The sequence below is a fragment of the Desulfobotulus sp. genome (assembly GCF_034006065.1).
GTDB lineage: Bacteria > Desulfobacterota > Desulfobacteria > Desulfobacterales > ASO4-4 > Desulfobotulus.
In genome coordinates, this window is sequence record NZ_JAVETM010000003.1 from 57,672 (window position 1) to 166,939 (window position 109,268).

Genomic DNA, 109,268 nt, shown 5'->3' on the forward strand with positions numbered 1-109,268 from the left:
TATGGACGACCATGACCTCCAGGGAAAATCCGCTTCCAAGGATTTCCGTCTTGAGCTGGACACCGCTTCCTCAGGACAAGAAAAACCCTCCGATGATTTTGAACTGGACCTGGACCTGGGAGAAACCAAGCCCCCAACCCCCAGCGAAAAACCCCAACCTTCCCTGGCCCATGCGATCATTGCTTCCCCGGAAAAACCCGATGCGGATTCGGGCGAGGAGGAAAAGCCTTCCCAGGAACTCCTGGGGCAAAACCTCAAAAAATCCCAATCGCTCCGTTTCATTCTGCTCATTCTCCTTCTGCTTTTGCTTATGGGCGCGGGTATTTTCGGAGGCATTCTCTATCTGCAGAAAAACCAGATTTCCCTTCCTTTCATCGGTCCCCCCCCATCCAGAACCGCAGTTCCGGAAGTACAGGATCCAGGGAATCTCAGAATTCATACCCTTGCCGTTGGTCACAGCTTTGTGAATCATGAAAGCGCGGGAAGATTGCTGATCATTTCGGGCAAGGTCCGCAATGACTATCCCCATACCAGGCACCACATCCATCTGAGAGCCAGGCTTTTCACCGGAGAATCGCCTGCCGCCACCCGTATGGTCTATGCCGGAAACACGCTTCCGGAAATGGAGCTGATCCGCATGCCCATGGCGGCCATTGAAAAAGAACTTGGCAAAAAGAGCGGAGACCGGGCGATCAATGAAAACATCGTCCAGGGAAAGGAGATTCCTTTCATGTTTGTCTTCTCCGACCTTCCCCAAGGGCTTTCAGGTTTTGAAATTGATGTACTCCGATCCTCACCCGTTCTGCAGCCCTGAAAAAAAGAAAGGGGTTTTGAAAAATTCAGTTGACCTTATGAAGCGTCCTTGTTAATAAAGCTTCCGTTTGTCTGGGTCGCTTCCGGACAATCCGGCGATGTAGCTCAGCTGGTTAGAGCATGCGGCTCATATCCGCAGTGTCCGGGGTTCAAGTCCCTGCATCGCCACCAACGACCAAATAAGCCTCCTGGAAATCCAGGGGGCTTTTTTTATATCCTTACCGTTCTGCCAGAAAAGTCGGATGGAAGATCAGTTGCCAAGCGCCCCATGATTTTATAAGATCAGTGTTTCCTTGGGGCCACTCCCAGGGAAAACCCGAATTCCTGAGGACAAGGCATGCTTTTTGATAAAATCGCCGAAGAAAAAATCCTGGAAGCCCAGAAACGCGGGCTTTTTTCCAACCTGCCCGGATCCGGTGCGCCCCTTCCCCCCGAAGACATTCCTATCCCCGAAGATCTCCGTATGGCTTATCGCATGCTCAAATCCGCCGACTTTCTCCCCCCGGAACTGGAACTCAGAAAAGAAATTCATTCGACCCGAGAACTTCTGGAAGCCGTTCCAGAGATTGCAAACAAGCAAAAAATCCTTACAAAACTCAATGTCATGATCCGAAAACTGAACATCCTGCAACCCGCGCGGCTGGATCGGGAAATGCCCGAATACTACCTGCCGCAGATTCTGGAACGCCTTGAAAACCAAAATCCTGAAAATACAGATGGAATCCCATGAAATTCAGACGCAAGAAAAAAGAATCCCACCCAAAATACAATCCAAGACCCAAACGTGAGCCCCTGCCCACCGAAGGCCTTGCCAGTAGTGTTTTCCTTGCCTATGGCATTGTACTGCTGAATGTGCTTCTGATCGCCGCCATTGGTCTTCTTGTACTCTTTTTCCGGGGCATTGTGCATTACATGACCTGGATTTTTGTGGCTGGCCTGATCGCCATTTTTGTCACTGGCTACTATTTTCTCCGCCGCATGCGCCATGAGCAACGCAGGCTTAAGGAAATTCTGAGCTTACCCGAATTTTCCGGAAGAAACGTGGAAATCAGTCTCCTGGGCGGCTTTGCAGCCCTTCGCATGGGAGCCAAAAAAATCGGCCCTGCGCCCCCCTCCTTTGATGCCCATGCTGTTCTCCAGCTGGAAGCACCGGAAAACCTGCGGGTGAGGGATCTGACAGAGCTCGGCCGCATGCTGGAAAAGGGGCTGATTACACGAGAAGAGTATGAACTTGCCAAGCAAGAGATTTTCCGTCACGCTCAACCGTCAGCGCTCCCGGAAGTCGGTTGCGGCAAAACGCCCCTTGTGGATATCACACCCCACATACCGGAAAACGAAAGGAAAGCCAGGTCCCTATGAAAAAAATAAGACTGGCCCTTATCACAGGCGGTACATCCAATGAACGGGAAGTGGCCCTCTCCGGTGCTGCGGCCGTAGAAGCCGCCCTGAATCCGGAGGCCTACATCATCACCCGCTACGACGCCGCTTCGGACATTCCCCGCCTTATCACAGACAGGCATGCCATCGACTTTGCCTTTCTTGTGGTGCATGGAGAAAACGGGGAAGACGGCAGACTCCAGGGCCTTCTGGATCTTCTCCATATCCCCTATCAGGGCTCCGGTGTTCTGGGCAGCGCCCTTGCCTGCAACAAGCTGGCGGCCAAGGAAATCTTCTTTTCCAAAGGTCTTCTCACCCCTCGTTGGGAAACCTTTGATCGCTTTACGCCGGAACTCGAAGCCCTGCTTTCAGAAAAAATCGGACTTCCCCTGGTCATCAAACCCGCCCATGGGGGCTCCAGCCTTGGCATGAGTATTGTCCATGAAAAAAAGGATATTCTCAAAGCCTGCGAACTCTGCCTTTCCTGCGGGCCCCAGGGCCTTGCGGAGCCTTATATCCGGGGCAGGGAGCTGACCTGCGCCGTGTGGGGGGATGATCCTGTGGAAGCCCTGCCCGTTATCGAAATCCGACCCGGAAAAGAATTTGCTTTTTTTGACTACACGGCAAAATACACCCCCGGAGCCACGGAAGAAATCTGCCCTGCCCCTATCCCTCCGGATACGGCCCTGAAAGTACAGAAAGCCGCCGTGCTGGCTCACAAAAGTCTTTACTGCGAAGGCTACAGCCGCTCAGACTTCATTCTGCGGGATGAGGAGCTCTATATTCTTGAAACCAACACCCTGCCCGGCATGACGAAAACCAGCCTTTTACCCCTTGCCGCAAGAACGGCGGGCATTCCTTTTCCGAAATTGATTGACGGCCTCATCCAATTGCGGTTAAAAAAGGGGCGCTTACAGGGTTGACACCCCCGTAGAAAAACCTGGTCCCATGTCCTTATTCATAAGAAACTTCGCTCTGGTGAAAGCCAGGGCTTTTTTTTACAAGGCCCCAGGCATCGCCATCACCTTTTGTGTCTTTGCGCCATCCATCCACAGGCAGACAGGGAGATAAGAAGCCCTGCACAAGGAGAAGCCATGAACATACTTGTCATTGGAAGCGGCGGCCGGGAGCATGCCCTGGTCTGGAAAATCCGTCAGAGCCCCAGGGTGAGGAATGTTTTCTGCGCACCGGGAAATCCGGGAATTGCAACTTTAGCCCAATGCGTCGCCATTGCTGCGGATGCCCTGGAAGATCTTCTGGCCTTTGCCCTGGAAAAGAAAATCGATCTCACCGTTGTCGGGCCTGAAGTCCCTCTGGCTGCGGGCATTGTGGATCTTTTTTCCGCAAAGGGCCTGAAAATTTTCGGACCTTCAGCCAAGGCGGCCGAGCTGGAAGCCTCCAAAGCCTTTGCCAAGGATATCATGCAACGCTATGGCATCCCCACAGCAAAGGGGCAGAGTTTCAAGGACATGGACCAGGCCCTGGCCTTTTCCGAAGCCCTCGGAGGGCAGGTGGTGGTCAAGGCCGATGGTCTGGCCGCAGGCAAGGGGGTGATCGTCTGCCACAGCCTGGAAGAAGCCAGAGGCGCGATTCAGAGCATGCTGGGGGACAAAACCTTTGGCGATGCCGGAGCCACTATCCTTGTGGAGGAAAGACTTGACGGAGAGGAAGCCTCCTTCATCGCCCTCACAGACGGCAGAACCGTCCTGCCCCTACCCTCTTCCCAGGATCACAAGGCCGTTTCTGACGGAGACAAGGGTCCCAACACCGGCGGCATGGGAGCCTATTCTCCGGCACCTGTGGTGGACCTTTTCATGCAGCGCAAAATCATGAAAGAGGTGATGGAGCCTGCGGTAAAGGCCATGGCCAGGGAGGGCCGCCCCTTCAAGGGGGTTCTCTATGCGGGCCTCATGATCCATAAAGATCAGATCCGGGTGCTGGAATTCAATGCCCGCTTCGGTGATCCGGAAACCCAGCCCCTCATGATGCGCATCCAGTCCGACCTTGTGGATCTCATGGAAGCTGTGGTGGATGAACGGCTGGATGCTGCTGTCCTGAAGGTGGATCCCAGGGTTGCGGTCTGCGTGGTGATGGCAGCAGGCGGATATCCGGGGGTGTACGCCAAGGGTGACATTCTTTCCGGCCTTGAAAAGGCGGGAAGTCATCCGGATACGATGGTTTTCCATGCGGGTACGGCCAGAAATGAGGCCCATGTTGTCACAAACGGCGGCAGGGTGCTGGGAGTCACGGCTCTGGGGAATACGGTACAGGAAGCAAGGGAGCAGACTTACTGTGCCGTTTCTGATATTTCATTCAACAACTGTCACTACCGAAAGGATATTGCCATGAAGGCCATTGAAAAGGACAGCCGTGCGCCCCGGGTGGGCATTGTCATGGGAAGCGACTCCGATCTTCCCGTTATGATGGAAGTGGTTGCCGTTCTCAAAAAATTTGATGTTCCCTATGAAATGACCATCGCTTCTGCCCACAGAACGCCGGAAAAAGCAGCCCGTTTCGCCGCAACGGCCAGAGAAAAGGGCATGGGGGTCATCATTGCCGGAGCCGGTCATGCGGCCCATCTGGCAGGGGCCATGGCCGCAGGCACCACCCTTCCCATCATTGGCGTTCCCATTGACTCCTCAGCCCTTCAGGGACTCGATGCCTTGCTCTCCACCGTGCAGATGCCTCCCGGTGTTCCCGTGGCCACAGTGGCCATCGGCAAGCCCGGCGCCTACAATGCGGGCATACTGGCCATACAGATGCTTTCCATCGCAGACCAAGACCTTGCTGACAAACTCACCGCTTTCAAACAGGAAATGGCAGACAAAGTGGAAGAAAAGGCCAAGGCCCTTGTTCCCTGACAGATGCGGATTTTCAGATACAACGGAAATTCTCTCCTCCCGCCTTCCCGATACGGCTTCCATGGCCAGAGCCAGCCGCTGCATTCGGGAAGGCGGGCTTGTGATTTTTCCCACCTCCTGCCTTTACGGCATAGGGGTGGATGCCCTGAATCCTGAAGCCATCCAACGGGTCTTTCAGGCCAAAGGCAGGCCGGAAATCAAACCCCTTCTCATCCTCGTTCCGGATATGGCTTCGGCCCTGAACCAGGTTGAAGACCTTTCCTCCGAAGCCCTGCGGCTTATGGAAATATTCTGGCCAGGAGGTCTCACCCTGGTCCTCAGAGCCAAGGGACACCTTCTCCCTTCCCTTACCGCAGGAACGGGTAAGATTGGTATCCGGATTCCACAACATCCCGTGGCCGCCGCCCTTGTCCGTGCCGTGGGAGGCCCCATTACCGGCACCAGCGCCAACCTCTCCGGACAACCGGGAGCGGCCCGTGTGGCTGACGTGGATCCTTCCGTAAGAAGGACCGCGGATCTCATTCTGGATGCAGGCCCCCTGCAGGGCGGCGCAGGCTCCACCGTACTGGATATGACCCTTTCTCCTCCCCGAATTCTCAGAGAAGGGGCTGTTTCCGCGGAAAAAATCCTGAACGCGCTCGGGAGAAAACGGCAAAGCCGTTGACAAAAAGGTCGCTTTCCTCTACATAACCCTACGCATATGCCGGAGTGGTGGAATTGGTAGACGCAGCGGACTCAAAATCCGCCGGGCTTATGCCCTTGAGAGTTCGAGTCTCTCCTCCGGTACCATTTGAAATTCCTAAAGATCCTGAAGGCCAGAGACAGGCTTTCAGGATCTTTTTTTGGCGTGAGTTAACCCTTCTGCACGTTGGTTTTCATATTTTCCCAATCCAATCCGCGCAACACTCGGCAATCAAGCGCTGGCCCTCTGCATTGGGATGTACATCCATGGCAAGGTTATCATAAAAGCGACCGCCCATGGCGTCCCATGAAGCATCCGCACGCATCTCTTCCAGAAAAAATCGGGAGTCCAGAAGAAAGTCCTTACAGATTTTTTCGACTTTACGAGAAAGCATCAACGGTTTTTCCTGAAGACTGCCACAGGCCTCAAAGGCTGGAAAACCCAGCCATACGCACCGGCAGCCCGCCCGATGAAGACCCGAAAATAGCTCCAGAAAAAGGCCCATCAGCTCTTCTTCGTTCATGCCATAGGGCCAGACCAGGCGACCATCCCCCTCATAATGATTGGCACCTGCGGACACAAAAACCAAATCCGGCCTGTATCGCGCCACATGACAGGGAGTTCTGGCCACCAGATCCGACAGCGTGGCCCCGGGCTGCGCCATGGGATTGATCCCTCCCTGGGAAACCACCCCAAGCCCTGTGAGCTTCTCAAAAACCCGCCAGCATGCAGCGGTCGGCCGAACCCCCCATCCATGGAGAATGGAATCCCCCACAAAAGCAATTTTACCCATATCCTTGTTTTTCATCCCAGGTCTCCACAAGCCCCCATGCCAGCGAAAAAGCGGACCGGAAGGCCCGCTTTCAGTTTGTATTTATTTTATTAAAAAAACAAATATTTAAGCCACTCTACCAGGTAATTTTAAAATCCAGGATATACGATTGATCCGTGATATCGCGCAGCTCAAAGGATTCCTTATAGCCCAGGGAAAAACTGAACCAGGACAAGGGACGAACCGTCACCATACCAAACACCACCGTCTGATACTCATACCCATCCGCCACATCATCCTGAAGCTGGTGGACACGGAAAACCTCTCCCCGTAAAGTCACACGCCCATCCATGAAGTTCGCGATCCCCCCCACCGAAGGAATCAGGTTATGTTCCCAGGGCAGATCGTTCAGGGCATTGGAAATCCAGCGCACCTCCTCGGGAACCAGGTCATTGGGAATTTCCTTTTTAAGCGCCTGGTACATGAGGCCTGCATTGACAATGACATGGGGAGAAAGCGCATGGGAGTACCGCAGGCCTGTGCCGCCGCCATATTCCAGATACCCTCCGCCATCCGTAAACACCTTGGATTTGAGATAGGTCACCCCCACCGTACCATTCACCATCCATTCCGTCACTCCATTGGCGCGGTACCAGCGTTTCTTGAAAAAGGGCATGAAGGCCGCATGCTTGTACTCTGTATCCAGGTTATCTTCCACATCCAGCTGGCGATACGGAACCGTAATACCCACAGAACTGCTGCGGGATTCACCAAAACGCCATTCATAAGCCATGATGCCGCTGGATCCTGTGGCCTTATCCGAACCGATCTTCATGCGGTCATGCTGGCCTGAGATCACAATATCCTTATTGGATACGGGCACAAAGGAAACCGTACCCGAAGAGGCCGTGCCTGCGGCGGCACCTGCGGCATCCTGAGCCGTCATCGCGTTGGGTGACATATAGGCGGAAGACATGAAGGCTGACTGTGCCAGAGACTGGGTACTGGTCATGCCGCTGGCCGCCGTGTCCGGAGCATTGCCAAACACCGCCTTAAACAAGGCCGTTCTGTTGGCTTCCGCCCAGGTTTCCAGCTCTTTTTTCGTACCATCAAAGCTCAAGGGGGAAACCCCCCTGCCCGCCACCGTGAGGGTCACCCGGTCATTATCCCGGAAAACGCCATCCTGACCATCCACGGTGGTGACCCTGAATTTCACATCTGCATTATAAAGCCTGCCATCCTGCCACACATTGTTCTTGATCTCTTTTTCCGAAGGAATGTTGTTAAAAATGGATTGCCAGACCTCCTCGTCCCCTGCGATCGCGGACGCGGAAACACACAGGCAAACAAGAACTGTCAGAACCCAGAATACCAAAACTTTTTTCATACCCACCTCCCGGACCAAGAATGTTCACCCCTTAAAAAAAATTTTAAAGTCTCTACATCCCTCAGATTTTTCATAATAGCGCGTGATCCGGATTGTATCGCCCCCCATTGCGGGGTGCAAGATAAAAAAACCGCCCGTCTCCGGGCCAGAAGAGACGGGCGGTTTTTTTTGTCCGTTTCATCCCTGGAGCCCATCCGCTCCAGGTAGGATCAGAACATCTTTTCCACAGGCCTGCGCTCCGGTACATAGACCTCGGGAATTTTTCCTTCGTTCCAGTCCTTTGAAACATAAAGATTGCAGTAACAACTTCCGAACTCCGCCACGTCCGGTTCCCGGTATATGCAAGGACAGAGAATATCCCTATCCTTTTCCCGATTTCCGGAGGCAAGGCGGCAGGGGCAGGCCATGTAGCCATACCGCTCTTTGTTCTTCACCAGCCCCTCCAGGAGTTCCATCACCCGGCTTTTATCCTTTGAAAAAAAATAGCCTTTGGGTTCCTGGGTTTTTCGCAACATGTCATGGAGTTTTTCAAGATCCATACTCATAAGCCCAAGGCCTCCCTGATCTCTTCCTCCCGATAACCCACAATCACCTTGTCGTTAATCACGATGGTGGGAAAGGAGCACCGGGGGTTCAGAGCCCGGAGTTCTTCAAGAATGAGAACGCGTTCTTCCTGATCCAGAAGATCCACATCCGTAAATCGGTACTCCACACTGCACGCACCCAGAAGTCTTTTGGTGGATTTACAATGACCACACGTACTGAGAGAATACAGGATCACTTCAGGTGCCTTATCCATACCGTCCTTCATGGCAGGGCCTCCTCCTGCGGGTTTGGGTTCTGATGGGGGGGATGGGTGCCGGGGAGGCTGCTGGCCCTCCCTTTCTTCTGCGGACAAAGACCCAGCCGCCTGCCCCTTTCCGGAAAACCGTGCTGCCCAGCGAGAAAAAAATCCCATACAATCCTCCGATTCTGATAAAAAGGGGACATGGATCCTCCCGGAAAAGGCAGAGTCCGGGCTCCTTGGTTCAAGATCCGGTATAAAGTTCCGGATAATCCTTTAAAAAACGATACAGGGTTGCCCGTCCAACCCCCAGAAGCTTGGCGGCCTTGGCCTTATTGCCATCCGTTCGCAACAGCACCTGGGCCACCGTATCCGCATCCAGCTTCCGGGAAGGGCCTTTTCGGGATTTCAGCTCCACCTCTCCCCGGATTTCCAGGGGAAGGTCCAAAGGCCCGATCTCACCGCCACCGGATTTCACAATGGCAAAACGCACCGCATTCTGAAGTTCCCGCACGTTGCCAGGCCAGGAATAATCCATGAGCATACCTAAGGCTTCCCTGGAAATGCGCGGTGAGGTGTGGGGATACTGACGCGCCGCTTCTTCCATAAAATGACGAACAAGATGGGGAATGTCGTTGCGCCGTTCCCTCAGGGCCGGAAGCCGGATGGGCACCACATTCAGACGGTAATACAGATCGTCCCTGAAATCGCCCTTAAGCACTTCCTTTTTCAGATCCTTGTTTGTGGCAGAGACAATGCGCACATCCACCTTCAGGGTCTGTTCACCCCCCACCCGCTCAAAGGAGCCTTCCTGAAGAAAGCGCAGCAACTTAACCTGCATATGTTTGGACAGCTCCGCCACTTCGTCAAGAAAAACCGTCCCCCCGTGGGCCAGCTCAAAACGGCCTTTCTTGTCCCGCACAGCTCCGGAAAAAGATCCCTTCACATGCCCGAAAAGCTCAGACTCTATGAGCCCTTCGGGCAAAGCACCACAATTGATGGGAACAAAGGGCTTTTCCGACCTGGGGCTTTCACTGTGAATGGCCGCAGCCACAAGTTCCTTGCCCGTTCCCGTATCCCCTGTGATATGCACGGGAAAATCGTACTGGGACACATCCCGGATCTGCTGAAAAATCTGAAGCATCTTGGGATCATTCCCGATAATTCCGGAAAAACGGCCCATGTCCGCAGCCTTCAGCCGCAGATCAAAAAGATCTGTCACATCCCGCATGGAGGCCAACACTCCCCACAGTGATCCATCGGGTTTTTTCATGGCGGTCAGGCTCATCTCCACCTGACGCACCTCACCGGAGTGGGATACCAGATTCAGGGGATAGGAGCGCTGGTCTTCTGAAAAAACCGTATCACCGCAGAAGGAACAACGGCTGCCGCACAGGGGGGACCCGAAAACCTCATGACAATCCCTGCCGATCACCTCTTCCCTGGGAAAACCCGTAATCCGCTCCGCCTCACGGTTGAAAACAAAAATCCTGCGAGCGGTATCATGGGCCACAATACCCGTATCCAGGTTATCCAGAACCCTGAGAAGATTTTCCTTTGAAAACAGAATGTCATCCACTGAAGAGTGGGTCATGGGACTTTTGCCTCGTTTCTGACCTTTGCCTGTAACACCGTCAGGTATCTCTGAAGCGCAGAAATACCGCCCTGAAAACACAACGGCGCATGAAAGGAATGCTGTATCATGGAGCCAGGGCCATACGCAAAGCCCCCAGGGCATTGCCCACCCCATGGTGCTCCGGCAGAATCAACTCCGCACCCAGGGCTTGGGCCACATCCGGTAAAAGATATCCCGCAGCCGCGCCAATCCCCACGAGAGGACCCTTCAGGGTAAAACGGATATCCAGAATATCATGGGACCTGCGTTCCGGCCAGAAGGCGGAAAAGGCCTTGCCCGTCTGCAAACGCACAAGAAAATCCACAATGGCGTCCTCAATGCGGCGGGCCACATCGGCCAGCAGCTCATGGCAAAAACGCTCTGTGTTCATACCCAGGGCCTCGCCCAGAATCCCTGCGCCGACAAGGGAGGCTTCCTGGTTTCCGAAATCCAGAAGCCCCAAGGCATGGAGAGCGTCCGTCGGCGTAAAGGCGATGCGCTGTATGCTTCCCCTGCGCAGTCCCGCAGCCATTCTGTCTTTAAGAACCATTTCCGGCACCCCCAGGGCATCGCACAGCTGGCCCATGCCCATGGGACCATAATCCATGAGTATGGCCCAGAGAGGATCCGCAGTCCCGGCCTCAGGCACAGCCCTCAGACAGGCGGCATTGGCCCTTGCATCCATCCAGCCTTCCGGAGGAAAGCCTTCGGCCATGCACAGCGGAACAGCACGCTCAGGCCCCACCATCAGTTCTTTTTTTTCCATGCGCACAAAGGAGTCTCCACCAATGCCCACCGTGTGCATGGATACCGCAGGCACATGGGTTTCCCAGACCCCGATACGGCTGCCATCCGTATCCACCAGAGGTCTGCCATGGCGGATGCGGGTGATGTCCGTTGTGGTGCCGCCCACATCCACCACCAGAGCTTCCCCCTTTTCCACCACCGAAGCGCCGAACCAGGCCGTCGCCGCAGGACCGCTGGCCACTGTGCTGGCGGCCTGCTGTACAGCGCCCTCCACATCCATGCAGCCGCCATCCCCCCGGACCACCCGCAGCCCCTTGTCCAGGCCATACCCCCGGAGGGTGTCCAGAACTCCATGGAGAAAATCCTGCATCCTGGACATCAGTCTTGCGTTAAGAACCGTTGTTGCTGCACGAGCTTCCAGGCCAGGTCGCGCACTCACCTCATGGGAGCAGAACACAGGCTTGGGATCCACCATGGAAATGGCCTTGGCTGCCACCTTTTCATGGGCGGGATTGGCAAAACTCATGGCGGAAATCACCGCATAGGCATCCACCTTGCCCCGGAAAAACAGCACTCCGTCAAGGAGTCCTTCCACATCCAGGGGACTTTCCTCCTCACCCAGCACCGTGTGTCCGCCCTCCACCTGCTTGATTCCCGCCACAGGAAGCTCCAGATGCTTGTCAAGGCCAATCACAAAAAGCCCCACATCCGCGCCCTGGCCTTCCACAATGCTGTTTGTGGCCAAGGTGGAGGAAACAGCGATGCACCCTATTTTTTCCGGAGAAAAAACCACCTTTTCCCGCAAGGCCTCCAGAACCCGGCGCAGACAGATCTGCAGATCCTGATGGGTGGTAGGCGTTTTTGCTGTGGCCAGCACCTGCTTTGTTTCAAGATCCATGAGAACGGCATCCGTATAGGTGCCGCCCGTATCCATGCCAATGCCGTAATTTGTCATTTCCTTGCCATCCATATAAAGTAAATCGCAGATAAGATATTGATCTTGCAATGAACAGAGGTTTTGTGGAGCCCGCATACAGGGCTGGATGCGCGCAATCAGAATCCTTTTCCATAAGACCCTTGGCTGACCGATCCATCCCTTCTCGCATACCACAAGTAAGGCCTCTTTACGAGACAGGAAAAACCTGGCTTTTTAAAATCTTTCTTCCCTTGGGCCAACCCGGCCAAACATGCTATGCTGATTCAATTCAGAAAGGGAGATCCATGGCCTACAGCCTGCGCATTCTCACACCCAGAAATCATACCCCTTCCCTGGGCCAACTCCAGGCCGACCTTGCAAGCGCCTTTCCCGGCATGGAGCTCCTGCCCGAGGATGACGCTCCGCCATCCTGGAGCACCCTTCTCGTCCGTCACCCCGATGGAGAAGATCTTGCGCTCCTGTGCCGCGTTGCCCTTGACGCCACCCCCGCAGGTCTCGCCAGACAAGGGCGGATCCGTGAAGAGGTTCGAAGTGGCCGTCCCGTATCCGCAGCCCGATGGCTGGATCGCTATCTTAAAAAAGTCCGCGTTCTCTACGAAATCCACCCCATGGAAGAGGTAAATTTTTCCCAGGGATGGGACATACTCCTTGCCCTGCGCCTTTCCCTCTGGGAACAGGTCCGGGGCATACTCCACACACGGGATGAAGGCTTCACCAATCCCGCAGGAGACCTCATTCTCTGGCAGTATCCCGCTTCCGCCACAGGTGTGGTTCCGGCTGCGATTTACCGTTTCGGACACTTTCGTTCCTTTTCCCTGAACCTTGCCAGCCCCAGGCACAGACATGCCTTTTTTCAAGGAAAGATCCCCGCTCCCTGAACCCAGGAAGGAAAAACCCCATGCAACCTGTCCCCAAACCCCTTTTTTCCTGCCTTGCCCTTTTTTTCGGACTTCTCCTCTTTGCTCACACCAGCCCTGCAACCATGGGAGGCCCCATACCCGAGAGCCTCAAACCCTGGATTCCCTGGGTTGAGGATCAGGACAAAACCCGTCTTTGTCCGACCGGAACCGATGAAACCCCCCTTTGCATCTGGCCGAACACCCTCACCCTTCGTCTGGACGATCAGGGAGCCCGCTTTTCCATGGACTGGGAAGTCTTCTCCGAAAGTGCGGTTCCCCTTCCCGGCGATGAGGGCCTGATGCCCCGGGACGTCCGGGTAAATGGCTCCCTCCACCCTCTTCTTGTGGAAAAAAACCTTCCCCTTGTATACCTGAAGCCCGGCGCTCACCGCCTGGAAGGCCGATTTTCCTGGCCCCGCATCCCGGACACCCTTCAGCTCCCTCCGGAAATCGCCCGCATCCAGGTGTACAGAGACAACAGACTTCTCAGTAATCTGCTGCGGGATGAGCGGGGAAGACTCTGGCTCCGACAACCCGCCTCCGTACACACCGAAGCCGCAGAACATCGGCGTACCAGCATCCGGATTTATCGGAAAATCCAAGACGGCCACCCCCTGGAAATGGAAACCCGTATCCAGCTTGCCGTTTCCGGTGAACCCCGCCAGGAGACCCTTCCCATTCCCCTGCCCGAAAACAGCGCCCTGGTTCTGGTGGACAGCCCTCTCCCCCTGAAACCTTCCATGGCCGAGGGCCTGGTTGTGGATCTTAAGCCCGGAAACTTCACCCTGCGCCTCATCCATCTTCTCTCAGGAAATGATCCGCGTCTTTCTGTACCAGGCCGTCAGATGGACGAAATCTGGGTTTTTGTGCCCAGGCCCGAACTCCGGGCTGCGGAACTTCAGGGTGGAAAATCCATAGATCCCCGTCAGACTTCCCTTCCCCATGAATGGAAATCCCAGGCGGCCTACGCCATGGACACCCAGGCCAGCCCCTCCCTCCATATCCGGGAAAGCAGACCTGAGCTGCCCGAAGACAGACTCCACATGAAACGGGATATCTGGCTTGACTTCAACGGTCAGGGCGCTACTGTCCGGGATCAGATCACAGGCCTTCTCCACTCCCGCCGCTATCTGGGTATGGAAGCCGCAGGCCCCCTTCTGCCCGGACGCATCACCTATCTCGGCCAGGATCGCCTCATCACCCTGCATGAACAGCTGCAGGGCATCGCCCTGCCCCCAGGCCCCCTCTCCCTTACTGCCATCAGCCGCATGGACCAGCCCGTTTCCGGCAAAAAACTACCCTTGGGCTGGCAAGCCACCCTGGAAAATCAGGATATCACCCTGCACCTGCCCCCAGGCTGGCACCTGGCCACCATCCAGGGAGGCAGAACGGCGGATCAGAACAGCCTTTTTTCCCGATGGACCCTCCTCGATTTCTTTTTCCTTGTTCTTCTTTCCGGTGCTGCCCTGAAAATCTGGGGAATCCGCTGGGGGCTTGCCTTTGCCATCGCCATCGCCTTTTTCCACCACAGCTTTCCCCTGCCCCTGCCCTACTGGTTTTTCCTGGCTGCCACCGCAGCTCTCGGTAAATACTTCAGCGCACGCAGACCCCACCCCTGGGCCCTGGCAATCCTTTCCGGCCTGCACCTTTTCCTTCTCCTTGCAGCCGTTCTCGCAGCCCTGCCCTATGCTGCGGAGCAGATCCGAACGGCCCTCTATCCCCAGCTGGAACGCCTTGAAAGAAGAAGCTCCTGGGATCCCCATTCCCCCGCTTTCACGGAGCCCTTCCTTGGGGCCGAATCCCTGGAACATCCGGAAAGCGCCCCTCCCAGAATCCTGCGAAGCGCCAAATCCATGGATGCCGTGCCTCTGGCCGCCATGGCGCCCGAAGACAGACCCAAGCTTCCCCCGGTCACCCAGACAGGTCCCGGGATTCCGGACTGGCAATGGCGAAGCATCCCCATACAAACAGGCTTTGCAGGCCCTTCCCACAGCCTCACCCTGCTTCTGATCCCTCCCTTGGCCGCCTCCCTGGCCGCCTTTTTCCGTGTGGCCTTTGCGGCGCTGGTTCTGGCCCGTCTGGCCGCAGGTTTCCCTTATACGGCTCCTCCCCTGCGCAGGGCCGCAGCCATACTCCCCGCCCTCTTTTTCCTTTCCCCCCTTGCCCTCGGCAAGGCCCAGGCGGATTTTCCACCTGAATATCTCCTCAGGGAGCTTAAAGAAAAAATTACCACCCGCCCCGCCTGCCACCCCCACTGCGGTCGAAGCGGCCCCGCCATCCTCACCCTGGACAGCCCGGACACCCGCAAGCCCGCCTTTATCCTGGAACTGGAACTCCATGCAGGAAGCCCCCTGGCCTTTGCCCTTCCGGAAACGGATCCTTCCCTGCCCACTCCCACCTTTGCCCTCAACGGAGAAAATCCTTCTGTGCTTCGCTGGCATGGACGCAGCCTTGTTGTTCTCAAACCGGGTATACACAGGCTACGCATGACAGGCGATCTTCCCAGAGGCCGTTTCCGTGTAAACTTTCCCGCCCCTCCGGACAGCCTCAGCCTCCAAGCACCAGGCTGGCGAGTGGAGGGGCTTTCCGGTGACGGCCGCATCCGGGATATGCTGACCTTCACCCCCGCCGGAGAAAGCCCTCCGGATCTTGTCGCCGAAGAACCGGACATTCTGCCCTTTGTCCGGGTCCATCGAAGCATCCACAGGGGCCGGGAGTGGGAGGTCCACACCTCTTTATCCAGGGCCTATCCGGGAAAAGGCAGCGGCCATGTCCGCATCCCCCTGCTGCCCGGAGAAACCATACTCCGGGAAGGGCTGACCATCCGGGATGGTCATGTGGAGGTCCCCATCCCTCCCTTTGGACAAAACCTTTCCTGGGAAAGCCGTCTGCCGGAAAAGGACAACCTCCGTCTCCAGATGGCCCAGACCCTGGATTTCGGGGAATCCTGGGAAATCCTCGGGGATACGGACCGGGCCTTACGCTTTTCTGGGGACACGGCCCCTCCCAGGACTACGGGTCGGGGCCTTCTCTGGCAACCCCTTCCCGGACAGCATCTGGATATTCTTTTTCCCGCAATCCCCCCTGCGCCGGGTCCCATTCTCACCACAGAAAAGCTTCTGATCAAGCTGGACGCAGGTAAAGAGCGCAGACGTCTCGTTATTGAGGCCAGCATACGCTCCGGCAAAGCCCTGCAGCATCCCATCACAGGCCCTGAAAAGGGCGTTCTCCAGGAACTTCGCATCAATGGAGAAATCCAGCCCCTGCCCAGAGAAAACGAGCCCCTGCTCCTTTCCCTCACTCCGGGTTCGCATACCCTTATTGCGGTATGGGAGCTTCCCCAGGCCAGAAATGCTTTTTCCCCCCAGCGCATCCGCATGCCCACCCTTAACCTGGATATGCCCACGGTCAACATTCTTCAGGAAATGCACCTGGATCCCGGACAATGGCTCCTCTGGACCTATGGGCCTCTGCTGGGACCTGGGGTACGCATCTGGGGATGGGTTCTCCTGGTTCTTGCGGGAAGCCTTCTTTTCGCCCTCAAAGTCAGGCTTTCTCCCCTGCGCACCCGGGATTGGATCCTTCTCGGTCTTGGCCTTGCGCCCCTCTCGCCCCTGGCCATCCTCATTGTCGTTGCAGGATTCTTTCTTCTTCACTGGCGCAGCACCCAGACCCAGAACCTGGGAAAGGCGCACAATCTCCTGCAATGCGGCCTTTGTATCCTCCTTTTCACCATGGGGCTTATCCTCCTGGCCGCTGTCCGGAACGGGCTCCTCGGCGTGCCGGACATGCAGATCGCAGGCAACGGTTCCTCACCGCACCTCCTGCGCTGGACCGCAGACCGCAGCAACGGCGCCCCTCCTGGGGCGGGAGTGTGGCTTCTGCCCCTTTCTTTCTGGCGGATTTTCATGTTCGCCTGGGCCCTCTGGCTGGCGGCCCGGGTTCTCTCCTGGGCACCCTGGGCCTGGCGGGCCCTGCTCACCGGTGTTGCCTGGCAGGGAAAAACAAAAACCAGACCGGAAGATACGGGACTGCGCCTGGATCTTCCCCAATCCCAGGTCTCAGATCCAGCCCCAAAGGCGGACAGGCCCGACCCTGCAATATCCTGAACATTTACAGGAGGCTTATTCGATAAACGTTCAATAAAAATCCTTGCCCTGGTATGCGGATTTTGCAATAAGGCGGCATTCAAGATCTGAAGCATAAATCAGGAGGAAAAAATGTCATCGTCCACAGAAGCCGCCTCTGACCACACCCTGTTCGTGAAAACCCATCGGAAAGAAGCGGACCTTGAGCTGGCGGCAAGGTCCCGCTCTTCCATTGCCGCCTATCCCATGGGCCTGCTGCTCTTTTATTTTCTGACCCCCTTCAGTAAGGACCTTCCCCTTTTTTTCTGGACCCTCTGCGCCGCCGTACTGATCATCACCCCCCTGCGCTTTTTTGTGGCCAGAAAAACCGAACAAAACTATGATGATGCGCCCCTTTTCTGGCATCGCCTGTTTCTTCTCGGGAATTACAGCATCGCTTTTTTCTGGGGACTCACAGCCTTTGTATCCCTTCAGCACTACGGCCTTGAGTGGGTCTCTCTTCTTGTGGTGCTTTCCGTCTGCGGCCTTGGCGCCGGGGCCAGCTCTTCCATGTCTCCCAGGCTCTCTGTGGCTTTTGTCTTCACCCTCCTGGTCATCGGGCCCAACATCCTCTGGGGACTGATGCACGGAGAATCCGTTTCCCTTGCCTTTTCCGCCTTTATCCTCTTTTTCTTTGCCATGCTCATCATGGTGACCCGCTCCAACCACAGATGGTACTGGACAGGTCTTAAGGACAAGATCCGCATTGGGGAGCAAAGCCGAAAGCTTGAACTTCTCTTTGCTGCTATGGGGGAGAAATCCGGCCACCTCGGGCAGTCCGCCGCAACCCTCAAGGAAATCTCCGGAGAAACGGCAAAGGATACCGAAGCCCTTTTCACCAAATCGGAAACCGTCACCCAAGCCACGGACACCATGCGCCGGAACATCCAGGGGGTGGCCGCGGCCATGGATCAGGCCACAAACAACCTCAACTCCATTGCTTCTGCTGTGGAGGAAATGACCGCCACCATCCAGGAGATCGCCCACAGCACCCAGAACGCCAGCCGCATCACCCATGAAGCCGTCCAGAAAGCCACCCTGTCCACGGAAAAAATCCGGGTGCTGGGCCAGGGCGCCGCAGCCATTGGCCGCATCACAGAAGTGATTACGGAAATTTCCGAGCAGACCAATCTTCTGGCCCTGAACGCCACCATTGAAGCCGCCCGCGCCGGAGATGCGGGCAAGGGTTTTGCCGTCGTGGCCAATGAGATCAAAAACCTCGCCCGCCAGACGGCCGAAGCCACCCTGGATATCCGGCGACAGATCGAAGAAATCCAGAGCGCCACCCAGACCAGCATCGGTGATATCTCCGCCATTTCCACGGTGGTGAACCAGGCCAACGAAGGGGTGGCTTCCATTGCTTCCGCTGTGGAAGAGCAATCCGTGACCATGCAGGAAATCGCCCGACACATTACCCAGGCCACGGCCGGGATCCAGGAAGTCACCACCCGTGTCACCCAAAACGCCCACAACGCCGCTGCCATCACGGAAAACATCCGGGAAGTCCGGGAAACCAGCCGCAAACTTGCGGACAATGGCAGAACCGTGGATACCCGGGCCGCAGAACTCAGCCATATTTCCAAGGCTCTCAATACCCTTGTCACCTCCTGAAAACCTCCTCCGCAGGCGAGACCGCAAGCCAGGGCCTCGCCTGCGTCCACATTTCCCACCGTTCTGAACCCGTCCTTCCTTTCGCTGGAAAACCCAAAAAAACGGCTGGTACCGGATAAAAAAGAAACAGCCTTCCCACGTTGCGCCTCATCCTGGATACTTTTTAAACAGAGTGCTGTCCCTTTCCCCCCCAAAACCCTTTATTTTCTTACGGTCCGGATTTTGCTACACTCTTGCGGCATTGGTCCCCGGGCCAGACATACGCCGCAAACCTCCAACGGGATTTTTTCTTGATATGAAAGCTGCGGAAATCTTTTCCAACCGGTTCTGGGCCTCCTTCCCACCCTGGGTTGTCGCCGGCGCCTCCCTCGTTCTTTTCCCCCTTGTGGGATTTGCCACCTTCAATACCATTCAGAGTCAGAAGGAAAGCGCCTATCGCCTCCTGCTGGAAAAGGGAGCTGCCCTCATCCGCGCCTTTGAGGCAGGCACACGCACGGGCATCGCCACGGCCCAGTGGCAGGGATTCAGGCTCCAGCACCTTCTCCAGGAAACGGCCCGACAACCCGATATCCGGTACCTGTTTGTGATCCGTGAAAACGGTACCATCATCGCCCACAGCCAACCGGAGCGGGTTGGCATGCAGATCCAGCAGACTCTCCTGCCCCCCCCTCCCCAGGTCCAGGAAAGTTTTGATTCCGGACGTACCCGCAACATCCTCTACTGGCGCATCCTCCAGAGCAGTGACAATCCACCGGTTTTTGAAGTGTACCGTCCCTTTCTCCCGGATCCGGATCAGGATAACCTCCTCCAGCAGCGTCTGCGCCTTCTTACAGGGCTGGACCCCGTTCTCGCCGCCATGCCTCGCATGCCCGAAGAAAAACTCATGATTTTCATCGGACTCGACATGCACAACGTGGAGCGGGCCCGGGTATCTGACATGTGGCATTCTCTCCTGATGAGCGGCATGATGCTCCTTGTGGGGTTTGCAGGGATTGTCTTTGTACTCCTGTTCCAGAGTTTTCAGCTCACCCGCAGCACCCTTTCCCGGGTCAGGGCCTTTTCCAACCACCTTGTGGAAAACATGCCCATGGGACTCATGGCCTTTGACGACAGGCTCATGCTCAAAACCCTCAATCCCTTTGCAGAAAAACTCTTACGCATTGCCCCCCCCCTTCCCGGAACCCCGGCCCGCATGGTACTTCCTCCCCCGCTTTTCGACTTTCTCCTTTCTGCGGATATTCATTCTCCGGCCCTTTCGGGTGAAGGCCTTTATCGGGAAATTCCCTGTCTCCGGGAGGACACCCCCCTGCGCCTGGAAGCCTCCCTCTCCCGCATCGCTCCCGCAGGGGAAGACGAAACCGGCGGCATCATGCTTCTCATCCGGGATCTTTCCGAAATCGACGCCCTAAGAAAAGAAATTCTCCGGAACCAGCGCCTGGTCACCGTGGGTAAACTGGCCGCAGGGGTGGCCCATGAAATCCGAAACCCCTTGAGTTCCATCAAAGGCTTTGCCACCCTGTTCCGCCAACGCCATGGCAACAACCCGGAAGAATGCAAGATTGCCGATATCATGATCCAGGAAGTGGACCGCCTCAACCGAGTGGTGGGGCAGCTTCTGGATTTTTCAAGGCCCGTGGTCCTCTCCAGGCGATGCGCCTGCATCCGCAACCTTGCCGAAGCCACCTTGCAGCTGGTCAGCTCCCTTGCGGCCAACGCGCAGGTTGATCTTGAAAATCGGATTTCCGAAGACCTGCATCTCTATCTTGACGAAGACCGCATCCGGCAGGTACTCTTGAACCTCTTTCTCAATGCCATCGATGCCATGAAAGACGGCGGCATTCTCACCGTTTCCAGCCAGGTTCTGGATACGGAGGTCCGCATTGAAGTCCGTGATACGGGCAGAGGCGTGGAAGAAAACGCCCTGCCTCATATTTTTGACCCCTACTTCACCACCAAGTCTTCGGGTACGGGTCTTGGCCTTGCCATCGCCCACAACATCATGGAAGCCCACCACGGCAAAATTGTGGTATCTTCCACGCCCCAGCAAGGCAGCGCCTTTACCCTTATTTTTCCTGGAAAGGATATTCAGGATGCGTCCTGCCATCCTCATCGTGGATGATGATCACGCCCACAGAACCATGCTGGAAACCATGGTTAAAACCTGGGCCTACGAAACCCACACCGCAGACGACGGCGATACAGCCATTGCTGCGGTGGAAAAACGCGCCTTTGACCTGATTCTCATGGACATCCGCATGGTGCGCATGTCTGGGATTGAGGCCCTGGACGCCATACGCAAGATCAACCCCGCCATTCCCATTGTCCTCATGACGGCCTATGCCTCCGTGGATACGGCCGTGGAAGCCTTAAAAAAAGGCGCCTACGACTACCTCACCAAACCTCTGGATTTTGAAAAACTGAAAATCACCCTGCTCCGCGCCATGGAACATGTGCGGCTCAAGGATGAGAACTACAGGCTGAAGGCCCAGGCCGGAGAGCTCTTTGACCGCAGAAACATTGTGGGCAACAGCCCGGCCATGCGTCAGCTCCTTGAAACCCTCACCCAGGCGGCTCCGGCGGAAGCCACCGTTCTCATCACCGGGGAATCCGGCACAGGAAAAGAGCTGGTGGCCGGAGCCATCCATTACAACAGTCCCCGAAGAAACGGTCCCTTTGTGAAGATCAACTGTGCGGCCATCACAGAAACCCTTCTCGAATCCGAACTTTTCGGCCACGAAAGGGGGGCCTTCACCGGTGCGGACAGGAGAAAGGAAGGCCGTTTTGTTCAGGCCCACGGCGGCACCCTTTTTCTCGATGAAATCAGCTCCATGCCCATGAGCATGCAGGCCAAGCTTTTACGGGTTCTGCAGGAAAGGGAACTCACGCGGGTGGGGGGGGAAGAGGTCATTCGTCTGGATGTGCGGGTGGTGGCGGCCACCAACGTACCCCTGGAAGACATGGTGAAGGAGGGATCCTTCCGGGAGGATCTCTATTACCGTCTGAATGTCGTGACCCTCAGGCTGCCCGCCTTACGGGAAAGACGGGAGGATATTCCCCTGCTGGCCGACCGTTTTCTCAAGGATTTTTCCGAAAAAAACCGCAAAGACATCAAAGGGTTTTCTCCCCAGGCCATGGATCGCATGCTTCGCCACAGCTGGCCAGGCAATGTACGGGAACTGATGAACGCCATTGAAAGGGCGGTGGTGCTGTCCACAGGGGCTTATCTGGATGCAGCCATTCTTCTGCCGGACTTTTCCAGCACAGACAGCCTGCCTGTCCTTGCACCCCAGGAAGCCGAAGCCATTGTGCCTTTGGAAGAAGTAGAAAAGGCCACCATCATCCGAACCCTGAACGCCCTGGACGGCAACAAAAGTGAAACCGCAAGGCAGCTTGGCATCACGCGCAAGACCCTGCACAAAAAACTCAAAAGCTATGGGATGATGCCGGACAGCACCCCTTAAAAAAAACGCCACTCCGTATGTTCCAGCACAATCCGGATTCCGATTCCCATAAGCACAAGCCCGCCCAGCACCTCAGCCCAGACGCCAACACCAAAGCTCTTTGCCATGCGGTAGCCCCAGAACATACCCAGGCCGGTCATAAAAAAGGCCACAAGGCCAATGACCAGGAGAGGAAGGGTTGCGGAAATCTCCATAACAGAAAGGGAAAAGCCTACGGCCAGGGCGTCAATGCTTGTGGCCACGGATAAAAGAACCAGGGTCATCCCCCGCGTGGGATCCACCCCTTCTTCCATCCCCTCCTCTCCCTGAAGACCCGATCGGATCATGTTGATCCCCACGAGCCAGAGCAGCCCGAAGGCCAGCCAGTGATCCCAGGGCTGGAGAAAATCCCGTAATCCCAGGCCAAAGCTCCAGCCAAGCCCGGCCATGCCTGCCTGAAAAAAACCAAAATGCCAGGATAACCGCAGCATCGTCCTCGGCCCGATCCGTTTCATCCGAATGCCTGCGGCAAGGGCAACGGCAAAGGCATCCACGGCAAGGGCCAGGGATATGGCAAGCAGATGAAAAAGGGTCATGCCTTACCGCCTACAGGGTCAGATAGGAAGAAAGGGGCAGGGCGCGGAAAGCAAGGGCCAGAATGAACACCCCTCCCGCGCACTCGGAAAAAGGACGTATCCAGGGAAAATCCCCCATAAAACGCCCCAGGAACAGGCCACCAAAGGCCATTCCCATACCCACCCCCGCAGCAAGAGAGGCCAGGGTCACCATGGCATGGGGCAGGATAGAAAGGCCCACACCCACGGAAAAGGCATCCAGACTGAGAATCAGGGCCAGAGGCAGAAGGGAAAAACGACAATAGCGCGCCACGCACACGCCCCGACGAAGACCACAGCGGATACGGTTTCCGCCGATTCCGAAAAGCAGGACAAAAACCAGCCAGGGATACCAGCCGGACAACCAGACTCCGGCCGCCTGCCCCAGGGTCCAGCCTGCCAGGAGCATGCCTCCTTGGAAAAAACCAAGAACTCCGGAAAAACGGAATGCCCGTCCCCATGCCACCCTTTCCATACGAAGTCCCTGGCTCAGGGAAAGGACAAAGGCGTCCGTTGCAAGGATCATGGAAATAAGAAGCATCTGAACGGGACACATGGGGAACCTCCCCTCTGCTGAATGATCCGGCCTGACCTTTCACCACCGGCTCCTGCCCCTTCTTTTCGGCGCCTGGCCCAAAAAGCTTAAAAATCGAATGTTTTAAGCCTGTCGCCCTGGAAAGAGCACCCTGTCCCTGTTTCAATGCAACAAACATGCCTGCTCCAGAAAAACCCTTACCCGCCTCCCCTGTTCCGGCGGAAGCACGGATACGGGCAGTCGGGAAGTAAGGGTAAAACCTGCGTCAAAATACAGATCCACACGGAAAAACGCGCCAAAAAAACGGCGTTCCCCCACCCGGGCCCAAAGCCAGGGGGAAGTTTTTTCCCCCTTCTTTTCCCCTTCAGTCCCCAAAATCCCTACCCCTTGCCCCTGCATCCCATCTTCCAGCAGGCGGACGCGCTCCGGCCGGATAAGAAGGCCTGCGTCAGCGGGCAGATCCGGAAAAAAAGCCCGAAGGACCGGGGGTAACTCCTCTGCGGAGAAAACATTGGGCTCTCCCAGAAAACGCGCCACAGCGAGACTTCCGGGATTCATGGAAAGGATTTCGGGCGTATCCATGCGCACCAGACGCCCTTCCAGCAATACGGCAATGCGGTCTCCCAGAAAAAAGGCTTCTTCCTGATCATGGGTAACAAAGATGGCGGTAAGCCCTCTTTTTTTAAGAATCCATCGCAGGTCCCGGGCCAGACGCTCCCGCAGGTTGCGGTCCAGGGCCGCCAGAGGCTCATCCAGAAGCAGAAGCTTCGGAGAGGGCGCAAGGCTCCGGGCCAGAGCCACTCGCTGACGCTCGCCGCCGGAAAGTCCGTTCACACGCCGCCTTTCCATACCGGAAAGCCCCACAAGATCCAGCATTTCTCCCACCCTGTCCCGGATATCCCGTTTGGCCATACCCGCCATGCGCAGGCCAAAGGCCACATTGGCACCGACATGAAGGTGGGGAAAAAGGGCCGCGTCCTGAAAAACCAGGCCCACGCCTCTCTGGTGAGGGAGCAGTGGCCCCAGATCCAGGCCGGAAAGGCGCACCCAGCCTGCATCCGGATTTTCAAGCCCTGCAAGGATGCGCAGCAGCGTGGTCTTTCCACCTCCTGAGGGTCCCAGGAGGGTCAGAATCTCCCCTTCCGCAAGACAAAGGGAAACCCCGTCCAGGGTTTTCAGGGGTCCATGCCATTTTTCAAGATCTTTCACTTCAAGCAGAATACGCATCATTCATCCTGTGCACCGCCCGCCCGCATCAGCCCCATGAGACGGGAAATCAGCCAGAAGCTGCCTGCCGTCATAATCATAAGCCAAACTCCCATGGCCATGGCCTTGGCATAGTTCAGGGGACCGGGATGGGAAAGGTAACGGTAGATACTCACCGGCAGGGTGGCAAGCTCAGGCCGTACGGCAAAAAGGCTGGCTCCGAACTCTCCCAGACTCACGGTAAAGGCAAAAAGAGCCGCAACGCCCACCGCAGGCAGCACCAGGGGCAGCTCCACCCGCCACCAGGAGGTCCAGGGCGAAGCCCCAAGGGTGGTGGCTGCTTCCCGGAGATCCCTGGGCACACTGCGCAAAGCGGGCAGAAGCACCCGCATCACAAAGGGAAAGCCCACAAGACTGTGGGCCAGAATGACCAGAAGGGGGGTTCCCCGCAGATCCAGGGGCCAGTGCAGGGCCAGAATAAAGCCCAGTCCCAGCGGTACGGCGGAGGTGGCCAGGGGCAGCATGAACAGAGATTCGGTCACAGCCCGGAAACGGGAATCCCGGCCAGAAAGAAAAAGGGCCGCGCAGAGGCCCATGCCCAACCCCAGGCCCAGGGACCCCAAGGCAAAGAAAAGGGAGTGGCCCATGGCCGCAGCAGGGGATACCAGAAAAAGACCATCCCCCACCTCCCGGAAAAGTGCGGTGTACGCGCCAAAGGACCAGGCATCCCCACCCGCAGGGAGGCTGTCGCCATGGCCAGCAGGGGCAGGGCGATGAGAAACCCGGAAACCAGAGCCAGAGTTCCGGCAAGACGGCTTCGTCGGCCCCCTCCCTGCCGTTGCCGTCCTCCGGAAAAGGCCATGGTGGTGCGAAAACGCCTTTCCAGACGCCCTTGCACGGCAATCACCATAAAATTGAGCGCCAATTGCACACAGGCCAGAAGGGCGGCCACAGGAAGCTGAAAAAGATGCACCGCCCTGCGGTAGATTTCCGTTTCCAGGGTGTTCATGGCTGGCCCGCCCAGCATGAGGATCACGCCAAAGCTTGAAAAGCAGAACAGAAAAACCAGAAGCGAGGCGGAAAAAAGAGCAGGAGCCAGAAGGGGCAGCGCCACATGCATAAGACCCTTCACATTTCCCGCCCCCAGAACCCGCGCCGCTTCCCATACGGATTCGGGGATTCGCGCCCAGAAACCACCCACAATACGAAAAACCACCGCGTAATTAAAAAAACCATGGGCCAGAATCACAAGCATCAGGGAGTCTTCCAGGAAGAGGGGTCTTCCCCACAGAAAACGGGAAAAATCCGCAAAAAGCCCCGAAGGCCCAAGCAGAGACAAAAAAGCCGCAGCCACCACCACCGCAGGCAGCACAAAGGGCAGGCTTGCGAGCAGAGCAAAAAGATTCCTTCCCGGAAAGGAACAGCGGGCCCAGGCCCAGGCTCCGGGCAGGGCGATCACCAGGGTAAAAAAAGTGGAGAGCAAGGCTTGCCAGAAGGTAAAGCCCAGGATGCGGAACAGATCACCACTGCCCAGAAAACGGAAAAGTCTTGGATCCCCGGCCTCAAGGCCCCGGAATCCAAGACTTCCGATGCAGATCAGGGGATAAAAATACACATAGGCCAGAAAAAGGGCCGGAAGGAGAAACAAAAAGCCCTTTACCACAAAAGCCCGTTTCACCGGAGTACCACCCGGGTCCATTCATCCATCAGGGTTTCCCGCAGGGCATCCATGCGCTCTGGTGAAAGCCCGCCCTGGCCCTCCAGTTTTCTGGCGTGGCGGGTGAACACCTCGGGAAGGGCGGCCTTTTCATTGGCGGGAAACATGAACATAGCCAAGGGGATGCTTTCCTGCACAGGCAGATCCAGCATCCAGTCCAGCCAGAGGGCGGCCAGATCCGGCACAGCCGTTCCCTTCAGAATCCCGGCAAACTCCACCTGCCGAAATCCCGTTCCAGGAGCCGTGATAGCGGCTGTGGGGCTTTCCTCCGGCTTTTTATCAGAAAAGTGTACCTCCGCCGCAGGACTTGAGGCATAGCTGACCACAAGGGGTCTGTCCCCCTTGGAGGCAGCCGTGAAATGCCCCCAATAGGCTTCCTTCCAGGAGGACACCACCTTTACCCCATTGGCCCGCAGCCCTTTCCAGAAATCAAGGTACCCCTCCTCACCAAAGGTCGCCACTGTGGCCAGCAAAAAGCCAAGACCCGGAGACGAGGTGGCCGGATTCTGCACAACAAGAAGATTCTTGTATGCGGGCTTAAGAAGGTCGGCAAGGCTTTCGGGAGGCGCAAGCTTTCTTTCCGCAAACCAGGCCTTGTCATAATTAAGGCAGACATCCCCATGGGCCACGGGCAGAAGCCGGAAGGAGGCATCCATTTTCAGGGCTTCAGGAACGGATTCCAGAAGGGCGGAGGCGTGGGGTTCGAAAATATCCGCAGCCAGAGCCCGGCCCATGAAGGTGTTGTCCACGCCGTAAAAGACATCCGCCATGGGTTTCCCCCGGCTCAGGATAGCCTGATTCAGGGCTGCGCCCGTGCCTCCGGCTTTCAGAAAACGTACCTTCACCCCATGGGTTTCTTCAAAGGCCCGCACCAGAGCGGCATCCAGGGTAAAGCTGTCATGGGCCATGACCCGCAGAACCCGCCCCTCCGAAGCCTGAAGGGGAAGAACGCCAAGACAGCCCAGGGCAAGCAGCCAGAAAATTTTCCGGAAAAACCCCATCTTCCCCTCCTCTTCCTACAGGCTTCTGGATTTTTCCATGGCCCTTTTGAATCCGGGCATAGCACCTGTGATGGTGGCATCGGATACACAAAAGCTTAAACGGAAATGCCCAGGTCCACCAAAGCCGGAACCAGGAACGGCCAGCACCTTTTCTTCCTGCAAAAGACGGACAAAGGCCACATCATCGGCAATGGGACTTTTGGGGAAAAGATAAAAAGCGCCTGCGGGCAGGGTGAATTCATAACCCGCCTCCCGAAGTCCATCACAGAGCAAGCTGCGCTTGCGAGCGTATTCGCCAATGTCCACGGTCACGCCCTGGAGCTGGCCCACCACCCGCTGCATGAGGGCAGGAGCATTCACAAAACCAAGGATACGGTTGGCCAAGGCCATACCCGCCATGAGACGATCCCGGGCGTCCGCCGCAGGACAGATGGCCACATATCCGATACGCTCACCCGCCAGGGAAAGGTCCTTGGAATAGGAAGTGGTCACCAGGGTATTGCGGTAACAGGGAAAAACACCAGGGACTTCCAGGCCTTCATAGGTAATTTTCCGGTAGGGTTCATCGGAAATGAGGTACAGCGTACGGCCCAGGGCAGCGCTCTTCTGATCCAGCATCCGACCCAGGGCTTCCAGGCTTTCCCTGGAATAAATCTGGCCTGTGGGGTTATTGGGCGAATTGATGAGCACGGCCCGCGTCCGATCACAGATTCCCGCTTCAATGGCAGCAAGATCCAGCGTGAAATCCGGTTTGGTTTTCACCACCTTCACACTGCCCCCATGATTATCCGCATAAAAATTGTATTCCACAAAATAGGGCGCAGGCGTGACCACCTCATCGCCTGGCTCCAGAATACTCTTCAGAATCACATTCAGGCCGCCCGCAGCGCCACAGGTCATGAGAATTTCATCTGCGGTCACGGTCATCCCCTGCTCCAGGCTCACCTGGGCTGCAACCTTTGCCCGCACATCCGGATAACCGGGGTTGGGCATATAGCCATGGATCATTTCCGGATTGTCCGCAGCCACAGCTTCAAGGGTTTTACCAAAAGCCTCAGGCGGCGGCACATTGGGATTGCCCAGGCTGAAATCAAAAACATTCTCTGCCCCATAAAGCCCTTTCAGGCGGGCGCCTTCCTCAAACATCTTGCGAATCCAGGAGGACTTTTCAATGAACCCTTCCATTTTCTTGGTGATGCTCATCTCTTTTCCTTTCATGGTCAGTGGGTGATGCTCTGGGGTTTTCTGCGCGTGGGTGCCTGGGTCAGCCAAGCCCCCGCGATCGGTCTTCCAGGAATGTCGCACGGAAAGCGCGGAACCTGTTTTCCAGGATTGCAGCCCGCATCTTCCGCATCAGATCCAGGTAATAATGAATATTATGCAGGGTGTTCAGCCTGTAAGCCAGAAGCTCCCGAGATTTATACAGATGCCGCAGATAGGCCCGGGAGTAATGGGTGCAGGTATAGCAGCTGCAACTTTCATCCAGGGGTTTTTCATCCATGCGGTACCGGCTGTTGGCGATATTGATGTCGCCAAAACGGGTAAAAAGCTTGCCATTTCTCGCATTGCGGCTGGGCATGACGCAGTCGAACATGTCCGCGCCCATGGAAACCAATTCCACAAGATTTTCCGGCGTTCCCACGCCCATCACATACCTGGGCTTTCCCTGTGGCAGAAGCGGCAGGGTCAGGGCTCCCATCTCATACATCAGCTCCGTGGGTTCCCCCACACTGAGCCCACCAATGGCATAACCGGGAAAATCCATGGATACCAAGGCTTCTGCGGAGCGCTTACGCAAATCCGCAAACATCCCCCCCTGAACAATGCCAAAAAGACTGTTACGGCATCCCGTATCACGCTGCCAGGACTCCTTGCAGCGCAAGGCCCAGAGGCCCGTACGCTCCAGAGCCTCTTCCGCCAGTTTCCGGTCCGCAGGATAGGGAATGCACTGGTCAAGGCACATGAGAATGTCCGATCCGATCACATCCTGCATGGCCACCACGGACTCAGGCGTGAAAAGATGAGCCGAACCATCAATGTGGGACTGGAAACGATACCCCGCATCCGTAATTTTGGAAAGCCCGGCCAGGGAAAAAACCTGAAATCCCCCGGAGTCCGTAAGAAGGGGCCTTTCCCAGTGCATAAAACCATGCAGCCCGCCAAAACGGGAAAGAACCTCGGAACCCGGACGCAGGTAAAGGTGGTAAGTATTTCCCAGAATAATCTGAGCCCCGCAGGCCGAAAGATCTTCCGGGCTTAAGGCCTTCACCGTTCCCAGGGTTCCCACAGGCATGAAGATGGGGGTTTCAATCCTCCCATGGCGGGTATGCATACAGCCCGCACGTGCGGAAGAGTCCGATGAGAGGGCCTGAAGATCAAAGGTCAGCATAACATATCCTGAAAGGTCGGGATCCAGAGTGTCCCGGATCTGGACCCAGATAAAGGCTCAAGGAATTCCGGCCCGCTGCGCGCTCAGGCCTTCCCAAACCGCATCAGCCAATGAACATGGCGTCCCCATAACTGAAAAAGCGGTAACGCCGGGCAATGGCTTCCCTGTAGGCAGCCATGATGGGCTGATACCCGGCAAAGGCGGAAACCAGCATCATGAGGGTGGTTTCCGGCAGATGAAAATTGGTGAGCATGGCGTCCACAATCTTGAAATCAAAACCAGGATAAATGAAAAGATCGCAAGAACCCTTTCCCGCCGTAACACCTCGCCCTTCACGGCCCGCATACTCCAGTGTACGCACACAGGTGGTGCCCACAGCTACCACTCTGCGGCCCTCAGCCTTGGCCCGGCAGATGGCCGCCGCCGTTTCCCCGGAAATCTCAAAGCGCTCGCTGTGCATGCGGTGGGTGCGGATGTCTTCCACCCGAACCGGGGCAAAGGTGCCGTACCCCACATGCAGGGTCAGTCGACGGATTTCCACGCCCTGATCCGCCAGATCCCGGAGCAGGCCTTCCGTAAAATGCAGTCCCGCCGTAGGTGCTGCCACGGCTCCGGCATGGCGGGCGTACACGGTCTGATAATCTCCCCTGTCCTTTGGATCTTCCGAATCCCGGAGAATATAGGGCGGCAGGGGCAGACTGCCCGCATCCAGCAGGGCCTGGGGGAGAGGATCCTCACTGTAAAAGGCAAGCCGCGCCGAACCGTCCACCTCCAGGGCCTCCACCTGAGCCCGGATTCGCTCTCCGATCAAAAGAAAACTTCCCACAAGGGGTCTCTTGGAAGCCCGCACCAGGCAGGCGCAGCGGAATACTCCTTCTTTTTCCAGGGCCTCACATCCGCCCACATAATCAAGGATCAGGACTTCCACCCGACCGCCCGTCTCCTTTTTACCCTGAAGCCGCGCAGGAATCACCCGTGTATCGTTGAGTACGAGAAGATCCCCGGACCGCAGAAGCTGGGGGAGATCCCGGAAATACCGATGTTCCATGGAGCCGCTGAGTCGATTGAGCGCCAGAAGGCGGGAAGCATCCCGCTCCGGTGCGGGATGGGCGGCAATGAGCTCCTGGGGCAGGGTGTAGGCGTAATCCGAAAGAAAAAACATGGGGTATCCATCATAAGGCAGTACACATTCTTGATACATATCCAAAGGCCGTCCCAGGTCCGAAAGCGCCTCAGCTTCTTCGGCCCATGTATACCAGAACCAAGCCCACCAGCATGAGTACAGCCCCGAAGCGTCGCAACCTTGCGTCCGGAACCCGAAGCATCTGGGCCAGCACAGCCTTCATTCTGTCAGGAAAGGCAAAATAGGGAATTCCTTCCACAATCATCACCATACCGATCACACACAAAAAAAAAGCCATGCAAGCCTCCCATAAAAAACCACTCCGCTTTTACCCGCCAATCCCCGGCTTAAGATACGCAGTCGTCCTTTTCCAATTTTTTCCCCGCCTTGTAAAGGATAAAAGGCAGGGGAGAGCCTCCGAAAACGCGTAAGAAGATTGACACAAGGGCGTCATCATACTAATTTTTTCTCCCTGGCTGGAAAGAAAAACTTACCCACACGTTTTAAGGATATTTTTATGGATTTTGAAACGGTCATCGGCCTTGAGGTGCATGTACAGCTCAAGACCGCAAGCAAGATATTCTGCGGTTGCTCCACCGCCTTTGGCGCTGCGCCCAACACCCAGACCTGCCCTGTCTGCCTGGCCCTGCCCGGTAGCCTGCCCGTGCTCAACAAAAAGGCTGTCACCCTGGCCATGAAAGCCGTGATGGCCACAAACTGCACCCTGAACCGGGAAAGCCGCTTTGACCGGAAAAACTATTTTTATCCGGACCTCCCCAAGGCCTACCAGATTTCCCAGTTTGCCATGCCCATCGGAGAACACGGATGGCTGGACATTGAAGTGGAAGGGCAGAAGGAAAAAAAACGCATTCACATCACCCGCATTCACATGGAAGAAGATGCGGGAAAATCCAGCCACGATCCTTACAGACCCGCAAGCCTTGTGGATCTCAACCGGGCGGGCACGCCCCTCATTGAGATTGTCAGTGAGCCGGATCTCTCCTCCCCTGCGGAGGCTGTGGCCTATCTGCGCCAGCTCCACGCCATTGTGCGTTACCTCAATGTCTGTGACGGCAATATGGAAGAAGGCAGCTTTCGCTGTGATGCCAACGTTTCTCTGCGGCCAAAGGGAGAAACAAAGCTCGGCGTCCGGACAGAGCTGAAAAACCTCAACTCCTTCCGCTTCATTGAAAAGGCCATTGCCTATGAAATCAAGCGTCAGGAAAGCATCCTGCGGAGCGGCGGAAAAATCATTCAGGAAACAAGGCTCTGGGACAGCGTAAAAAACCAGACCTTTACCATGCGCAGCAAGGAGGAGGCCCACGATTACCGCTATTTCCCGGATCCCGATCTTGTACCCCTGGTATTGGATGAGGCCTGGGTGCAGACCGTGCGCAAAAGCCTTCCCGAACTGCCCGAGGCCCGCAGGACCCGTTTTATGGAAAATCTGGGCCTCAAGCCCGAAGACGCCGCCACCCTCACCGCCAGTCGGGAGCTGGCCGATTACTTTGAAATCTGCCTGAAAGCGGGCGGCAATGTGCGACGCTGCACAAGCTGGGTAACGGTACACCTTCTGGGCCTTCTCAACGCCAGGGGACTCGACATTGCGCACACGCCCGTTTCCCCCGAGGCCCTGGGCGAGTTGGTGGCTCTTCTCGAAAAAGGAGACATCAACGACAAGATCGCAAAGGAAATCTTTGAGGACATGGCCCAGACGGGCAAAACCGCAAGCATACTCATTGGGGAAAAAGGACTTGCCCAGGTATCCGACACCTCGGAACTGGAAGCCGCCGTTCTTCAGGTTCTGAAAGAAAACCCAGAGGAAGTCAGCGCATATAAAGGAGGCAAAACCAAGCTCATGGCCTTTTTCATGGGCAAGGTGATGAAAGCCACCCGGGGGCAGGCCAATCCCAAGGTGGTTACAGAACTTCTGCAACGGATGCTGGCCTGAAAAACACGCAACTTTTCCCCCAGCCACAGGCCGGAAACCCGGGAAAATCCACGCCAGATCTACCGGGTTCACCGTGATTCCCGATCCATAGAACCTTTGCCATGCCCCGGCACCTTTCCCCGAGCATCAAAAAGCAAAGCCCGGAAGATCCTGCTTCGATCTTCCGGGCTTTTTATTTCATGTTAACTTTACAACAAACCGCTTGTGCTCTTAGAAGCCGAAGGACAGGCGGGTACCCACAAGGTAGGGATCATCTTTACCCGTTGCATCGCCAGCAAAGAGGTAGGCACCCACAACGTCCAGGTTCAGGTTGTCCATGACCTTATAGGTGGCTTTCAGGTTAATTTCCGTACCCAGGTCAGATTCCATTTTGCCATTGGGTGCAAGAACATCTTCCACAAGCTTGGCATACCAGACGTCCGCAGTGACCTTCAGCTTGGGCATGGGAGACATGGAGCCACCGAGGTTGACGGCCATGATGTTACCGATCTTATCACCAGGGGCGTTGTTGGATTGATGATTATCGAAGATACCCAGGCCCATGATTTCAGACCAGTAGTAGGACTGACCTGCGGGAACAAAAAACTGCTCATAATCACTGCCGCTATCATCTCCGCTGGCGTAGAACATCTGACCATGCACTTTAAAGGCATCCAGATCCACATCACCACCCAAGGCAACAAGATAGGCCTTTACATCAACACTCTTACCTGCAGGAACTCCGAAGCTATTACCTGCTATAGCATCAACGCTACCAAACTGATAAATACCCGTGAACCATGCGGAACCCATGCCATAATCCATGTCCGCATTCACACCCAAGTAGTAGAGATTTGCTTCTTTAATACCACCCATATATTGGGTACCAGTCCCAGGATCAATAAAGTTTTGGGTATTTTCAGAACCAATCCACATAAAAAACGGATTCACGGCAAGCTGATCAGACACCTTTACCGTGGGGTTTACAACAAAGTAATCCACATCTTTTTCATTGGCCTTTTTACCCATGTCGCCTTCGGTGTGCTTGATCCACATCACAGGAACATCAAAGCCTGCGCCTTGATAGGTAACAACGGCACCGGAAAAGTCATCATCAAGGATGAAGCCGCGTGCAATAACGCCGCCCTGGGTACCGATTTTTGCGTTCCAGTCCCCAAGGTTCATGTCCACATAGGAATTCTTGATGCGCCAGTCATTTTTACCATCCGCACCAATATCGCCGCCGTCATTATCACCCCAGACAGCGTTAAACTCAAACTTGTTCACAAACTTGAAATCATCGGAGAACTTCGCAGTGTAAAAAAGGCGGGTACGTGTGTCCACCTCGGAAAGATCTCCCTTCCCATCAGGAGCAAAGTCCTTCTGGGTATAGGCTCTGGTTCTCCAGTAGCCACCGAACTGATTTTCAAACGCGGATGCCGGCAGGGCGAGGGCCGCAAGGGCCACAGCCGCAACGGCGGAAACAAACAGCTTTTTCATGGGCATTCTCCTTAAATGAACTGTCAGATGTTTTTTGCCGGGTTCTCCGCAGGGCCTGACCCTTCTCCCCTCGGAGAAAAAAACTTAAGGAACATGGTTAGCAAGGGTCTTCTTCAAAGTCAAGGAAGAAATCATCCCTGTTTTTTGCCAGAGAAGCCTTTGCACAGAAAAAAAAATCGCATATATGAAGATCAGGAAATATTTGATCTGCCATGGCCTTACATCAGGAATCCATTTTCAACCAAAGGAGCCTTTCCATGCAGCGGCCCGCCTTTTTTTTCCTTTGCATCCTTTTCAGCCTTCTGATGGCAGGTGCCCCTCTCCATGCCCAGGAGTCTGTGCGCCTGGCGCCACCGATTCTCCATGCGCCCGAAAACCTTAAATTCCTGGGAGACGGCATCACCGCCCTGCTCACCACCCAGATGGAGAACGCCGACCTGCTCGAAAAGGATCCTGAAGCCGCGGGCTATGAAATCCGGAGCGTACTCACAGCCTTCGGTGGAACCATGGTCACCGACCTCACCCTCATGGACCTGGATACGGGCAAAGCCGTCCTCTCCCGCCGCCACAGCACCCGGGAAGAGAGCGAGATTCTGCCGGAAATCACAGCCTTTGGTGATGCCGTCCTCACCTTTTTACAGAAAAAAGGCCCTGTCGCGGAAACGGCCCCGCCTGTACCTTCCGCCATCGTTTTCCAGACAAAAAAAGCGTCTCCCCTCCCCGGAGCCCCTATCACCTTTCAGATCCAGGGCATCAGCGCCCCCCGGCAAGGCGCCTTGGTTTCCATGGATAACGGAGACCTTACCGGCGACGGAGCCATGGAAATCGTCCTCGCGGACCGGAACACCCTCCGCCTGCACACCGCAGATCTGCAAAGGGAACTGGCGGCCTTTTCCCTGCCCCATTACGAACACATCCTCCGAGTGGATGTGCTGGATACCAACGGCGATGGAAAAGCAGAAATCTGGCTCACCGCCATCAATCCTAACACCCAGAGAATGCGCTCCAGAGTCCTTGTCTTTGCGCAAGGAGAAATCCGTGAGGCCACGGGCATTGAAAACCGATTTTTCGCCAAAGGCCGTAACGAAGACGGACGCTCCATCCTCCTGACCCGGATGCGCGGATTCCGGAATACCCTCTTTTCCGGCGATATCACAGAAGCACGCCTCAGCGGCAACGCCATTCGCCTGCACGAATCCCGGCATCCCCAGGACGCTCTGTTTGACGCCATTCCTGTCCGTGTCCGGGATCTGCAGACCCAGGATCGTCTCCATATCGGAGACAAGGGCATGCTCTCCCTGGTTTCCCCGTCCGGGGAAACGGTCTGGGAAAGTCGGGACGCCTATGCAGGATCCCCCGTATTCATTGATTATGTCCTTGAACAGAAGGACGGACCGCCCGAACGCTTTTATTTTCCGGGTCGCACCCGCATCCTTTCCCAGGAGGGAGAACCTGAGAAACTTCTCGCCATCCGGAATGTCGAAGCCGCAGGCCGTCTTTTCGAGAGAATGCGCATGTTCCGCTCCGGTAGCCTGCACCTTCTTTCCTGGAACGGATACTCCCTTGAAATCGCGGGGTTCACCCAGGATTTCGATGGATATATTGCTGATTTTATTTACATTCCATCCGAAAAAAATTCTCCGGCCAAAGTCCTCTTTGCCCTTGTCAAAGGTGGGGGAAACCTTTCCCTTGCTCCTGAAACCCGCTTTGTCACCTGCTCCCTTTCCCCCTGATTACCCGACTGCCGGGAGGACGCCTTATCCTCCCGGCTCCACCCTTCCTGCTTTTTCCTTGACTTCCCCACTTCACTTCGTTAAATCATGAAACACCGTTCGCTTTTCACAATGCTTATTTTGATCAGAAAACCCAATAAAGGTGCTTCAACATGGATTCCGAGGAAGACCCCTGTGCCAGGATCCGAACTCTCGTGTTTTGACATAAGCGGTTTTTTCCATTTTCCAGGCGAACATGGAAACCCCGGATTCTCTTCCTTCATGGGATAAACCTGCATGGGAGAACAGGCCCCAGGAATGAAGCCGCACCTTTTTTTGCTAAGTACACCAAAGATTTTATTTTATCATAAACCACCACCAAGGAGGCCTACGTGAAAAAGCAGATTCTGTGTTTGGCTACGGCTCTGGTCCTGGGAGCAGGAACGGCATACGCCGGCTGTGTCGATACCTTTGGCATCGGCGCCAAGGCGTCTGCCATGGGCGGCGCTTTCAGTGCCTATGCCGACGATCCCTTTGCCGTTTACTACAACCCTGCGGGCCTGACCCAGATTGATCGGCCCACCCTCGCCGCAGGCGTGCACATGATAGATCCCACCATCAAGCTCAAGGATTTCTATGTGGAAGGATCCAGCGATCCCCGGTTCCCCCGCACAAAGGCAGAAGCCGTCAATTTTTCCGATACCTCGGAAAATCTTTACGCCCCGGCCCTGGGCTTTGCCATGCCCCTGACCGAGCGCCTTGCTTTAGGCGTTGCCATATACGCCCCCTTTGGTCTTGAGATGGAATTTTCCAACAACGCCAAAACCAACCCCACCGCCTACAGCTCCTTCCACTCCTATTATTTCCGGGAAGTCATCACCCCCAGCCTCGCCTACAAGGTCAACGACAAACTCTCTCTGGGTTTCGGGGTTTCCATCGGAAAAACCAAATCCGCTGCAGAAAAATACTATTACCTTGGCACCCAGAACCTGACCAGCGAAGGCCCGTACTATGATAACCTCAGAGCCCTGGATGGCGCACACCTGAAGGTCGAGCTGGAGGATGAAATCAATTACTCCTTTAACGTGGGCGTCATGTACAAACCCACCAGCACCATCACCCTGGGTCTCACCTACCGCAGTGAAACGGATGTGGACTTTGAAGGTGACGCCTATCTCAACGGTCACAAAGTTGCTAAGGCCACCCTGGATTACAACCATCCTCAGCAGGTACAGGCTGGTGTCCGCTATGCGCCCCACAGCCGTTTTTCCGTAGAAATGGACGTAGTCTGGACCAACTGGGGAATCAACAAGGATCAGGTGGAACCCCTTACCGCCATCCCCAACTCCCCCATTACCCTGCCTGTTAAGGAAGTGCGCTCAGATCGTCGCTGGGAAAACACCCGCCAGCTTCGCTTTGGTGCCGAATATGTCATGAACGACCTTATCACCCTGCGTTGCGGTTACTTCTATGACCCCACTCCCATTCCCGACGACACCCTGGATACCATGTGGCCGGATGCGGACAAAAAGACCTACTCCATTGGCGCAGGCTTTAACCTCGGAAGGGTTACCATTGATACGGTCCTTCAGTATACGGACATTGAACAGACCCGCATGATCGGCGGCGAATCCGGAAACCTCAACAAAGCCTTCCAGGGTTTCTTGCAAGAACCCACCCGCGTCCATGCCAAGGCCGAAGGCCACCTTCTGGGGGCAGGCTTCACGGTTTCCTACCGTTTCTAAGGTCTTCTGATACCCAAAGGAAAAAAATCCGGCAGGAATCCTGATTAACCCAAATCTATAAAGGGGAGACGGCGGTAACGCCCCTCCCCTTTTCTTATCTCCCCTTGCCCAACCCCATTCCGCAGCCCATATCCCCAGGCGATATTCCCATTTCTTTTCAAAAAAGCCCGGATTGACATCCTTTTCCATCTGATATATCAATGGTATGAAAATTGGTTTTTCATGCGGATATGAAATCCATTCAGCATCTTCTTTTTCTTTTACAGAAAACCAGAGATTTCCGGACCAGCGTCAACCGGATACAGGACCTCTTTATCGCCCCAGGGCGAGCTTTTAACAGGATTTTTCATGAACGATTTTCTGCAGAATTTACGGAACCAGACTGCGGCCAAAGAACGCCGCTTCAACAAACCCAAGGGCAACTACGAAAACAATTCCGCGCCTTCCCATCCCGAAAGAAGAAGCGGTCAGGATCGCCGGGCCCCTCGCCCTTCCCAGCAGCCTCCCCTGGTCCGGGAAGAAAGTTTTCTTGCTTTGCAGACTGCCCTTGAAGCCCTTGTGGAAACCCAGCGGGATCGGGCCTTCATCGAAGATCGTAAGGCAGAGGCCGAAGAACGCAAGGCCGAAGCCCTGGAAAGGCTGTCTGACACCCTGGAAAGGCTTCTGGATGCCATCATGACAGGTCCTGTGCTTTCCGGTCCTCCGCCTGCTGCGGAAACGCCCGCAGCCGCGCCCGTTGCTGCCTCGGGAACGGACTCGCCCGAGTTCCTCGACACCACAGAGGAAGATGTGCGAAAGACCAGCCGGAAATATATTCTCAAGCTCATTGAAAAACTCAGAAAAGACAATATGACCTATGAGCAGATCGCAGCCTACCTGACGGACAACAACTTCCCCACCTTCTCCGGTCGGGGACGCTGGCACGCCCAGACCATTCACCGGCTCTGCCAGTAACTTTTTCAAGCTTCCCGAAGGACCGGGAATCTTTGTGATGCAAAGATTCCCGGTCCTTTTTTATTTTACGATTCTCATCCTTGTGCCTGACGCCTCAGCCACTCCTCCCACTCCATGGGGAGCAACTGTTTTTTCCGGGTATTGCAGGCCTTACAGGCTGGCACCACATTGCCCTTTGTCGTTTTTCCCCCACGGGCCAGGGGCACCACATGATCCATGGTCAGATCCCCAGCCGCAATGGCAGCGCCGCAATAATGGCAAAGGCCTTTGGCGCACTGGCGTTTCCACCACTGCGTCTGACGCAGCTCGCGGGCCTTCTGCCTCTCCTTTCTGATCAGAATATCATCCTCAAACCATGCATATTCCAAAGCCTCGCCTCCCATGGATCAATACCCGAAACGCTCCATGGCCTTGGCGTCTCTGGTCCAGTTCTTCTGAACCCGCACAAAGAGCTTCAAAAACACCTTCTCCCCCAGAAGCGCTTCGATTTCCTTGCGTGCATCGGTTCCGATCTGCTTTAAACGCTCCCCGCCCTTGCCAATGAGAATGCCTTTCTGGGAGTCTCTATCCACATGGATCACTGCATGGATTTCCGTTTTCTCCCCCGGCCCGCCCTCTATGAAGGCATCAATGGTGACCGCGATGGAATAGGGAATCTCCTCTCCGGTCCGGCGCAGAACCTTCTCACGGATCAGCTCCGCCACAATAAAGCGCATGGGGACATCCGTAAGACTGTCTTCCGGAAACAAAGGGGGGCCTTCAGGAAGGTATTTTTCCAGTACATCCACCAGCACATCCACCTGTTCCCCTTGTTCCGCAGAAATGGGAACAATTTCCCGAAAAGGAAAACGTTTACTCCAGCGTTCTATCCATTGCAGGAGTTCCCCCCTGGGCACAAGGTCAATCTTGTTCAGGCCAAGGATGACAGGCTTCATGCACGTCTGCAGGGAATCCAGGATCATCCCGCTCTCCTCCGAGGCCGAACGGCTGACATCCATCACCCAGAGCACAAGATCGGCATCCGGAATGGCACCCAGAGCGGCATCCACTATCCTGCGGTTCAAAAGCTTTTCCGTCTTGTGTACCCCAGGTGTATCCACAAAGGCCAGCTGGGCATGGGGGCGGTGCACAATCCCCAGAATACGGTTGCGCGTGGTCTGGGGTTTTTTGGAGGTGATGGCGATTTTTTCACCTATGAGCCGGTTGAGCAGGGTGGATTTACCCGCATTGGGCGCACCGATGATCGCCACAAAACCAGAGCGGAAGGATTCAGCCTCTTGGGTCATTTTTTATCCATATATATGAAGTTATTGTTTTTTAAAAAGATTTACAGGCTTCCTCTTTCTGAGGTCGCGTTTCAGCAACTCCTGTCATGGACGAGATCCACGACCACACTTCCTCCCGCCCCTGATGGGTTTTGGCTGAAAACATGACCAGATTTTCCGCCTCCAGACCCGTCTGACGCATCAACGCCTTCTGTCGACCCAGAGCAGCCGAACGGCTGAACTTGTCCGCCTTGGTCAGCACCAGACGCACAGGAAGACCTCGGTCCATCAACCACTGCAGAAGACGTCCCTCTTCTTCCTGCACTTCCCTGCGGATATCCATAAGCAGAAAAAGCCCGCAAAGGGTCGGCCGATTTTCAATATAGGTTTCGATCATGGGGCCCCACTGCTGCTGCACAGCCTTCGGTACCTTGGCATAACCAAAACCAGGCAGATCCACCAGACGCAGGTGTCCGTTCACTGCAAAAAAATTGACCAATTGGGTCTTACCCGGCTGCTGACTGGTCTTCACAAGATTTTTCCGCTGCACCAGGCAATTGATCATGGACGACTTGCCCACATTGGAACGTCCGAGAAAGGCCACCTCCGGAAGATCCGCCGGAGGATACTGCTCGGGTTTTACAGCACTGGTAACAAATTCGGCTGAACGGATATGCATGGCCACTCTTTCTTTCTGAATCCAGGGACCCCGTTATCAGACTTTAATCAGGATAAAAAAAACACAAAAGGCCCGTCCCCCGGACCTCAGCTTCCGTATACCTCCTTCGGATCAAAAACCCGATGGCCTACGGTCGCCCACCCCCCATCCTCCGTAAGGCGTTGGTGAAAACAGGAAACATGGCCCGTATGACAAGCAGCCCCTCCTCGTTGTCTTACCTTGATCAACAGGGTGTCTCCGTCACAGTCCACAAAAATCTCCTCCACCTCCTGCTCATGCCCCGAAGACTCGCCCTTCATCCACAAACGGTTTCTGGAACGACTGAAATAGGTCGCCTTTCCCGTTTCCACTGTATGGCGGAAAGCCTCGGCATTCATATAGGCAAGCATCAGCACCTCGCCACTTACGGCATCCTGTGCTATGACAGGCACAAGGCCTCCACACTTATCAAAATCAATCATATCCCGCCTTCCTTTTCTCAAGAAAGAAAAAACCTAAGCCCTTTTCCTCAAAAACGCACGCGGTCTCTTTTTTTAAAAATTCCGCCCGCCAAGGCTGCATACCTTACCCATGGCGTAAAAACCCGGTTTATGGTATTTCTGTCATACGAATATGGAAGACATACTTGCCTTCATATGCATCGCCAGGGTTTCCTCTGGCCGGGAAGCCACGCAGGACGCCTTGCCCCTCCGGGCCGGATCTGATACGAAACCCATGCGGAGATCCCAGGGCATCCCCACACATCCCCTGCCGGTCTCCGCCATCCCATGCATCATACACACATACGCCAAAACGGAAAAGCCGACATGATCGCCATCCCGCAGAACCCAACCCCCCAAGCCCCTCCCAAGGCCCCGCGCAGGTTCATCCTATGGGGCTTTCTCATCCTTTTTTTTCTCTTCCTCATGATCGTCGCAGGGTCTGGAGGGGCATATTTTTATTTTTCCAGGGATCTGCCTTCCGTTTCCACCCTCAAAGCCTATCGTCCCCCCACCATCTCCACGGTTTACGCGGCTGACGGCACCATTGTCGCCGAATTTTTCCGGGAACGTCGCATCGTCATTCCCCTTAAAGACATGCCCGAGCAACTCATCCAGGCCTTTCTTGCTGCGGAAGACGCCCGTTTTTTTCAGCATAAAGGCATTGATCCCATGGGGATTCTCCGTGCTTTCATCAAAAACGTCCAGGCAAGCGGGATTGTACAAGGTGGCAGCACCATCACCCAGCAGGTGGCCAAATCCTTTTTCCTCAGCCCCGAGCGAAGTTATACCCGCAAAATCCGGGAAGCCATCCTCGCCTACAGGATTGAACGCTACCTTGAAAAAGAAGAGATTCTCCATCTCTACCTCAATCAGATTTTTCTGGGCCACGGGGCCTATGGGGTTGAGGCCGCAGCCCAGAATTATTTTGGTCTGTCTTCAAAAAACCTGAGTCTTGCGCAGTGCGCCATGCTCGCAGGCCTTCCCCAGGCACCCAGCCGCTACTCTCCCTTCCGGCATCCGGAAAGGGCCAGGGAACGCCAGCTCTACGTCCTTTCCCGCATGGTGAGCAGTGGTGTCATCTCGGCGGAAGCCGCAGAAAAAGCGCGCAATGAAACCTTGGAAATCTATCCGCGTCAGAACATCTACATGGAAATGGCACCTTATTATACGGAGCATATCCGCCAGTATGTTCTCAACCGTTACGGAGAAAAGGCCCTGTATGAAGAGGGCCTGCATATTCGTACAGCCCTGGATCTTTCCATGCAGAGGGCTGCGGAAAACGCCCTTCAGAAAGGCCTTCTGGACCTGGATAAACGTCAGGGTTTCCGGGGTGCCCTGCGCAATGTGGGGCTTTCGGGCATTGAAGCCGCCATTGCGGAAAGCCCGCCGACTCCATCCCCTGCTCCGGATATCATCACCCATGGTTTTGTGGTGAATGTGGATAATGCGGGTGCCAAAACCCGGGTACGCTTCGGCAGGCATACGGGAGAAATCCCTCTGGATACCATGCGCTGGGCCAGAAGGCCCAACCCGGACATACCCCATTACAATGCCCGTATCCAAAACCCCAGCCAGGCCTTGCGTGTGGGGGATGAAATTCTTGTGCGCCTTATCCGGCAAAACGAAGACGGTATCTGGGAGCTGCGCCTGGAACAGACGCCTAAGGCCCAATCCGCCCTCCTCTGCATGGAGGCGGAAACCGGCAAGGTACGGGCCATGATGGGAGGCCGGGATTTCCGGAGCAGTCAGTTCAACCGGGCCATCCAGTCGAGAAGGCAGGCGGGCTCTGCTTTCAAACCCTTCATCTATGCCGCAGCCCTGGACAAGGGCTATACCCCCGCATCGGTTATTGTGGATAACGCCTTCGTATTCAGGGACAGACAGCGGGATTTTACCTGGAAACCCAAAAATTACCAGGATACCTTCTATGGTCCCACCCTTCTGCGCGAAGCCCTGGCCAAATCCAGAAACGTCATCACCATTAAGATTCTCGAAGACATCGGCATTGATTACACCCTGGGCTATGTCCGAAAGCTGGGCCTCACCTCACCCATCAACCGGGATCTTTCCATTGCTCTGGGCTCTTCCGGCCACTCCCTGCTTGAAATCGTCAACGCCTATGGCATTTTTGCCCACCAGGGCCAGCTCTTTGAGCCTGTTTTTGTCACGGAAATCCGGGACAGGGACGGACGACTTCTTGAAAAAAACACCCCTTTCCACGAAAAGGTTGTGTCCGAGGAAACGGCCTTTCTCATGACCAGTCTCCTGGAAAGTGTGGTCTCCAACGGAACAGGCTGGCGCGCCAAAAGCCTTACGGCCAAAGGCTGGCCTGTGGCCGCCAAAACCGGGACCACCAACAACCTCAATGACGCCTGGTTTGTGGGATACACCCCAGCCTATGTGACGGGTGTCTGGGTAGGCTTTGATGAAGAAGGCCCTCTGGGCGATGGGGAAACGGGCTCCAGGGCCGCAGCCCCCATATGGGTGGATTTCATGGAAGCCATTCATGCAGGACTCAAACCCCGGCCCTTTGCCCCTCCCCCTCCGGGTATTGTCACAGTCAGGATAGACACCCAGACCGGGCTCCTTCCCATCCCGGAATCCGAGGCCACGGCCTTTGAGTACTTCCACAAGGGACACGAACCCACAGCCTTTTCTCCCAGGTCCGGAGAAATTGAAAACGAAAAGGATTTTTTCAAGCAGGGGCTCTGAGCCTTCCGCTGCCTGATCCAACCCACACACTGCCCGCTTTCTGGCTTCCTGCTTCAAAGACAAAGGCCTTACAAGCCTGTCTTCACCGCGCCTGTCTCCATGGATCAAGCGGCGGCCCCTTGAAAGGGGCCGCCGCTTCCAGAAAAGCATGTTCAACGGACCAGAAATCCGGCAAAACGTTTTTTTCGGTTTTCACCCAGAGGGAAGCCGGAAAAGCTTCCTTCTGGAACCGCGCCATGTTGCAACCTCCCATCCCCTGTAAACGACCACGCAGACGGGTAGAAACACGAATCACAAAACCCTTTCCCAGAGGCGCTCTTCCCAGGCCAGCCATGACTTCCAGAACCTGATTCGCCAACAGAAAACCCCGCACCCACTCCCCCAGGGCCGGATGATGGGGACCTGCCACAAGGCTTTCCACCAAGGCCGCATCCGCCTGAAGCCCGATGCGCACCACAGGTATGCAGGCCTTTTCCAGAATATCCACAACGCTGGCGCTGCGGCTCACCGCTTCATCCAAGGAAAGGGGATGATATCTTCCTCTGTGATAAAGGCGGGCAAGGCCACTTCCCGCCAGCACAAGGGTGGGCGACACCCGTGCAAAATCCACCTTGAGGGCTGCAAGGCTCCGGGCTGAATTCAAATCCGACTTTTCCGAAGCTCCGGGAAGCCCCAGCATCATCTGGGCTCCCACCCGCATCCCTGCAGTACGCAGAATCTGCACCGCCCTGGATACGGCCCCCACATCATGTCCCCGGCCCGCACGCCGCAAAACCTCTTCATCCAGAGACTGCACCCCAAGCTCGGCTGTCGCCCTCCCTTCCCACGATTTGAGCAGGCCTAGGGAAGTGCTGGAGATCGTATCCGGCCGGGTGGAAAATCGCAGTCCCGCTCCCGGAATTTCGGCTACCAGCGAGAGGCAGGCGTGCAGAATTTTTTCCGGAAGCCCCAGGAAGTTTCCACCAAAAAACGCCACCTCCACAGGCCGGTCTTTGTCCCTGGGAAAGGCCAGCCAGCGGTCCCTTTCCATGCCCAGGGAGCTTTGATCGGGAAAGGGACCTGGATGCAGAGTTTTCTGGTTACAGAACAGACAGTGATGGGGGCAGGCTGCGTGGGGCAGAAAAAGAGGAATGATGAAGGGGCTGGATCGTTTCACGTGGACATCGCTTATCCGTTTTTCTTTTCAAGAAGTCTCAGAGCCTTCCGGGCCGCATCCTGCTCCGCAAGCTTCTTGCTTTTTCCCGCTCCCTGGGCGCAAAGATTCTGAACCCGAACCTCCACATGAAACACCTTGTCATGGTCCGGCCCTTCCTCTCCCACCACACGGTATACGGGCGTCGCCCGGTGTCGCATCTGTACTTCTTCCTGCAACCTGCTTTTGGCGTCATGGATGCTTTCCGCCACATCCAAAGCTTCGATAATCCCCCCGAAACAACGCTTCACAAAGGTAAAAGCGGGGTCAAACCCTCCGTCCCGATAGACTGCAGCCACCAAGGCCTCAAAGGCATCTGCCAGAATGGAATCCTTATCCCGCCCACGGGTCTGCTCCTCACCCCGGCCCAGGCGCAGGTGCTGACCCAGGTTGAGGGCTCTTGCCACAGAAGCCAGCTGACGCTCATTCACCAGACTGGCCCGGATACGGGACAAATCCCCCTCCCGGACCTGGCGGAACCGATCCATGAGAAGATGGCCTATCACAAGATTAAGCACCGCATCTCCCAGGAACTCCAGTCTTTCATTGTCCTTCAGAGCCAGGGCGTGCTCATTGACAAAGGATGCGTGACAAAGGGCGGTCTCCAGAAGATCCGGATTTCTGAAACCATAACCCATGACCCTTTCCAGGTCCGCCATGGCGGCAGGGAACTTTTTCATGCACAGATATCCCAAAAGGTATGTTGTTACACAAAACAGCAGCAAACCACGCAAAAAAGCAGCCCCGCCTTTTCACAAATAAAAAAGGCGGATCTTCTGATCGTTTGATGGGGATACGCTTACCAGATCCGACAAAGCCTGTCCGACCTGGTAAACCCATCCCGGAAATTCAGCCCCTTCCCAGAGCCTCCATGAGATCCGCATACACCGAATAGGGTACATGCCCGGTTCCCAGCGCGGCGTTCTCCCGTAAATCTCCGTGAAAATCCGAGCCTCCGGTACGCAACAGGCTGAGACGCCAGCAAAAACCGTCCAGATCCGCCATAAACTGCGCGCCATGCTTTGGATAATACACTTCCACTCCCCCAAGTCCACCTTCTTTCAGGCGTTTCAGCAAGGCAAAAAGACCAAACCGATCCACTTCCCGGATCAGTCCCGGATGGGCGAGAACGGCAATCCCCCCCGCTTTCCGGATTTCCCGGATGGCATCTTCCCATAAAACCAGATCCTTTTCCACATAGGCGGGCCTCCCTTTACCCAGGTAACGGGAAAAAGCCGTGTCCATGTCTTTCACAAAACCTTTTTCCACAAGAACCCGGGCCATGTGGGGCCGTCCCACAAGCCCGCCATCGGATCTTGCCACCACATCCTCAAAGGAAAGGTCAAAACCCAGAGCGCACAGCCTTTCCACCATGCGTGGATTACGGTTTTCCCTGGCCTCCTGCAGGTCTTCCAGCATCCGCACAAGCCCCTGGGCGTCAGGATCCATACCATAGCCCAGAATATGCAGGCTTTCCGTAATCCCCATACCGTCGGGAGGCCGGGCGCTGATCTCCACGCCGGGAAGAAAATCCATCTCCAAAGCAAGACCGGCATCCAGAACTTCCCGGACGCCGGCCATGGTATCATGATCTGTGAGGGCAAGGGCCGCAAGACCCAGGTCCGCCGCATGACGCACCAGCGCCAGTGGCGATAGGGTTCCATCGGAAGCCGTACTGTGGGTATGGAGATCCACGGTACGGAAAAAGGCATCAGAGGCCAAGGGCTTTTTCCATTTTTTCAGCCTTGGTTTTACAATCAATGCACTGTGTGGTTACAGCCCGGGCCTTGAGGCGCTCCACCGCGATATCCTCTCCGCAGGTTTCACAGATGCCGAAGGTTCCGTTTTCGATGCGTTCCAGAGCCTGTTTGATTTTTTTAATGAGTTTATGCTCCCGGTCCCGGATGCGCAGCTCAAAATTCCGGTTGGATTCATGGGAGGCCCTGTCCGTGGGATCGGGAAAATTCTCCTTGGGCTCGGTCATGCCGCTTACCGTGTCATCGGCCTGGTGGAGCAATTCTTCCAGCTGTGCAACAAGATAGGTCCTGAAGTACTCGATCTGTTCCTTATCCATGGGAAAATCCTCCTCACGTATCGCATCGGCACCAACCGAACCGCATCTCTCTGGCGAAACGCAGATCATACACCAGGCGGATTTTCTGCCCGGAAAACACACAAAGGGCCACCGCCTGCAAAAAAGTATGCTTGCATACCATAAGCCCTTTTTCCGTGTAAAGGACTTTTCTCAGATTTTACCTCCCAACATCATGAAAATCTGGGATAAAAAGTCCCGAACCCCCCGGAGGAACATCAGATTCCAAAAACATGCAAAAGACCCAAGGCCTCCATCTCCCAATATACCGAGACACCTCCTGCGCGCCCCCTTTTTTTACCTCAGAGCCCGCCGCACCATCGCCCTTTCTGCTTTTCTTCTCCATCCTCAACGGGCCTGCGCAGGGGCACAGGGGGCTCACTTGCCGGGGTGTCCAGAGCAAAAAGCAACCGCATCCATCCAAGGTAGCGGTCTCTGTTGCCATGCATCCCCCCACTTTTCAGAAGCCGGATGGGATCATGAAGCACTTTGGTGACCATGGCATCCACCATACGCTCCAGGGCTTCGGGTGACTCCCCTTGACCCAGGCCACCCGACCCCAGGGTTCGTCGCAACTCTTCTTCCAGAATACCCCCCACCTTTTCCCGCAGAGCCTTGATGGTGGGCACCAGAGCCAGTCCCTCCACCCACTCTGTGAAGCGCAGCACGGCCTCCTCCACAATCCCTTCCGCCCTTCCTGCTTCCTGCCGCCTTTCCTCCAGATTGTCATCCACAACGCCCTGAAGATCATCAATGTCATAAACATAGGCGTTATCCAGGGTATTAATGGCCGGATCCACATCCCTTGGAACGGCAATATCTATAAAAAAAAGGGACCGATTCTGCCGTTTGCGCATGAGGGGCTTGATATCCTGTCTGCGAATCACATAATCCGGCGCACCCGTGGAGCTGATCACAATGTCCACATCCCCAAGGGAGGTGAAAGCATCCTCAAAACGTATGGCCTCGCCACCAAAACGACGGGCCAGAGCAAGACCCCGGTCAAAGGTACGATTGGCCACCAGAATGCCACTGATTTTATGCCGAAGGAGATGCTCCACCGCCAGTTCCGCCATTTCACCGGCTCCGAGGAGCATAGCCCTGCGGCCTTCCAGGGAGCCGAAAATCTTCCTTGCCAGCTCAATGGCCGCATAGCTGATGGAAACGGCATGATCCCCAATCCCCGTTTCCGTGCGGATTCGTTTGGCCACCTGAAAAGCCCTGTGCAGCATACGGTTCAGGATGGGACCCGAAGCCCCCACAGCCGTAGCGCGCTGGTAGGCCTGCTTCACCTGCCCCAGAATCTGGGGTTCTCCCACCACCATGGAATCCAGGCTGGCGGACACACGAAACAGATGCCGCACCGCAGCCATGCCTTCATGGGCATAAAAAGAAGGGAGGAAAAATTCCGAAGACACGCCTTTTCTCACAGACAGCTCCCGGACCACCACCTCCCTTGCCTTTTGAGTGTTTTCCGCAGCAAGGAGAATCTCCACCCGGTTGCAGGTGGAAAGTACCAGCACTTCAGAAAGAACGCCGGTCTGCTTCAAAGCCAACAGAAGAATGTCCACTTCCTCCGCATTGAGAGAAAGCTTTTCCCGCACCTCCAGGGCAGCGGTTTTATGGTTCATTCCCAAAAGAAGAATACCCGGAAGTCTTGCCATGCCATCCCATCCCGACGCGCCTGCACAGGCCGTCTTCCCCAACCCGCAGCAGTCTCAATGCCCGATGCGCGTAAAATCCCCATGATGCCCCATAAAGAGGAAGTTCACCCCAAGGAAGGTGAAAAGAACCAGAAGAAAGCCCAGAACCGCCATGCGCGCCGCCTTGCGGCCCCGCCATTCCGAAGACAGACGCCCATGGAGGAGGGCCGCATACACAAGCCACACCACAAGGGACCAGACTTCCTTGGGGTCCCAGCTCCAGAAGCTCCCCCATACCGCCCGGGCATAAAGAATCCCTGTGGCCATGCCCAGGGTCATAAGGGAAAATCCCACAATGACACACGCATGCCCCGTGGCATCCAGAAGCTCCAGGGAAGGCAGTCGTCGGAAGAGAATATCTTTGCGCTTTTCCTTGATCCGCCTCTCCAGGAGCAGATAAAGCAGGCCCACGGCAAAGGCCAGGGTAAAGGCCGCATTCCCCCCAAAGCTGGCCGCCACATGCACCACCACCCAAAGGCTGACATAGGCGGGATCCGGCGTTGCAGGAACAGAGGGCAGAAGCCAGGAGGTGAGACTTAAACCTGCGGTGACGCTGGCCACAAAAATCCCCAGAATCTTCACATGGTACCGATGCCGGAGGGCAATGAAAACGCCTGCAAAAATAAAGGCGCAGAAGGACAGGTTGCCCGCAAGGTCAAAAAGGGGCAGATGGCCCGCTTCCACCCAGTTTTTTCCCAAAAGAATCCCATGACTCACAAAGCCTGCGCAAAGCAGAAAAAATCCAGCTCTCTGCCAGACCTCCCTTTTGAACAGGAGAAAAACAAGATATCCAAGGGTACTCAGGATATAAAGGCTAAGGGCGATACTCATGCATCCTCTTTCTCCCGGGAAAACCCCGGCTCCTCTGGGGTGCTCCGCACAGCACCGGCCTGCATCACGGATAAAACCAGATCCCGGACCCCACAGGTGCCCACCCAGGGGGTCAATGTCTGGATCACAGCCTCGCAGTCTCCTTTGCTTATCTGTTCCAGGAGGGGGCCTTCCACCAGGGCCCTGAAAATCTTTTTGTGCCCTTCAGGATCATGGCTCCGCTCCAAAAGCATCGCCCGCAGCCTTCCCATGAGATCCAGAAAGGGCAGATAGGCCCGATCCAGGGAAGCTTCCAGATCCATACGCAGCTTCCGGGCAAAGGCCGGGCTGCGGCCTCCCGTGGAAATGGCCAGCTGAAGATCTCCCCGTCGGATCAGAGCAGGCAGAAAAAAATCCGAGCCTTGGGGATCATCGGCCACATTACAGAAAATATTCCGCGTCCTCGCCCCTTCCGCCACCTGTCCGTTCACAGCCTTCCGATGGGTGGCGGCAAAAACCAGACGCATCCCCTCCAGATCTTCCATCCGAAAGGTCCGCTCCACAAGGGTCAGTTTTTTTCCCCGCCCAAGTTCCTGCAAGGCCTCCAGAGGGGTCGGATCCACCACCGTGACCCTGGCTTCGGCCTCCAGAAGTCCTGAGACCTTACGCAGCCCCACGCGCCCTCCACCCACAACCAGACAGGGCAGATCCCGGATATTGAGAAAAAGCGGATAAAACACAAAAAAAACCCCTTCACAGGTCCAGAGTCATGAGATCATGGGCCCTCAGCACAGGGCCCTCAAAAACCTCCCTGGCCTGATCCCGCACATCGATTCCATCACATTCCGGATAAAAATGGGTAAGCAGCAGCCGGGACACTCCCGCCTCCCGGGCAAGCGCTGCGGCCAAAGACGGGGTCAGGTGACCGGGTACTTTCATGGCATCGGGCATGGCGGCCTCGCAGATGAGAAGATCCGCCCCAGCGGCAAAGGGCACAAGCTCCGGACACTGATCCGTATCTCCCGTGATCACAAGTCTTTTTCCACAGAATTCCAGGGAAAGGGCCAGGCTCTCCGGCCTGTGGTTCACAGGATGCGTTCCCAGCTTCACCCCCTTCAAAGTCCAGAAAAAAGGCCCATCCAGGGGCAGCTCCCGCAGAATAAGTCCGCCGTTCAGATCCACCCACTCCCCGTACACACGGCAAAGACCCTCATAAAAATTCCCAAGCCCCTTACCCGCTGCCAGGATAAGGGGCTTTTTACGTCCAAACCTCCCTGCATACTTTCCGGAAAAAAGCAGGGATACCAGCTCCCCTGTGTGATCCGGATGAAAGTGGGTGAGAAACAAAAGATCCACCTCGCAAGGATCCTGACCTGCGGCAAGGAGCCTGTGCTGGGTACCAAGTCCGCAATCCACCAGAATGCGTAAAGTCCCCGCCTCCACAAGAAGGCTGCTTGAAGCCCGCTCCAGCCGGGGAACACAGGTGCCGGAACCCAGGATGGTCACGCGCATGCGTCTTCCTTTGCCTTTCTTTTTTTCTTCTGAGTGCGGATTTCCACATGGTCCCGCAGCCAGGCTCCCAGCTCCCTGCTGTTTTTGGTATTCACGGTTTTTTCCAGCGCTTCCAGGGGGATTTCCGCCCGCGCCGCGCCCTTATGTCCACCCGCAGAGCCCATTTTCCCAAAGCTTGCCGAAGCCACAAGCCCCGCCGATCGTCGGATACCATCATTGCGGAAGATGATCACCAGTTTTTTTTCATAAATACCAGAAACAATGGTCCAGTTCACCGCATCTACCCGCATAAAAAAATCTGCAATCTGCACACAGATATCCGGGTTACTCACCTCCCCCAGGTGGGCGTACAGGCGATTCCCCCGGATCACCCGGCATTTCAGCGCCTTTTCAAATACATCGAGACTCTCAAGAAGAATTTCCGCATTTTCGATTCTGCGTTCCAGTTGGGGATTGATGTAGCGGAAAAGATACTGAAAGGCCTTGATATCCTCCATGATGGTTTTTCTCTGAAAATCCGCCGTGTCCGTCTTGATGGCGTAATAAAGGGCAGTCGCCAGCCTGGATGAGGGCGTGATGCGGGCGGCCCTCAGATACTCCGTCAGCATACTGGCCGTAGCTCCGTACTTGGGACGGACATCACAGAAACGGCCCACCACACAGGATTCGGGATGGTGGTCAATGAGAACATCGGGACGAAAAAGGGCAAAACACTCGTGGTGGTCCGGCTGAGAGTCCACCAGCACAATACGGCGATAGCGCCAGTGAGGCAGATCCCTGAAATGTATCATCCGGATACCCAGAAGCCGCACCATGGACAGGTTATCCGGTCTTTGAATATCATTGACATGGGCAATGGTCACCCCCGCCACCCGCCGCCACAGAAGTCGCTTCACTGCCATGGCGCTGGCCATGGCGTCGGGATCCGCATTAATCAGAATCAATACCTGATCCTCCCCTGCAAAGCAGGCATAAAAACGACGCAGCCTTTCGGCGCTGGAAAGGGTCATGGGAAACTCCTTGTTCCCGGAAAATACGCAGAGGCTCCGTAAAAAACTTCTGCCCATCCTCCGGAAAAGGGCCAGGGGTTTGCGGCCTTATCTCATAAGAACAGCCCCTCATCGGGGCTGTTCTCACACATCTAACATTCACAAAGGCGCATGGCAACCCGTCGTTCTTTACCGACCAGGCTTCTGCGGCTCATCCACATCCTCCCAACCCGTGATCATGGCTTTCAGATGAGCCAAAGGCGTATGGCCCGTGGTGATCATATAGACATGAATCACCACAAAGATCAGAAAGACAAAGGCTCCGGCCAGGTGAAGGAGGGCAAGAAGCCCCAGGTCCATGGAAAAGCCCGCCACATGCCAGTCGTTGTAGGTCCAGTACAAAAGTCCGGTCAGAACCTGCACCGGAACAATGGCGATGGCCACCCCCAGGTAGGTGAGCCTTTGCAGCGGGTTATGCTTCGCCTCAGCGGTTTTGGCCACAGGATGGGACTCTCCCCGGAAAATGCCCACAAGGTAGTAACGCAGCACTGCAAAAAGCTTACGCGTGGTGGGCACATAGTGCCGCCATTCCCCTGTGGTCGCTTGCCAGAAAACAATGAAGGCGAAAAGAATCAGCCAGGCGATCCCAAGGCGGTTGTGCCAGATCACAGCTGTCTTGAAATCCGGCCAGGAAAGATCCCCGTGTACGGCAAAGCCTGTCCAGAGCAAAGCGCAGATCAAAAGGGCCTGGGCCCAGTGCCAGAACCGCTCAAAACGCGTATAAAGATAAATCTTTTTCATTTTCTTCTTCCTCCCCGCCCCACTGTGCGTCCAAGGGCATGGGCACCCACACCCAGTACGGAAAGGGCGGTCAGCGCCCATCCCACCCGCGAGAAAAACCCGCCGCTGTCCCGGCCCGGCATGTAAACACCGGAAATACCCGCAAGCCGACTGCCGTGCCGAACATGGCACTCCCCACAGGAAAGGGCCTTTTCCTTAGGTGCCACCATGTGGGTGATGGGATAACGGAAGGTGGTTTCCACAAAATCCACCTTGCCGCTGAAGGGAAGCCCCGCCACAGCCATGCCTTCGGCCACAGCCCTTTCCCAGTCATAATCCGCCCAGTAGGCTCCGCTGCCCTTGGGACCAAACAGCTTGGGAAAAACCAGGGTTTTCAGCTCCGCATCATAGGGCTGCACGCCGCGATGCACCTTGAAAGGATAAATTCTGGCATTGGCCTCATCCGGCGCGGTGTCCACAAAATTCACCGCTACCACGGTTTCAGGATCAATTCTGTCCGTAACCAGGGTGTTCCGGATCACCCCTTTGAACCAGGCGTATTCGGGCATCGCATTTTTCGCCCATTCAAACACGCCTTTTTTACTGTCATAAACCGTTCTGCCGAGGTCTCCTGTCTCTTTGTAAGGCTTGCCCTCCCGCATCCGCCCCGCCTCAGACCAGTCCCAGAGCATCTTGGTGGGCAGCTCCCTGGCAAAGGTTGGAATATGGCAGGTCTGACAAGCCACCTTGTCCGTGTGATCATTGAGTTTGGCCGTGTTGCCATGGGGGCTTTCGCCATGGCAGGCCACGCAGGTGATACGGGAGGCCTGGTCATCTTCAAGGAGACTCTTATGATCCTGCACCGCAGGGGTCTGATAGCAGCGTCCCGCCACCTTGTGGGCCACAGTGGTGTGACAGCGGGTGCAGGAGAAATCTCCGCCCGCCTGGGACATGTGGACATCCAGATCTCTCGGTGGGTCAAAGAGAGAGGAATCCAGGTCTCCGTGCTTCACCCCGTCACCGCCGCCACCGTAAAAATGACAGACCCCACAATTATCCCGGGTGGGTCTTGCCACACTCTTTGCTGCGGCATTCCAGTCCGGAGGTTCAAAAAGTCTGCCGCTTTCGGGAAAACGCGTGGGCTTGTCCACAGGATGCCCCGCCCCTGACGGGTATTTTTCATAAGTGCCTGTCTGCTCATGACAGACAAGACAGTCAATGTTTTCTTCCTTGGTGAAATCAAAGGAAGCATCCTCCCACCCATAGCCCGCATGGCAAGACGTACACCGTGCTTCATTTCCGGGAATGCTGATGCAGAAGTTGTTCAGGGATTTTCCGGCTTTTCCCAGATCCCCATCCCCCGAGTGCGGACAAATCCAGGTCCAGTGGATGGTTTCCATGAACTGCTTTCCCGCATCATTGTGACAGCCAAGGCAGGCCTTGGTCACCTCCGGGCCGGAGCCGAAGGCCTGGCCCAGTTGCTCAAATCGGCTGTGATCCGCAGTAGTTGCGGGCGTTTTACCCCAGGCGGGCAGGCTCAGCACCAGGGCCAGAAGCCACACCCACCCAACACCTTTTTTTCCCATATCATCCTCCAGGCATGTCCGTTTTTGATGGATACATTCCCCAAGGAAACCGGAAGCATGAAAAAGGTTACATAAAAAAATCCCTTCCGCCCAGTCAAACCCCGGCCATGTTATGGGATCTCTTTTTCTCCGCGCACAAGGTTCTGAAGCCCCCGGACCACGGATGACATGAAATGCGCCTGGGCATTCATCTCCTCCGCAGCGCTGGCGGATTCTTCGGAGATGGCTGCGGAATTCTGCACCACAGACTCCATCGCCGCCACCGCGCGGTTAATCTGGGAGATTCCGTCCGCCTGCTCTGATGCTGCACAGGCGATTTCTCTCAAAAGACCTCCCACCGTACGGGTCTGCTCACTGACCCGGGTAAAGGACGCACCGGCCGTACCTGTCACAAGACTTCCCCTCTGTACCCGTTTCTGTATTTCATCAATCAAGGCTCCCGAATCCCTGGATGCTTCCGCAGCTTTGAGGGCCAGCCTTCGGACTTCTCCTGCCACAACGGAAAATCCCGCACCCGCTTCTCCGGCCCGGGCGGCTTCCACGGCGGCATTCAGAGCCAAAAGATTGGTCTGAAAGGCAATGGCATCAATGGAGCCCACAATTTCAGAGGCTTCTCCTCCCACCCGCGAAATGGCATCCATGGCTTCCTTCAGATCCTTCATGGCCTTTTCCGAATGCACCATTTCCTCTCCCACGGATCCCATCAGAGTGTCCGCCCTGCGCGCATTTTCTGCGGTGCGGGCTACCTGGGAAGCCATCTGTTCCAGGGAGGCCGCCGTCTCCTCAATGGCCGCCGCCTGACTGGAAGCCCCTTCGGCAAGGCGTTGGCTGGAATTGGAAACCTCTCCTGATCCTTCGGCCACCTGGGATGCACCATTTTTCAGGTCTTCCACCATTTTTTCCACAGGCTGGGAAACCCCCCGGCTGATCAGCACCGCAAAACCCAAAACCGCAAGACCTATACCGGAAAGGGCGAACAAAGCCGCAGCCAGAAGGTTACGCCGCACCTCCCTGTCTGCCCCGTCCAGAAACTGAATCACCTCAAAGGCCCCATGCACCTCGCCCACGCGCCAGTTTTCCATAGGCCCTCCTGTAATATCCCGACCGTCAGAACGCCCCCAGTATTCATGGGAAAGGGCGGGATCGCCATGGCAGTACAGACAGGTTTCTGAAAGACGCACAGGCAGAAAATACCGCACCGCATTCATTTCCGGATCCACCAGATAATACTCCGCAAGCTCCCCTTTGCTCAAAAGACGTAAGGCGTCGCGCTCCACCGTACTCTGGCTTCCATAGTCCGGCATGTTCTCAGGATTTCTGGGATAAAACTTAGGAACCCGAAAGCTGTAACCTCCGGCCTCGGCCTTTTTCATCGCCGCTTCCCAGGCCGTGACAACGGGGACAGCTCCCAGAACAGCGGCCATGCCATCGGGCCTTTCTGCAAAGGCCCTCAGGGCTTCCACGGAAAACATCTTTTTTTCCCACTTGGCGTCCATGGACTCCCGAACCGATTCTGCCATCAGACAGATGGCGCGGGCCTTTTCCACAAAGGCCTCAATGGTTTTGGCCCGAAAATTCCACGCATACACAGAAAAAAACAAGGCGCAGAGCAGTCCCATGCTCACAGCACAAAGCAAGATAATTTTCGACATCAGGGAAAGACGGGAAAGGGCCATGAAAAACCTCCTGCCAGGAAAAAGAAAGGAACAGGATACGCAAAAACCCTTAACAAAGGCACTGCCGGGAAGACATGAACAATCATGGGGTAACGGGTATGCACGAAAAAACATGAGGATGGAATACGGTACACGAAAAAGCAGGCCCAAGGCAAGCCCCGGGCCTTGCATCCGTCCAAAAGAGGATTTATTCTGCGATCAAGGTTTTTCAAGGCCCCAGGCTTTCTTGAAAATCCCTTACACCCATGCTCCAGCCCCCCTCTGCAACCTGAAGACAGGCCGTATGCGCTTTTTGAAACGCTCTGGCTCCGCAGCAAAAGGCCTTATTTTGCTCCCATAACCCCCTTTTCCGGGAAAAACGCCATGCACCTTTCCGATGAAAAAGTCTGCAAGTCCAAGCCCAGCGTCGCCCTTGTCTTCAGAGAAGAAATTCCTGAAATCACCGAAGCCATCATCCGCTCCTGCGAGGAACCCGGCAGCTTTACCCACATCAACCACGAACCCATCCCATCCCGGACAGAAGTGGTGTCCATTGTTCATGCCCTGCAAAAGCTTCTTTTTCCAGGGTATTTCAGCAGGGAGCCCCTGGATGCCACAAACCTGCGCTACAAGATCGGGCACAGCGTATCACGGCTTTTTGACACCGTAGCCCAGCAGATCATCCACAGCCTCCGCCACGACTGCTTCCGCTATGACCAGGTCTGCTCCCACTGCAATGAACAGGGCTATGAGACCGCCCGCAGGCTGTTCCGGGCCATCCCTGACTTACGCCGCATCCTCATGGCCGATGTGCACGCAGCCTATGATGGCGACCCCGCAGCCACAAGCCACGATGAAATCATCTTCTCCTATCCGGGAATTTTCGCCATTTCCGTACAGCGCATCGCCCATATTCTCTACCAGGACCAGATTCCCTTCATTCCCAGAATCATGACCGAATACGCCCACAGCGTCACAGGCATTGACATTCACCCCGGTGCCACCATTGGCGAACGCTTTGCCATTGACCATGGCACCGGCGTAGTCATCGGAGAAACCACCACCATCGGCGCCAATGTCCGTCTGTATCAGGGAGTGACCCTGGGTGCCCTTTCCCTGCCTCCGGATGCGGGCAACCGACTGCGGGGGAAAAAACGTCACCCCACCCTGGAAGATGATGTGATCATTTATGCCGGCGCCACCATCCTCGGAGGCAACACCGTAATCGGCGCACGCAGCATCATTGGCGGCAACGTCTGGCTCACCGAATCCGTACCTCCGGACACCCTGGTGGTCATGGAAGCGCCCAAACTCAGCTACAGGGCTTCGGGGTCCCACCCCCAGCAAGGAAAACCCGGCCATGATTTTGCGTGAACTCCGCCGGGAAATCCGGCTGCCCCTTTCTCCGGAAAGGGTGTTTCACTGGCACCGCCACAAAGACGCCCTCCTCCGCCTCAGTCCTCCCTGGGCCTGGCCTGAAGGCCTGCGGCAAGAAGGCAGCATCGAAACCCTGGGAAGGGTCTCCATGCGCATTCCCCTGGGTCCCCTGCGCCTGCCCTGGGAAGGAAGGCATACGGCCTGCGAACCGCCCTTCTTTTTTCAGGATGTCCAGACCCGAGGCCCCTTTGCCTTCTGGGAACACAGCCATTATTTTCACCCCCACGACCAAGGCTGCCGCATGGAAGACGTGCTGCGCTACGCCCTGCCCGCGGGTATTCTTGGGGATATAATCGCCGGGAAAGGCGTGGAGAAACGACTAAGGCGTCTTTTCGATTATCGCCACAAAATCCTTGAAGAGGATCTTACTCACCCGCCTGTCCAACCCATGCGCATCCTCATCAGCGGCAGCTCCGGCCTTGTGGCCGAAAGCCTCATTCCCGCCCTCACCACCGCAGGCCATACATGGATTCCCCTGGTCCGCACCCAGGGAATCCCCAAAACCCGCTACTGGAATCCGGAAAGGGGAGAGGCGGATCCCAAAATCCTCGAAGGTATTGATGCCGTGCTGCATCTCGGGGGGGAGCCCATTGGTGAAGGTGCCTGGACGCCGGAAAAAAAGGCCCGCATCCTCCAAAGCCGTGTGCTTGGAACACGTCTCCTCGCCCAGGCCATCCGTAAAGCCCACACACCGCCCAAAGTTTTCCTTTCTGCTTCAGCCATCGGTTATTATGGTAACCGCAAGGGCATCTTACTCACCGAGGACCATGGGAGGGGAGAAGGCTTCCTTGCCCATGTCTGCCAGAGGTGGGAAGAAGAGGCCATGGGCGTGCAGGATCTCTGCCCTGTGATCCGCCTGCGCATAGGCATTGGCTTAACACCCAGGGGAGGAGCCCTCTCCCGGCTGCATCCCCTTTTTTTCTCAGGGCTTGGCGGCGTCATCGGTAAAGGCCATGGATGGATGAGCTGGATTGCCATGGAAGACCTGGTGCGGGCGATCCGCTTCCTGCTTGAAACCCCCGGAATTTCCGGCCCCGTCAATCTTACCGCACCTCACCCTGTGCGAGCCAGGGATTTTGCCCGCATCCTGGCGCGCGTCCTCCACAGGCCGCAGGTCTTTCACCTTGCGCCCTCGCTGCTCCACGCTCTCCTCGGAGAAATGGGAAAGGAGGTCCTCATGACCAGCACCCGGGCCCTGCCTACAAGGCTTGAAGCTGCGGGCTTCCGCTTCCGATACCCCGACCTTGAAAGCGCCCTCGTCATGCTTCTGGGCGCGGATCCATGAAAAAAACGGAGACGCAGGAAAACCGCATGCGCAAAAGCCCTTTGATTCGCCCCTTTCCCGTGGCAGAATACAAAAAATGGCATCTGTCCTGATTTAGATGCTGGCAAAGCCTCCCCAAAAGGCCCCTGAGGCCCGGACAGACAGATTACGGACTACAGACGAGGGAACCCATGACATCCCCCTACAAACGCGGCATCACTCTCCTCATGATGCTGGCCATGGCCTTTGGTTTTTTTCATCTTTTTGTACCCAAGGCACTTCTGGCCTACGATTTTGAACGCCTGCACATCTTTCTTTTCAATCTCTGCAGCGGCGGCGCCCTTATCCTGTTTCACACCCGAAGAACTCTGCCCACAGGACCGAAAATCCCCCTCTTTCTGGGGTTCAGCCTTTGCTTTGCCCTCTGCGCTTTTCTTGAGATCTATCCCGCCGCCATGGTATGCGCCTTTCTTCTGGCCCTTCTTGTGGAGTCCGAACGCATCCGGATGTTCTCCCTTTTTCCCATGGATTTTTTCAAAGCCCGGGTCCCCGTTTCCCGGAAATTTCACCAGGCCTCCCTCCTTTGCCTTTCCATGGGCCTTTTCATCTCCGTTCCCGTCATGTTCAACGAGAGCTACGGAAACTGGATTTCCATGGAAAAGCTTACCCTGAATACTTTTTTTCTGGGATTTTCCTTTCCCGTATCCCTCATCACCATGAGCGTCATGTTTGAACTCATCGGTGACAACAGAATGCGGCTTACGCGGGTGCTCAAAAACATCGGCTTCTGGTCCGTAAACCTCGGTGTCATTATTTTTTTTATCTTCATTCTCTTTGAATGGCCTTTGCTTCAGCTTTTCATTTCTCTGATTCTTTTCGGAAGTGTTCTGCTCATCCTCATTCTTTTTCTCCAGGATCGTAAACAGGCCCAGGAAAAGGCCTTTCTCACTTCTGGCATGCTCTTTCTCGTTTTCACAGGCATCAGCGGCATTGCCTACATCATCCTCGAAATGAGTCCCTTTTATACCCGGGAGATGGGCAAGCTCATCCTGAAAATGCACAGTTTCGCTTCTCTTTACGGGTGGAATCTCAGCGGTCTTGTGGTCATCATGCGCTACACGGACTTCCCCATCCGCCTGCACTCCAGAAACCTGATTCTGACCCACTGGCTGGTGGTGCTGATCCTTGCACCCCTGGGATATTTTTCTCCCTTCGTCGCAGTGCTGGCCACCCTTTCTTACCTTGTCTTGCTGGAAACTCTTTTTTTCAGCGCCAGGGGCAGGACTGCCTTTGGAGAGGATACTGTCCAGGCCCAGGAAACCTGAAACAGCTCTGTATCAGAAAAACAGATCTCCACCAGGACCTGGCCCCTGACTCCCCTTTTCCAAAGCCCTTGCCGCAGGCTTCTCCAACAACCATACTTTATGGCATTGCTTTTGCTTGGATGTCATAAAGACGATGGATAGACCCCACCCAGAAAAGGAGATCCGCCATGACAGAAAAAGAACGCAAACGGTATAAAGTCACCATGGCCTGCCCCCAGTGCGGATGCAGCGCGGTCACCAACCTTTCCAAGGAAGAAATTCAAAAGCGTTTCGGAGATGTTCCCAATGTGGAGCTGGAATGCCATGAATGCATGCTCAAATACGAGGCGGCCCGCGCCGAGGCCTGTCCGGAATGGGATGCAGAGTGCCGCATGATGCAGGAAGGGAAGTCCCAGCACTGAAAATCCCCAGACTCTGTATAGAAAAATAAACTTTTTTGTATTGACAAACAGCAAGGTGCTGTTGCCATAGTCTTCGCTAAATATCTTTTATAGTCAAAAAGCATAAGCCAAAGAATCTGTCGCCACGGTATGCCCTGGTTTTTTCAAAAAAGACAAACAGCCCTCCAGCCCTTTGGAAAGGCGCAAAAGACTTCCGAAAGAAAGGAAAAAAAATGGCTTTTGATTTTAATGCAAATGAAATCTTTCAGATGGCTATCCAGATTGAACAAAATGGCGTCAAGTTTTACAGAAACGCCGCTGCCAATGTCCAGAAGCAGGAAGAAAAAGATCTGCTTCTCAAACTGGCCGACATGGAAGTGGACCACGAAAACACCTTTGCTTCCATGAAAAAAAGCCTGGCCGAAGACGAGAAGGCCAAAACCATCTTTGATCCCAACAATGAAACCGTTTTGTACCTCAAATCCTTAGCGGACACCCGCGTCTTTTTCCAGAAAACCATTGATACGACAAGCCTCAAGGAAATCCTCAAAGAAGCCATTGTTGCAGAAAAAGATTCCATCGTCTTTTACCTGGGCATGAAAGAGCTGGTTCCTGAGGGTAAGGGCAAAAATCGCCTGGACGCCATCATCAAAGAAGAAATGGGTCACATCCGCCTTCTCAGCAAAGAGCTTATGGCCATCAAGTAGCACAAAACAGGGCTTCCCCCCATGGAATCCCGACCCCATATACCCTGAAAACGCATATCGGAAATCCCGGTATGCGTTTTTTACTCCATCCTCCCTTCTTCCGCCACCTGGGCCAAACCTTCAGGATCACAGATTTCCAGGATGTTTCCCGTCACATTCAGATACCCTGCGGTGACCATACGGCCCAAAATCCGGGAAAGGGTTTCCGGACTTGTGCCCAGAAGACTTGCCAGCTGCGCCTTGGAAAGGGGCAGCACCAGGGAAGTTTCTCCTCCGCACTCCTCCTTCAGGGTGTTGAGGTAAGCGGCAAGCCGGGCTGGCACCTCCTTTAAGGCCAGATGCTCAATCTGGGTGGTAAACACCCGCAGCCGCCGGGATAAAACCGCCAGCATGGCAAGGGCCAACTCCGGCATATCCTTGAGTTTGTCGATAAAAACCTCCCTTGGCAGAAAAAAAAGCTGACAGGGTTCCAGGGTCTGGGCGCTGGCCGGATAGGGAATTCCTCCAAACATGGGCGCTTCGCCCACGGGCTCCCCAGGCCCCAGAATGTGCAGAATTTTCTCCTTACCTTCAAAGGTGGCCTTGAACACCTTGACCTTGCCCGACAAAAGTACAAAAAACCCCGTAGCCGCCTCGCCTTCCTGGAACAAAAGCTCGCCCCGTAAAGCCGCCCGACTCCGTCCCAGGGTCAGCACGGTTTTAAGGGCCCTGTCCTCCAGCCCTCCGAAAAGGAGGCTTCCTGCCAGAATTTCAATGATCTCCGCTTCTTTCATTTTTTCTTCCCATTTTCAAGGTATTGATCTGTATCAATTTCTTTTTGCCATAAAAGCTTTATCTTCTGCCTGGAATGAAACAAAAACCCGCCCCAGGGGGCGAAGGAGGATATCCATGAAGATTCTGCGCGACATCATTGAGATCGATGAACAAAAGTGTGACGGCTGCGGCCTCTGCATCCCTTCCTGCGCCGAAGGCGCACTGGCCATTGTGGACGGCAAAGCCCGCGTTATCCGAGATCCGCTCTGCGATGGCCTGGGCGCCTGCATCGGCGCCTGCCCCCAGGGCGCCCTCCGCATTGTCAAAAAAGAAACCCTGCCCTTTGATGAAGCCGCTGTGCACGCCCATCTTCATACCAGGGGCTGCCCTTCCGCCCAGGCCTCCCTCCTTGCTGCCCCAAGCCCCAAGGGAGACAGGCTTCCCATGGAATCGGCCCTTTCCCACTGGCCCATACAGCTGCGCCTCATCCCCCCCACAGCCCCCTTTCTCAAAGACGCTCACCTGCTCATTCTGGCAGACTGCGCAGCTGTGGCGGATCCCGCCCTGCACCAGGACCTTCTTCCTGGAAAAGTCGTACTCATGACCTGCCCAAAACTGGACAACGGCGAAGAAGCCGTGGAGCGCCTTGCCGCCATCTTCCGCCATTCGGGAGTCCAAGCCCTCACAACGGTCATGATGGAAGTCCCCTGTTGCGGTGGTCTCTCCCGCATTGTGAAAGAAGCCCTGAAGCGTGCCGAAAACACTCTGGACGCCCAGGAAGTCATCATCCAGCGCACAGGAAAAAGGGGCCGCCCCACCATTGCCCCCCAACCGCCACGGCTCTGCTGATGCTCAGATCAGAACCCGCTCTCCTCCGGTGCCCCGAAGGCCCTTGTCTCCAGAGGGGCCTCCAGGGGCAGAATCCCAGGCCAGAGCCGGTGCATGAGGGTGTCCGCAAGAAAAAGCTTCCGTGCAGCTTCTTCCGCGTCTCCATGCACCACTCGGCCGCCGGACAGCAAAAAGGTTTCCATGTTCCCCCGCTCCAGGGCCGCCTGTATACGTCTTGCAGAAAGAACGGTCCGTTCCATCCGCCTTCTCGCCCTCAGAAGGGGCTGGGGCCAGACTTCCACTCCGGAAACTTCGGCCAGTATCTCTGTCATCAGAATAAATGACGCCCTGAAAAAGGGAGGATCTGAAGAGAATGCAAGCAATCTCTCCAGAACCCCGGCCCCTGGTTTCACCGTATCCACCCCCAGGGTCCAGAGACGGTTGCGACAGAAGGCACGCAGGTTTTCCGGCAATACCGCATCCATCTGTTTCCACAGATCGCTATCCACATGGCGCTCCAGGCTCAACCGCTTCACAAAAGAGACGAGCATTTTCCCATCAAGGGGCAAGACCAGGGTCTTACCCTGCCCCAGATCAAGGATGGCGGAAGGGGTATTTTCCTGAAGCGACGTACATAGCCAGGCCAGCGCCGGAGCATCCCAGCCCCTGCCTTTCCAGAAAGGCAGAAGGGAAAGGCGCAGATCCTCGTCAGGAAAAAGCCATAATTCCTTCAAGATCCCGCCATTTTCCTCTTCTGTCATGGCAAGGGCCAGGTCTTCCACAGTCTCAATTCCAAGCGCATCTTCCGCAAAAACCCGCAAAGCCTTCCCCGGAGGACGGGGACTTTCCAAAAACGCCACAAGCCGGTCCCGCAGCCCGATTCTGCCTTCTTCCTGATACGCACTGTTGTAACCGCATGGGAACACCCAGGCTCCTTTCTTTGCATAAGGACCTGCCTTATGAAAATCATGGACTTTAAAAATACAATTCTTTAATAAGGAGAACGATATGTACGAGCTTCTTCCCCTGCTGGCCATCCTCGCCGTCTGGTACCTTCTTCAGGTATGGATTCTGCCGAAGATGGGCGTATCCACCTGACTGAAGGATGCTTGTCAGGTGACAAGAAGAGGAGAAAACCATCAAAAGAACACAAAAGGACATCCCCCGGAAGCAGGATCCGGACCTGGAGCTGATTCTGGCCATTAACCAAGGGGATACCCGACGTTTTGAAGATCTGGTGCGACGCTATCAGGACCGTCTGTACAACTTCGGCTTACGGATCTGCAAAGACACCCAGGATGCCGAAGACCTGGTACAGGAAACCTTCATTAATATTTTTCGATATCTGCCGGGCTTCCGCCAGGAAAGTCTTTTCAGAAACTGGGTATACCGCATTGCCGTGAGCGTATGTATCAAGATGCGGCGTCGTTCCAAATTCGCCCCTGAAAAGGAGCTTTCCCTGGAAGATGTCCTGCCCAAGGATGCGGCCCTGGCCCCGGAAGAGTTGCCCGAATGGGCAAAACAGCCTGCAGAACGTCTCCTCAACGAAGAACTGGGTGCAAAAATCAAGGCTGCCATCGACACGCTGCCCCCCACCTACAGGCTGGTGGTGGTGCTCCGCGACATGGAAGATTTCTCCACCGAAGAGACCGCTCAGATTCTTGATATTTCCCAGGCCAATGTCAAGGTCCGGCTCCACAGGGCACGTTTTTACATCCGGGAAGCGCTGAAAGGATACTTCACCCATGCCCCAGACCCCTCCTGAAATTCCGTCCCACTGCCTGGCTCTCTTTGATCGCTTTTCAGCCTATGTGGATGGGGAACTCCAAGGAGAAGAACGCCGAGCCCTGGAAGAACACCTCCAGCATTGTCCCAAGTGCCGGGTCTGCCTTGCCACCCTGACCCAGAGCATCCGTATCTGCAACCAGGTGGGCTCCCGGCCCGTACCCCAGTCCCTCTCCCTGAAGCTGGAAAATCTTGCAAAGAGTTTTCAGGTTACAGAGACTTAAAGTTTTTGAACTGAAAGTTGGCCTTCCCATGATCAAGAAAACGCCCTTTGGCAATACCCTTAAAGAGCAGCTCCAGGCCAATGCCCTGGATAAAGCCCATATTTTTCTCCTGGCAAACGGCCATATCCGGGGAACCCTGGTGCACGCCACCCGCATGATCCATGAAATGCGGGGAAACCACGAGCTGGGTATCCTGGAAACCCTGGTTCTGGGCCATGCGTACATCGCCGCATGCCTCATGGCCACTCCCCTCAAGGGGGAAGACCGCATCCAGCTCAAAATTGCATGTTCTGGTCCCATTACAGGACTTTGCGCAGAGGCCAACGCCCTGGGAGAAGTCCGGGGCTACTTGCATAAAAACCCCATCCCTGTAAAAGGGCCTGTGGAGAACCCGGACCTGTCTTCCTTTTTCGGTGCAGGCATTCTCACCCTCACCCGCCATACCCAGACCGCAAGACACCCCTTTACCGGGCAGGTGGCCCTGGCCTATGGCAATATCGCCCAGGACGTGGCCCACTATTATGCCACATCAGAGCAAACGCCCACAGCCCTGACCTTGAGCATACAGTTTGATGCCGCAGGAAACCTCGGGGCCGCAGGAGGCCTTCTGCTACAGGCCATGCCCGGAGCCACCCCCGAAGACATCCGTCGACTGGAAGAACAGGTCCGGTCCATGGAAAGCATTGGAGAAGCCTTTGGCAGAAAAAAAACAGCCGAAGATCTCATCCTCGGTGCCTTTGAAAACTTCAATCCCAAAATCATTGACCAGAGACGGGTGGAATTCTTCTGCCGCTGCACCGAGGATCAGATGATCCGCTATCTGAAAAGCCTGCCCCTGGAAGACAGGCAGGATATCCGGAAAAAAGGACCTTTTCCTCTGGAAATCACCTGCCACAACTGCAACTCCCGCTACAGCTTCTCCAGGGAACGCCTGGCCTCCCTTCTCTGAATTTCTTTCACCTTTCACGCACCGGTCTGCCGAGCAATCAAAAAAGGGTCCAGCTTACGCCAGGACCCTTTCAATGCAGACCACATACCCAAACGCTTAAATTGTCTTTTTTATCTGAAACCTTCCCCAGGCCCCCTGAAAGCCAGCAGCCCGGACATCCTTACAAATATGGGGTTCTTTTTGGGTTAAAAACGGATCTCATAACCCAGCAAAAGATTATAATCATCCTTGGTCCAGTTCCGGCCCTTTTCCTCAAAATTTGCATACAGCCTGCGCAGGTCCAGACGCACCGTGGCATTGCTCAGCACATGAAAACCAATGCCAGCCCGCGCTTCCCAGTAATATTCACCATCCTGCCAGGTCAAGGGCTTGGGAGCACCGGCAAACTGCGCTTCCACGCTCACAGGAATGGGCAGAGGATTCAGCCCTGCGTCCAGCTCATAGCCCATGCCAAAAAGAAAGGCGATCCCAACCGCCGAATTTTCCACAGTGGAGCGCCCATCTTCCGCTTCCAGATAAAACCCCCGGAACCCCACCAGATAACGAATCCCAGGCATGAACTGGTCATTTTTCACCCCCACGAGGCCAGAGAGCATCCTGTAATCATCATCTTTATAAACGCCCTCTCCACCCAGGGTCATAATACCATGATCCGTACCCATGTCCGCCATCAGGGATGCTGCAACCGTGGATTGGTTCACATACAAACCCGCTCCCATCCCCGCATAGGCGGGAATCCAGGCAAACATTACCAAAGCCAACCCCAAAAGCCCAAACCGCTTCATGATACTCCTTTTTCCATGTAAAAAGTGTCATTCACAAAACTGCTGAACCCGGTGTTACAGGACAGCGTTGCGCCCCAACACCCAAACTCCGGATGCAACGGCTCTCTTTTCCTCGGCTCTGCCACACAAAAGAATAGGCAGGGCCGGAGAATCTTCGCAGCCCCCTCCGCATCCCAAAGAAAAACCTTTTCCAAGTCCCAATACTACTTCGGTGCTTCCAGGCGCACCACCAGCACAGGCACGGGGCAACGACGGATCACACCATTGGCCGTACTTCCCAGCAGGAGATCTTCAAACTTGCTGTGACCACGGGTTCCCATGACCACAATATCAAACTCCCCTTCCACGGCTGTGTCAATGATGGTTTTCACAGGATGCCCCACCTTCACCATCACATTGTCACAGGAGGCAAAGCAATCCCCCACCTCATCGTGCAACTCCGCACAGGTTTCCTCTATGCGCTTTAAAACCGCATCCTTTGCACTGGCAAGCCGCTCATCCGTAAGGGAGCGCCAGCGGTCTATGCCAAAATAGAGGTCCATGTCAATGCCCGTGGACAGGGTCATTTCCTCGTAAATATCCGGAATGACGTGGAGACTGGACATTTCAGCGCCATAACGACCCGCAAGGCTCACGGCATAACGCATGGCGTCCCTGGCGGTTTCCGAAAGGTCTGTGGCATACAGTATTTTCTTGATCGAATGGTACATGGCAAGCTCCTCATTGAAGTCAACGAAACCCTTCCCATACCCCAGAGATCTCTGCCTCACGACAAACTTCGGCAAAGACCCACTGCCTTTTTACATTGTAGAAAATCCTGGTCTCAAAAAGCAAGAAAAAGGGTAACCCACCCATGTTCCAGGATCTCCTTCCCGCAAATCCCCGCAATAAAAAAAGGGCTTACGGTGTGATCCGTAAACCCTTATTTTTTGTTGGCGGGAGCGACGGGACTCGAACCCGCGACCTCCGGCGTGACAGGCCGGCGTTCTAACCAACTGAACTACACCCCCTTTTTTGCTGGTGGGCGAAACAGGGATCGAACCTGTGACCCACGGCTTGTAAGGCCGTTGCTCTCCCAGCTGAGCTATTCGCCCTCTTTGCAGCCACCCTTCCGCCGCAAAAGCGAGATCTATCTACCAGCATGTGTTTTCTGCGTCAAGCAAAAAAAAACAACTTTCTATTTTTTCTTTTTTGCCCTGGTTTTAAGCCCACCGGGCAGCAAGGCCTGCTCCAACACCTCGTCCATATGATTTACGGGGACAAGACGGACACGTTTTAATACTGAAGCAGGTATCTCCTTAATATCCTTCTCATTTTCCTTAGGATACAAAACCGTTGCAATCCCTCCCCGGTGGGCGGCCAGCACCTTTTCCCGCAACCCACCAATGGGCAATACCCGGCCCCGGAGGGTAATCTCTCCGGTCATGGCCACGTTTCTGTCCACAGCCCGGGCTGTGAGGGAGGAAACCAGGGCGGTACAGATGGCAATACCCGCACTGGGACCATCTTTAGGAATGGCACCTTCGGGAAAATGAATATGCAGATCCTTTTCCTTGTAAAAGCCCGGATCAATCCCTAAGTCTTCACTCCGGAAACGAACATAGCTCACCGCAGCCCGGGCGGATTCCTTCATCACATCCCCAAGCTTACCCGTAACCGTCACCTCGCCCTTCCCAGGCATCAGAACGGTTTCTATGGTAAGCAGCTCACCACCGGACTGGGTCCAGGCCAGCCCCGTCACAGCCCCCACATGGTGAGCCTCTTCCACCCGGCCAAAACGGTACTGATCCACACCCAGGTATTTCCGAACCCCTTCCACATCAATCACGAAGGGTGGTTTGCCGGATTTACGGACCAAATCCCTCGCCACCTTACGGCAGATGGCTGCAAGCTGCCGCTCCAGACTCCGGACTCCTGCCTCCCGCGTATGAAAGCGAATGATGTGATAAACCGCATTGCGGGTAAAACGAATCTGAGAGGCTTCCAGGCCATGCTGGCCAACCTGCTTGGGTATAAGGTGCTCTGTGGCGATGTGAAACTTTTCAATTTCCGTGTATCCAGGAATACGGATAATCTCCATGCGATCCTGAAGGGGGAGGGGGATGTCATGGAGGGTGTTAGCCGTGGTAATGAAAAGAATTTCGGAAAGATCGTACTCCAGATCCAGGTAATGATCTCCAAAAGCCGCATTCTGCTCCGGATCCAGGACTTCCAGCAGGGCCGCCGAAGGGTCTCCCCGGAAATCCATGCTCATTTTATCCACCTCATCCAGACAGAAAACAGGATTCCGGGTTCCGACCTTTTTAAGGCTCTGAATAATCTTGCCAGGCATGGCACCAATGTAGGTTCTCCTGTGCCCCCGGATTTCCGCTTCATCCCGCACCCCACCCAGGGAAAGGCGAACATACTCCCTGCCTGTGGCCCTGGCCACGCTGCGAGCCAGGGAGGTTTTCCCCACCCCCGGAGGGCCTACCAGACAAAGAATGGGACCCTTGATTTTCTGCACCAGTGTCTGTACGGCCAGATACTCAAGGATGCGCTCTTTGGGTTTTTCAAGCCCATAATGGTCCGCGTTAAGAACATTCTCGGCACTGTCAAGGTCCCTTGAGAGTACGGACAACTCGTTCCAGGGTAAGGCCAGGATCCAGTCCACGTAATTGCGCACCACCGTGGCTTCCGCCGACATGGGAGACATCATCTTCAGTTTACGGATTTCCGCCCGCACCCTGGCTGTGGCTTCTTCCGAAGGCTTTTTCTCTTCCAGACGCCGCTCCAACTCCTCCACCTCCTCAATGGAGTCCTCGGCATCTCCCATCTCCTTGCGTATGGCCCGGATCTGTTCATTGAGATAGTAGTGGCGCTGATTTTTTTCCATCTGTTTTTTAACCCGGCTGCGGATCTTCTGATCCATGGAAAAAATTTCCGTTTCCGTACGGATCAGATTCACAAGCAAAAGCATGCGTTCCGCAAGATCCTCCGTTTCAAGAAGCTGCTGCTTATCGGCGATCTTGAAGGCAAACTGGGCCGCAACCGCATCCGCAAGATGGGATGGATCCTGAATGGCCTCAATGGCATCCAGGGTTTCCGAGGCGATCTTTTTGTTTAAGCTTGCATATTCCCGATAACTTTCCATGACGGCACGAACTAAGGATAAAGCTTCCAGAGGCCTCACACCCGCCTCCGCAAGGGGGGCGACCTCCACCCGATAATATCCTTTCTCGCCCGTATCACACCCCAGCATACGAGCCCGAAAATCGCCTTCCACCAGGGCCTTTACCGTGCCATCGGGAAGCTTCAGCAACTGCAGAACGCGTCCCACGCAGCCAACCTTGGCCAGATCCTTTTCTTCGGGATCATCCACATCCGCTTCCACCTGGGATGTGAGAAAAACACGACGGTCATGGTCCATGGCCGCAGAAAGGGCGTGGATGGATTTTTTCCGGCCCACAAAAAGCGGAGCCACCATATGTGGAAAAAGCACCATATCCCGCAAGGGAAGAAGGGGAAGCATCAATACCGCCATATTATCATCCTTAGGATTGGAGGCACCTCTGGAAAAAATCCTCTCCCACACACGTTTCGGGAAAAAACATCCTGGGCGCATCAAAGGCACAAAAAACAGGAAAGGTCTCAAATCGCTGTCAAAGCGACTCAAAACCCTTCCTCAAATCCAGCATTACGCCTGCTGCTTGGATTGGGCATACAAGAGAATAGGCTCTTCCTTGCTCAGCACCACTTCCTCACTGATCACGCACTCCTTCACATTCGCCAGAGAAGGAATCTCGTACATGATATCCAGCATGATATTTTCAAGAATCGCACGCAAGCCACGCGCACCGGACTTTCTCCGCACCGCTTCCTTGGCGATGGCTTCAAGGGCACCGTCCGTAAAACGCAGGCTGACCCCTTCAAAGGAAAAAAGCTTCTGAAACTGCTTGACCAGGGCGTTTTTAGGCTCCTGAAGTATTTTAACCAGAGCATCTTCCTTCAGTTCTTCAAGGATGGCGATCACGGGCAGGCGGCCGAGAAATTCGGGAATCAAACCGAACTTCACAAGATCTTCCGCCTCCGCCATGTGCAGCAGCTCAGAGGCCGACTTATCGCCTGGCTTGGTAACCTTGGCACCAAAACCCATGGTCTTCTGGCCTATACGGCGCTGCACAATCTTATCCAGCCCTGTGAAGGTCCCGCCACAAATGAACAGGATATTGGACGTATTCACCTTCACAAAATCCTGCTGGGGATGTTTACGTCCCCCCTTGGGTGGCACACTGGCCGTGGTACCCTCTATGATTTTCAGAAGAGCCTGCTGCACGCCTTCACCCGACACATCCCGGGTGATGGAGGGGTTATCCCCCTTGGAAGCAATCTTGTCGATCTCGTCAATGTAAACGATACCCCGCTGGGCGCGCTCCACATCGTATTCCGCATTCTGCAGAAGAGAGAGAATGATGTTTTCCACATCCTCTCCCACATAACCGGCCTCTGTGAGTGTCGTGGCATCGGCAATGGTGAAGGGGACATCCAGAAAACGGGCCAGGGTCTGGGCCAGAAGTGTCTTTCCACTGCCCGTAGGCCCAATGAGAAGGATGTTGCTCTTCTGGATTTCCACCTCGTCATGGGCATCCCGACCCGCAGAGGATTCCAGTCGCCGGTAGTGATTGCGCACCGCCACAGCCAAGGTTTTCTTGGCCGCGTCCTGCTCAATCACATAATCATCCAACCTTCTTTTGATTTCTTTGGGCGTAAGGAGATTTTCAGGGGTTTCCGGAGCCTTATCCCCCTCTTCCTCAATGATCTCGCTGCAGAGCTGGATGCATTCATCACAGATGTAAACCGCAGGACCTGCAATGAGCTTGCGGACATCTTTCTGGCTCTTGCCGCAGAACGAGCAGTACAGCTTGTCTCCGGTATCGCCGTGATCCGTCATTTAGCCCTCCGTTTTTTCGATAATGGCCGCAAGATCACTCCGACTGGCCACCACATGATCGACAATGCCGTACGCCTTGGCTTCCTCGCCGCTCATGAAATGATCCCGATCCGTATCCGCTTCAATGGTTGCCAGATCCCTTTTGGTATGCCGGGCAAGAATATGATTCAGGGTATCTTTGATTCTTAAGATTTCCCTCGCCTGAATCTGGATATCCGACGCCTGGCCCTGGGCACCGCCCAGAGGCTGGTGGATCATGATACGGGAATGGGGCAGGGCATAGCGCTTACCATCAGCGCCCGCAGCCAGGAGCAGAGCTCCCATGCTGGCGGCCTGACCGATACACACGGTCACCACGTCAGGCTTGATGTACTGCATGGTATCGTAAATGGCCATACCAGCCGTTACCACACCTCCGGGAGAGTTGATGTAAAAATTGATTTCCTTTTCAGGATCCTCGGACTCCAGAAACAGCAACTGGGCCACAATGAGATTGGCAATCTCGTCATTCACTGCGGATCCAAGGAAAACAATACGATCCTTGAGAAGCCGCGAATAAATATCGTATGCTCTCTCGCCTCTGCTGCTTTGTTCCACGACCATGGGAATCAGCGGCACGACGAACCTCCCTTTTTCTCCTTGTTGGGCCCGACATCTGTATTTCAAACCATGGAAGGGCCCAAAAAGCCCTTCCATACAGACAACATCAGGCTTCGGGCGTCTGGGCATCCGCCTCTTCCGCCACTTCAGCGGGTACCGGATGCACCTCTTCAATAACACTGTTTTCTAAAATAAGCTGAATCGCCTTCTTTTCAAGCAGGGTGTGTTTGAAAAAGTCCAGCTTCTCCGGGCTTTTCTCATAAAAGCTCCAGACCAGGTCCACAGGCTGGTTAAAGTTTCTGGCCAGCTCCTCAAGACCCGCTTCAATCTCATCCTTATCCAGATCAAGCTTCTCCTGGGCAATGATGGCCCCCAGAATCAGGTGGCGACGAACCTGTTTTTCCGCAAGCTCCCTGTACTCCTGCCCCAGGGATTCCCGGGTCTGTCCAAGCTGTTCGAAGGTAACACCATTGGCAGAAAAAGCCCTTTCGGCTTCATCCAGAATTCCTTCCAGCTCATAGTTTATCATAACATCAGGAACCTCAAAGCTGGTTTTTTCGATCAGAGAAGAAAAAATCTGCTCATTCACTTCCTGCTCAATGCGCTTGTCATAGCCCTGCTTCAGATTTTCACGAATTTTCTCACGAATATCATCAACGGTTTCAAAGGCTCCGAAATGAGCGGCAAAGGTATTATCCAGTTCCGGAAGAACCTCTTCATGGATTTCCTTCAGGGTAACCTCAAAAGAAACGGTTTTTCCGCAAAAAGCCTTGTTCACATAATGCTCATCATAGCTGACATCAAAAGTGCGGGTTTCTCCGGGGTTCATACCCTCAAGCTTTTCATCAAAGGCGGGAGACAGGGTGTTCCGCCCAATACGGTAAGCATGATTTTCCGTTTTCGGCGTACCCGCGAAGGACTCCCCTGCAACCTTTCCTTCATAATCAATAAGAACAAAATCTCCGGACTCTGCGGGTCTTGCCTCTGCAATGGGCTGCTTTTTAGCAAGATTCTTCCGAAGCATCTCAATCTGCCCTTCCACTTCCTCCTCACTGAAGCTGTAGAGGGTTTTACGGATGGGCAGCCCCTTGAAGTCCACAGCTCCGATCTCCGGTTTCAGTTCGATGGTAATACCCACCTTAAGCGGCCCCTTCTCATCAAAGGCTTCCAGGTTCGGCGCATCAATGTCAGGAGTTCCAATGAAGTGAAGATTTTCCTTCTGTACGGCATGCACAAAGGCATCCTGAATCAGCTTCTGGGAAACATCGGCATGGACATCCTTTTTATACATACGCTCCAGAACGGCGCGGGGTGTTTTTCCGGGACGAAAACCCTTGATCTTCACGGTTTTCTTCAGATCCTGGTAGGCAGCATCCACAGCCTTGGCCACCATTTCACCCGGGATCTCGATATGCAGGGCCTTTTTGACCGTGCTCAGATCTTCTACCGTAACTTGCATGACGATCCTTTCTTCATAAAAACCTTAAAAGCCCATGGCGTCTGTAAACAATCTTCAGCAACCATTCCGTGCAAGGGCTGCATACCTGGCAATAAACCCTTCTGCCCGTTCATCCTTATTGCGCGGAACCGTTGCCCGTCTTACCCTCAATGAACCGCCCACTCACATACGGGGCTTCCCATTCCCCGCCCTTTCCGGACATAAGGGAGAAGATCTCGTGCTTGACGGGACCGACTCTTTTCCCGTAAAGTCTTTTGCTGTCTGATCACCAACCCCGCGAGCGGAGCCCGAAGGCAGCAGCGTCCGGCGCAATCTTTTAAATTTAATCACGCCATTCCTATGTGTCAAGCAAAAAGCCATTTGCGCCCACAACCCACTCCGAGAAAGACAAACATCCGAAAAAAATATGTTTTTCTTCTCCTGATTTTCCTTTTCACAGCTCCCCTCCTGAACAGTGCCCTCTGGGCCTTCCCACTGAACAGGAAAGAGGTTCTTGTTGTCCTTGATCCCGGTCATGGCGGCACCAGCACCGGAGCCCGCGGGCTGGGCGGGGCACTTGAAAAAAAGATCACCCTCCATCTGGCCCAGGCCATTGCCAGGGAGCTTCAAAGCCACTGCCGCGTGCTTCTCACGCGGGAAGGGGATTTTGATCCCGGATCAGATCGCCGGGCAGAGCTGGCCAATAATCGTAAAGCCCATCTCTTTATCAGCCTGCATACAGGCGCAGGGTTCGGACAAACACCCGGCCCCCTGCGTATTCTCCACATGCCAGAGCCCCCATCCTCTCCCTCTCCCCAGCCGGAAACCTGGCATCAGGGCTATATTTCCCACCTTGCCCAGGCAAGCCTGCTGGCCCAAAAACTCGCCCAGTCCCTGAAAGAGGCCTCCCTCCCCAGAAAAATCCACCTGCAGACCGCAGAGATATCCATACTCGCCCCCTTGGATATGCCCGCAGTTTTTCTGGAAGTGGGACACATCAATGCCCCCCAGGATGCACTCTGGCTTTCCGATCCTGCAACACACAGACAATTGGCCCAGTCCATCGCCCTCGGCATACGCGCCTATCTGGATACGACTTTTTAAGTACAATTTTTCTGATTCGAGATGGACAGGCTTGCGCAAAGAAAGGAAGCATGTTAGAAGAATTTTTTATCTGTACGGGGTGTAGCGCAGCTTGGTAGCGCGCCTGCTTTGGGAGCAGGATGTCGGAGGTTCGAATCCTCTCGCCCCGACCAAATGCATAAAACGCCCTGCAAACACAGGGCGTTTTTTTATGTATACAGAGATCCCGCATGTATCCAGATTACAAGCAAAGAAAATCAGGAAGCCAGGGGCTCTACGGAAAAGTGCCGATCAAGGCGCATGGTGCTGAAAAGGCTGTAGATATCCTTGGCCACGTTCACAACCTTCAGTTTTCTTCCCTTGCGGTTCAAGGAATTATGCGTGGCGATAATCACACCAATGCCCACGGAGTCGACCATTTCCACACCCGCAAGGTCCAGGTGGATGTCTCCACTGTTTTCCTGAATCAGGTTCTGCAATTCCGTACGAAAATCATTGGCCATGGATGCAACGATATCCACGCCGGGAATGACAAGAATCCGATCCTCTTCCTTTATAATCTGACTCATGGCATGCGCTCCATAATATTTTGGAAAAAAGAGATGCCGGGATTCCGACAAGGGGAAAACAAAAAAATAAATGGCGGGATTCAGACAAAGAGGCTTTGCTGGAAAACATGAAAAAGGTAGCACAAGGTAAAAGGAATCTCAATGTGAATCTATCCTTTTTTTCCGGAAATCCCGGACTTGCTCCCTCCTGTCTTCTCCCCCTCAGCCTCGCGTTCTTCTGCGCCCTTCTCTTTGCCGCCGTCTTTCCTCCTTTAGGTCTGTGGCCCCTTGCCTTTGTGGCCCTTGCTCCCCTCATCCGCCTCACGGCAAGCTCCGGTTCACCGGGAAAAGCCTTCCGCCTGGGCTTTGTCTTCGGTTTTATTTTTTTCTCCCTTGTTCTGCACTGGCTGGCGCCTACGGTGCGCACCTTCGGTGGTCTGCCCTGGCCTGCGGCCCTGGGAGCCCTCGGGCTCCTGGCCTCCTACCTGGCCCTGTATCCCGCCCTTTTCTCCCTGCTCATCCAAAAAATCCATCAGAGGGGGGGCTCTCTTTTTCTTGCCGCTCCCGCCATCTGGACAGGCCTTGAATACATTCGGGCGCAGCTCCTCTCAGGCTTTCCCTGGGCCCTGACCGGTCACGGCCTGGCCCCCATCCCCCTTCTTATCCAAAGTGCGGACACAGGAGGCGTCTATCTCCTCTCCTTTGCCCTCCTTGTTATGAACACAGCACTGGCCTTTCCGGGAAAGGCCTTTAAATATCCCGCAGCCGCTCTGGCCCTCTGGCTCTGCCTTGGCCTTTATGGTCACATCCGCATCACAGAACTGGAATCCAGGCTCAATGAAGCCCCGAGACTGGCTGTCGGCATTCTTCAGGGGTGCATGCCGCCGGATCAGAAATGGGATCCGGACTTTCAGGCCTACACCCTGGAACGCTACCAGGATCTGATCTTAAAAGATCTTACCGCAAACCCTCCTTCCGGAGAAACCCGCCTCTTCCTCTGGCCGGAAACCGCCACTCCCTTTTATCTTTTCAGTGAAGAGGCGCCCACAAAAAAGCTGCTGAACATCATCCGGGATTCCGAAGTTCACCACCTGGTGGGCAGCCCTGCCTATGCCCTGGATTTCCAGAAAAAACTTTCCCTTTTCAATGCCAGTTACCTCATCGATCCTTCGGGCAGGCTGCTTTCCCGCTACGACAAAGCCCATCTCGTTCCCTTTGGCGAATACGTGCCCCTGAAAGATTTCTTCCCCTTTCTTGAAAAAATCATCGTACCCGCAGGCTATTTCACCGCCGGGACGCGACCGCCCGTTCTCCGTCTTCAGAATACGGGCCTTGCTCCCCTCATCTGCTTTGAAAGCGTCTTTCCCTACATATCCCGGAAAGCCGTACTGGCAGGAGCCGAACTCCTTGCCGTTCAGACCAATGATGCCTGGTTCGGCAGAAGTGGAGGCCCGCGTCAGCATCTGGACTTCAGCATCTTCAGGGCCGTGGAGTTCCGCAGAAGCGTGGTGCGCAGCGCAAATACGGGTATCAGCGCCCTGATCCTGCCCACGGGTATCCTGGCCAAGGAAAGCCCCATGGACGTCCCCTATGTTCTTCACGGGAAAGCCCCCCTTCTCAGCGGACAGACAATCTATGCCCGAATGGGGGATTTTTTTGCCCGAACCTGCCTCTTTGTGCTAGTATTCTATGTTGCTTATGCATATCTGCCCTTTTTTTCGACGAAAAAAGGCTTCATCCAAAACCATGCAGGAGAATGATCATGTCCGCAGAACTGAAGCAGCGCACCAAGGAACACCGCGCCCAACTCCTTCAGTTAAAGGGGTGTCTTTGACCTCGATCACCTCAACTACCGTTTGAGTGAGATCGAATCCATCATCGGCAACAAGGATTTCTGGAACAATCCCGATGCCGCCAAACCCATCCTCCAGGAACGCAGCCTGCTTTCCGGAAAACTCGACGCTTACCAGAAAATCGAAACCGCCGTAAATGATGCGGAAATGCTTCTGGAAATGGCCATGGAAGAAGAGGATACGGAAACCATCCGCGATGTGGCCCTCCAGATGGATGCCGTGGAAGATGCTCTTGATGATTTTTCCCTTAAGCTCATGCTGGATGGGGAGGATGACATGGCCACAGCCATTGTCTCCATCAACGCCGGTGCGGGCGGCACCGAGGCCCAGGACTGGGCGGAAATGCTTTTCCGCATGTACAGCCGCTGGGTGGAGCGCAAGGGATTTACCATGCAGATGGTGGATTATCAGCCCGGAGACGAGGCGGGCATCAAGGGGGTCACCTTCACCGTGAGCGGGGAGTATGCCTTCGGCTACCTGAAAACCGAATCCGGTGTCCACCGCCTGGTGCGGATTTCCCCCTTCAACGCCAACGGCAAGCGCCAGACCTCCTTTGCCTCGGTTTTTGTTTATCCGGAACTGAACCAGGACATTGAGATCGAAATTGATGAAAAGGATCTGCGCATTGACGTGTTCCGGGCCTCGGGCGCAGGCGGTCAGCATGTGAACAAGACCAGTTCCGCCATCCGCATCACCCACCAGCCCACGGGTATTGTGGTTTCCTGCCAGCAGGAAAAATCCCAGCACAGAAACCGTGAAATCGCCTTTAAGATGCTCCAGTCCCGGCTGTATCAGATGGAAAAACAGAAGCAGGAGGAAAAACTCCAGGACATGCACGACAGCAAGGGCGAAATCGCCTGGGGCTCCCAGATCCGCTCCTATGTGCTCCATCCCTACCAGATGATCAAGGACCACAGGACAAACCACGAAACGGGCAACAGCCAGTCCGTGCTTGACGGCAACCTCGACGGCTTCATCAAGGCGGAGCTTCTGAGAAAAAGCCAGACAAAGGGCAGGGCATGAACCCGAAGATCCTTGAAATCTTTGACCGTCACTACCCCAAAGGGCATCCGGCAAGGGAGATCCTGCTCCAGCACTCGCGCATGGTGGCAAAAAAAGCCCTGGAAGCGGCCCTTCATGTGGCAGCAGAAGGCCCGGATCTGGACTTCATTGCCGAGGCGGCCCTTCTCCATGATATCGGCATCGGAAAAACCCATGCGCCGGACATCGGTTGCCATGGGAAAGAGGCTTACATCTGCCACGGCTATCTCGGCCGGGAAATCCTTGAGGCAGAAGGGCTTTTCAGACATGCCCTGGTCTGTGAGCGCCATACGGGGACAGGCCTTGGAGAAGGGGAGATCCTCAAGGCAGGTCTCCCCCTGCCCGTAAGGGATATGCGGCCCCAGAGCCTTGAGGAGGAAATCCTCTGCTATGCGGACAAGTTCTTTTCCAAAAATCCGGGAGATGCGGGAAGGGAAAAACCCCTTTTTCAAATCAGAAAACAGCTGAAAGGCTTCGGAGAGGATCAGCTGGCCCGCTTTGATGCCTGGCACAGCCGCTTCGGCGGATCTTCCGGACTCATCTCCCGGCCTTCGGCATGGCAGGAGTTCTCCCTCATTGAAAAGCTCCGGTCCCGGAAAAAGGATGCCCGGATTCTGGTGGGGTCCGGGGATGACGCAGCCCTGCTCAGCGCCCTGACCCGGCCCGTGATTTCTACGGATACCCAGAGGGAGGGCATTCATTTCTTAAGGGGCTGGATGTCCCATGAAGCCCTGGGCTACAAGGCCGTCATGGCAGCAGCCAGTGACCTTGCCGCTTCCTTTGCCCGGCCCGTGGCCCTTTTTGTCAATCTCGGGCTGCCTGCGGAAGAAAGGGAAAAAGATATTCTCGCCCTGCAAAAAGGCATGGAAAGGGCCCTGGAGGAAACGGGGGGCAGCATTGGGGGAGGCAACATCTGTAAGGCAGAAGTCTTGTGTCTCGATCTTTTTTTCGTGGGAGAAGGAGAAGGCTTCTTTCCAAGGCGATCTTTGGCGCAGGCAGGAGAAGGTCTTTACGTGACAGGCTTTCTCGGAGACGCGGCTGCGGGCTGCCATGCCCTGTTCAGGGGAAGGGAAAAGGAGCATCCCCTGCTTGCGGAAAAATTCCGCTGCCCGAAGGCGCGGTTTGATGCCGCTGCCCTGCTTTTTAAGGCCGGAGTTTGTTGTGTCATGGACATCAGCGACGGGCTTGCGGGTGATGCGGCCCACATGGCAAAAGCCTCTGCCCTGACCTTCGCGTTTGAGCCGGACAGCCTTCCCCTTTCTCCGGAGCTTCTGGCCTATTGCAGCCAGTATGGAGAAGATCCTCTGCGTTTTGCCCTCACGGGCGGAGAAGACTATGAACTTCTTTTCAGCGCCAACCAGGATCTTGCTGAAAAACTGAAGCCCCTGCTGCCGGGCATACGCCGCATCGGCCGCTGTCAGGAACCCTCCACAGGTCGGGTCACAGGCCTTCCCTCCTGGGCCGTGTCGGGTTTTTCCCACGAAGGCCCCCCCTCTCCCGGCTGATCATTCTCACGCCCCCCCTCACCCTTCCCCCCTTTTTAAGCCTTCGGCTCAGAGGGGGTTAAAAAAAAGAAAAATACCAAGAAGGGTGATACACACAGCCCCTGCAAGGGGCGGCAGCTGATGCCAAAAGGGTGGTCTTCGTTTTTCAGATCTTCCATGCCCCATGGCTTTACGCGCAAAAAGGGCCAGGAGAGCAAAAAGGCTTGTGGTGAAAGAAAGGCCTGCGGCCAGAAAAACCATGGCCAGCACCCCGGCCAGGAGGATATCCAGGGAAAGGGAAAAAAACAGGATCAGCGCCGCACCGGGGCAGGGAACCATGCCCACGGCAAGGCTTAAGGAAAAAAGGCTACGGGTGTCCGCATGGGAAGAGGCCAGGCATCCAGAGGCTCCCTGCTCCTCGCCATCAAACAGGGCCTTTATCCCCCGCCAGACAAGAAAAAACCCCACAAGGGCAATCATTGCCGCACTGAACTGCTGCAAAGAGCGTCCTGCCCCGTCCACGGATGCCATTCCACCGGACTTCATGATAAAGTAAAAAAATAAAACCAGTACAAGGGCCGAGAATACATGGAAAAATCCCATGAGCCCGCCCATGAGAAAAGCCTGTGCAACACGGCCCTTACGGCTCAGGAAATAGGTACTCACAAACACCTTGCCGTGACCAGGGCCAAAGGCATGCACAACGCCATAGAGAAAGGCAAGCCCCATGTAAGACCAAAAGGCCGATCCCCATGGATTTTCCCGGATCTCACGGGCATAACCTCCCGCCTTCTGGCGTATCTGAGCCTGCCACAAAAGAAGCCTGCCCATCACCTGCCCCCCCGTATCCCTCACCCAGGCGGGCAACAGATGGGATACGCCGGAAGAGACGGGTTCCTCTTTTTGTGCGGGCCCAGGCCGGAATGGACTGGCCGAATGGACAGACTGAAGAGTCAGGCTAAACATCACAAGTAAAAAAACAAGAGAAAAAACAGTTCTTTTCATGGTCGCATCACATGGATTTCAAGGGCTACGGGATTCATGAAACCAAAATAGTAGGCAAGCTCGGGCATCTCCCTCGGCCGGGACTCCACCCGCCACAGCTCCGTTTTTCCCTTCACTCCCAGTTTTTCCGGTGGGAAAAAGAGATGACAGTAAAAATCCTCATCATACACAGCAATGAGAAAGCTCTCTTTTTCTGAACCCACGAGAAGTTTCATGGGGACATAAAAAGAGTAGATGGCATGCCCTTCCCTGATCTCCACGGCAAAGCCCTCGATACCCGTGATCGGAAGCGTCTTCCCGTTTTTCAGAATCCGGGTAAAAAACCCATGGTTTTCAAGGTTTCTGAAGGTTTCCTCATACACCACCTTCAACTCCGCCTCACAGAACTGTCCGTCTTTATTAAGATCAAAGTCTTCGATCACCCAGGCGCTGAAGTACTCATCAAAAACCCAGTGCTGCCAGACTCCTTCCACGCCCTCTTCGCCAAGAACAATGTCCACCCCAGCCTGTACAAAAACATGGGGATGGGCAAAGAGCGGCCCGGAACCCCACAGCATGATCCCTAAAAAAAATATCAGACCCAGGCCAGACAGACCCCGCTCCTTCTGTTTTTTTTTCCCCATGAAAACGCCTTTTCACGCCTCAAGATATTCTCCGCAAAACCGCCCTGAAAAAACAGATCCGAATTTAACATTCATCCACAATCCCGGAAAGTTTTTTGCTGGAAAAAAAGAACGGACAAGGCTAACCTTAAAAAATAAAGCTTTTCCTCCATCCGTGAAAGGAAGGCCCCATGAAAACCGCCTCTGTCTTTTCCTTGATGCTGCTCAGCTTTTTTCTTTTCAGCTTTGGATGCAACACCAAAGGCTCCTATGAAGCCACCCATGGCATACAGCGCATGGATTGTTATCAGCTGCATGAATCCGAGCAGGCGCGCTGTCTGGAAAGGGTGGAGAAAATGCCCTCCTATGAGGCCTACACCAAAGAGCGCGAAGCCATGATCCACAAAAAAAATGCCCCCCAATAAGCACCAGCGTCTTTTCCCTGCCTCCCCTCATGGACTTCCATGCTTCTCCTGCATCAAAAAAACACGCATATCCTTCCGGCCGAGTCCTCCGAATTCCAAACCCGCCCCTGGCTATGCATGAAAGGGCCCCCTCTCATCTCAAAAAACTTTTGAAAAATGCAGACATAAACCCAAAGAACAGAATCGCAGAAGCTCCCCTTCCCTGACTGTGTAAAAAATCGTATCCCTTGGCAGAGGCTTCCGAGCTCTTGCCATCCAAACAAAAAAGCCCGCCGCAAAAGCAGCAGGCCCTTTCTCCTCTTTTCATCCAGATCTTACAGGTTATAAAAGTCCCCGCTCACCCAGGTTCCCGTAGCGGTGATAATTGTGACAGATGCTCTGCTCTTTCAGGTATTGCAGAAGCTCCATGCGGCCTTCCATGAAAACCGGAGTTCGCGCCACATAGAATCCCGTTTCCGCAGCCTTTTCCAGCAGGGCAGCGGGCACCCGGTCTTCCGCAGCATAGCGGATACGGTCCACCCGTCCCATGCGGGCCATGAGAACCTTATCCGTCTCAAGACTGACACACCCCTCTCCCAGAAGACTCTTCCCCCAATGGCCTGACAGAAAATCCCGAACCCGGTTCCGGCAGGAAGGATCCATGCTGAGTTCAAAGGATGCACCCGTAATCCGACAGGCGGCAATGCGGGCCAGCACCTCAAAGAGACTGTCCCTGTCATGGATGCGGATCAGCACCCGGCCCACGGGCCTGTAGCGCACAAGGTTGTCCTGTCCCCTCAGACGGAAATAATCTTTTTCCTTTGAAAATTCCTCCTGCCACCAGAAGAGATAGCTTTCCACGGCACGGGCAAAACGGAGAATATCCTCCTGATCCTCCCCGAAAAGGCCCCATTTCGCCCTGGACTCCAGATCCTGGGCCAGACGGAGGACAGCATGATCCGAAGCCAGAGGCCCGGCAGCAGGCCAGCCCTTTTCCTCAAAGTTCATAAACTGGCTCACATAGTTCGGCCCCCCCGCCTTGATACCACAGCCTAAGGCCGATTTTCCCATGCCGCCAAAGGGCTGACGCAAAACGATGGCGCCGGTGCTGCCCCGGTTGATATAGAGATTGCCCGCCTTCAGGGTCTCCTTCCAGCATTCCTGTTCCCGCACATCCAGGCTTTCCAGGGCAGAGGTAAGGCCATAGCCCGTGGCGTTCACCATGGAAATGGCATGCTCCAGATTCTCCGCCCGCATGACAGAGAGAACGGGCCCGAAAAATTCCGTCATGTGGGAATAGCTTCCCTCCCGCGTGCCGTATTTGATGCCCGGTGTCCAGAGATAGGGGTTGTCGCCCACCTGCCTTGGCTGAAGGGCCCATTCCTCCCCAGGCTCCAGGGTGGTCAGGGCACGGAGAAGATCTCCGGAAGGGGGCCGCACCAGAGGCCCCATTTTGGAACGAAAATCCCAGGGACTGCCCACATGCCAGCTTCTGGCCGCATCCACGAGCTGCTGGCGGAATTTTTCATCCTCGTACACATCCTTTTCGAGAATGAGCAGGGAGGTGGCGGAACACTTCTGCCCCGTATTGCTGAAGGCAGAATGGATGACATTGGCGATGGCCGCATCCCGATCGCTCATGGAAGAAACGATGGTGGCGTTCTTCCCGCCCGTTTCCGCACAAAGGAAGAGACCCGGCCTGTCCTTTAAAATCCGCAGTCCCGTTTCCGTGCCCCCCGTCAGGATCACAAAGTCCACATCCGGATGGGTGACAAGACCTGCGCCCACCTTTGATCCGGAACCGGGAAGAAACTGGAGGGTATTGCGGGAAATCCCCGCCTTCCAGAAGGCCTGACAGAGTATCCATGCGGAAAGCACGGCATCGCTGGCGGGTTTGAAAATCACCGTGTTGCCTGCGGCAAGGGAAGCCACAAGTCCGCCACAGGGAATGGCCACGGGAAAGTTCCAGGGAGAAACCACAACGCCGACTCCCTTACCCTGCACCGCGACACCAGGCAGACGGGTGAAGGCTTCCGCAGACAAAGGATAGTATTCGGCAAAATCGATGGCTTCACTGATCTCAGGATCGGCCTCGGAAAAAAGTTTTCCCGTGTTGGCGGCACAAGCCCCCATGAGATCTCCCCTTAAGGCCCGGAGTTCGGCGGCCACACGGGAGAGTTTTTCATGACGCTCCCCAAAGGAAAGGCTGCGCCAGCCGTCGGGATCCGCCTTCGCAATCCGCACGGCTTTTTCCACATCCTCCTTTGTGCCCAGGGCAAAAAGGGCGGCCACACGCCGACGGTCTCCCTGAGCGCTGGAAGGATCTTCCTGCTTTTCAAGGCTTCTGCCTTCAAGAATTTCCTCACCGCCAATGACAAGGGGAATGCGCAGCGCCTCTTTTCCTTCCCGCACCTCCCATTTTTCCCGAACGGCCTCTGCCCATCTGCGGTTGGCTTCCAGGGAAAAATCCGTATCCGCCTCGTTGACAAAGCGCTTCTCGTGGAAAGTCCCCTTCGGAAGACCTGCATCCTCGGTGCTGCGGTTCTGGCTGCGGTGGGTGAGAACCGCAAGCGCTTCCTTTTCCCTGCAGGAGGCGAGATACTGGCCTTCAAGAAACTTCCATTCCGCTGAAGCTGTGGAAAGCCTGCAGGCATAGCGCAGGAAGTTTTCCGGCCCCGTATTTTCATCCAGCCTGCGGATCAGGTAGGCAATGGCATTGATGAACTGCTCTTTTCCCGCCACAGGCGCGTAGTACAGCACCCCGGCCGTCATCTCCTGAATGGCCCGGCGCACATGGTCGGCCATACCTTCAAGCATCTCAAAGCCGATGCGTTCCGTCACGCCGTTGGCGCTGGCCCGCTCCCAGGCATAGGCCAGCTCAAAAAGATTGTGGGAGGCAATGCCCAGATGCACGGCCCGGATGTTTTCAGGCCTCATGCCGTAGTCCACCATACGCTTGTAGTTGGCATCCACGGAAAGCTTGTTGTCATAGGGCGCAAGGGGCCAGTTGTGGAGGGCGGCATCCACCTGTTCCATCTCCATGTTGGCCCCTTTGACAATGCGGATTCTGATGGGGGCCCCGCCTGCTTCCACCCGCTTTTTCGCCCAGTCCGTGAGCTGGTTCTGCATGGGCCAGGCATCGGGAAGATAGGCCTGAAGCACAATGCCCGCCTCCAGATGGAAAAAGGCCTCCTGCTCCAGGGTGCGGCAGAAAGCCGCCGCCGTGATGGAAAGATCCCGGTATTCCTCCATGTCAAGGTTCACGAACTTGGTCGTGCGCCGCCCGTCCGGATGGCGGTAGAAATGGCTGGCTGCGGTGCGGTAAAGAAGGGAAAGTCTTTCCACCAGAACGGCCACGGTCTCTTCAAAGGCCAGGGAATTGATCTGGGAATAGATGGTGGAAATCTTGACGGAAATGTACTCGATGTCCGGGTCTTTTAAGTCTTCCACATAGGTCTTGAGCCGCTCCTGACATTCGGCCTCGCCCAGAACAGCCTCGCCCAGGTGGTTGATGTTCATGCGAACCCCTTCCGCCCTGCGCCGCGCCAGATGGCTGCGGAAGGCCCCGGCTTCTCCGGGCACAATGGCCCGCCCGCTCTGTTTGCGGATGGCGTCCACCAGCTTCGGCACGGACACGCCCGGCACATGGCGGCCCGCCAGGGTGAAGAGCAGGGCCAGCATCTTTTCCGGAAGGCTGAAGAAACGGGGAATGCCGTCCGTATCGAGAATGCGCGCCACCTGATCCGCCACCCGGGCGCAGTCCGAAGACCGGAAACTCCGGTCAATGAGCTTGGTCAGAATGACCTTATCTTCCGGACGGTTCAGAAGGGCTGCCATCTGGTTCTGGATGCGGCGTTCTTCCTGGGTCAGAAGTGAATTGGCGTGGTTTTGCCACCGGGCGGCCAGGGCTGCGGCCCGGTGGATGACCGGGTCCTGGTTTATCTGCTGCATGATCTTCTCCTTTGATATCTGTAAACCCGATGGAAGTCTCCCTGCCCTGAGACTGCATATCCGCCGCATCCGCACTTTCAATATACCCGTCATACCGGGCCAGATGGGCCTGCATGGCCTGATCCGCAAGGGAAGCGTCCCCCGCAGCCACGGCTTCCACCACAAGGCAGAGGTCTTTGTAATTGCCCTCAAGGGTTTCCTTGTCCCTTGGGACATACCGATCAAAATAGGGATGAATATTCGCATGGATGGTGGCCTGGATGGTTCGGTACACCGCATTGCCCGCCATCTCACCGAGGGCCAGATGCACCCGGTTATCTGCGCTGATCACAGCCTCCCAGTCAAAGGGATCTTCCAGAGCCTGGGCCATATCCCGCAGAAATTCGCGCAAAAGGGCAATGTCTTCTTCCCGCGCCTTTCTTGCCGCCAGTGCTGCGATCCCGCCTTCCAGGTCTTTTCTGAACTCCGCCAGATCCGATGCAGATACCCGGTGCCTGCGCAGAAGAAGGCCCAACCCCTCGGTCACTGGCCCAGTGGCCACTTCCCGGACAAAGGCCCCGCCGCCCACGCCGAGGCGGATTTCAATGAGTCCTTTTTGCTCCAGAACTCGCAGGGCCTCACGCAGGGTTCCCCGGCTGACCTGAAAGGTTTCCTTGAGCTCCCGCTCCGGCGGCAGCTTGTCTCCCTGGCCCATGCGCCCTTCCAGAATGGCGTCCTGAATCTGATCAACAACATCCTGAAACATTCTGTTCTGTTTGGCTTTTTCAAACATATACACCGTACCCGAACCCCTTTTGCCCTCCTTTACCACGGAAGAGCTATAATGGTTAGACCTTTTATACAAATCCTGACCCCTTTTCGTCAATCCCGGATTTCCCGTCACCTCAAAAACCATGGATCCTTTACCAAGCCCCCACCCATCAGACAAAAAACCTTTTGCAGAACAAACAAATGTATACAAAGAACTTTGACAGATCTTCGCCCATCATGTTAGAGGTTTTTTTCAGTTGTGTTCCGAATGACCGTCCTACACTCTTGAAGGATTTTTTATACCCAACCAAACAAAAAGAAAAATCAACATAACCCAATGAAAAAATTAATTATTCCAGCCTCACTCCTTCTGGGAAGCCTTTTTTTTATCCACTCCGGCCTCCAGTCCCTCGCCGGTCCCAGCCTTTCCCCTGGCCATGACGAAGCCACCCTGGCCTGCCTGGGAGAAGAAAAGGAAACAAACACCACAGATCCCGAATTCACGGAAAGCCTCTCTCCCTCTCCTACAACCCCCGAAGAAGAAATCCATATCGGAACCGTTCGTTCCGGTGACACAGCAAGCCGCATCCTGAGCCCCTGGCTGACATCCGCTCAGATTCATGATCTGGCCACAGCCTCCAAGCCCCTTTTTGACCTCAGAAGACTGCGCGTGGGACGGGAATACCGCATCATCACCACAGACGGGACCTTTTCCCGCTTCGAATATGCCGTGGACGCCACCCGGTTTCTTGGGGTGGATCTGGATGAGGAGGGCTTCCATGCCAACATGAATGCCATGGACTTTGACATTGAAGTGGCAACCATCCAGGGCAGCATTACCACAAGCCTTTCCGAAGCCATGAAAACGCCCGAAGATATGGTGCTTGCCGTGAGGCTCGGCAATCTCTTCGGCTGGGAAATCGACTTTCTGAAGGATCTGCGCCAGGGGGATACCTTTGCCGTTGTGGTGGAAAAACGTTTTCATAATGAGACCTTCCAGGGCTACGGAAATATTCTTGCCGCAGAATTTGTGGTGCAGGGAAAACGTTTTGATGCTTACCGCTTTGAACACGCAGATGGGGCAGATTTTTACAGCTCATCGGGCGAAAATCTCAACCGGATGTTCCTCAAAAGCCCCGTGGCTTTCACACGTATTTCCTCCGGATTCTCCCTCCGCCGCTACCACCCTGTTCTGAAGGAATACAGACCCCACTATGGTGTGGACTATGCCGCTCCCGTGGGCACGCCCATCTATGCCGCAGGTGATGGCGTCCTCCTCCAGGTGACCCAGAATCCCAGCTCCGGGCGTTATGTCCGCATCCGGCACGGAAACGGATATGAAACCGCCTACCTCCACATGTCCGGCTTTGCAAGGGGAATGCGGGCGGGCAAAAAAGTAAAACAGGGAGAACTCATCGGTTATGTGGGCCAGTCCGGATTCGCCACAGGACCCCATGTCTGCTTCCGCATGACCAAGGATGGCACCCCCGTGGACCCAACCGGCATTGAAGCCCCCAGGGCCAACCCTCTGCCCGAAGAGCGCAGAGAAGAATTTGCCTCCCTTGTGGCCAGCCTGAAACCCCAGCTGGATATCCACTATGCCCGCAAAATCGATCCTGAAAAACCCGACAGCCCTGGATCGAAAAAGAGCGCGCTCTAAAAAGGTACAGGGGATGGAAGGATGCAATCCCGCGTTGTCGCTTCAGATCCAAAGGACGTTTGTCGCCCTCTCAGGGGAAAGGAGAACGGATTCATGGGTTCAGAAGATGAAAAAAACAAGCAGCAGCGGGAAAACGCCAGACTCCAGAGAGAAGTGCGGAGCCAGAGAAAATTTACCCTGGCCGAGGCCATCGGCCGGGAAGGGGGAAATTTCATGAAAGGCCACAACCCCATTCCCGCTCTGGATCAGATTATCGCAAAACTCCAGGTCTTCCTCGAAAACCATCTCCAGGATTCCTCCCGCATCCTCCTCTCCGTACTTCAGAAAACTCTAAAGGAAAACGATCTTCAAATCGCTCAACACATGGAAAGTCCCTTTGAATACCTTCACATGTTCATCGGATCTCATATAGAGACTCCGGCCCTTCTCCACGAACTTACAAGGCAGGTGGATCTGAAATGGGGACAGATTCACAATGAAAAACCCTTTTTTCAGAAACCCGGAGAACCGCCCCATCCGGAGGATCCCTATTCCCATGAATCCGTTGAACAAAAACTCCGGGAGCTTCTTGAAAAAATTGAAAGCGTCCGGGAAACAAAAAAAGAATAGGCCCCCGGTCCGCTACCTTATGAAGCTCTGATCAAGGTATCCGTATCCTGGTTCATCCCGCGCACACATCCCGGCCCCCGAATCTCGCTTCTCCCGCCAATTCTGGGAATCACCTGAATACGGGTTCCCATGCGCTCCCGGATCATGGGCACATGGGAAATGATGCCGATGAGCTTGCCATCCCGGTGCAGGCCTGCAAGGGTTTCGAGAGCCGTGTCCAGGGCTTCGGCATCGAGGGTGCCGAAACCCTCGTCCAGAAACAGAGAATCCACCCGCACCCGGCTACCCGCCATGCGGGAAAGGCCCAGAGCCAGGGCCAGACTCACGATGAAGCGCTCCCCGCCGGAAAGGTTGCGGGTGGAGCGGATTTCCCCGGCCTGATAGCTGTCCACCACGTTCAGCTCCAGGGGCATACGGCTGTCCCGGATCAGAAGGTAGCGATCCGTCATTTTGGAAAGCTCCTGGTTGGCGTACTGCACCATGACCTCAAAGGTCAGCCCCTGGGCAAAATTGCGGTATTTTTTCCCATCCGAAGACCCGATCAGGCTATGCAGATGGCTCCACTGGCCACAGATGGCCTCCTGGGCTTCCGCCGCCGCCTTTTCTGCGGCAAATTTCTCCTTCAGGCTGTCATTGTCAGAAAGCTTCTGACGGATGGCCCCCATCTCCTGCTGCACCCTTGCCCTTTCCTCCTCCAGACGGCCAAGCCCCTCAAGAAGAACCTCCTCCGGCTCCCCTGTGAGGGCTTTTTCCCGCTCCCTTTCCAAAAAAAGCCTTTTTTCCGCCTCCCTTGCCAGAAGCTCCGCCTCCTCCCGTTTCAGACCCTCCGCCCGGATGCGAAGGGCATTCCGCTCCTCTTCCCCAAGGGCTGCCCTGCGGTAGCTTTCTTCATCGCAAAAACCAAGGAGAAGGTATTTTGCGATGAACTCCCTTTCTGCCCCAGAGAGAGGCTCCTGCCGAAGGGTTCGGGCAGAACGAAGGCCTTCCATCTGCTGCATGAGCCTGTTCCTCTGCTCTTTTGCCTGCTCCACCCTGCTGCGAAGCCCTTCCACGGCCTTTTCCGCTTCCTGCTGGGCGGCCGCCATCCGGGCTTCTTCCCTGTCCGGATTTTTTCCCTCAAAAAGCTGTCTGCGCCTGCTGGCCAGAGCCTCCCTTTCCTCCAGAAGACGGGAAAGGGCCTCCTTTTTTTCACCAATCCCCTTGCCAAGCCTTGCCATCTCTCCTTCAAGATGGCTTAAACGGATCTTCAGGGTATGGATGTGGCTGCCAAGGCCCTCCTTTTTCTGGCTTGCTTCACACCAGGCCTTTTTCCGCGCAACAAGCTCCCTTTCAAAGGTTTCCAGACGGGAGACGGCCACCTTTCCCATTCCATAGCCTTCAAGGGCCTCTTCCAGTCCCCTCAGAGCCGCAGCATGGCGGGTTTCAAGCAGGGCCTGTTCCTCTTGCAGGCGGGTGCGCGTCAAAAGGGCCTTCTCCTCCCGGTGAAGGGCATCCTTAAGGGTATTTTCTCCGTCACGGGTAAGGGCCTTTTTTTTCTCAAGATCCTCGGAAAGCCTGCGGATTTCCTTTTCCAGGGCCTCACCCGTCTCCACCCGTTTTCCGGCATCCAGAAAAAGCGCCTCCTTCTCTGCACAGAAACCGGGCAGGGCCTTTTCCAGGGCATCAAGTTTTAGAGCATCAAAGGAAAGCTCCCAGCCCAAAGTCTCCTGAATGCTGCGAATGGCCTCTTCCCCGCCCTTTTTCCGGGCCAGGGCCTCCCTGCTCAAAATGTCCAGCTGCTCCAGATCCTTGCGCAGTTCCGCCTCCTGCACCCCAAGGCGGGAAAGTCTTCCCTCCGCTGCCTTGAGATGCCGTCTCACCTCCTTCAGGGCTTCGGCTGTGGCATCGGGTTTGGGAATATTGCCCTGGGCAAAGGGATGATCCGTTGCCCCGCACAGGGGACAGGCTTCACCATCCTTCAGCTGGCCCCTCGCCTCCTCAAAATCCCTAATTCTTCGCAGAAGGCCAAGCTGAATGTCGAGAAGCTCCGCCTCCCGTTCAAGGCCTGCCTTCTTCGCCTTCTCCCCATCAAGAAGCCCGGCAAGCTTTTCCTTCTCCGCCCCAAGATCAGATTTTCGTTTTTCCATGGCAAGGAGATTTTCGGCTTCAGACCGGAGGCCTGCAAGGTGTTTTTCAAGGCCCTGGAGAAGCCCCCTTTCCTCCTTTAAGCGCCAGAAATCCTTCTGCCAGTCCGAAAGCTCCCTTTCCAGAAGATGAATGCGGTAGAAAGCCCTTTTTTCCCCAAGGCTCCCTTCCAGGGCTTTTTCCTGAGCCAGGGCCTTTTCAAGGAAACGCCTGCTGTCTTTAAGCTTCTTTTCCGCCTGCCCCACTTCCTCCTCAGCCCGGATTCCGGCCTGAACAAGATTTTCCCTTTCACCATGAAGACGCCGCACATCCTCCATCCGGGCGGAAAGCCCGGTCAGCTCCGTCACCAGAGCGGCATCCGCCGCCTGCCGGGTCAGGAAGGCTCCCAGATCCAAAAGCTCCCCTTCGGCCTCAGAAAGGAGCCTTTCATCCTTTTTATGGTCGGCCTGCACCTGCCTCAAAGCGCTTTCCTCTGCATCAAGGACCTCTGAAGCCGAACGGATGGGGGCCTCTTTTTCCTGAAGCCTCAGATCAAGGGCCCGTACTTCCCGCAGAAGATGCTGCTGCTCCCGGCTCTCTTCCTTCTTTTTTTCCAGAAAAAAAAGCCCTGCATCCAGAGCCTGAACCGCTTCCCCCAAGGCCCTTTCATGGCCGGGCAATTTTTCCTGACACTGGGCCAGAATCTCCGCATCCCTCTGATCCTCCCTTCTCAGGGAGAGAAGACCCGCGTAGTCCGCCCCAAGCTCCAGGGCCCGCTGCGCCCTTTCAAGCCTTTCCGCCTCAGGCAGAAAAGCCTGCTGCCGCTGAAGCAGGGCCTCCTTTTCCGTCCCCATACGAAGAAGCTCAACCTCAAGCCCCGCAATTTTCCGCCGCCAGGCAAGAAAAGCGGACGTTTCCTCCCAGGCTCCCTTCAGCAAAGCCTCCCTCAGGCTTTTTTCCCCAAGAAGGGTCTTTTCCGCAAGCAAAGCTTCCTCACTGAGAAGCTGTATGTGCTTAAGCCCTGAGGCAAGGCTTTCCAGCTTCTTTTTTTCTTCAGAAAAACGGCCATGCACGCCCAGGGAGATGGCACTGTAGATGGCCGTTCCCGTAATCTGTTCCAGAATGGGAGCCCTTTCATCGGGCTTTGCCTCCAGAAAGGCGGCAAAACCGCCCTGGGCAAGGAGCATGGAGCGGGTGAAACGGTCAAAATCCATGCCCGTGACCTCCTCCACCCGGCGCGCCACATCCTTTTTACGGTTTTCAATACCCGCCGGAGCGTGGACATCCACAATCTCATGCACAGGATCCTGAAGCGCCCCATCGGGTTTTTTATGGGCCCGACGCTGGCTGAAATGGCAGCGGAAGCATCCGGCTTCGGTTTCAAAGGTCACTTCCGCAGCACAGTCTCCGGTCTTGCGGCTCATGATCTCATTGCCCGCCTTGTTCACCCGCTCAAGGCGGGGAGTGCGGCCATAAAGGGCAAGACAGATGGCATCCAGGATGGTGCTTTTACCCGCACCCGTAGGCCCGGTGATGGCAAAAATTCCATCGGAAACAAAGGCCTTGTGGGTAAAGTCGATGTGCCAGTCGCCGGTGAGGGAATTGAGATTTCTGAAGGATATCTGAAGGATTTTCATGCCCTGATGTGCCCACCCTATGATGTTGAAGTCTGTCCCGCTTTTATTGAGGCCAAATCCCCATAAAAAAACCGCAGTACAGACAGCTGCCTGCCATGCTCCGTTCAGTCCCTGCCAAGCCCTCGCAGGCCCGGCTCCGCATCCGCTCTTGCATGCGCATTTTGTTCCACTTCCAGCCCCAAAAGCACCTCTTTATACAACTGCCGCAGCGCTTCCTGCTGAAATTCCGGTACAGCATGGGCCGCAAGGCAGCGGTCAAAGACCTCCTCCACGCCCAGATCGGAAAGGCTTTCTCCGGCTTCAGCCGGGGTACAGATTCCGGCCCGGATCTGCCTGTTTTTGATGCAGAGAAGTTTCAGCCCTGTATCCGCCACCGCCCTTTCCAGGGATTCCCGCAGATCCCCCTTCACCGCTTCGCCCGTATAAATCAGCTCCAGCCAGGCGGAAGCATCCCTTTCCGCAAGGGACGCAATGCCCTGCAAAAGGGTCTCCCAGTCCCCCTCAAGGCGCACAAGCTCCTGAAAAACCGGTACAGGCACAAGGGAAATACCGGGCCTGGGGGCTTCTTCTTCAGACAGCTCAAAGGTAATAAGGCAGAGACTTTTGACCCTGCCCGCCTCTCCGAAGCCCATGGCAAGGGGAGCGCCACTGTAACGGATATGCTCTGCGCCGGAAACCTTCTGGGCCCCGTGCAGATGGCCGAGGGCCACATAGTCCGCAAAATCCGGAAAAACCGCCGCAGGCACATGGGCAAGGCTTCCCACATAAAGATCCCGGACCCCATCCCCCTCCACAATGCTGCCTCCTGCCGCAAAGAGATGGCCCATGACCAGAAGAGGAATCCTGGGAAAACAGGAGGCACTGCCTTCCGCCATCAGGGCCTTACGCTTTTCCTCCGCCAGACCGCAGACCAGAGCATAATGGCTGCGGATACCCGCAACCAGACGGGCCTGCTTGTCCTCGCTGCTTTCCCCGGCCTCGGAAATGCGGACATCCCGGTCCCTGAGAAAGGGAACGGCGCAGACGAGAAGCCTTTCTTTACGTACAGGCGGCTCCGGTGCAAAACCGATCCCTGAGGGAAACTCCAAGAGCAGCACCTCTTCTTCCGGATTTCCGGAAACCGCCCCCACCACATGAACATTCAGGGCGGCAAGGAGGGGCCCCGGAGCATTGAGAAAGGACGGAGAATCGTGGTTGCCGCCCGTGATCACCACATGGTGGCAGGGGCCTGAAGCCAGACGGCTCAGAAAACCATAGTAAAGCTCCTGGGCGCGGACACCGGGTGTGGTGGTGTCAAAAACATCTCCTGCAATGAGGAGAACATCCACCCCCTCCTTTTCAATGAAATCGCCAAGCCAGGAAAGAAAGGCCCCGAATTCTTCATAACGCTGCTGACCGTAAAGGGTACGGCCAAGGTGCCAGTCCGAGGTGTGGAGGATTTTCATGGAGTCACCTTTCACATAAAAACAACCAGACCGAAAGGGCCCGGAATTTCATCATTTCGAAACATTTCATGCCCTCTCTGCCCGCAGGAACAGTAGCTTCAGGCAGCATGTCAGGAAAGGCATCATGGCTGACAACCTGCTTTTTATCCACCTTTTATCCAAAATTTTAAAGGAAGCAACAACAGTACCCTTTTTCTTTTCCGAACACAGGAAATGGGCTGGTCAGTATCTTAAGGGTCTCCATCGGTTTTATCCCGTATCCTGTATCCCATAGCCCGGTAGCCGCTCCGGCGCTTTCTCCACATACGGGCAAGCTGGAGATGATCGGTTTCGGCATAGTCATAAACGCGCACATCCTTCTTGTCGACATGTCCACGGTGCAGACGTCCCGCGTATTGCTGCAAGGTACCTTTCCAGGAGATCGGCATGGTCAATACGAGGGTATCGAGCGGTGGATGGTCAAAACCTTCGCCAATCAGGCGGCCGGTGGCAAGCAAAACTCTCGGGGCTGACGCATCCAATGCCTCCAACTCGGCAAATACCGTTCTTCGTTGCTTCTTCGACAAACGGCCATGAAGGACAAAACAGTGCTCAACCCCATCCCCCAGCGCCTCCCTCAGTAAGCTCAGATGATCTGTCCGCTCCGTAAGCACAAGTATTTTTCGACCTTCGAGGTAAGCGGCAAGCACATCCCCGGATATACGCCGGTTACGCACCGCATCATTGGCAAGGATGCGGAACACATCCTGAATCGATGAATCCGGTGGGATCTCCGGCGCAGGTATCATCTTCGACCAGACCTCCAGTTGCACCGGGGCGGTTTCCGGTCTGGCGGCGTTGTGGCGGATCGGCCCGCACTGCATGAAGATGATCGGCTGATGACCGTCGCGGCGTATCGGGGTGGCGGTCAGGCCCACCACGAATTTCGCCTTGGCCTGTTTGAGGATTGCCTCGAAGGAAAAGGCCGACAGGTGGTGACATTCGTCGATGATGATCTGCCCGTACTGGTCGAGCAGTTCGCCAAGATCCTCCCGACGGGAAAGAGACTGCATGACCGCGATGTCGATCTTGCCGGACGGTTTCTTCTTGCCGCCGCCAATGACACCCAAGCTTCCTTCCGGGAACTCAAGAAATCCAGTCAACCGCTCCTGCCACTGGCGCAGCAGTTCGGTACGATGGACCAGCACCAGGGTGCTGGCCTTGCGCCGGGCGATCAAAGCTGCGGCGGTGACGGTCTTTCCAAAGGCCGTCGGAGCGCAGAGCACGCCGACCTCGTGCTTGAGCATCTCTCGCACCGCTATTTTCTGGTCCTCGCGCAAGGTACCGGTGAATTTGGCCGTCACTTTCCGTCCGGCCAGGCGTTCGTCCTGCAGCTCCGGGCGGATGTCGTTCTCCTGTAGCAGGTCGAGTACCGCATCGAGGCAGCCACGTGGCAGACCGATATGCTGGGGAAAATTCTCGGCGCAGCCGATGACGCGCGGCTTGTTCCATACCGGCAGGCGCATGGCCTGGGCCTTGTAAAACTCAGGATTCTGGAAGGCGCCGAGGCGGATCAGGCGGTTAGCCAGCGGCTGCGGCAGATCGGCTTTGGCGATGAAAATCTGGTTGGCCAGCACCAGGGGCAGTGATTCCGGCAGTGGGCCGACAATCCTGGCGGGTACGGGTGATGGTCGCTGCCAGGGCTTGCTGTCTTCTTCCTCGGCGGCAAAGGCCACATCCAGGGGATGGCGACCGCCGCTGGCCCGCAGAATAGCTTCTTCCAGGTCCCGCCGGGACATGGGACGTATGGATGCCAGAAAAGCCCATTGATCGGGATAAGGTTGCAGGTATTCATCGACGAAGACGCTACGCCCTGATTCCCTCGGCTGTTTCTGCAGGGGCAGCGCGATCAGGTTGCCGAAGCCGCCCTTGGGCATGGTGTCCTGATTGGGAAACAGTCGATCGTAGCTGGCCAGGGACAATTGCCGGGTACGGTCGCATGTGTGGCTGATCATTGCGACTCCGAGCTGCCGAGCCTCACGGGCCGGAACCGGTTCGGCAAAGAAAATCCATATATGTGCTCCATTGCCGGAACGGGATATCTCAAGTGTCGCTGGAACGCCGAATTCCAGGCAGGATTGCATAAAGGCTTTGGCATCCTCCCACCAGTTTGCCTCATCGAAATCAGCCGCGAGAAAGCAGCAGCTGTCGTCGTTCAGGAGCGGATAGACGCCGATGGTCTGTTTTCCGACCAAATGATCGTAAATCACCTGATCGGTGACGGGCAGCAACTGGCGCTGGTTGCAGTCACCGCACTTTACGCGAGGTTTATGGCAGATACCCGGCCTCCACTCATTACCGCAGGCCGGTGAATAACCAGATGTGCCCTTGGCCGACTCCCAGCGCTGGGGATAGACATCCTCCCGCCCCCGAAACAAACGGCGGAACAAAGCGATCTTGCTGGCGGGGGTGAAATGGACCGGGGCTGGTGCGGATTCGGTTGGGGCGGGGACGGGTTCAGGAATGGGCGGTTCTTCCCAGGCAATACCGTGCCGGGTCAGCAGTTCCTTGAGGCGGGCGTTCTCCTCGCGCAGCTGACACAGTTCATCTCGTTCATTCAGGCTCCTGTCACTCTTCGGCAAAGCCATATTGCTCCACCCGGCCATCGATGTCCCCGGAGACCAGGCCGAACTGAAACTGTCCGGTGCCATCCGAGCCGATGCGGATGTATCCCGGCACCTCCATGTCGACGTAATCCTGATCCCAGACCTCCATCTCGACAATGCGCCATTTTCCGGCAAACGGTTTCATCTGCTTCATAGGATGCCTTTCTGTCGCCTGAATCTGGCCCAACAAGATGTCACAGCCCTTGTCATAGTTTTGTCACAGCTCAATGTCACAAGTCCTGTCGCAAGTTATCCGCCGCCGTGCCGGGCCACCACCTGACGCCCCTTTTCTGTCAGCCGGTATTTCTGTTTGCTGCTGCGCGGCTTGTCGGGGATGGTCATTTCAATCAACCCGGCCTCCAAGGCGGGGAGCAGATAGGCCTTGCGGAAATGTTCATCGTCTTTCAGCCCGAGCGCCTTTTTGAGTTGTTGGCGGGTCATCTCTCCGGCAAGAACGGAGAGCAGTCGCACTTCCGGGGTGACTTCCGGTGCCACTTCCGGGGTCGAGCTGGTCACCGTATCCAAAATCATCCGCAGCATAAAGGCGATGAACGGGGCAGAGTCGGTCTTTTGGGTGCTTTCCTGAATAGCCTGGTAATACTCGGCCTGGTGCTCGAAGATCAGGCTTTCCACCGGGATGTCGGCGAACAGGGGATTCCAGCGGGCCAGGATCAGGCTTTGCCACAGCCGCCCCATGCGTCCGTTGCCGTCGGCTAAGGGGTGGATGAATTCGAACTCGTAGTGAAAGACCGAACTGGCGATAAGCGGATGGGCGTCGGTGGTGGCCAGCCAGCCGAACAGGTCACTCATCAGATGAGGCACCCGGTCTGCGGGCGGGGCCATGTGAATCACCTGCTGGCCTGCCATCACCCCCACGCCGCCATGCCGATACAGCCCTGCCTCGTCGATCAGACCGGACATCAGAATCCGGTGCGCTTCCAGAAGATCCTTTTCCGATGAGGGTTTCCAGGTGTCGAAGCGGTCATAGGCGGCCAGGGCGTTTTTCACCTCCTGCACCTCGCGGGGCGGAGCGATCACCCGTTTGCCCTCCAGAATTGCGGTAATCTGCGCCTCGCTCAGGGTATTGCCTTCGATGGCCAGCGAACCGCGAATGGTGCGGATGCGGTTGATGCGCCGCAGCCGCAAGGCTCTCGCCTGATCGGTGAGCACGGTCAGCCGCCCGATGGCCTCACTGATCGCGGCGACCCGGTTAAGGATATCGGCGGTGATGGTGTAGGGTGGCTGGTAGGTGGAGGGTTTGCTCATGGCTGGCTCCTCCGCTTGGCGGTGCGCACCTTGTAAAGGCGCTCGGTGAAACCGCCTTCGTTTTCGAAATCCTGCGCCAGACGTTTCACCTGCCGGTCGAGGAGATAGCAGGCAAGGTTCAGAAGCGAAAGAGCGCCGTTGGCCGCCAGACAGGCTGATGTCATGGACGGACACGGACGTTCACCGACCAGCACGGACGAATCGTTGTCCTTGCCAGTCCGTGTCTGTCCTTGTTTGTCTGTGCTTCTTTTCCGCTCCTCTTCCACCCAAGCCGCGAAATCTTCCACTGTTTGCGGCTTCTGCTGTTTGAAGCGCACCAAGGCGGGGTGGCTTGCTTCAAGCGTCGTCAGCCCTCGTTGGCGCAGAAAATCCTCAAAGTCGAGTTTCAGCTCTTCCAGGCTGGCCCACGCCACCTGGGTCAGCTTGAGCTCCATCTTCTTCGAGGTCGCCGAAGCCTGCGAACCTTCGGCGATGTTCTGCACTCCGCTCCGCGCCGCCTGCACCATCTGGTCGTGGGTGCGGCTACGCCGGTCAATGTATTTGTCGCAGAACCGCACCGTGATGTCATAACAGAGTTGTGCCACCTGAAAGCTCTTTAGTTTGCGGTAGCCGCCGTGTTTGGGAATCAGCTCGGACATGGCATCTCCCTATACCTGAGCCATCACGGCGTTGAGAAGTTCAGTTTGTTTTCCGGTGGCGGCGTCGATCTGCTGGTCGAGGATGTCGCACAGGGCCATCAACTGGTCGATGCGGGCAACGATGCGGTGTTGTTCGGGGAGTGGGGGGAGAGGGATACAAAATTCTCTCATGGCTTTGAGAGAGACATTTTTTATCGTCGAGCCTGTCGCTGATTTGAAGGCGTATTCCAGAAAATAGCTACTGTTTATTAACTTCTTTATGTAGTGCTTTTCTATCTGCGTGAACAAGTTTAAATAACAGGCACTCTTCCCGAGCATTACCGGCTCTCCACCATAGAAAGCCACATTACCAATAGTTCCATTGATCGACACTAAGACAGTTCTATCTGTTAATTCCTTCTTGCGTTTTTCATATTCAGTTATTGAGACTCTTTTGGTGTTTTCCTTTATTTCGATTACACCGTCCGAAAGGTTATTCCCGTTGATGAAAAAGTACTCACCTGTTTCATCATAGGTTGGTGTGCCGTGAATCCCATCTCCAAGCAAAGATACAATTTCTCCCAACCTCACCCACTCCCACCCCTGCGGCAATTCATATGGCACTTCCTCCGGTTTGATGGGCGGCAGGAGCTTGGGCTTTTTGATTTTGCCTGCCTTCACCAGCCGCTGTTTTTCGGCTTCGATCTCTTTCAGCAGTTCGCTAGCGGGTTGGTCGTTGGGGTCTTGGGGGACGAGACGGCCCATGATGGCGAGCTGGAGGATGGCCTTGCGCAGTTCAGCGACGTTTTCTTTGACCGTGTAGAGTTCGCCGAAGTGTTTCTGGATAAAATCCCAGGCCGAGCCGTCCGGCGCGTCAAGCAGCTGTTTGATGGCGGCGGCGTGGACGGCCAGCCGCTTCTCCTCCCGCTCCTTGCGCAACTTTTCCAGCGCATCACAACAGGCCATTAACTGGTCGATGCGGGCGACGATGCGGTGTTGTTCCGGGAGGGGGGGGAGCGCTACCGGAATAGATTCCCATTTGCCCTTATTGAGGATTGCGATTGTTGTGCTGCTTGATTGTTTCCAGCACTCAGCTTGGAAAAACGAAGACCTGATAAATTGCTGAATGCAAGAAGGAAAAAGCGGTTTGTATGGGGTAACCGCGTTGATCTGCTGATTAAACGAACAATCACGGTTAATGATGTTCGTCTTTCCAATAGTGCCAATACATACCATCAGCGATGAGCCTGCTGGAGCCAATCTACCATATTTCTCCACGCCAGAAATTGACAAACCCTCATTACTGTAATCAACAGAGTCAGCTCTTATATCAGCTGGTTTGATGAATGGAATATCTGTTCCATAGCTTGAATTATCGCCGCTTTTGGGTGTTGTGCCAGTTTGAGTTTGGCCTATTTCACCCAACCTCACCCACCCCCACCCCTTCGGAAGATCGTAGGGCACGTCCTCTGGCTTTATGGGCGGCAACGGCTTGGGCTGTTTGATCTTCCCCGCCTTCACCAGCCGCTGTTTTTCGGCTTCGATCTCTTTGAGTAGCTCGCTGGCGGGCGGATCATTCGGGTCCTGCTCCACCAGATGGCCCTGCATGGCAAGAGTCAGGATCAACTCGCGCAGTTTGGCAATGCCGTCGGGCGCAGCAAAGGCGGTGTCGAAGTGCTGTTCCAGCAGTTGGGCGGTTTGCTTATTCATGGTCGCCCTCCAGTTCCTTTTCAATCTCCTCGATGGTGGGCAGGGAGCCTTTGAGGTCATCCGGCAAGCTTCGGGTGAGCTGGCTTTCCCACTGCGCAACGCCCATGGGGCGGCGGTAGCCATCAAGGGCATATTCGACGACCAGATCGTCTTTGCTTTTGCAGAGCAGCAGGCCGATGGTCGGTTTATCGTCGGGATGGCGGAGGAGATCATCGACGGCGGACAGATAGAGGTTGAGGGTTCCGGTAAAGCCAGGATCAAAGGGGACGGCTTTGAGTTCGATCACCACATAACAACGCAGCTTCAGGTGGTAGAAGAGCAGATCCAGCCGGAAATCCCGATCTCCAACCTCCAGCAGAACCTGTCGGCCAACAAAGGCGAATCCGGCCCCAAGTTCCAACAGGAATTTCTGGACATGATCGATCAGCGCCTGCTCGACTTCGCGTTCTTTTCGGGTGTCCGCAGTACCAAGGAAGTCGAAAAGGTAGGGGTCTTTGAAGACCTGTGCAGCCATGTCTGAATCTTTCGGCGGCATGGTGAGGGCAAAATTATTGGGCGCTTTACCCTGTCGCTCATGAAGCCGGCTTTCGATCTGCAAGGCGAGAATATCACGGCTCCAGCCGTTTTCTGCGGTCTTCTGTGCATACCAGCACCGGGTTTCCTGATGGTCCAATTTGTCCAACAAGAGCTGATTACTGCGCCATGGAATTTGTGCAGCGGTGCGCTGCACTATTTCACGGTCGGGCCATTGCTCGGCAAACTTGCGCATATATTTCAAGTTTCTCGGGGAGAAGCCATTCATTTCGGGGAACGCTTCCTTGAGGTCTTCAGAAAGCCGGTCAATGATTTTGGCACCCCAGCCCTGTTGATCCTGCCGGGTCAGGATGGTTTGTCCCATATCCCAGTAAAGTAAAACCATCGCGGCATTGGCAGAAAGTGTTACACGCAGCCGCTCGGTCGCAATACGTTCTTTGAGGTTTGTCAGGGTGGACTGGTAGTCCACCGGCAAATCCAGTTTTTTTCCGGCTACCGGAAAAGAGGCCTGCGGCTTATTTCGTCCTCTTGAGTGTCGATGCTCCTCGCTCATGCCTTCCCCCCCAGACAGGCCACCAATTCGGCTTTTAAGGCGGCCTGCGCCGCTTCGAGCTGGTGGACGATCTGCTGGTATTCAGCCATCAGCTCTTCGGGATCGCGGTGGCTGACCTCCACCTCGTGGGGGTTTTTGCAGTCCAGATTGTAGTTGCGTTCGGCCAGCTCCTTGGCCGAAACCTTCCAGGCCTGCTCGGTGGTCTTGCGCCCCTTGCGCTCGGCCCCGCCCCACCAGGCCTTTTCGAGATCGAACTCGGCGATGGTCAGGGGCTTGGAGCGGGAGTAGGACTTGTAGCCTTCCGGATACGGGTGTTCGAAGAACCAGACCTCTTGGGTCGGCCCGCCTTTCTCGAAAAAGAGGATGTTGGTGGCGATGCTGGTGTAGGGGCTGAACACGCCTTTGGGCAGACGCACGATGGTGTGAAGGTTGAACTCCTCCAGCAGTTCGCGCTTGAGGTTGGTTTTGGTGCCCTCGCCAAACAGAAAACCGTCGGGCAGCACCACGGCCGCCTTGCCGGTATCGTGTTTCAAGAGGTGCATGATCAGCGCCATGAAGAGGTCGGCGGTTTCGCGGGTCTGGTACTTGCGCGGAAAGTTGTTCTCGATGCCGTCCTCTTCCATGCCGCCGAAGGGCGGATTGGTGATGATCAGGTCCACCCGGTCACGGGGGCCGTAATCCTTGAGCGGGCGACTCAGGGTGTTGTCGTGGCGGACGTTGGTGGGCACGTCGATGCCGTGCAGCATCATGTTGGTCATGGCCAGCATGTGCGGCAGGGGTTTCTTCTCCACGCCGTGGATGGTCTCCTGCAGGCGCTTTCGGTCGTCGGCGGTTTTGACCTGCTGGTTCAGGTGCTCGATGGCACAGGTGAGGAAGCCGCCGGTGCCGCAGGCGGGGTCGAGAATGGTTTGCCCGAGCTTCGGGTCGAGCATATCGACCATGAACCGGGTGACGGCGCGGGGGGTGTAGTATTCACCGGCGTTCCCGGCGGATTGCAGGTCGGAGAGGATCTTCTCGTAGATATCGTTGAACAGGTGACGGTCACCGGATTTGTTGAAGTCCACATCCTCTTCGATGGTGTTGATCACCTGGCGCAGCAGAGTGCCAGACTTCATGTAGTTGTAGGCATCCTCGAAGACCGAGCCGACCACCTTGCCATGGGGCGAAACACCAGCGGCGGTGGCCATTTTCTTGAGCGCCGGGAAGAGGTCATTGTTGACGAAGTCGATCAGTTCCTCACCGGTCATCCCTTCGGGGTTCTTGGCCCAGCTGGACCAGCGGAAGCGGCTGGGCAACGGCGATTTGTAGCCGGGCACGGTGAGCTGCCACTCCTGCTCCTTGTCGTCGAAGATCTTCAGGAAAATCAGCCAGACCATCTGGCTGATTCGCTGGGCGTCGCCATCGATGCCGACATCCTTGCGCATGATGTCCTGAATGGCTTTGACCAGGGTGGTGAGTGACATAGCGGTTTTATCTCCAGTTCTTTTTGTCAGGCGCTATAGAGGGCCTGTTCCAGTTCATTGACAGCCAGCTGATACTGATCCAGCCCGCCAAAGGCGCGGATGATTTCCAGCGGGGTGCCGAATTCGGTAAAGGGGGCAATGGTAAGAATCCGCGTCTCTTCGATGTGAGCCACACCTTCATCGGCGTACTTGTCGAGCAGGGCCTCCAGCACACGGCGGGCCTGCTCTCCGTAGCGGGTGAAGTAGTTGCGCTTCTTCACCTGTTCCGCCCGCTCCTTTCGGGTGAGGGGCGGCATATCCCAGGCGACATGGCAGACCAGATCGAAGGGGTCGAAGGCTTTGCCGGATTGCCGCCCGATCTCATCGGCAAGGGCATCGAAGAACACGCCCTGTTCCGACAGTTCGTCGATGATGGCCTGCTTCTTCTCGGTGCTGCTCCAGCGGCGGAGGAAATCGTCAAGGGTGGCGTATTCCCTGGCCAGGGCCTTGCGGGTGTAGTCCTTGAGGGATTCGGTGATCAGTTTGCCGCCCGCGTCGAAATACTGGACGCGGGCGGCAGCGACCTTGACCTCGACATTGGCCACAACGTAACGGCGAATGCCGCCTTCCTCAGCTGGGCCGGGTTCGGCGACGCCGCTCCATTCCTGGTCCTCTCCGAGTCCCGGGTAAGTGACACCACCGCCAACTTCGGGATCTTCTGGAGTATCTGGGGGAACATCCGGCGGCACCGGTGACTGATCCCCGCTGGGTTCGTAGATCTGCACCGGATCACCGTCGAAATCAGGGTCGGCAAACAGCTCGGTGGCCTTCTTGAAGTCGATGATGGTGAAGTAGTATTTGTCATAATCTTCGTTGATGCGGGTGCCGCGCCCGATGGTCTGTTTGAACTCGGTCATGGACTGAATGCGCTGGTCGAGCACGATGATTTTGCAGGTCTGCGCATCCACACCGGTAGTCATCAGCTTGGAGGTGGTGGCAATAACCGGGTATTTGCTCTCCGGAAAGATGAAGTTGTCCAGCTCCGCCTTGCCTTCCTCGTTGTCACCGGTGATGCGCATGACGTATTTGCTGTTCTGTGCCACCAGGTCGGCGTTTTCATTGACCAGGGCCTGACGCATGCGTTCGGCATGGTCGATGTTTTCACAGAAGACGATGACTTTGTCGAAGCGGTTGGTCTGTCTGAGGAACTCAGTAATTTTCTTGGCCACCAAATTGGTACGCTGTTCAAGGATCAGAGTCTTATCGAAATCCTTCTGGTTGTAGATACGGTCTTCGATTTCGTTGCCGTGCTTGTCAATCATGCCCTTGTCGGGCCGCCAGCCGGTCAAATCCCGGTCGAGATCGATGCGCACGACCTTGTAGGGAGCAAGGAAGCCATCGTCGATGCCCTGCCGGAGGCTGTAGGTGTAGATGGGGTCACCAAAGTAGCCGATGCTGGAGACTTCTTTGGTCTCCTTGGGCGTGGCGGTAAGGCCAATCTGGGTGGCGGAGGTGAAGTATTCGAGGATTTCACGCCAGGCCGAATCGGCAGCGGCGCTGCCCCGATGGCATTCATCAATAATGATGAGGTCGAAAAAGTCGGGGCTGAACTGCTTGTAAATGTTTTTCTCTTCCTCGTTGCCGGTCACGGCCTGATAGAGGGAAAGGTAAATCTCGTAGGACTTGTTGGCCTGCCGCTTCTGGATTTTGGTCATGGCCGAGCCGAACGGTTTAAAATCGTTGGTCATGGTCTGGTCGACCAGGATGTTGCGGTCGGCAAGAAACAGGATGCGTTTCTTTGCCTTGGACTTCCACAGCCGCCAGATAATCTGGAAGGCGGTAAAGGTCTTGCCGGTGCCAGTAGCCATCACCAGCAGAATGCGATTCTGGCCCCGCGCTATCGCCTCAATGGTCTTGTTGATGGCCAGCAGCTGGTAATAGCGTGGACTTTTATCACTGCCATCACTGAAATAATCCTGTGTGACCAGTGCATTCTGCTGATCGTTCAGGCCACGGTGCTGCGTCCACCATTGCCACAGCGTTTCCGCAGCGGGGAATTCGTGGAGGGCAAGCTCACGCTCGACAATGCCGCCCCCTGGTTGACTGGCGGCGATCTTGTTGTGGAACAGAAAACCGTCGCCATTGGAGCTGAATACATAAGGCACTTGCAGCATTTCGGCGTAGCCCAACGCCTGTTGCATGCCGTCGCCAACCATGTGATTGTTGTCTTTGGCCTCGATAATGGCAATGGGGATGTTCGGCTTGTAAAACAGGACATAATCGGCGCGCTTGTGCTTGGCACGGGTATGCAGCTTGCCACGCACGATGATGCGTCCCTTGGTGAGAGGAAACTCTTCACGGATTTGGGTCGTGACATCCCAGCCCGCCTTCTCCAGGGCTGGCGTGATGTACTTGGTGCAGATATCACGCTCGGAAAGTTGTTTCTTATTCATCAGGCCAACTTCCCTTGTTTTTTCATCCGCCCACAAAACGCTTCGAATTGTCTTCTCGCCAGTTTGAAGGGAACCGTCTTGCTGTTTTCCCAGCGGTTGATCGTGGAAAAGCTCACGCCCAGCTCGTGAGCCAGCTCTTCCTGGCTGAGCCCCAGTTGCTGGCGTACCCCTTTGACCGTCTCCGCAAAATTTTCCGGTGCCTTTGCCATATCGGTTTGCCTCAATTCATGGTGCGCCACCAATTCACCGGCGGCAAACAAATGCAATGTGCCCACCTTACAGTTACGGCCCTCAATATAGCAGGTACCAAGAACAATCTCCGAAACGAATCTGATTCGATTCCGAAAACCGGAATCGAATTGGCCTACCTACCCGGCAGCTCCGTGCCGCGACTCATGATCTCGATATAACCCGCGTAGCTGAACAGGCGGTTGCGTTTCTGGGCGGTCAGCTCCTTGACGATGCCGAGCTGCTCCAGGTGTCCGAGCGCCTTGTTGACGGTCGCCGGGGTGATGCCGGTCTTCTCCACCAGCGAGCCCGAAGTGGCAATGGGATGCTCCATCAGCGCCCGATGGACCTGCAGGGTGGATGCCGCCGCCCTTCCCAGGCCGCTGATCTTGTCACGGTCCTGGTTCGATAAATCGAGAAGTTGCTGGGCCGTTTCCACAGCCTGGGTGGCGGTGACGATGACAGCCTCGGCAAAGAAATCGAGCCACTCTTCCCAGTCCCCGGTCATCCGCACATTGTTGAGCAGCTCGTAATAATACTGACGATGCGTCTTGAAATAGAGGCTGAGGTAGAGCATCGGCTCCCGCAGCACCTTCTGCTCGCATAGCAGCAGCGTGATCAGCAGACGCCCCAGACGGCCGTTACCGTCCAGAAATGGGTGGATCGTCTCGAACTGCACATGGGCCAGCGCCGCCTTGAGCAGCACAGGAGTCGACTCCGGCTGGTCATGGAGGAAGAGCTCCAGCTTGCTCATGCACTCCAGTACCTCTTCGGCCGGAGGCGGAACGAAGGCCGCATTGCCCGGCCGGGTGCCGCCGATCCAGTTCTGGCTGCGCCGGAATTCCCCCGGAGTCTGATTGCTACCCCGACCCTTGGTCAGCAGCACGCCATGAATCTCACGGAACAGCCGCAGCGACAGTGGCAGCCCTTCTTCTAACAGCCGCAAGCCATGGTCAAGGGCGGCGACATAGTTGCTGACCTCCCGTACGTCATCCAGCGGCACGCCGGGTTCCTGATCCAGTTCGAACAGCAGCAGGTCGGACAGCGAGGACTGGGTTCCCTCGATCATGGATGAGAGTACCGCTTCCTTTCGGACGTACATGTAGAGGAACAGCGAGGTGTCCGGCAGCAAGATCGAAACGCTGTCCAGCCGACCGAGCGCCAGCAGGGCCTGGTCGAATTTGCTGCGCAGCTCCGGGGTCCAGTCAATGGGTGGACGTGGCGGCAGCGGTGCAGGAACAAAGGCCTGGGCCTTCTCACCCACCGTCGAAATGGTCACGTATCTGCCTTGGAGTTCTCGCTTCATCCTGCCTGCCTCTAACCTAAAATAAGGCTCGCCCTTATTTTATCTTAACTGCATATCCTAAAATAAAGAACCGGGAAGGAAAAATCAAGCGGATTTCCTGAACGGCCACTTCGATTTCCTCAGACGAGCGTTCGACGCTGCAACGCATCTGCTAAAGCGGAAAAAAGTTACAACCACGGCTCCGATTTTTCGGTTGCAGGAAACCGCATGACAGCGGTTTTGGACGCACTGAAAGTGTGCCCGCAGGGCGAGGGCCAGGGACGGCCCGAGTCAGCACAAACCCGGAAGACAGTCCCGAGACCATCCTCCGGCTCTTCGTCTATGGCACCCTGAAACGAGGCTACTGGAACCATCAACGCTTCTGCGCCCAAGCCCACAGTATCGAACCGGCCGTGGTCTGGGGCAGGCTCTACCATCTCCACGCCGGTTTCCCGGCCCTCGAGGTGCCGGAAGGGCTGATCCTGGCCCGGGGCACCACCGACCCACTGGCCGACGCCCACAGACAACAGGAGATCGATACACCGCGTTTCGGCCGCCCGACCGGTGAGGTAAGTTGAAAATATCGGACACCAAAGTTATCATCCAACCAGAACGGAGGTGTCTGAATGGCAAAAAACCCAACGAACGGTCGCTATTCGAAAGAATTCCGGCATGAAGCCGTGAAAATGATTATCGAAGACGGTCTGACCGCATATGAAGCACCGCGTCAGCTTTCCCTGCCCAAGTCAACCCTGGAAAATTGGGTTCGGGCTTACAAGGCCGGAAAACTTTCCGATATTGACGGCGAGAAGCTCCCCCTCACTCAGGTTGAGGAGGAGGAGCTTGAGCGCGTCAAACGTGAGCTCGCTCAAGTAAAGCAGGAGCGCGATATCTTAAAAAAAGCCGCCGCATACTTTGCCCGGGAGTCGCTGCCCGGTACGCGGTAATCAGGCGGTTTCGACCGAAGTATCCGATTCCTCAGCTATGCCGGGTTATGGAGGTTTCAGCCAGTGGTTACTATGCCTGGCTGAAACGACCGGATTCTCTCCGGAATAAAAAAGAAAAACGATCCGAACTCGAAATCATCGCGGCGCCTCATAAAAAAACGAAAGAAACCTACGGCCCGGAATGTCTGCAGAAAGATCTTGCTGACCACAATGTTCATATTGGGGTTCACCGGATCAAACGGATTCGCAGGAACCTGGGGCTTCGCTGCAAACAGGTTAAAAAATTCAAGGCAACCACGAATTCAAACCACAAGCTGCCGGTTGCCGCAAACCTTCTGGAGCAGAGCTTTGTAACGGAGGCACCGAATCAGGTCTGGATAACGGATATCAAGTACATTCCTACGGCTGAGGGGTGGTTGTACCTTGCCGGTCACAAGGATCTTTTTACCGGAGAGGTCGTAGGCTACGCAATGGGAGAGCGTATGACAAAAAGCCTGGTCTCCCAGTCACTGTTTCGCGCCGCACCGCCAAGAGGCCCGCAGCTGGCCTGATCCATCATTCTGACCGTGGCGGCCAATACTGCGCCACAGATTACCAAAAACTTCTTGACCAGTTCAAAATGCGGGCATCCATGAGCCGCAGGGGGAACTGCTACGACAACGCTCCCATTGAAAACTTTTGGGGTGTGCTGAAAAACGAACTTGTCATCATCGGCATTACGAAACCCGGCAGGAAGCCATACGCCAGATCACAACCTACATAGAAATCTTTTACAATCGGCAACGACGGCAGAAGAGGCTTGGCTATCTCTCTCCTGCAGCCTATGAGAAACAATTTTTCAAAAAGCAGCAGGCGGCTTAAATATTTTGGTGTCCGCTATTGACGACCGACCCCAGTTGCGTGTGGTTGCATGAAACCCTGAAAAACCCGGCACTTATGAAAAAAAGGATACAAAAAAAGCCACCCGAAGGTGGCCTTAATTATGGTGGTGGTGGAGGCGGCGGGAATCTGTGTCGTTTTCAATACCTTGTTTTTATTCTGAATAAACAAGGCTGGCTTTTTTGAACACACGCAAAACGCACATCAAAAACCGCTCTGGGCCTGCCTCAGCCCCGCAAGAAGATTGGCCCGATGCACTTCCGGAATCAGCACACTCATAGACCTGAGGACATTGTTGGCCGAGATCACAAGATCCTGCTGGTGCTGCCCTATTGCCGCCAATTTCAGGTTCATATCATTCACTTGCCTGACCAGGTAGGAGGCAAGCATCCGCTCTTCCTCAGTGCAGGATCTGTGGGGGATTCCCTCCTGGGCCGCCGTCACACGGAGGCCGGGATCTGCTGTATAGCTCCCAGTTTTGCGGATGGCGGGGAGCACTTCCGATGCCACCCAATTCGTGAACTCTTCGGCTGCGGGTTTGTTGGAGCGGAAGGCGAGTTTGTAGAGGGCGGGTTCGTTTATGAGAACCACATCCTTTTCTTGCTCTCCGTATTCACCGTGTTGGTTTTTGAGGGTAGTCCGGAAACTCCGGAGTACCCTCCAGCTTTCCGGAATGCTCTGCAAAGAATCAGACCCTTTCCATGCAATTTCTAAAGAATCGCAAACATCTTTTGCAACAAACCAAGTTTCCCCGTTTTCGGATAACGTTCTTACGGTGTGATTCTGGAAAGAAAAATCGATGGTGGTCAGATGGTGAGTCATGGCGGTCTCCTTGTGATAAGAGGGATAATCCACCACACTGAGTGCTAAAACAGTGGTGGCGGAGCTGTACGGGTTAGCACTACCGGACACAAGGCAAACCGGCCATCCCGAAGGATGCCCATACAGCTCCGCCATAAGGGTGAACAGGGACGCAAAAATAGCGCCTGCATCATTCATGGGGAGGGCGCTCAGCGCCTTTGTGTTTCCGGGGTGCTAAGCCCGGCTGAGGTTTTTTGCCGCAGCACGGAAACCGTAGCATACCTGCAGGCGGTGTCAATACCTCTCGACAAAAGAAAACCTCATCAAAAACTCCGGCATTCTCATGCTCCCCGCCTCTGAAATACTGATTTCATTTATATAGTCTTGCCTGCT

General features: G+C 55.5%; 93 protein-coding genes, 5 tRNA genes and 1 pseudogene (1 of these 99 only partly in view). 37 read left to right on the plus strand and 62 right to left on the minus strand.

Annotation, left to right across the window (positions count from 1 at the left end):
* The 8 genes from RBR60_RS02545 to RBR60_RS02580 all read left to right on the plus strand — a co-directional run.
* On the plus strand, nt 1-814 hold the final stretch of the coding sequence (locus tag RBR60_RS02545) for a DUF3426 domain-containing protein (protein ID WP_320354199.1). The gene continues 1,469 nt to the left of window position 1, outside the view; only the last 814 of its 2,283 coding nucleotides appear in the window; its start codon lies beyond the left edge, outside the window; it ends in the stop codon at nt 812-814.
* 93 nt (nt 815-907) lie between these two features.
* Nucleotides 908-984 (plus strand) — tRNA-Met (locus RBR60_RS02550).
* Nucleotides 985-1,150: 166 nt separating this feature from the next.
* Complete coding sequence (locus RBR60_RS02555) at nt 1,151-1,543, plus strand: DUF1992 domain-containing protein (RefSeq protein ID WP_320354201.1); 393 nt, start codon at nt 1,151-1,153, stop codon at nt 1,541-1,543.
* Nucleotides 1,540-2,172, plus strand: coding sequence for a hypothetical protein (locus tag RBR60_RS02560; protein WP_320354202.1), 633 nt, complete (start codon nt 1,540-1,542; stop codon nt 2,170-2,172). Before RBR60_RS02555 ends, RBR60_RS02560 begins: the two co-directional genes overlap by 4 nt.
* A complete protein-coding gene (locus RBR60_RS02565) occupies nt 2,169-3,113 on the plus strand; it encodes a D-alanine--D-alanine ligase (protein ID WP_320354203.1) in 945 nt (314 codons plus the stop codon). The genes RBR60_RS02560 and RBR60_RS02565 overlap by 4 nt, the downstream gene beginning before the upstream one ends.
* Before the next feature lie 171 nt (nt 3,114-3,284).
* On the plus strand, nt 3,285-5,051 hold the full coding sequence (purD, locus tag RBR60_RS02570; RefSeq protein WP_320354205.1) for a phosphoribosylamine--glycine ligase: 1,767 nt from the start codon (nt 3,285-3,287) through the stop codon (nt 5,049-5,051).
* Nucleotides 5,041-5,715, plus strand: a complete 675-nt coding sequence (locus RBR60_RS02575; RefSeq protein WP_320354206.1) for an L-threonylcarbamoyladenylate synthase — start codon at nt 5,041-5,043, stop codon at nt 5,713-5,715. Before purD ends, RBR60_RS02575 begins: the two co-directional genes overlap by 11 nt.
* 38 nt (nt 5,716-5,753) lie before the next feature.
* Nucleotides 5,754-5,840, plus strand: a tRNA-Leu gene (locus RBR60_RS02580).
* Between the two features lie 86 nt (nt 5,841-5,926).
* Here the strand turns inward: RBR60_RS02580 and RBR60_RS02585 are convergent.
* The 6 genes from RBR60_RS02585 to RBR60_RS02610 form a co-directional block, all read right to left on the minus strand.
* Entirely contained in the window at nt 5,927-6,541 is a 615-nt protein-coding gene (locus tag RBR60_RS02585) for an SGNH/GDSL hydrolase family protein (protein WP_320354208.1), read from the minus strand.
* Nucleotides 6,542-6,641: 100 nt separating this feature from the next.
* A complete protein-coding gene (locus RBR60_RS02590; RefSeq protein WP_320354209.1) occupies nt 6,642-7,892 on the minus strand; it encodes a hypothetical protein in 1,251 nt (416 codons plus the stop codon).
* A 209-nt stretch (nt 7,893-8,101) separates the two neighbouring features.
* On the minus strand, nt 8,102-8,431 hold the full coding sequence (locus RBR60_RS02595) for a ferredoxin-thioredoxin reductase catalytic domain-containing protein (RefSeq protein WP_320354342.1): 330 nt from the start codon (nt 8,429-8,431) through the stop codon (nt 8,102-8,104).
* A gap of 2 nt (nt 8,432-8,433) precedes the next feature.
* Nucleotides 8,434-8,703, minus strand: coding sequence for a glutaredoxin family protein (locus tag RBR60_RS02600; RefSeq protein WP_320354211.1), 270 nt, complete (start codon nt 8,701-8,703; stop codon nt 8,434-8,436).
* Nucleotides 8,704-8,920: 217 nt separating this feature from the next.
* Nucleotides 8,921-10,270 carry a sigma-54 interaction domain-containing protein gene (locus RBR60_RS02605; protein ID WP_320354213.1) on the minus strand — a complete coding sequence of 450 codons (1,350 nt, stop codon included), beginning with the start codon at nt 10,268-10,270 and terminating at the stop codon, nt 8,921-8,923.
* A gap of 106 nt (nt 10,271-10,376) precedes the next feature.
* The gene (locus RBR60_RS02610) at nt 10,377-11,993 is read right to left on the minus strand and encodes a hydantoinase/oxoprolinase family protein (protein WP_320354214.1); all 1,617 of its coding nucleotides are present in this window, start codon (nt 11,991-11,993) and stop codon (nt 10,377-10,379) included.
* A gap of 266 nt (nt 11,994-12,259) precedes the next feature.
* Here RBR60_RS02610 and RBR60_RS02615 point away from each other — a divergent pair, with 266 nt between their 5' ends.
* From RBR60_RS02615 to RBR60_RS02635, 5 genes are all read left to right on the plus strand, one after another.
* Nucleotides 12,260-12,853: a hypothetical protein gene (locus RBR60_RS02615; RefSeq protein ID WP_320354216.1), complete on the plus strand. Its 594-nt coding sequence runs from the start codon at nt 12,260-12,262 to the stop codon at nt 12,851-12,853.
* A gap of 20 nt (nt 12,854-12,873) precedes the next feature.
* A complete protein-coding gene (locus RBR60_RS02620) occupies nt 12,874-16,983 on the plus strand; it encodes a hypothetical protein (RefSeq protein WP_320354218.1) in 4,110 nt (1,369 codons plus the stop codon).
* A 111-nt stretch (nt 16,984-17,094) separates the two neighbouring features.
* Complete coding sequence (locus RBR60_RS02625) at nt 17,095-18,612, plus strand: methyl-accepting chemotaxis protein (RefSeq protein WP_320354219.1); 1,518 nt, start codon at nt 17,095-17,097, stop codon at nt 18,610-18,612.
* A gap of 295 nt (nt 18,613-18,907) precedes the next feature.
* The gene (locus RBR60_RS02630; protein WP_320354220.1) at nt 18,908-20,731 is read left to right on the plus strand and encodes an ATP-binding protein; all 1,824 of its coding nucleotides are present in this window, start codon (nt 18,908-18,910) and stop codon (nt 20,729-20,731) included.
* Entirely contained in the window at nt 20,703-22,073 is a 1,371-nt protein-coding gene (locus tag RBR60_RS02635; protein ID WP_320354222.1) for a sigma-54 dependent transcriptional regulator, read from the plus strand. The genes RBR60_RS02630 and RBR60_RS02635 overlap by 29 nt, the downstream gene beginning before the upstream one ends.
* On the opposite strand, the gene RBR60_RS02640 is transcribed toward RBR60_RS02635, so the two are convergent.
* The 10 genes from RBR60_RS02640 to RBR60_RS02685 form a co-directional block, all read right to left on the minus strand.
* Nucleotides 22,070-22,648: a manganese efflux pump MntP family protein gene (locus RBR60_RS02640; RefSeq protein ID WP_320354223.1), complete on the minus strand. Its 579-nt coding sequence runs from the start codon at nt 22,646-22,648 to the stop codon at nt 22,070-22,072. The two genes, RBR60_RS02635 and RBR60_RS02640, sit on opposite strands and share 4 nt — an antisense overlap.
* Nucleotides 22,649-22,658: 10 nt before the next feature.
* Nucleotides 22,659-23,222: a manganese efflux pump MntP family protein gene (locus RBR60_RS02645; RefSeq protein WP_320354225.1), complete on the minus strand. Its 564-nt coding sequence runs from the start codon at nt 23,220-23,222 to the stop codon at nt 22,659-22,661.
* A 141-nt stretch (nt 23,223-23,363) separates the two neighbouring features.
* Nucleotides 23,364-24,428, minus strand: a complete 1,065-nt coding sequence (locus RBR60_RS02650) for an ABC transporter ATP-binding protein (protein ID WP_320354227.1) — start codon at nt 24,426-24,428, stop codon at nt 23,364-23,366.
* Nucleotides 24,428-25,003, minus strand: coding sequence for an ABC transporter permease (locus tag RBR60_RS02655; protein ID WP_320354228.1), 576 nt, complete (start codon nt 25,001-25,003; stop codon nt 24,428-24,430). The genes RBR60_RS02650 and RBR60_RS02655 overlap by 1 nt, the downstream gene beginning before the upstream one ends.
* Nucleotides 24,946-26,106, minus strand: a complete 1,161-nt coding sequence (locus RBR60_RS02660) for an ABC transporter permease (protein WP_320354229.1) — start codon at nt 26,104-26,106, stop codon at nt 24,946-24,948. Before RBR60_RS02660 ends, RBR60_RS02655 begins: the two co-directional genes overlap by 58 nt.
* Nucleotides 26,082-27,125, minus strand: a complete 1,044-nt coding sequence (locus tag RBR60_RS02665; protein ID WP_320354231.1) for a thiamine ABC transporter substrate-binding protein — start codon at nt 27,123-27,125, stop codon at nt 26,082-26,084. The genes RBR60_RS02660 and RBR60_RS02665 overlap by 25 nt, the downstream gene beginning before the upstream one ends.
* Before the next feature lie 15 nt (nt 27,126-27,140).
* Nucleotides 27,141-28,328, minus strand: coding sequence for a pyridoxal phosphate-dependent aminotransferase (locus RBR60_RS02670; protein ID WP_320354232.1), 1,188 nt, complete (start codon nt 28,326-28,328; stop codon nt 27,141-27,143).
* A gap of 61 nt (nt 28,329-28,389) precedes the next feature.
* Nucleotides 28,390-29,514 carry a tRNA guanosine(34) transglycosylase Tgt gene (gene tgt, locus RBR60_RS02675; protein WP_320354234.1) on the minus strand — a complete coding sequence of 375 codons (1,125 nt, stop codon included), beginning with the start codon at nt 29,512-29,514 and terminating at the stop codon, nt 28,390-28,392.
* A gap of 103 nt (nt 29,515-29,617) precedes the next feature.
* Complete coding sequence (queA, locus tag RBR60_RS02680; RefSeq protein ID WP_320354235.1) at nt 29,618-30,676, minus strand: tRNA preQ1(34) S-adenosylmethionine ribosyltransferase-isomerase QueA; 1,059 nt, start codon at nt 30,674-30,676, stop codon at nt 29,618-29,620.
* Between the two features lie 70 nt (nt 30,677-30,746).
* Nucleotides 30,747-30,935, minus strand: a complete 189-nt coding sequence (locus RBR60_RS02685) for a DUF2065 domain-containing protein (protein ID WP_320354237.1) — start codon at nt 30,933-30,935, stop codon at nt 30,747-30,749.
* A 219-nt stretch (nt 30,936-31,154) separates the two neighbouring features.
* Here RBR60_RS02685 and gatB point away from each other — a divergent pair, with 219 nt between their 5' ends.
* Nucleotides 31,155-32,588 carry an Asp-tRNA(Asn)/Glu-tRNA(Gln) amidotransferase subunit GatB gene (gene gatB, locus RBR60_RS02690; RefSeq protein ID WP_320354239.1) on the plus strand — a complete coding sequence of 478 codons (1,434 nt, stop codon included), beginning with the start codon at nt 31,155-31,157 and terminating at the stop codon, nt 32,586-32,588.
* Nucleotides 32,589-32,798: 210 nt separating this feature from the next.
* Here gatB and RBR60_RS02695 read toward each other — a convergent pair whose 3' ends face one another.
* Nucleotides 32,799-34,067: a hypothetical protein gene (locus RBR60_RS02695; protein WP_320354241.1), complete on the minus strand. Its 1,269-nt coding sequence runs from the start codon at nt 34,065-34,067 to the stop codon at nt 32,799-32,801.
* A gap of 257 nt (nt 34,068-34,324) precedes the next feature.
* On the opposite strand from RBR60_RS02695, the gene RBR60_RS02700 reads away from it, so the two are divergent.
* The 3 genes from RBR60_RS02700 (at nt 34,325) to RBR60_RS02710 (ending at nt 38,478) form a co-directional block, all read left to right on the plus strand.
* Complete coding sequence (locus RBR60_RS02700) at nt 34,325-35,800, plus strand: FG-GAP-like repeat-containing protein (protein ID WP_320354243.1); 1,476 nt, start codon at nt 34,325-34,327, stop codon at nt 35,798-35,800.
* 371 nt (nt 35,801-36,171) lie between these two features.
* Nucleotides 36,172-37,524, plus strand: coding sequence for an OmpP1/FadL family transporter (locus RBR60_RS02705; RefSeq protein ID WP_320354245.1), 1,353 nt, complete (start codon nt 36,172-36,174; stop codon nt 37,522-37,524).
* 348 nt (nt 37,525-37,872) lie between these two features.
* Nucleotides 37,873-38,478 carry a hypothetical protein gene (locus tag RBR60_RS02710; protein ID WP_320354247.1) on the plus strand — a complete coding sequence of 202 codons (606 nt, stop codon included), beginning with the start codon at nt 37,873-37,875 and terminating at the stop codon, nt 38,476-38,478.
* Between the two features lie 74 nt (nt 38,479-38,552).
* On the opposite strand, the gene RBR60_RS02715 is transcribed toward RBR60_RS02710, so the two are convergent.
* From RBR60_RS02715 to hisI, 4 genes are all read right to left on the minus strand, one after another.
* Complete coding sequence (locus RBR60_RS02715) at nt 38,553-38,846, minus strand: HNH endonuclease (RefSeq protein ID WP_320354249.1); 294 nt, start codon at nt 38,844-38,846, stop codon at nt 38,553-38,555.
* Nucleotides 38,847-38,864: 18 nt separating this feature from the next.
* A complete protein-coding gene (gene era / locus RBR60_RS02720; protein ID WP_320354251.1) occupies nt 38,865-39,764 on the minus strand; it encodes a GTPase Era in 900 nt (299 codons plus the stop codon).
* Nucleotides 39,765-39,795: 31 nt separating this feature from the next.
* On the minus strand, nt 39,796-40,422 hold the full coding sequence (gene yihA, locus RBR60_RS02725; RefSeq protein WP_320354253.1) for a ribosome biogenesis GTP-binding protein YihA/YsxC: 627 nt from the start codon (nt 40,420-40,422) through the stop codon (nt 39,796-39,798).
* 86 nt (nt 40,423-40,508) lie between these two features.
* A complete protein-coding gene (hisI, locus tag RBR60_RS02730) occupies nt 40,509-40,883 on the minus strand; it encodes a phosphoribosyl-AMP cyclohydrolase (protein WP_320354255.1) in 375 nt (124 codons plus the stop codon).
* Nucleotides 40,884-41,228: 345 nt separating this feature from the next.
* Between hisI and RBR60_RS02735 the strand changes: the two genes are divergently transcribed.
* Complete coding sequence (locus RBR60_RS02735) at nt 41,229-43,616, plus strand: PBP1A family penicillin-binding protein (RefSeq protein WP_320354257.1); 2,388 nt, start codon at nt 41,229-41,231, stop codon at nt 43,614-43,616.
* An 82-nt stretch (nt 43,617-43,698) separates the two neighbouring features.
* Here RBR60_RS02735 and RBR60_RS02740 read toward each other — a convergent pair whose 3' ends face one another.
* The 13 genes from RBR60_RS02740 to RBR60_RS02800 all read right to left on the minus strand — a co-directional run bounded on the left by RBR60_RS02740 (nt 43,699) and on the right by RBR60_RS02800 (nt 55,956).
* Nucleotides 43,699-44,772 (minus strand): elongator complex protein 3, encoded by a 1,074-nt coding sequence (locus RBR60_RS02740; protein ID WP_320354259.1) that lies wholly within the window; start codon nt 44,770-44,772, stop codon nt 43,699-43,701.
* A gap of 11 nt (nt 44,773-44,783) precedes the next feature.
* On the minus strand, nt 44,784-45,488 hold the full coding sequence (gene rnc, locus RBR60_RS02745; RefSeq protein ID WP_320354260.1) for a ribonuclease III: 705 nt from the start codon (nt 45,486-45,488) through the stop codon (nt 44,784-44,786).
* Between the two features lie 169 nt (nt 45,489-45,657).
* Complete coding sequence (locus RBR60_RS02750) at nt 45,658-46,530, minus strand: PHP domain-containing protein (protein WP_320354262.1); 873 nt, start codon at nt 46,528-46,530, stop codon at nt 45,658-45,660.
* Nucleotides 46,520-46,882, minus strand: a complete 363-nt coding sequence (dksA, locus tag RBR60_RS02755; protein ID WP_320354264.1) for an RNA polymerase-binding protein DksA — start codon at nt 46,880-46,882, stop codon at nt 46,520-46,522. The genes RBR60_RS02750 and dksA overlap by 11 nt, the downstream gene beginning before the upstream one ends.
* A 13-nt stretch (nt 46,883-46,895) precedes the next feature.
* Nucleotides 46,896-47,024 carry a hypothetical protein gene (locus RBR60_RS02760; protein ID WP_320354265.1) on the minus strand — a complete coding sequence of 43 codons (129 nt, stop codon included), beginning with the start codon at nt 47,022-47,024 and terminating at the stop codon, nt 46,896-46,898.
* Between the two features lie 178 nt (nt 47,025-47,202).
* A complete protein-coding gene (hemA, locus tag RBR60_RS02765; protein ID WP_320354266.1) occupies nt 47,203-48,564 on the minus strand; it encodes a glutamyl-tRNA reductase in 1,362 nt (453 codons plus the stop codon).
* Nucleotides 48,565-48,618: 54 nt separating this feature from the next.
* Complete coding sequence (ccsB, locus tag RBR60_RS02770; protein ID WP_320354267.1) at nt 48,619-49,434, minus strand: c-type cytochrome biogenesis protein CcsB; 816 nt, start codon at nt 49,432-49,434, stop codon at nt 48,619-48,621.
* A complete protein-coding gene (locus tag RBR60_RS02775; protein ID WP_320354269.1) occupies nt 49,431-50,153 on the minus strand; it encodes a bifunctional precorrin-2 dehydrogenase/sirohydrochlorin ferrochelatase in 723 nt (240 codons plus the stop codon). Before RBR60_RS02775 ends, ccsB begins: the two co-directional genes overlap by 4 nt.
* A 13-nt stretch (nt 50,154-50,166) precedes the next feature.
* Nucleotides 50,167-50,925 (minus strand): MBL fold metallo-hydrolase, encoded by a 759-nt coding sequence (locus RBR60_RS02780; RefSeq protein ID WP_320354271.1) that lies wholly within the window; start codon nt 50,923-50,925, stop codon nt 50,167-50,169.
* Complete coding sequence (locus tag RBR60_RS02785; protein ID WP_320354273.1) at nt 50,916-51,935, minus strand: DHH family phosphoesterase; 1,020 nt, start codon at nt 51,933-51,935, stop codon at nt 50,916-50,918. The genes RBR60_RS02780 and RBR60_RS02785 overlap by 10 nt, the downstream gene beginning before the upstream one ends.
* A 168-nt stretch (nt 51,936-52,103) precedes the next feature.
* Nucleotides 52,104-52,715: a cytochrome b/b6 domain-containing protein gene (locus RBR60_RS02790; protein WP_320354274.1), complete on the minus strand. Its 612-nt coding sequence runs from the start codon at nt 52,713-52,715 to the stop codon at nt 52,104-52,106.
* Nucleotides 52,712-54,280 (minus strand): tetrathionate reductase family octaheme c-type cytochrome, encoded by a 1,569-nt coding sequence (locus RBR60_RS02795; protein ID WP_320354275.1) that lies wholly within the window; start codon nt 54,278-54,280, stop codon nt 52,712-52,714. Before RBR60_RS02795 ends, RBR60_RS02790 begins: the two co-directional genes overlap by 4 nt.
* Before the next feature lie 110 nt (nt 54,281-54,390).
* Nucleotides 54,391-55,956 (minus strand): methyl-accepting chemotaxis protein, encoded by a 1,566-nt coding sequence (locus RBR60_RS02800; RefSeq protein ID WP_320354277.1) that lies wholly within the window; start codon nt 55,954-55,956, stop codon nt 54,391-54,393.
* A 363-nt stretch (nt 55,957-56,319) separates the two neighbouring features.
* Here RBR60_RS02800 and epsC point away from each other — a divergent pair, with 363 nt between their 5' ends.
* The 5 genes from epsC to RBR60_RS02825 all read left to right on the plus strand — a co-directional run bounded on the left by epsC (nt 56,320) and on the right by RBR60_RS02825 (nt 61,048).
* Nucleotides 56,320-57,309 (plus strand): serine O-acetyltransferase EpsC, encoded by a 990-nt coding sequence (gene epsC, locus RBR60_RS02805; RefSeq protein ID WP_320354278.1) that lies wholly within the window; start codon nt 56,320-56,322, stop codon nt 57,307-57,309.
* Nucleotides 57,296-58,657: a TIGR01777 family oxidoreductase gene (locus tag RBR60_RS02810; protein ID WP_320354279.1), complete on the plus strand. Its 1,362-nt coding sequence runs from the start codon at nt 57,296-57,298 to the stop codon at nt 58,655-58,657. The genes epsC and RBR60_RS02810 overlap by 14 nt, the downstream gene beginning before the upstream one ends.
* 170 nt (nt 58,658-58,827) lie before the next feature.
* Nucleotides 58,828-59,961, plus strand: a complete 1,134-nt coding sequence (locus RBR60_RS02815) for a hypothetical protein (RefSeq protein ID WP_320354280.1) — start codon at nt 58,828-58,830, stop codon at nt 59,959-59,961.
* A 167-nt stretch (nt 59,962-60,128) separates the two neighbouring features.
* Entirely contained in the window at nt 60,129-60,362 is a 234-nt protein-coding gene (locus RBR60_RS02820; protein WP_320354281.1) for a hypothetical protein, read from the plus strand.
* 212 nt (nt 60,363-60,574) lie between these two features.
* Nucleotides 60,575-61,048, plus strand: a complete 474-nt coding sequence (locus RBR60_RS02825) for a ferritin family protein (RefSeq protein ID WP_320354283.1) — start codon at nt 60,575-60,577, stop codon at nt 61,046-61,048.
* A gap of 80 nt (nt 61,049-61,128) precedes the next feature.
* On the opposite strand, the gene RBR60_RS02830 is transcribed toward RBR60_RS02825, so the two are convergent.
* Nucleotides 61,129-61,821, minus strand: a complete 693-nt coding sequence (locus RBR60_RS02830) for a Crp/Fnr family transcriptional regulator (RefSeq protein WP_320354285.1) — start codon at nt 61,819-61,821, stop codon at nt 61,129-61,131.
* 115 nt (nt 61,822-61,936) lie between these two features.
* Here RBR60_RS02830 and RBR60_RS02835 point away from each other — a divergent pair, with 115 nt between their 5' ends.
* The gene (locus RBR60_RS02835) at nt 61,937-62,650 is read left to right on the plus strand and encodes an ATP-binding protein (RefSeq protein WP_320354287.1); all 714 of its coding nucleotides are present in this window, start codon (nt 61,937-61,939) and stop codon (nt 62,648-62,650) included.
* Between the two features lie 8 nt (nt 62,651-62,658).
* Here RBR60_RS02835 and RBR60_RS02840 read toward each other — a convergent pair whose 3' ends face one another.
* Nucleotides 62,659-63,555, minus strand: coding sequence for a hypothetical protein (locus tag RBR60_RS02840; protein ID WP_320354288.1), 897 nt, complete (start codon nt 63,553-63,555; stop codon nt 62,659-62,661).
* A gap of 275 nt (nt 63,556-63,830) precedes the next feature.
* Between RBR60_RS02840 and RBR60_RS02845 the strand changes: the two genes are divergently transcribed.
* The 3 genes from RBR60_RS02845 to RBR60_RS02855 are packed head-to-tail and all read left to right on the plus strand — an operon-like array spanning nt 63,831 to nt 65,587.
* The gene (locus RBR60_RS02845) at nt 63,831-64,394 is read left to right on the plus strand and encodes an RNA polymerase sigma factor (RefSeq protein WP_320354345.1); all 564 of its coding nucleotides are present in this window, start codon (nt 63,831-63,833) and stop codon (nt 64,392-64,394) included.
* Entirely contained in the window at nt 64,375-64,638 is a 264-nt protein-coding gene (locus RBR60_RS02850) for a zf-HC2 domain-containing protein (RefSeq protein ID WP_320354289.1), read from the plus strand. The genes RBR60_RS02845 and RBR60_RS02850 overlap by 20 nt, the downstream gene beginning before the upstream one ends.
* A gap of 28 nt (nt 64,639-64,666) precedes the next feature.
* Complete coding sequence (locus RBR60_RS02855) at nt 64,667-65,587, plus strand: Hsp33 family molecular chaperone HslO (RefSeq protein ID WP_320354290.1); 921 nt, start codon at nt 64,667-64,669, stop codon at nt 65,585-65,587.
* A gap of 185 nt (nt 65,588-65,772) precedes the next feature.
* Here the strand turns inward: RBR60_RS02855 and RBR60_RS02860 are convergent, their stop codons facing one another.
* From RBR60_RS02860 to tig, 8 genes are all read right to left on the minus strand, one after another.
* Nucleotides 65,773-66,372, minus strand: a complete 600-nt coding sequence (locus RBR60_RS02860) for a hypothetical protein (RefSeq protein ID WP_320354291.1) — start codon at nt 66,370-66,372, stop codon at nt 65,773-65,775.
* A 203-nt stretch (nt 66,373-66,575) separates the two neighbouring features.
* Entirely contained in the window at nt 66,576-67,082 is a 507-nt protein-coding gene (locus RBR60_RS02865) for a universal stress protein (protein ID WP_320354292.1), read from the minus strand.
* 223 nt (nt 67,083-67,305) lie between these two features.
* A tRNA-Asp gene (locus tag RBR60_RS02870) sits at nt 67,306-67,382 on the minus strand.
* Nucleotides 67,383-67,390: 8 nt separating this feature from the next.
* Nucleotides 67,391-67,466 (minus strand) — tRNA-Val (locus RBR60_RS02875).
* 83 nt (nt 67,467-67,549) lie between these two features.
* A complete protein-coding gene (lon, locus tag RBR60_RS02880; RefSeq protein WP_320354294.1) occupies nt 67,550-69,895 on the minus strand; it encodes an endopeptidase La in 2,346 nt (781 codons plus the stop codon).
* 153 nt (nt 69,896-70,048) lie between these two features.
* A complete protein-coding gene (gene clpX / locus RBR60_RS02885; RefSeq protein ID WP_320354295.1) occupies nt 70,049-71,302 on the minus strand; it encodes an ATP-dependent Clp protease ATP-binding subunit ClpX in 1,254 nt (417 codons plus the stop codon).
* The gene (gene clpP, locus RBR60_RS02890) at nt 71,303-71,905 is read right to left on the minus strand and encodes an ATP-dependent Clp endopeptidase proteolytic subunit ClpP (RefSeq protein ID WP_413815444.1); all 603 of its coding nucleotides are present in this window, start codon (nt 71,903-71,905) and stop codon (nt 71,303-71,305) included.
* Between the two features lie 103 nt (nt 71,906-72,008).
* Nucleotides 72,009-73,361 (minus strand): trigger factor, encoded by a 1,353-nt coding sequence (tig, locus tag RBR60_RS02895; RefSeq protein ID WP_320354298.1) that lies wholly within the window; start codon nt 73,359-73,361, stop codon nt 72,009-72,011.
* Nucleotides 73,362-73,721: 360 nt separating this feature from the next.
* Between tig and RBR60_RS02900 the strand changes: the two genes are divergently transcribed.
* The gene (locus RBR60_RS02900; RefSeq protein WP_320354299.1) at nt 73,722-74,444 is read left to right on the plus strand and encodes an N-acetylmuramoyl-L-alanine amidase; all 723 of its coding nucleotides are present in this window, start codon (nt 73,722-73,724) and stop codon (nt 74,442-74,444) included.
* Between the two features lie 75 nt (nt 74,445-74,519).
* A tRNA-Pro gene (locus tag RBR60_RS02905) sits at nt 74,520-74,596 on the plus strand.
* Nucleotides 74,597-74,680: 84 nt separating this feature from the next.
* Here the strand turns inward: RBR60_RS02905 and RBR60_RS02910 are convergent.
* The gene (locus tag RBR60_RS02910) at nt 74,681-74,992 is read right to left on the minus strand and encodes an STAS domain-containing protein (RefSeq protein ID WP_320354300.1); all 312 of its coding nucleotides are present in this window, start codon (nt 74,990-74,992) and stop codon (nt 74,681-74,683) included.
* A gap of 143 nt (nt 74,993-75,135) precedes the next feature.
* Between RBR60_RS02910 and lnt the strand changes: the two genes are divergently transcribed.
* The 3 genes from lnt (at nt 75,136) to thiL (ending at nt 79,370) form a co-directional block, all read left to right on the plus strand.
* Nucleotides 75,136-76,731, plus strand: a complete 1,596-nt coding sequence (gene lnt / locus RBR60_RS02915; RefSeq protein WP_320354302.1) for an apolipoprotein N-acyltransferase — start codon at nt 75,136-75,138, stop codon at nt 76,729-76,731.
* Nucleotides 76,732-76,733: 2 nt separating this feature from the next.
* Nucleotides 76,734-77,847, plus strand: a protein-coding gene (prfB, locus tag RBR60_RS02920) for a peptide chain release factor 2 (RefSeq protein WP_413815443.1) whose coding sequence is annotated in 2 segments (ribosomal slippage) — nt 76,734-76,790 and nt 76,792-77,847 — 1,113 coding nt in all. Because the reading frame shifts where the segments join, the coding sequence is not laid out codon by codon here.
* Nucleotides 77,844-79,370, plus strand: a complete 1,527-nt coding sequence (thiL, locus tag RBR60_RS02925) for a thiamine-phosphate kinase (protein ID WP_320354305.1) — start codon at nt 77,844-77,846, stop codon at nt 79,368-79,370. The genes prfB and thiL overlap by 4 nt, the downstream gene beginning before the upstream one ends.
* A 48-nt stretch (nt 79,371-79,418) precedes the next feature.
* Here the strand turns inward: thiL and RBR60_RS02930 are convergent, their stop codons facing one another.
* Both RBR60_RS02930 and RBR60_RS02935 read right to left on the minus strand, forming a co-directional pair.
* Entirely contained in the window at nt 79,419-80,180 is a 762-nt protein-coding gene (locus tag RBR60_RS02930; RefSeq protein WP_320354307.1) for a hypothetical protein, read from the minus strand.
* Nucleotides 80,181-80,350: 170 nt separating this feature from the next.
* The gene (locus RBR60_RS02935; RefSeq protein ID WP_320354309.1) at nt 80,351-80,911 is read right to left on the minus strand and encodes a DUF1007 family protein; all 561 of its coding nucleotides are present in this window, start codon (nt 80,909-80,911) and stop codon (nt 80,351-80,353) included.
* Nucleotides 80,912-81,147: 236 nt separating this feature from the next.
* On the opposite strand from RBR60_RS02935, the gene RBR60_RS02940 reads away from it, so the two are divergent.
* Complete coding sequence (locus tag RBR60_RS02940; protein ID WP_320354311.1) at nt 81,148-81,381, plus strand: hypothetical protein; 234 nt, start codon at nt 81,148-81,150, stop codon at nt 81,379-81,381.
* A 321-nt stretch (nt 81,382-81,702) separates the two neighbouring features.
* On the opposite strand, the gene RBR60_RS02945 is transcribed toward RBR60_RS02940, so the two are convergent.
* Together RBR60_RS02945 and RBR60_RS02950 are read right to left on the minus strand one after the other, a co-directional pair.
* Nucleotides 81,703-85,284 (minus strand): proline dehydrogenase family protein, encoded by a 3,582-nt coding sequence (locus RBR60_RS02945; RefSeq protein WP_320354347.1) that lies wholly within the window; start codon nt 85,282-85,284, stop codon nt 81,703-81,705.
* Entirely contained in the window at nt 85,166-86,155 is a 990-nt protein-coding gene (locus RBR60_RS02950; protein ID WP_320354313.1) for a FadR/GntR family transcriptional regulator, read from the minus strand. Before RBR60_RS02950 ends, RBR60_RS02945 begins: the two co-directional genes overlap by 119 nt.
* Before the next feature lie 243 nt (nt 86,156-86,398).
* Between RBR60_RS02950 and RBR60_RS02955 the strand changes: the two genes are divergently transcribed.
* Complete coding sequence (locus tag RBR60_RS02955; RefSeq protein ID WP_320354315.1) at nt 86,399-87,721, plus strand: M23 family metallopeptidase; 1,323 nt, start codon at nt 86,399-86,401, stop codon at nt 87,719-87,721.
* Nucleotides 87,722-87,814: 93 nt separating this feature from the next.
* A complete protein-coding gene (locus tag RBR60_RS02960) occupies nt 87,815-88,330 on the plus strand; it encodes a hypothetical protein (protein ID WP_320354317.1) in 516 nt (171 codons plus the stop codon).
* A 17-nt stretch (nt 88,331-88,347) separates the two neighbouring features.
* Here the strand turns inward: RBR60_RS02960 and RBR60_RS02965 are convergent, their stop codons facing one another.
* The 12 genes from RBR60_RS02965 to RBR60_RS03020 form a co-directional block, all read right to left on the minus strand.
* Nucleotides 88,348-92,070, minus strand: a complete 3,723-nt coding sequence (locus tag RBR60_RS02965; protein WP_320354318.1) for an AAA family ATPase — start codon at nt 92,068-92,070, stop codon at nt 88,348-88,350.
* 104 nt (nt 92,071-92,174) lie between these two features.
* A complete protein-coding gene (locus RBR60_RS02970) occupies nt 92,175-93,515 on the minus strand; it encodes an exonuclease SbcCD subunit D C-terminal domain-containing protein (protein ID WP_320354320.1) in 1,341 nt (446 codons plus the stop codon).
* A 230-nt stretch (nt 93,516-93,745) separates the two neighbouring features.
* Nucleotides 93,746-96,142, minus strand: a complete 2,397-nt coding sequence (locus RBR60_RS02975; protein ID WP_320354322.1) for a TOTE conflict system archaeo-eukaryotic primase domain-containing protein — start codon at nt 96,140-96,142, stop codon at nt 93,746-93,748.
* The gene (locus RBR60_RS02980; RefSeq protein ID WP_320354324.1) at nt 96,123-96,314 is read right to left on the minus strand and encodes a hypothetical protein; all 192 of its coding nucleotides are present in this window, start codon (nt 96,312-96,314) and stop codon (nt 96,123-96,125) included. The genes RBR60_RS02975 and RBR60_RS02980 overlap by 20 nt, the downstream gene beginning before the upstream one ends.
* Before the next feature lie 95 nt (nt 96,315-96,409).
* Nucleotides 96,410-97,426 carry a Fic family protein gene (locus tag RBR60_RS02985; protein WP_320354325.1) on the minus strand — a complete coding sequence of 339 codons (1,017 nt, stop codon included), beginning with the start codon at nt 97,424-97,426 and terminating at the stop codon, nt 96,410-96,412.
* Nucleotides 97,423-98,064, minus strand: coding sequence for a four helix bundle suffix domain-containing protein (locus RBR60_RS02990; RefSeq protein WP_320354327.1), 642 nt, complete (start codon nt 98,062-98,064; stop codon nt 97,423-97,425). The genes RBR60_RS02985 and RBR60_RS02990 overlap by 4 nt, the downstream gene beginning before the upstream one ends.
* Nucleotides 98,065-98,073: 9 nt before the next feature.
* Complete coding sequence (locus RBR60_RS02995; RefSeq protein ID WP_320354329.1) at nt 98,074-99,753, minus strand: restriction endonuclease subunit S; 1,680 nt, start codon at nt 99,751-99,753, stop codon at nt 98,074-98,076.
* The gene (locus RBR60_RS03000) at nt 99,746-100,840 is read right to left on the minus strand and encodes a PDDEXK nuclease domain-containing protein (protein WP_320354332.1); all 1,095 of its coding nucleotides are present in this window, start codon (nt 100,838-100,840) and stop codon (nt 99,746-99,748) included. The genes RBR60_RS02995 and RBR60_RS03000 overlap by 8 nt, the downstream gene beginning before the upstream one ends.
* Nucleotides 100,837-102,303: a class I SAM-dependent DNA methyltransferase gene (locus tag RBR60_RS03005; protein ID WP_320354334.1), complete on the minus strand. Its 1,467-nt coding sequence runs from the start codon at nt 102,301-102,303 to the stop codon at nt 100,837-100,839. The genes RBR60_RS03000 and RBR60_RS03005 overlap by 4 nt, the downstream gene beginning before the upstream one ends.
* A gap of 26 nt (nt 102,304-102,329) precedes the next feature.
* On the minus strand, nt 102,330-104,735 hold the full coding sequence (gene hsdR, locus RBR60_RS03010) for an EcoAI/FtnUII family type I restriction enzme subunit R (protein ID WP_320354335.1): 2,406 nt from the start codon (nt 104,733-104,735) through the stop codon (nt 102,330-102,332).
* Nucleotides 104,735-105,001 carry a helix-turn-helix domain-containing protein gene (locus RBR60_RS03015; protein WP_320354336.1) on the minus strand — a complete coding sequence of 89 codons (267 nt, stop codon included), beginning with the start codon at nt 104,999-105,001 and terminating at the stop codon, nt 104,735-104,737. The genes hsdR and RBR60_RS03015 overlap by 1 nt, the downstream gene beginning before the upstream one ends.
* A 98-nt stretch (nt 105,002-105,099) precedes the next feature.
* On the minus strand, nt 105,100-106,269 hold the full coding sequence (locus tag RBR60_RS03020) for a Fic family protein (protein WP_320354337.1): 1,170 nt from the start codon (nt 106,267-106,269) through the stop codon (nt 105,100-105,102).
* Between the two features lie 236 nt (nt 106,270-106,505).
* Between RBR60_RS03020 and RBR60_RS03025 the strand changes: the two genes are divergently transcribed.
* Both RBR60_RS03025 and RBR60_RS03030 read left to right on the plus strand, forming a co-directional pair.
* Complete coding sequence (locus RBR60_RS03025; RefSeq protein WP_320354339.1) at nt 106,506-106,826, plus strand: gamma-glutamylcyclotransferase; 321 nt, start codon at nt 106,506-106,508, stop codon at nt 106,824-106,826.
* 48 nt (nt 106,827-106,874) lie between these two features.
* Nucleotides 106,875-108,056: pseudogene (locus tag RBR60_RS03030) on the plus strand (IS3 family transposase).
* Between the two features lie 222 nt (nt 108,057-108,278).
* Here RBR60_RS03030 and RBR60_RS03035 read toward each other — a convergent pair.
* On the minus strand, nt 108,279-108,896 hold the full coding sequence (locus RBR60_RS03035; protein ID WP_320354340.1) for a Bro-N domain-containing protein: 618 nt from the start codon (nt 108,894-108,896) through the stop codon (nt 108,279-108,281).
* Between the last annotated feature and the right edge of the window lie 372 nt (nt 108,897-109,268).

Coding starts and splice junctions, on each gene's coding strand:
- RBR60_RS02555 (WP_320354201.1), top strand. CDS start 1,151: ATGCTTTTTGATAAAATCGCCGAAGAAAAAATCCTGGAAGCCCAGAAA.
- RBR60_RS02560 (WP_320354202.1), top strand. CDS start 1,540: ATGAAATTCAGACGCAAGAAAAAAGAATCCCACCCAAAATACAATCCA.
- RBR60_RS02565 (WP_320354203.1), top strand. CDS start 2,169: ATGAAAAAAATAAGACTGGCCCTTATCACAGGCGGTACATCCAATGAA.
- purD (WP_320354205.1), top strand. CDS start 3,285: ATGAACATACTTGTCATTGGAAGCGGCGGCCGGGAGCATGCCCTGGTC.
- RBR60_RS02585 (WP_320354208.1), bottom strand. CDS start 6,541: ATGAAAAACAAGGATATGGGTAAAATTGCTTTTGTGGGGGATTCCATT.
- RBR60_RS02590 (WP_320354209.1), bottom strand. CDS start 7,892: ATGAAAAAAGTTTTGGTATTCTGGGTTCTGACAGTTCTTGTTTGCCTG.
- RBR60_RS02595 (WP_320354342.1), bottom strand. CDS start 8,431: ATGGATCTTGAAAAACTCCATGACATGTTGCGAAAAACCCAGGAACCC.
- RBR60_RS02600 (WP_320354211.1), bottom strand. CDS start 8,703: ATGAAGGACGGTATGGATAAGGCACCTGAAGTGATCCTGTATTCTCTC.
- RBR60_RS02605 (WP_320354213.1), bottom strand. CDS start 10,270: ATGACCCACTCTTCAGTGGATGACATTCTGTTTTCAAAGGAAAATCTT.
- RBR60_RS02610 (WP_320354214.1), bottom strand. CDS start 11,993: ATGACAAATTACGGCATTGGCATGGATACGGGCGGCACCTATACGGAT.
- RBR60_RS02615 (WP_320354216.1), top strand. CDS start 12,260: ATGGCCTACAGCCTGCGCATTCTCACACCCAGAAATCATACCCCTTCC.
- RBR60_RS02620 (WP_320354218.1), top strand. CDS start 12,874: ATGCAACCTGTCCCCAAACCCCTTTTTTCCTGCCTTGCCCTTTTTTTC.
- RBR60_RS02625 (WP_320354219.1), top strand. CDS start 17,095: ATGTCATCGTCCACAGAAGCCGCCTCTGACCACACCCTGTTCGTGAAA.
- RBR60_RS02630 (WP_320354220.1), top strand. CDS start 18,908: ATGAAAGCTGCGGAAATCTTTTCCAACCGGTTCTGGGCCTCCTTCCCA.
- RBR60_RS02635 (WP_320354222.1), top strand. CDS start 20,703: ATGCGTCCTGCCATCCTCATCGTGGATGATGATCACGCCCACAGAACC.
- RBR60_RS02640 (WP_320354223.1), bottom strand. CDS start 22,648: ATGACCCTTTTTCATCTGCTTGCCATATCCCTGGCCCTTGCCGTGGAT.
- RBR60_RS02645 (WP_320354225.1), bottom strand. CDS start 23,222: ATGTGTCCCGTTCAGATGCTTCTTATTTCCATGATCCTTGCAACGGAC.
- RBR60_RS02650 (WP_320354227.1), bottom strand. CDS start 24,428: ATGCGTATTCTGCTTGAAGTGAAAGATCTTGAAAAATGGCATGGACCC.
- RBR60_RS02655 (WP_320354228.1), bottom strand. CDS start 25,003: ATGGGCCTCTGCGCGGCCCTTTTTCTTTCTGGCCGGGATTCCCGTTTC.
- RBR60_RS02660 (WP_320354229.1), bottom strand. CDS start 26,106: ATGGACCCGGGTGGTACTCCGGTGAAACGGGCTTTTGTGGTAAAGGGC.
- RBR60_RS02665 (WP_320354231.1), bottom strand. CDS start 27,125: ATGGGGTTTTTCCGGAAAATTTTCTGGCTGCTTGCCCTGGGCTGTCTT.
- RBR60_RS02670 (WP_320354232.1), bottom strand. CDS start 28,328: ATGAGCATCACCAAGAAAATGGAAGGGTTCATTGAAAAGTCCTCCTGG.
- tgt (WP_320354234.1), bottom strand. CDS start 29,514: ATGCTGACCTTTGATCTTCAGGCCCTCTCATCGGACTCTTCCGCACGT.
- queA (WP_320354235.1), bottom strand. CDS start 30,676: ATGTTTTTTCTTTCGGATTACGCCTACACCCTGCCCCAGGAGCTCATT.
- RBR60_RS02685 (WP_320354237.1), bottom strand. CDS start 30,935: ATGGCTTTTTTTTTGTGTGTGATCGGTATGGTGATGATTGTGGAAGGA.
- gatB (WP_320354239.1), top strand. CDS start 31,155: ATGGATTTTGAAACGGTCATCGGCCTTGAGGTGCATGTACAGCTCAAG.
- RBR60_RS02695 (WP_320354241.1), bottom strand. CDS start 34,067: ATGAAAAAGCTGTTTGTTTCCGCCGTTGCGGCTGTGGCCCTTGCGGCC.
- RBR60_RS02700 (WP_320354243.1), top strand. CDS start 34,325: ATGCAGCGGCCCGCCTTTTTTTTCCTTTGCATCCTTTTCAGCCTTCTG.
- RBR60_RS02710 (WP_320354247.1), top strand. CDS start 37,873: ATGAACGATTTTCTGCAGAATTTACGGAACCAGACTGCGGCCAAAGAA.
- era (WP_320354251.1), bottom strand. CDS start 39,764: ATGACCCAAGAGGCTGAATCCTTCCGCTCTGGTTTTGTGGCGATCATC.
- yihA (WP_320354253.1), bottom strand. CDS start 40,422: ATGCATATCCGTTCAGCCGAATTTGTTACCAGTGCTGTAAAACCCGAG.
- hisI (WP_320354255.1), bottom strand. CDS start 40,883: ATGATTGATTTTGATAAGTGTGGAGGCCTTGTGCCTGTCATAGCACAG.
- RBR60_RS02735 (WP_320354257.1), top strand. CDS start 41,229: ATGATCGCCATCCCGCAGAACCCAACCCCCCAAGCCCCTCCCAAGGCC.
- rnc (WP_320354260.1), bottom strand. CDS start 45,488: ATGAAAAAGTTCCCTGCCGCCATGGCGGACCTGGAAAGGGTCATGGGT.
- dksA (WP_320354264.1), bottom strand. CDS start 46,882: ATGGATAAGGAACAGATCGAGTACTTCAGGACCTATCTTGTTGCACAG.
- RBR60_RS02760 (WP_320354265.1), bottom strand. CDS start 47,024: ATGGTATGCAAGCATACTTTTTTGCAGGCGGTGGCCCTTTGTGTGTTT.
- hemA (WP_320354266.1), bottom strand. CDS start 48,564: ATGGCAAGACTTCCGGGTATTCTTCTTTTGGGAATGAACCATAAAACC.
- ccsB (WP_320354267.1), bottom strand. CDS start 49,434: ATGAGTATCGCCCTTAGCCTTTATATCCTGAGTACCCTTGGATATCTT.
- RBR60_RS02780 (WP_320354271.1), bottom strand. CDS start 50,925: ATGCGCGTGACCATCCTGGGTTCCGGCACCTGTGTTCCCCGGCTGGAG.
- RBR60_RS02785 (WP_320354273.1), bottom strand. CDS start 51,935: ATGACCCTTTCCAGCGCCGAAAGGCTGCGTCGTTTTTATGCCTGCTTT.
- RBR60_RS02790 (WP_320354274.1), bottom strand. CDS start 52,715: ATGAAAAAGATTTATCTTTATACGCGTTTTGAGCGGTTCTGGCACTGG.
- RBR60_RS02795 (WP_320354275.1), bottom strand. CDS start 54,280: ATGGGAAAAAAAGGTGTTGGGTGGGTGTGGCTTCTGGCCCTGGTGCTG.
- RBR60_RS02800 (WP_320354277.1), bottom strand. CDS start 55,956: ATGGCCCTTTCCCGTCTTTCCCTGATGTCGAAAATTATCTTGCTTTGT.
- epsC (WP_320354278.1), top strand. CDS start 56,320: ATGCACCTTTCCGATGAAAAAGTCTGCAAGTCCAAGCCCAGCGTCGCC.
- RBR60_RS02810 (WP_320354279.1), top strand. CDS start 57,296: ATGATTTTGCGTGAACTCCGCCGGGAAATCCGGCTGCCCCTTTCTCCG.
- RBR60_RS02815 (WP_320354280.1), top strand. CDS start 58,828: ATGACATCCCCCTACAAACGCGGCATCACTCTCCTCATGATGCTGGCC.
- RBR60_RS02820 (WP_320354281.1), top strand. CDS start 60,129: ATGACAGAAAAAGAACGCAAACGGTATAAAGTCACCATGGCCTGCCCC.
- RBR60_RS02825 (WP_320354283.1), top strand. CDS start 60,575: ATGGCTTTTGATTTTAATGCAAATGAAATCTTTCAGATGGCTATCCAG.
- RBR60_RS02830 (WP_320354285.1), bottom strand. CDS start 61,821: ATGAAAGAAGCGGAGATCATTGAAATTCTGGCAGGAAGCCTCCTTTTC.
- RBR60_RS02835 (WP_320354287.1), top strand. CDS start 61,937: ATGAAGATTCTGCGCGACATCATTGAGATCGATGAACAAAAGTGTGAC.
- RBR60_RS02850 (WP_320354289.1), top strand. CDS start 64,375: ATGCCCCAGACCCCTCCTGAAATTCCGTCCCACTGCCTGGCTCTCTTT.
- RBR60_RS02855 (WP_320354290.1), top strand. CDS start 64,667: ATGATCAAGAAAACGCCCTTTGGCAATACCCTTAAAGAGCAGCTCCAG.
- RBR60_RS02860 (WP_320354291.1), bottom strand. CDS start 66,372: ATGAAGCGGTTTGGGCTTTTGGGGTTGGCTTTGGTAATGTTTGCCTGG.
- RBR60_RS02865 (WP_320354292.1), bottom strand. CDS start 67,082: ATGTACCATTCGATCAAGAAAATACTGTATGCCACAGACCTTTCGGAA.
- lon (WP_320354294.1), bottom strand. CDS start 69,895: ATGGCGGTATTGATGCTTCCCCTTCTTCCCTTGCGGGATATGGTGCTT.
- clpX (WP_320354295.1), bottom strand. CDS start 71,302: ATGACGGATCACGGCGATACCGGAGACAAGCTGTACTGCTCGTTCTGC.
- clpP (WP_413815444.1), bottom strand. CDS start 71,905: ATGGTCGTGGAACAAAGCAGCAGAGGCGAGAGAGCATACGATATTTAT.
- tig (WP_320354298.1), bottom strand. CDS start 73,361: ATGCAAGTTACGGTAGAAGATCTGAGCACGGTCAAAAAGGCCCTGCAT.
- RBR60_RS02910 (WP_320354300.1), bottom strand. CDS start 74,992: ATGAGTCAGATTATAAAGGAAGAGGATCGGATTCTTGTCATTCCCGGC.
- thiL (WP_320354305.1), top strand. CDS start 77,844: ATGAACCCGAAGATCCTTGAAATCTTTGACCGTCACTACCCCAAAGGG.
- RBR60_RS02930 (WP_320354307.1), bottom strand. CDS start 80,180: ATGGGCAGGCTTCTTTTGTGGCAGGCTCAGATACGCCAGAAGGCGGGA.
- RBR60_RS02935 (WP_320354309.1), bottom strand. CDS start 80,911: ATGCTGTGGGGTTCCGGGCCGCTCTTTGCCCATCCCCATGTTTTTGTA.
- RBR60_RS02940 (WP_320354311.1), top strand. CDS start 81,148: ATGAAAACCGCCTCTGTCTTTTCCTTGATGCTGCTCAGCTTTTTTCTT.
- RBR60_RS02955 (WP_320354315.1), top strand. CDS start 86,399: ATGAAAAAATTAATTATTCCAGCCTCACTCCTTCTGGGAAGCCTTTTT.
- RBR60_RS02960 (WP_320354317.1), top strand. CDS start 87,815: ATGGGTTCAGAAGATGAAAAAAACAAGCAGCAGCGGGAAAACGCCAGA.
- RBR60_RS02965 (WP_320354318.1), bottom strand. CDS start 92,070: ATGAAAATCCTTCAGATATCCTTCAGAAATCTCAATTCCCTCACCGGC.
- RBR60_RS02970 (WP_320354320.1), bottom strand. CDS start 93,515: ATGAAAATCCTCCACACCTCGGACTGGCACCTTGGCCGTACCCTTTAC.
- RBR60_RS02975 (WP_320354322.1), bottom strand. CDS start 96,142: ATGGCTTTGCCGAAGAGTGACAGGAGCCTGAATGAACGAGATGAACTG.
- RBR60_RS02980 (WP_320354324.1), bottom strand. CDS start 96,314: ATGAAGCAGATGAAACCGTTTGCCGGAAAATGGCGCATTGTCGAGATG.
- RBR60_RS02985 (WP_320354325.1), bottom strand. CDS start 97,426: ATGAGCAAACCCTCCACCTACCAGCCACCCTACACCATCACCGCCGAT.
- RBR60_RS02990 (WP_320354327.1), bottom strand. CDS start 98,064: ATGTCCGAGCTGATTCCCAAACACGGCGGCTACCGCAAACTAAAGAGC.
- RBR60_RS02995 (WP_320354329.1), bottom strand. CDS start 99,753: ATGAATAAGCAAACCGCCCAACTGCTGGAACAGCACTTCGACACCGCC.
- RBR60_RS03000 (WP_320354332.1), bottom strand. CDS start 100,840: ATGAGCGAGGAGCATCGACACTCAAGAGGACGAAATAAGCCGCAGGCC.
- RBR60_RS03005 (WP_320354334.1), bottom strand. CDS start 102,303: ATGTCACTCACCACCCTGGTCAAAGCCATTCAGGACATCATGCGCAAG.
- hsdR (WP_320354335.1), bottom strand. CDS start 104,735: ATGAATAAGAAACAACTTTCCGAGCGTGATATCTGCACCAAGTACATC.
- RBR60_RS03020 (WP_320354337.1), bottom strand. CDS start 106,269: ATGAAGCGAGAACTCCAAGGCAGATACGTGACCATTTCGACGGTGGGT.
- RBR60_RS03035 (WP_320354340.1), bottom strand. CDS start 108,896: ATGACTCACCATCTGACCACCATCGATTTTTCTTTCCAGAATCACACC.